Raw genomic sequence first — 112,185 nt, 5'->3', positions numbered from 1 at the left:
TTTCGGGCTGGCGGCGCTGGCGCTGCTGGTGCTGGCGCGGCGCTGGCGGCCGACCTTTCCCACGGTGCTGGTCATCGTGGTGGCGGCGGCGGCGCTGAGCTGGGCCCTGGGCCATGAGTCGCGCGGCGGCGCCGTGGTCGGGCCGCTGCCGGGCGGGCTGCCGGCGGCCTACATCCCCGGCTGGCCGGGCTGGCAGATGCTGGGTCAGCTGCTGCTGCCCACGCTGGTGATCACGCTGGTGAGCTTTCTGGAAACGGCCGCCAGCGCCAAGGTGGACAGCCAGCGCAAGGGCGAGCGCTGGGACCAGGACCAGGACCTGATAGGCCAGGGGCTGGCCAAGATCGCATCGGGCTTCTCGGGCGCGTTCGCCACCAGCTCGTCGTTCTCGCGCTCGGCGCTCAACCTGTACGCCGGCGCGCAAACCGGCTGGGCCACGGTGTTCTCGGTGGTGGTGGTGCTGGTGGCGCTGCTGGTGTTCACGCCGGTGCTGCGGCACGTGCCGCAGGCGGTGCTGGCGGCCATCGTGGTGGCGGCGGTGGTGGGGCTGCTGAAGCCGCGCGAGTTCGTGCGGCTGTGGCACATCTCGCGCGTCGAGGCGGTCATCGCCGCCATCACCTTCGGCATCACCATCGTCGCCGCGCCGGCGCTGTACTGGGGCGTGCTGTCGGGCGTGCTGATGGCACTGTCGTACTTTCTGTACCAGCGGCTGCACCCGCGCATCATCGAGGTCGGCCTGCACGCCGACGGCAGCCTGCGCGACCGCCAGCTGTGGGCGCTGCCAGCGCTGGCGCCGCACACCTACGCGCTGCGCATGGACGCGGGGCTGGACTTCGCCACCGCCAGCCAGTTCGAGCGCAACGTGACCGAGTACCTGACGGCGCACCCCCACACGCGCCACGTGTGCCTGTTCGCGCACGCCATCAACCGCATGGACGCCACCGGCGCCGAGGCCTTTGCGCGGCTGGTCAGCCAGCTGCACCAGCGGCGGGTGACGCTGCACCTGGCCGGCATGAAGCTGCCGGTGGAGAAGATGCTGCAGGCCGCCGGCACGCTGGTGCCGCACCCGCTGCTGCACACCTACCGCACCGACGCCGAGGCGCTGGCGGCGCTGCGGGCGATTGCCGACGAGCAGCGCGCCGAGCCGGCGGATCTGGCGGCGCTGGTGATCTGATCGGCAGATCAGGGGAGTATGCGTGTCTTGCGCCCGACTGGCGGGCGCTGGGTGCTACATCAACAGGGAGTATGCAGTCACCAACGATGTGGGAGCGGGCTCGCCCGCGATGGCAGCGCATCCGCCACAGCAAGCGCTGCCTCGCGGGCAAGCCCGCTCCCACAGAACTGTCGGCCGATCAGCCGACAAGGGAAAACAGGGGAGTATGTGTGTTTTGCGCCTAACTGGCGGGCGCTGGCGGCCATCCTATGAGGGAGTATCTGCCTTCAAGCCCAGCCGGCGCTCAGGTATGCCCCACGATGCTCGCCGTCGCCATCAGCTCTTCCAGCAGCGCCAGCGACACTTTGCCCGACACGCTGTACGGGTCGAGCACGGCGCGCTCCGAATACTTCAGCAGCACGCTGGCGTTGACGCGGCTGGCATCCACCAGGCCCATGGTCCAGCCGCCGAAGCGGCGCTCCACGATTTCCTCGTAGTGCAGCAGCACCACGTCCTTGTGCCGCGCATCTCGCTGGATGGTGCCGTACAGGTCGCTCACGGCCTGGCGCCCGCCCTCCATGCCATGCATGAACACGCCGCCGCCATACACCAGGATGCCGGTGATGCCGCTTTCGTGGTTGTGCTGGCGGGCGGAGGTGAGGATGGCCTCGATGGCGGCGGGCGACGCGTCGACGGCGCGGCTGGCGTACAGAAGGCGAACTAGCATTTTCAAATCTCCACGGCGCCATGCGCCAGTCGAATCACGTCCAACGCCGAGAGCCAGCCGGCCGCGGAGCAGGCCACGCCAGCGAACGCCGTGGACGGACCTGCGCCGGCCACTGGCGTTGTCCCCCTGGAGGGGGAAGGCGCGCAGCGACTCAGGGGGTGTTTCATTTCCGGGGAATGAGCGACAGGAATTCGCGCCGCAGGTTGGCGTCCTTCAGGAACACGCCGCGCATGACCGAGTTGATCATCTTGCTGTCGAGGTCCTTCACGCCGCGCCAGGCCACGCAGTAGTGCGTCGCCTCCATCACGATGGCCAGGCCGTCGGGCTTGGTCTTGTTCTGGATCAGGTCGGCCAACTGCACCACCGCCTCTTCCTGGATCTGCGGGCGGCCCATGATCCATTCGGCCACGCGGGCGTACTTGGACAGGCCGATGACGTTGGTGTGCTCGTTGGGCAGCACGCCGATCCACAGCGTGCCGATGACCGGGCAGAAGTGGTGGCTGCAGGCCGAACGCACGGTGATGGGGCCGACGATCATCAGCTCGTTCAGCCGTTCGGCGTTGGGAAACTCGGTGATCGCCGGCGGCTTGACGTAGCGGCCCTTGAACACCTCATTGACATACATCTTGGCCACGCGCCGCGCCGTGTCCTTGGTGTTGTGGTCGCGCGCGGTGTCGATCACCAGGCTGTCGAGCACGCCTTCCATCTTCTGCGTGACTTCGTCGAGCAGCTTTTCCAGCTCGCCGGGTTCGATGAATTCCGAGATGTTGTCGTTGGCGTTGAAGCGCTTGCGCGCCGCCTGCAGACGCTCGCGAATCTTGACCGAGACGGGCGTGCCCTCGTCATCGGCCGCGCTCGGCGCCACGGGGAGATCAGGTTGAGGTTTCATGGGCGAAGCGATGGTATCAGCAAAGCATCCGAGTCGAATCGGTCCGTTGTCGCCGACCGCATTGCGCAGGCAGCTATTTTTTATGTAGCACTCGCGCCGGGCAGGTTGAACTCGGCAATCAGCGGCAGATGGTCCGACATGCGGCTCCACACCCGGCCGCGTGGCGCCTGCAGGCTCAGCGGGCGCAGGCCGCGGGCATAGATGTGGTCGAGTTGCGCCACCGGCAGGCGCGAGGGGTAGGTCAGCGTGCGCGGACCTTCGAAGGCGTGCAGCGAATCCACGTTCAGCAAGGTTCGCACACGCGTGCCCCAGTCGTTGAAATCGCCCGCCACCACCAGCGGTGCACCCGGCGGCACCTCGCGGGCGATGTAGGCCTTGAGGCGCGCGGTCTGACGCACGCGGCTGGCTGGAATCAAGCCGAAATGCACCACGATGGCATGCACGCTGACACCGGCCACCAGCAGCTCGGCATGCAGCAGGCCGCGCTGCTCGAAGCGGTGGTCCGACACGTCCTCGTGCTTGCAGGCGATGATGGGCCAACGCGACAGCAGGGCGTTGCCATGCTCGCCGTGCTTGGTCACCGCGTTGGTGCGGTAGGCCGCCTCGTAGCCTTCGGGCGCCAGGAACTCGGCCTGCGGCAGCTCGGGCCAGCCGGTGAAGTAGCTGGCCTCCTTGCGGTTGGCGGCGCGCACCTCCTGCAGGCACACGATGTCGGCGTCCAGCGTCTCGATGGCCAGCGCCAGGTTGTGGATCTCCAGCCGGCGCGCCGGCCCCATGCCCTGCACGCCCTTGTGGATGTTGTAGGTGGCCACGCGCAGCACGTCGTGCGGGCCGAAGGTGGAATCCAGGCTCATGCGCACACCTCGGCCGCAAAGCGCGGCAGCAGCAGGCAGGCTTCGGCGTTCGAGGGCGAGAAGCAGCGGTCGGCCGCGGCGCGCCACGGAAGCCAGGCGAACTGCGTGTGCTCGCGCGGGTTCAGGCGCACCGCCACGCCCTCGGGTACGCACAGGCCGAACACGTGCTCGCGGTTGCGCGTCACGCCCGGTGCGTAGCGGTGACGCCAGCGCGGGTAGATGTCGTACACGTTCTCGATGGCCCAGTCGTGCAGGGTGCAAGCGGCATCGGCCGCGTCAATGCCGGTTTCCTCCAGCACCTCGCGCGCGGCGGTCTGCGCGAAGGGTTCATCGATATGGTCCTTGCTGCCGGTGACGGATTGCCAGTAGTCGGCCGCGGTGTCGGCGCGGCGGATCAGCAGCACATTCAGCGCGGCGGTGTGCACGACCACCAGCACCGATTCGGGAATCTTGAACGCCGGGGCAGCGGATGTGGTGGGCATGGCCGCGTCCACGTTCAGCCGCGCGACGGCGCCGCCCGCCTTCAGCCCAGCTGGCGCAGCACCCTGTTGACCAGGGGCTGCACGCGCCTGAACATCTGCCAGCCCGACCACACGCGCAGCCCCAGGTTCATGGCCGCACGCGGACGCACCAGTATGGCGCCCACCACGGCCGAGCCGGCCAGCAAGGCCAGCGCATGGCTCTTGCGCGCGCTTTGCACGCTGCGCACGCCGCCGCGCACGCGGTCGGTGGCATGGAAGACCGGGCGGAACACCGCCGTGCGCACCGCAATCTGCTCGCGCAACTGGGCCGAACGCAGGCGCAGCTGCTCGCGCCGCACGGCCAGGTCGACGGCGGGCTCGTCGCTCATGAGGCGCGCAGCCTTTCCTGGTCGCGCCGCAGTTCGTCGCGCGTGGCGCCGAACATGCGAAAGCCCTGCCTGGCCTTCTGCCAGGCCAGCAGCGCCAGCACGGCACCGCCACCGAGGAACAGCGTGGTGAACACGCCCAGCGCCAGCAGGCGCTGCGAATCCCACAGCAGCACGGTGAGGAAGATGGCCAGAAAGATCAGCCCGAAGCTGACGAACACCACCGCCAGCGCCCCCATCACCGCCATGCGGGCCAGGCGCGACAGCTCGTCGCGTGCCTCGACCGTGAACAGCTCGAAGCGGACCTGCGCCAGTTCGATGACGTCGGCAAACAGGCCGCGCACGCGCGCGGCGGTGCTGGCGTCGGCAGAGGGCAGGCTCATGACGGGATCAGGCGCAGTGGCGAGCGTTCGGAACAGGTCAACGGCGACCCAGCAGCACGCCGATCAGCAGGCCCAGCGCGGCGGCGGCGCCGATGGACGACCAGGGGTTGTCGTGCACGTATTCGTCGGTGTATTCGGCGGCCTGGCGGGCACGAGCGCGCAGGGCAGCATCGGCGTCGGCCAGCTTCTCGCGGGCCAGGTGCAGGTTTTCCTTGGCGCGGGCGCGCAGCTCGGTGATCTTGGTGTCGGTCTGGCCGGCCGTGGCGGCCAGCAGGTCTTCGGCATCGGACACCACGCGGCGCAGGTTGGCGACGAGTTGCTCTTTGGTTTCGGAGGCCGATTCGGCCAGGTCAGAGTAGGACATGGTGTTCTCCAGTGGATGAAAAATGATCGTAACAGAGGCCTTGGACCACCCGCGTAGGACGGCGCCGAAAGCACCCCATCCAGGCATGCGCGCAGTCCGAAGGCCGTGGAACAGGCCGGCCAGCGAACGCCGCGGACCGACCTGCGCCGGCCGCTGGCATTGCCCCCCTTCGCGCGGCAAGAAGGGTGAAGCGGCGTCCGCCGCTCAGGGGGATGTCACGCTACCGGATTGCGCAGGCGGATGTGCAGTTCGCGCAACTGCTTCTCGTCCACCGGGCTGGGCGCCTGCGTCAGCAGGCACTGCGCGCGCTGGGTCTTGGGGAAGGCGATGACGTCGCGGATCGACTCGGCCTTGGTCATCAGCGTGACCAGGCGGTCCAGCCCGAAGGCCAGCCCGCCGTGCGGCGGCGCGCCGTACTGCAGCGCATCCAGCAGGAAGCCGAACTTGGCCTGCGCTTCCTCGGGCCCGATCTTGAGCGCCGAGAACACCTTGCTCTGCACCTCGGCGCGGTGGATACGCACCGAGCCGCCGCCCAGCTCCCAGCCGTTGAGCACCATGTCGTAGGCCTTGGCCATGCACTTGCCGGGGTCGGAATCCATGTAGTCCTCGTGGCCATCCTTCGGGCTGGTGAAGGGGTGGTGCATGGCGTTCCAGCGGTTCTCGTCCTCGTCGAACTCGAACATCGGGAAGTCGACCACCCACAGCGGCGCCCAGCGGTCCTCGAACAGGCCGGCCTTCTTCGCAAACTCGCCGTGGCCGATCTTCAGGCGCAGCGCACCGATGGCGTCGTTGACCACCTTGGCCTTGTCGGCGCCGAAGAACAGGATGTCGCCGTTGGCCGCGCCGCTGCGCTTGAGGATTTCGGCAATCGCCGCATCGTGCAGGTTCTTGACGATGGGCGACTGCAGGCCGTCGCGGCCCTTGGCCACGTCGTTGACCTTGATCCACGCCAGGCCCTTGGCGCCGTAGATCTTGACGAACTCGGTGAAGCCGTCGATCTCGCCGCGGCTCATCTCGCTGCCGCCCGGCACGCGCAGCGCGACCACGCGGCCGCCCGGCGTGCTGGCCGGGCCGCTGAAGACCTTGAAGTCGACGTCGGCCATCAAGTCGGTCAGCTCGGTGAATTCGAGCTTGACGCGCAGATCGGGCTTGTCGGAGCCGAAGCGGTGCATGGCCTCGGCGAAGGGCATCACCGGGAACTCGCCCAGGTCCACGCCCAGCGCCTGCTGGAAGACGTGCGCGATCATGCGCTGGAACAGGTCGCGGATTTCCTGCTCGCCGAGGAACGAGGTCTCGATGTCGATCTGCGTGAACTCGGGCTGGCGGTCGGCGCGCAGGTCTTCGTCACGGAAGCACTTGGTGATCTGGTAGTAGCGGTCGTAGCCGGCCACCATCAGCAACTGCTTGAACAGCTGCGGCGACTGCGGCAGCGCGAAGAAGTGGCCGTCGTGCACGCGGCTGGGGACCAGGTAGTCGCGCGCGCCCTCGGGCGTGCTCTTGGTGAGCATGGGCGTCTCGATGTCGATGAAGCCGTGCTCGTCGAGGAACTTGCGCGCCTCCATGGCCACGCGGTAGCGCAGCATCAGGTTGTTCTGCATGTAGGGGCGGCGCAGGTCGAGCACGCGGTGCGTCAGGCGCGTGGTCTCGCTCAGGTTGTCGTCGTCGAGCTGGAACGGCGGCGTGACCGAGGCGTTGAGCACCGTCAGCTCGTGGCACAGCACCTCGATCTTGCCGCTCTTGAGGTTGTCGTTGGTGGTGCCCTCGGGCCGCGCGCGCACCAGGCCGGTGATCTGCACGCAGAACTCGTTGCGCAGGTCTTCGGCGATCTTGAACATCTCGGGGCGGTCGGGGTCGCACACCACCTGCACGTAGCCCTCGCGGTCGCGCAGGTCGACGAAGATCACGCCGCCGTGGTCGCGCCGGCGGTTGACCCAGCCGCACAGGGTCACGGTCTGGCCGGTCAGTGCCTCGGTGACGAGGCCGCAGTAATGGGAACGCATGGACATGGCTGGCTTTCGAAAAGAATGTTCAGGGTTCGGGCCGGGCGGCCGCGGCCTCCGGCAAGGTGGTGGCGGCATCAGGCGCCGCCGGGGGCGTTGCAGCGGGCGGATGCAGCGGCCCCGTGACACCCGGCACCTGGGGCGCGGGCACGGGATCGCCGGGGCGCGGCTCGCGCAGCGGCGGCACCACGACGCCCATGGAGATGATGTACTTGAGCGCCTCGTCGACCGACATCTTGAGCTCCACCACGTCGGCGCGCGGCACCATGAGGAAGAAGCCCGAAGTCGGGTTGGGCGTGGTCGGCACGTAGACGCTGATGTAGTCGCCGTCGAGATGGCGCGCCACCTCGCCGCCGGGCTTGCCGGTCAGGAAGGCGATGGTCCAGGCGCCCTGACGCGGGTACTGGATGAGCAGCGCCTTCGAGAACGCCTGCCCCGAGCCGGAGAACAGCGTGTCCGACACCTGCTTGACGCTGGAGTAGATGCTGCGCACCACCGGAATGCGGTGCATCAGCCGCTCCCACTGGCGCAGCCACCACTGGCCGAACATGTTGGCCACGAACAGGCCCGTGCTCACCACCACCACCGCCACCAGGATCACCCCCAGGCCGGGGATGCGGCGCAACTGGTCGGCCAGCGGCGTGAGGCCGGGCACCACCGCCTCGACCGCCGCCAGCACCCCCAGGAAGATGCTGTCCAGGATGCCGACCAGCCACAGCAGCACCCACACCGTGACGCCCACGGGCAACCACACCAGCAGGCCGGTGATGAAGTATTGCCGCAGGCGGGACATCATGGGATGGGGTGGTGCGACGCGGCGATCAGCTGCCGGCGCTGCCGCTGCCGGAGCTGCCGCCCGAGCCCGGCGCCGGGCTGGCCGCGGGGGCCGGCGCGGGCGCCGGGGCATCGGACTTGACGGCACCATCGGCCGCAGCGGCCGTGCCGGCGCCGGCACTGGCGCCCTTGCCGCCGTCGCGGAAGTCGGTGACGTACCAGCCCGAACCCTTGAGCTGGAAGCCCGCGGCCGTGAGCTGCTTGCTGAACGCGGATTCGCCGCAGGACGGGCACACCGTCAGCGGGGCGTCGGAGATCTTCTGCAGCACATCCTTGGCAAAGCCGCAGGATGCGCACTTGTACGCGTAGATGGGCATGGCGGGAGCATCCGGGAAAAAACCCTCAATTATAGGTGCCGCCCCTCGATTCGACGGCGCCCGGCCGCGCCCCTGCCCCCGCGTCAGACCGCGCTGCCGGCCGGGCTGCCTTCGTAATGGTGGGTGTGCCCCTTGTGGTCGGCCACGAACTGCGGCGCCAGCGAGCCGCCCACCATGCCGGTGATGGCCGCCAGCACGCCGGCCAGCTGCTGCGGGAAGGCTTCGTGCAGCATCGGGCTGGCCACCCACAGCAGCCACACGCCGAGGCCCATCACCACCGCCAGCAGCGCGCCCTGGGTGGTGGCGCGCTTCCAGTACACCCCGAACGCCAGCGGCACGAAGGCGCCGACCAGCGGCACCTGGTAGGCGCCGGCCACCAGTTCGTAGATGGACGAGCCCTCCATGGTGATGGAGTAGACCAGCACGCACACAGTGAACACCAGCACGCTGATGCGCATGGCCTTCAGCGTCTGCTGGTCGCTCATGCCGGGGCGCAGGTTGCGCAGGATGTTCTCGACGAAGGTGGTCGAAGGCGCCAGCATGGTGGCCGAGGCGGTGGACATGATGGCCGACAGCAGCGCGCCGAAGAAGGCCACCTGCAGCAGCACCGGCATGTGCTCCAGCACCAGCGTGGGCAGCACGCGCTGCGGGTCGTCGGCCAGCATGCCCTGGGTCTCGGGCAACACCATCAGCGCGGCCAGCACGATGAACATGGGCACGAAGGCGAACAGGATGTAGAGCGAGCCGCCGATGATGGGCCCGCGCACCGCGGTGTCCTCGTCCTTGGATGACATGACGCGCTGGAACACGTCCTGCTGCGGCACCGAGCCCAGCATCATGGTGATGGCGGCGCCGATGAAGAACAGCCACTCCTTCAGCCCGCCGGTGGGCAGGAACTGGAACTTGCCCTCGCGCGCCGCGTAGTCGATCACCTTGTCGGCGCCGCCGGCCATGCTGCTGGCGTACCAGGCAATGGCCAGCAGGCCGACGGTGATGACGATCATCTGTACGAAGTCGGTCAGCGCCACCGACCACATGCCGCCGTACAGTGTGTAGACCAGCACCACCAGCGTGCCGATGGTCATGCCCCAGGCCAGCGAGATGGCGCCCTGGCTGAGCAGGTTGAACACCAGCCCCAGCGCCGTCACCTGCGCGCCCACCCAGCCGAGGTAGCTGAAGATGATGATGATCGAACACAGCACCTCGATCAGCGTGCCGTAGCGCTGGCGGTAGTAGTCGCCGATGGTGATGATGTTGCGCCGGTACAGCTTGCGCGCGAAGAAGAAGCCCACCAGGATCAGGCACATGCCGGCGCCGAACGGGTCTTCGACGATGCCGCCCAGGTTCTCCTTGACGAACTGGCCGGGCACGCCCAGCACCGTCTCGGAGCCGAACCAGGTGGCGAAGGTGGTGGCGATGACCACCGCCAGCGGCAGGCTGCGGCCCGCCACGGCGTAGTCGGCCGTGTTCTTCACCCGCGTGGCGGCGTACAGGCCGATGGCGATCGACGCCATCAGGTACAGGACGATGAAGCTGATCAGCACGGCCTTCCCCCTCCGCTGGTGTGGCTCGAAAAACGGCGGATTATCCCCTGATCGCCCCGCGGCGCGCGCCGTTGGGAGACAGGCGGCGGCCAAGTGTTGGATAAATCAAAAAAAAGAGCTTCTGGCGCTTTTCCATCAAGGGTTTCAGGTTCATTTCAACCTGAAAACCTTTGCGGACGAGCGCAAGCAGCTACGATTTTGATTGCGGCCCTGGTGGCTAGAACAGCCGCACGCGCACCACGATCTGCATCACGATCAGCCCCAGCGCGAAGCCGATGCCGCCGTAGACGATCTTCTGCAGCAGGCTGTTGGTGCGCTGCTGCTCGCGCACCAGCTCGCGCAGCTCCTGCCGCAGATCGTCCATCGGCCGCTGCTGCAGGTAGCCGTGCAGCAGGCGCGGCAGGTCGGGCAGCATCTTGGCGTAATACGGCGCCTGGTCCTTCAGTTCGGTCCAGAAGCGGCGCGGGCCGATCTGCTCGAGCATCCACTTCTCTAAAAACGGCTTGGCCGTGGACCACAGGTCCAGGTCGGGGTCGAGCTGGCGGCCCAGGCCTTCCACGTTCAGCAGCGTCTTCTGCAGCAGCACCAGTTGCGGCTGGATGACGACGTTGAAGCGGCGCGAGATCTGGAACAGCCGCAGCAGCACCATGCCGAGCGAGATGTCCTTCAGCGGCCGGTCGAAGTACGGCTCGCACACGCTGCGGATGCCGGCCTCCAGCTCGTCGATGCGCGTGTCGGCCGGCACCCAGCCGCTTTCGACGTGCAGCTCGGCCACGCGCTTGTAATCGCGGCGGAAGAAGGCGGCGAAGTTCTGCGCCAGGTATTCCTTGTCGACCTGCGTCAGCGTGCCGACGATGCCGAAGTCCACCGAGATGTAGCGCCCGAAGGTGGCCGGCTCCACGCTGACCATGATGTTGCCCGGGTGCATGTCGGCATGGAAGAAGCCGTCGCGGAACACCTGGGTGAAGAAGATGGTGACGCCGTCGCGCGCCAGCTTGGGGATGTCGACGCCGGCGGCGCGCAGGCGCTCGATCTGGTTGACGGGCACGCCCTTCATGCGCTCCATCACCAGCACCTCGGGGCGGATCATGTCCCAGAACATCTCGGGGATCAGCACCAGCCCCACGTCGGCCATGTTGCGCCGCAGCTGCGCGGCGCTGGCGGCCTCGCGCACCAGGTCCAGCTCGTCGTGCAGGTACTTGTCGAACTCGGCCGCCACCTCGCGCGGCTTCAGGCGCCGGCCATCGGGCGCCAGGCGTTCCACCCAGCCGGCCATCATGCGGATCAGCGCCAGATCCTGGTCGATCACCTTCAGCATGCCGGGGCGCAGCACCTTGACGGCGACTTCGCGCTCGCGGCCGTGCTTGTCGGTGGTGATGGCGAAGTGCACCTGCGCGATCGAGGCGCTGGCCACCGGCGCGCGGTCGAAGCTGGTGAACAGCGCGTCGATCGGCTGGCCGAAGGCGCGCTCGATGATCACCACCGCCTCGTCGCCGGGAAAGGGCGGCACGCGGTCCTGCAGCAGCGCCAGTTCGTCGGCGATGTCGGCCGGCAGCAGATCGCGCCGGGTCGACAGCACCTGGCCGAACTTGACGAAGATGGGGCCCAGGCGCTCCAGCGCCTCGCGCAGGCGCTGCCCGCGCGGGGCCGACAGGTCGCGCCCGATGGAAGCGATGCGCGCGATCAGCCGCAACCACGGATGGCGGAAGCTGGTCAGCACCAGCTCGTCCAGCCCGTAGCGCAGGGCCACCCACACGATGGTGGTGGCGCGCAGAAAACGCCTCATGAACCGGCCTTGTCCTGACCGGGCAGCTTGCCGACGAAGTTGCGCAGGGCCTGCGCCATGCCGCGGCCGATGTTGGCGATGGTGTGGGCCGGCGCGTCACCGATGAAACGCGACAGGTCTTCCTCGGCGTCCCAGCGCACGTGCTCGATCAGCCAGTTCACCTCGCCGGCGAACTGCACGTCGCCCTCGATGCGCACGCCGGGCTTGTCGCCCTTGAGGGCGTTCTTCGCCAGGTCGAACGGCGAGGTGTCGGTGACGGTGAGCAGCAGGTCGGGCGTGGCCGCCGGTGCCAGCTCCCACAGCCCGGCCGGCGTGGCCGCCAGCTGCATGCTGAAATCGCGCCACTGCAGGCGCACCACGCGCCCTTTCTGGCGCGCCAGACGCGCCTGCGCCTCGGGCTCCTGCATCAGCACGTGGTTCAGGAACAGCACCAGGCGCTGCTGCGCCTCGTCGACCAGCCAGGTGGGGGCCTTGAGGTTCTCGGTGAGCTTGCCGAGGGCGTCGGCCAGCATGGAAAAGGGGGACTGTGTTGCCATGGTGTCCGATTATTGATGACAAATGACCGCGCTTCGCGCGCTGACGTCGCCGCCACGCGGCGTCAATGACAAAAGGAAAAGGCCCGCGATCAGCGGGCCTTTGTGATCATGGCGCGCAGCGCCGTCATCGATGCCGCGCAGCGGCAAGGTCATGCCGGGCCGGCAGGCCCGGCGGTCATTGCAGCGCCTGCACCCCGGCCACCAGCCAGCCGCCACGGCCGCTGCGCGGCTTGGTCATGTTCCAGACCTCGCGGAACGGGCTCGGGCCGGCGGAGGGCTCTTCGCGGATCATGCCGCTGAACTCGACGCTGGCCATGTAGGCGTCATCCAGTTCCTCGATGCCCAGCAGCTGCGCCTCCAGCATCACCACGTCGGTCTTGTTGACCTGGCCCGGCGTGGCGGTGCGCTCGCGCTCGGCCAACTGCGACTGGATCTCGGTCAGCATGTCGTCGGTCATCATGGCGCGCAGGGCCGGGATGTCGGAGCGGTCCCAGGCGTCCTGCAGGGTGATGAAGTTGCGCTTGGCGGCCTCGGTGAAGCCGGCGATGTCGAAGTCGGCCGGCACGCCCCAGCTTTGCGAGCCGCTCAGGGCCGAGCCGATCATCGAGCCGCCCGCTGCACCGGCGGCGCCGGCGTCGAACTGCGCCGCCTGGCCTTCCCAGGGGCGGGCCGAGGCGTCGTTGCCGACCTTGGTGGGGTTGTACTGGCGCGGCGTGACCGGGTTGGCCGCACCGGCGCCCTGATAAGCCAGCCCCTGGCCCTGGGCGCCCGCACGCGAGCGGCGGATCATGCCGATGACGGCCAGGATCACCACGCCCAGCAGCATGAACAGCAGGAAGTTGGCGAACGCCGGGCCCAGGCCGAGCGAATGCGCCAGCCAAGCCAGGCCCAGGCCGGCGGCCAGGCCACCGACCATGGCGCCCCAGGGCTTGCGCGCGGCGGCGCCAGCGGCTGCGGTGCCGGCGCCAGCCGCGCCCGCGGTGGCGGCCGATTGCGACGGGTTGCCCGGTGCCGCGGCGGGCGGCGTGGCCTGGCGCTGCGTCACATTGCTGGACTGGCGGCCCATGGATTTGCCGCCACCCAAGCGCCGCGCCTCGGCATCGAACGTGAACACGCCGACCAACACGACTGCGAGCAGCAGCGTGAAGAGACGCGAAGCAATGTGACTCAGTTTCATCCGACGAAATCTCCTGTGATCAATAAAGGTTGGACTGGACCAGACGATTTATAAGGCCTAACTGCATTTGAGGCCAACATGAAGCGCTACAACCCCCGCCGTCATGTTGTGGAAATCGACATGGCCGAAGCCGTTGGACTTCATCAGCGCTTTTAGTTCCTGCTGATTGGGGTGCATGCGGATGGATTCGGCCAGGTAGCGGTAGCTCTCGGCGTCGCCGGCCACCAGGCTGCCCAGGCGCGGCAGCACCTTGAAGGAATACAGGTCGTAGGCCTTGCGCAGCGGCCCGGCGACCTGCGAGAACTCCAGCACCAGCAGCTTGCCGCCGGGCTTCAGCACGCGGGCCATTTCGCGCAGGGCGGCGTCCTTGTGGGTCATGTTGCGCAGGCCGAAGGCGACGCTGACGGCGTCGAAGTGGCCGTCCGGGAACGGCAGCTTCTCGGCGTCGCACACGGTGGTGGGCAGGATCACGCCGGCATCCAGCAGGCGGTCGCGCCCGGTGCGCAGCATGGCTTCGTTGATGTCGGTGTGCACCACCTGGCCGGTGCGGCCCACCTTCTTGCTGAAGGCCAGCGCCAGATCGCCCGTGCCGCCGGCGATGTCGAGCACGCGCTGGCCCTCGCGCAGGTTCGCCACCATCACGGTGTAGGCCTTCCAGGCGCGGTGCAGCCCGCCCGACATGAGGTCGTTCATCAGGTCGTACTTGCCGGCGACCGAATCGAACACGCCACGCACGCGGCGCGCCTTGTCCTGCTCGTCGACCGACTGGTAACCGAAATGCGTGGTGGCCATGGTGGTGTGAATCCTCAGGTGCCCGGAAATATCAGTGAAAAACGGCTTTTGCGCTGATGCAGAAAGCGCTGACAGCTATCAAAACATGAGTAACCGGCGCAGCGGTCAATGCGCCCCGCAGGCACCGCCGGCCTTGGGCGCCATGAGCGCGTCGCGGTCCACGCCGGCGGCGGCCAGGCGCTCTTCGTACTGCTGCCACAGCTGCTGCTGCTGCGCGCCCAGGTGGTACAGGTAGTCCCAGGTGAAGATGCCGCTGTCGTGCCCGTCCGAGAAGGTGGGTTGCACGGCGTAGTTGCCCACCGGCGCGATGGCGGTGATGCCGACCTCGCGCTTGCCGGTCTGCAGCACCTCCTGCCCCGGGCCGTGGCCCTGTACCTCGGCCGAGGGCGAATAGATGCGCAGCAGCTCGAACGGGATGCTGAAGTGCGCGCCGTCGGGCCAGGCCAGCTCCAGCACGCGCGACTTGGCGTGCACGGTCAGGTTCTGGGGCGGGGGGTGCAGCGGTGCAGACGTGGTCATGGCAATCAAGCGGAAGACAAGCGCCCGATTGTGCCCGCACCCCGTGCCCGCGCCGCCAGCGGCGTCCTACGTGCCCCTGCGCAGCGCACAGTTATAGTGGCTGCCGCCATGAACACCCCTGCCCTGCAACGCGCCGTCTTCCTTCTGCTGCTGGCGGGCAGCACGCTGGCGTTTCTGTGGGTGCTGACGCCGTTCTTCGGCGCCGTGTTCTGGGCCATCGCCCTGGCGATGCTGTTCAACCCGCTGTTCCAGCGCCTGCGCCGGCGCCTGGGCGGGCGCGCCAACCTGGCGGCGCTGCTCACGCTGCTGATCGCGCTGGTGATCGTGATCCTGCCCATGATCATGGTGGCCGGCTCGCTGGTGGACGACATGACCTCCATCGTGCAGCGCATGCGCGCGGGCGACATCAACCTGCGCACCTATTTCAACCAGATCGTGGCGGCGCTGCCGGGCTGGGCCACGGCCTGGCTGGAGCGGCTGGGCTTTCTCAACCTCGAAAGCGTCATCGACCGCATCTCCAGCGGCCTGCTGCAGGGCGGCCAGCTGGTGGCCACGCGTGCGCTGGCCATCGGGCAGAACACCTTCCAGTTCCTGGTGCAGTTCGCGGTGATGCTGTATCTGCTGTTCTTTCTGCTGCGCGACGGCATGCCGCTGGCGCGGCTGCTGCGCACCTCGGCACCGCTGGCGCCAGGCCACACGCGCTACCTGCTGCAGAAGTTCGCCACCGTGGTGCGCGCCACCGTCAAGGGCAACGTGGTGGTGGCCGTGGTGCAGGGCGCGCTGGGCGGCCTGGCGCTGTGGGCGCTGGGCATTGGCGGCGCGGTGTTCTGGGGCGTGGTGATGGCGTTCCTGTCGCTGCTGCCGGCCGTGGGCGCGGCGCTGGTGTGGGCGCCCGTGGCCATCTACCTGCTGGCCACCGGCGCGGTGTGGCAAGGCGTGGCGCTGATCGTCTGGGGCGTGGTGGTGATCGGCCTGTCGGACAACGTGCTGCGCCCCATCCTGGTGGGCAAGGACACCAAGCTGCCCGACTACGTGGTGCTCATCACCACGCTGGGCGGCATGTCGCTGTTCGGCATCAACGGCTTCGTCATCGGCCCCACCATCGCCGCCATGTTCATGGCCTGCTGGGCACTGTTCCAGAGCGGCGACGAGATTCCGCCGGATGACGACGAGGACGAGGACGATGAGGACGGGTTGAATGACGGCGCAGGCCGCCGCGTGGTGCACGCGGCGCCGATGACCATGCCGGGGCCGCTCGCGCCGCCGGCCGTGGCGCCCGCCGCCGAGCCGCCGCCGCGCGACACCGGCCCCGACACCGTGCCGCTGGACCGCCCGGCGGACGAACGGCCAGCCTGAGCATGGCGGCGCACGCGCCGTCGGCCGCCATTAGAAGAAAACAAGGGGAGTATGCGCCGTTTGCGCCCGATTGACGGGCGCTGTCAGCTGGATATAGGGGGGGTATGCACCCCCCTTGATGCCGACGTCGCCCCGCCCGGCGCCCGTCTACACCAGCACGCGCTCGATGCCGCCCGCGTTGGCCCGGTCCACGTACTCGCGCATCCAGTTCTCGCCCAGGATGCTGCGCGCCATCTCGATGACGATGTAGTCGGCCTCCAGCAGGCCGTTGCTCAGATCGTCCTGATAGCGGCTCAGGCCCTGCAGGCAGCTGGGGCAGCTGGTGAGGATCTTCACGTTCTGCTGCTCGCCCACCGCGCCCGAGGCGCGCAGTTCGGCCTCGCCCTTGCGGATTTCCTCTTCCTTGCGGAAGCGCACCTGGGTCGACACATCGGGCCGCGTCACGCCCAGCGTGCCGCTTTCGCCGCAGCAGCGGTTGCTCTTCAGCACCTGGTCGCCCAGCAGCGCCTTCACGGTCTTGGTCGAATCCTGCAGCTTCATCGGGTTGTGGCAGGGCTCGTGGTACAGGTAGGCGCCGCGGTCGGCCTCGGGCAGGGTGATGCCTTTTTCGAGCAGGTATTCGTGGATGTCGATGATCCGGCTGCCCGGGAAGATGCTCTCGAAATCGTAGCCCGCAATCTGGTCGTAGCAGGTGCCGCAGCTCACCACCACCGTCTTGATGTCGAGGTAGTTGAGCGTCGTCGCCACGCGGTGGAACAGCACGCGGTTGTCGGTGATCATCTTCTCGGCCGTGTCGAACTGGCCGCTGCCACGCTGCGGATAGCCGCAGCACACGTAGCCCGGCGGCAGCACGGTCTGCACGCCTGCATGCCACAGCATGGCCTGCGTGGCCAGGCCGACCTGGCTGAACAGGCGCTCGGAGCCGCAGCCGGGGAAGTAGAACACCGCCTCGCTGTCGACCGTGGTGGCCTTGGGGTTGCGGATCACCGGCACGTAGGCGCGGTCCTCGATGTCGAGCAGCGCGCGCGCCGTCTTGGTCGGCAGGCCGCCCGGCAGCTTCTTGTTGACGAAGTGGATCACCTCTTCGCGCAGCGGCGGCTTGCCCACGGTGGCGGGTGGGTGCTTCGTCTGGTGGCGGCCGGCCACCTTGAACAGGTCCACCGCTGCGCGCTGCGCCGTGAAGGCGGCGGTCAGCCCCAGCTTGGTGGCGTTGATGACCGCCGGCTCGGTGGCGTTGAGGAAGAACATGCTGGCCGCCTTGCCGGGGCGGAAGCTCTGCTTGCCCATCTTGCGCAGCAGGTTGCGCATGTTCATGGTCACGTCGCCGAAGTCGATGTTGACCGGGCACGGCGCCAGGCACTTGTGGCACACGGTGCAGTGGTCGGCCACGTCCTCGAACTCCTGCCAGTGCTTCAGGCTCACGCCGCGGCGCGTCTGCTCCTCGTACAGGAAGGCCTCGACCAGCAGCGAGGTGGCCAGGATCTTGTTGCGCGGGCTGTACAGCAGGTTGGCGCGCGGCACGTGTGTGCTGCAGTCGGGCTTGCACTTGCCGCAGCGCAGGCAGTCCTTGATCGAATCGGCAATGGCGCCGATGTCGCTCTGCTGCATGATGATCGACTCGTGCCCCATCAGCCCGAAGCTGGGCGTGTAGGCGTTGCTCAGATCCGAGCGCAGGCGGCGCCCAGGGTGCGCGGGCAGCTCCTTGTTTCGCAGCAGCTTTCCGCGGTTGAAGCGCCCTTCGGGGTCGACGCGCTGCTTGTAGTCGGCGAACGGGGCAATCTCCTCGTCGGTCAGGTATTCGAGCTTGGTGATGCCGATGCCGTGCTCGCCGCTGATGACGCCATCCAGGCTGCGCGCCAGCACCATCACGCGGTCCACCGCCTCGTGCGCGGTCTGCAGCATCTGGTAGTTGTCGCTGTGCACGGGGATGTTGGTGTGCACGTTGCCGTCGCCGGCGTGCATGTGCAGGGCGATCCACACGCGGCCTTTCAGCACGCGCTGCTGCACCTCGCCCAGCGCCTTCATCAGCGGCTCGAAGCCGCTGCCGGTGAAGATGTCGGCCAGCGGCTCGCGGATCTGCGTCTTCCAGCTGGCGCGCAGGCTGTGGTCCTGCAGCTGCGGGAACAGCGTGTCGATGTCGCGCAACCAGCCCTGCCACAACGTGCGTACTTCGCGGATCACGTCCAGCGCCAGCGGCACCTTGTCGCCCAGCAGCTCGGGCGAGCCCAGCACCGAGCCGTCCGGCGCCTGCGCCAGCGGCAGGTTGCCGCGCGCCAGGAAGGCCTCCAGCTCGTCGGCGGTCTCGATCTTGTTGCGCAGCGACAGCTCGATGTTGATGCGCTCGATGCCATCGGTGTATTCGGCCATGCGCGGCAGCGGAATCACCACGTCCTCGTTGATCTTGAAGGCGTTGGTGTGGCGGCTGATGGCTGCCGTGCGCTTGCGGTCGGCCCAGAACTTCTTGCGCGCGCCGGCGTCGACGGCGATGAAGCCCTCGCCGCTGCGGCTGTTGGCGATGCGCACCACCTCGCTGGTGGCGCGCGCCACGGCGTCGGGGTCGTCGCCGGCGATGTCGCCGATCAGCACCATCTTGGGCAGGCCGCCGCGTTTGCTCTTGGTGCTGTAGCCCACGGCGCGCAGGTAGCGGTCGTCCAGGTGCTCCAGCCCGGCCAGCAGCGTGCCGCTGCGCGCTGCTTCAGCGAACATGAAGTCCTTGATCTCGACGATGCTGGGCACCGCGTCCTTGGCGTGGCCGAAGAACTCCAGGCACACGGTGCGCGTGTGCTCGGGCATGCGGTGCAGCACCCAGCGCGCGCTGGTGATCAGGCCGTCGCAGCCCTCCTTCTGCACGCCCGGCAGGCCGGCCAGGAACTTGTCGGTCACGTCCTTGCCCAGGCCGGCCTTGCGGAAGGTGGCGCCGGGAATGTCGAGGCGTTCGCGGCGCAGTTCCCTCTTGCCGCTGGCGTCGAAGTACTTCAGCTCGAAGCTGGCCAGCTCGGCGTCGTGGATCTTGCCCAGGTTGTGGCCGATGCGGGTGACTTCCAGCCACTCGGCATCCGGCGTCACCATGCGCCAGCTCACCAGGTTGTCCAGCGCGGTGCCCCACAGCACGGCCTTCTTGCCGCCGGCGTTCATGGCGATGTTGCCGCCGATGCAGCTGGCCTCGGCACTGGTCGGGTCGCAGGCGAACACCAGGCCCGCGGCCTCGGCCGCGTCGGCCACGCGCTGGGTCACCACGCCGGCCTCGGTGTGGATGGTGGGCACCTCGCCGTCCACGCCGGGGATGGGCATGCGCTCCACCTGGCCCAGGGTGATCAGCTTCTCGGTGTTGATGACGGCCGTCTTCCAGTCCAGCGGAATGGCGCCGCCGGTGTAGCCGGTGCCGCCGCCGCGCGGGATGATGGTCAGGCCCAGCTCGATGCAGCCCTTGACCAGGCCGGCCATCTCTTCCTCGGTGTCGGGCGTCAGCACCACCAGCGGAAACTCGACGCGCCAGTCGGTGGCGTCGGTCACGTGGCTGACGCGGCTCAGGCCGTCGAACTTGATGTTGTCCTTGTGCGTGTGCCTGCCCAGTGCCTTGGCGGTGCGGCGGCGCAGCTCGGCCACTTTGCCGAACGAGCGGTCGAAGGCCTCGACCACGCGGCGCGCGGCCACCAGCAGCTCGGCCACCATGGCGTCACGCCCGGCGTCGTCGTCAGGGGTGCGGCGCTTCTCGACCTCGGCCAGGCGGTGGTTCAGCGCCTCCACCAGCATGCGCTGGCGGCGCGGATTGTCCAGCAGGTCGTCCTGCAGATACGGGTTGCGGCGCACCACCCAGATGTCGCCCAGCACCTCGTACAGCATGCGCGCCGAGCGGCCGGTGTGGCGCTCGCCGCGCAGCTGGTTCAGGATGTCCCAGGCGCGCTCGCCCATCAGCCGCAGCACGATCTCGCGGTCGGAGAAGCTGGTGTAGTTGTAGGGAATCTCGCGCAGGCGCGGTGCCGTGTCGGCACTGGCCATGAGTTGATTGAGCGTGGCGGGAGCGTTCATGCGGGCATCCGTGACGAATCCGGGGGGATTGCGGCCCAGCTCGGAATGGGCGATGGCACAGGCTGTCCGGCTGGCCCGCGATTTTACTGCGCTGCAGCATTCTGGCTGCTGGCGCGGCAAAGCACGCACGCCCAACCCGGTCATGCCGCCGCCCGGCCTGCTGCCGCCTGCACGGCCTCGCGCCGGCCAACGGGTAATCCCTGAGCCCGCCCGGTCGTCAAAGCCGTGGCGCGCACGCAAAATGACGGAAACATGACATTGCGGTGTCACACTCGCCCGCCAAGCTGCGTGCTGCACTTTTTTTTCAAACCCAGAGGGAACCCCATGACCATCCGACGTTTTGCCCTGGCCGCCACCTCCGTGGCCGCGTTCACCGCCCTGCCCGCCCACGCCCAGACCGAAATCCAGTGGTGGCACTCCATGGGCGGCGCCCTGGGCGAATGGGTGAACGACCTGGCCAAGGAGTTCAACGCCAGCCAGAGCGCGTACAAGGTCACGCCCACCTTCAAGGGCAGCTACGACGAGTCGATGACCGCCGCCATCGCCGCCTTCCGCGCCGGCAACGCGCCGCACATCCTGCAGGTGTTCGAAGTGGGCACCGCCACCATGATGGCCAGCAAGGGCGCCATCAAGCCCGTGGGCGAGGTGATGAAGCAGGCCGGCGTGCCGTTCGATCCCAAGGCCTACGTGCCCGCCGTGGCCGGCTACTACACCGCGCCCAACGGCCAGATGCTGAGCTTCCCGTTCAACAGTTCCACGCCGGTATTCCACTACAACAAGGACGCCTTCAAGGCCGCCGGCCTCGACCCCGAGAAGCCGCCAACCACCTGGCCCGAAGTGGCCAGCGCCGCCGCCAAGCTGAAGGCCAGCGGCCACAAGTGCCCGTTCACCACCAGCTGGATCAGCTGGACGCAGCTGGAGAGCTTCAGCGCCTGGCACAACGTGCTGTTCTCGACGCTGAACAACGGCTTCGGCGGCACCGGCACGCGCCTGGCCATCAACACGCCGCTGCACGTGCGCCACATCGAGAACCTGGGCAACATGGCCAAGCAGGGCCTGTTCGTCTACAAGGGGCGCGGCAACGCGGCCGATGCCACCTTCGTGTCGGGCGAATGCGCCATGACCACCGGCTCGTCGGCGCTGTACGGCAACGTCACGCGCAACGGCAAGTTCGCCTACGGCATCGGCACCCTGCCCTACTACCCCGACGTGCCGGGCGCACCGCAGAACACCGTCATCGGCGGCGCCAGCCTGTGGGCCATGGCCGGCAAGAAGCCGGATGAATACAAGGGCATCGGCCAGTTCTTCGCCTTCCTGAGCCAGCCCGAGGTGGCGGCCAAGAGCCACCAGCGCACCGGCTACCTGCCGGTCACCCTGAAGTCGTTCGAGCTGACCGACCAGTCGGGCTTCTACAAGAAGAACCCCGGCACGGATGTGAGCGTGACGCAGATGATCCGCAAGACCACCGACAAGTCGCGCGGCGTGCGCCTGGGCAACTTCGTGCAGATCCGCACCATCGTCGACGAGGAGCTGGAAGGCGTGTGGGGCGGCAAGAAGAGCGCCAAGGAAGCCCTCGACGCCGCCGTCAAGCGCGGCAACGAGCAGTTGGAGCGCTTCCAGAAAGCCAACCGCGGCTGACCGGCGCCCTGCAAGACAGTGCGGTCCGCGCCCACCCGGCGGGCGGGGCCGCTGAGCTTCTCGATGCAGGAGCGGCGTAAGCCGCGAAGGGCGCTCCTCTGGGCCAGCACTGCCTTCGCGGCTTCCGCCGCTCCTACAAAGATAGCTGCCTGCGCATACCAGACGGCAATTTCAAGCACAATTTGCTTGAAAACCTTATGAACACTGCGCAAGCCGCTATCATTTTTCAGAAGATCGCCTACCCACCCGCTGCGCAAGGCCCGCCGCCCCCATAATCGCCCGCCATGGAAAAGCGCGTCCGCTTCAAGTCTGCCTGGCTGCCGTGGCTGCTGGTGGCGCCGCAGTTGGCCATCGTCATCGTGTTCTTCTTCTGGCCGGCGGGGCAGGCCATCTACCAGAGCTTTCTGCGCGAGGACGCCTTCGGCACCAGCACCGAGTTCGTCGGGCTGGAGAACTTCACGCAGCTGTTCAACGACCCCTCCTACCTCGCCTCGTTCAAGACCACGCTGATCTTCTCGGTGCTGGTGGCGGTGCTGGGGCTGAGCATTTCGCTGGTGCTGGCGGTGATGGCCGACCGCGTCATCAAGGGTGCCACCGGCTACAAGACCCTGCTGATCTGGCCCTACGCCGTGGCGCCCGCCGTGGCCGGCGTGCTGTGGCTGTTCATGTTCGCGCCCTCCATCGGCGTGGTGGCCTGGGGCCTGCGGCAGATCGGCTTCAACTGGAACCACCTGCTGGACGGCACGCACGCCATGGCGCTGATCGTGATGGCGGCGGTGTGGAAGCAGATTTCGTACAACTTCCTGTTCTTCCTGGCCGGCCTGCAGTCGGTGCCCAGGAGCCTGATCGAGGCCGCCGCCATCGACGGCGCCGGGCCGTGGCGCCGCTTCTGGAGCGTGCAGTTCCCGCTGCTGTCGCCCACCACCTTCTTCCTGCTGGTGATGAACGTCATCTACGCCTTCTTCGACACCTTCGGCATCGTCGACGCGGCCACGCACGGCGGGCCGGGCAAGGACACGGCCATCCTGGTCTACAAGGTCTACTTCGACGGCTTCAAGGGGCTGGACCTGGGCGGCTCAGCCGCGCAGTCGGTGGTGCTGATGGCCATCGTCATCCTGCTGACGGTGGTGCAGTTCCGCTACATCGAAAGAAGGGTGCAGTACCAATGAGGCTCCAGCGCACAGCCCGGTCTGGCCCCCTCTCCCGCCCGCGGGAGAGGGCTGGGGTGAGGGCCGGCTGTCCTCGGCGCGCCGTCGCCGTGTTGAGTCGAGGCCATCCGGAGCCCGCCCGTGATTGAAAACCGCCCCGGCACCACCTTCATCGCCCATGCCGTGCTGCTGCTCGGGGTGCTGGCGGTGGGCTTTCCGGTCTACCTGGCCTTCATCGCCTCCACGCAGACCTCGGCCGAGATCGTGCAGAACGTGCCCATGTCGATGCTGCCCGGCCAGCACATGATCGACACCTACCGGCTGGCCCTGTTCGGCGGCGAGACCAGCTACGGCAGCCGCATTCCGCCGGCCGGGCGCATGCTGTGGGTGAGCTTCGTCACCGCCATGGTCATCGCCGTCGGCAAGATCGCCATCTCCATGCTGTCGGCCTTTGCGGTGGTGTACTTCCGCTTCCCCTTCCGTGGCCTGGTGTTCTGGATGATCTTCATCACCCTGATGCTGCCGGTGGAAGTGCGCATCCTGCCCACCTACAAGGTGGTGGCCGACCTGAACCTGCTGAACACCTACACCGGCCTCACGCTGCCGCTCATCGCCTCGGCCACCGCCACCTTCCTGTTCCGCCAGTTCTTCCTGACGGTGCCCGACGAGCTGGCCGAGGCCGCCCGCATCGACGGTGCCGGCCCGCTGCGCTTCTTCAAGGATGTGCTGCTGCCGCTGTCCAAGACCAGCATGGCGGCGTTGTTCGTGATCCAGTTCATCTACGGCTGGAACCAGTACCTGTGGCCGCTGCTGATGACCACCAGCGAGGACATGTACCCGGTGGTGATGGGCATCAAGCGCATGTTCGCCGGTGGCGACGCGGCCAACGAGTGGAACGTCATCATGGCCACCGCCATCCTGGCCATGATCCCGCCGGCGCTGGTGGTGGTGCTGATGCAGAAGTGGTTCGTCAAGGGCTTGGTGGACACCGAGAAATGAACATCCTCAACAGCCGGATGCAGAGAACGCTGAAACTTCGCAGAGGACGCAGAAGAAACCGTTCTGAATGTCTTTTTTGCGTCGTCTGCGAATCCTTTGCGTCCTCTGCGTCCGGTATTTGACTTCCCATGGCCTCCATCGAATTCAACAACGTCATCAAGCGCTACGGCACCGGCCCCAAGGCCAACCAGGTCATCCACGGCGTGAGCGCCGAGGTGAAGGACGGCGAGTTCGTCGTCATCGTCGGCCCCTCGGGCTGCGGCAAATCCACGCTGCTGCGCATGGTGGCGGGGCTGGAGGAGATCACCGAGGGCACCATCAGCATCGGCGGCCGCGTGGTGAACAACCTGGAGCCGGCCGAGCGCGACATCGCCATGGTGTTCCAGAACTACGCGCTCTACCCGCACATGAGCGTGTTCGACAACATGGCCTACGGCCTGAAGATCAAGAAGGTGCCGCCCGACGAGATCAGGGCGCGGGTGGACAAGGCGGCCAAGATTCTGGAGCTGGGCAGCTTTCTGCAGCGCAAGCCGCGCGAACTGTCGGGCGGGCAGCGCCAGCGCGTAGCCATGGGCCGCGCCATCGTGCGCCAGCCGCAGGTGTTTCTGTTCGACGAGCCACTGTCCAACCTCGACGCCAAGCTGCGCGCCCAGACCCGGCTGGAGATCGAGAAGCTGCACCGCGAACTGGGCATTACCAGCCTGTTCGTCACCCACGACCAAGTGGAGGCCATGACGCTGGCGCAGCGCATGATGGTGATGAACGCCGGCCGCATGGAGCAGTTCGGCACGCCCGAAGAGGTGTACCACCGCCCCGCCACCACCTTCGTCGCCAGCTTCATCGGCGCGCCGCCGATGAACCTGCTGAGCGGCGTGGAAGGCGTGCGCGACGGTGTGACCCTGGGCATCCGCCCCGAGCACCTGCGCGTGGTCGATTCGGGCGGCTGGCCACTGGCCGTGGAAACGGTGGAAATGCTGGGCGCCGAGCGCCTGGTGTACGGCCGCCTGGGCGGCGCGCAGGGGCCGTGGACGATTCTGCGCATGAACGAGATCGAGGCACCGCCCGCCCCTGGCCAGACGCTGCACGTGCTGCCGCTGGAAGACCGCGTGCACGGCTTCGACGCCGAAACCGGCGTGCGGCTGGAAGCCTGAATTACTCACCTATTGATAGCTGTCTGTGCTTATTGGAAGGGCGCTGGAGGCCAATTTGACCCATAAACCAGACATGCTCCCGCCCTGGCCCTACCCCTTCTGGATCGCGCACCGCGGCGCCGGCAAGCTGGCGCCCGAGAACACGCTGGCCGCCTTCCGCCTGGGCGCGCAGCATGGCTACCGCATGGCCGAATGCGACGCCAAGCTGTCGGCCGACGGCGTGGTGTTTCTGCTGCACGACAGCACGCTGGAGCGCACCACCAGCAGCCACGGGACGGCCGGTGACCTGCCCTGGTCGGCCCTGGCGCAGCTGGATGCCGGCGGCTGGCACTCGCGCGCCTACGCCGGCGAGCCGATCCCGACGCTGCAGAACCTGGCCCGCTGGTGCCTGGCCAACCGCTGCCTGCTCGACATCGAGATCAAGCCCACCCCGGGCGTGGAAGAGCAAACCGGCCGCGCCGTGGCCGAACTGGCCGCGCGCCTGTGGCAGGGCGCACCGGTGCCGCCGCTGCTCACCTCGTTCCGGCCTGAGTCACTGTTCGGCGCGCTGGCCGTGGCGCCGCACCTGCCGCGCGGCCTGCTGCTGGACACACTGTGGGACGGCTGGGCCGACATCGCCACGCGCCTGCAATGCGCCGCCATCGTCTGCAACCACGCGCTGTGGGACGCGGCCCTGGTCGCCCGCGTGCACAGCATGGGCCTGCGCGCCCTGAGCTACACCGTGAACGACGAATGGGCGGCCGAGCGCCTGATTGCGCTGGGCACCGACGGCATCGTGACCGACCGGGTCGATCTGTTCAGCCCAGCCTGAGCACCTGACCCAGCCGCACCGGGCCCTTCAGCCGCGCGCCGGCCGCCAGGCTTCGGCCGCCGCGCTGGCCAGCACCAGCGCACCGTAGGTCAGCATCCGCCCGTCCTGCCCCAGCAGCGCCAGGCCCAGCATCAGCACCGCCAGGCATACTGCAAAATTAATAGCTATCCGCGCCCGCCAGTTGGGCGCTGCAGCCCTTTTTCGATCCAGAACATGCGACAACCCCACCACCACCGGCGCCACGAACAGCGCGGGTGCCACGAAGCCCGCCAGATGCCAGATGAAGTCGATCAGGTCCATGTTCTTGATGCCAGTCAAGTTCGCGAGACGTCACAAACCGCGAATTGCGTACAAATTTTATAATCCGAGAGATGGCTGTCTGGGCTTTGGGTCTGAACCACCACACCGCGCCGCTGGATCTGCGCGGCCGTTTCGCGTTCGCGATCGACCAGATCGCGCCGGCGCTGCACGGCCTGCGCCAGTCGCACCTGCGGCACCCCGAGGCGGCGATCCTCTCCACCTGCAACCGCACCGAGGTGTACTGCGCGTCCGACAACGTGCAGATCGACCACACCCTGGGCTGGCTGGCCAAGGCCGGCGACGTATCGCCCGCCGCCCTGCACGAACATACCTATGTGCTGCAGAACGACCAGGCCGCGCGCCACGCCTTCCGCGTCGCCAGCGGGCTCGACAGCATGGTGCTGGGCGAGGCGCAGATCCTGGGCCAGATGAAGAACGCCGTGCGCGCCGCCGAGGACGCCGGCGCGCTGGGCACCACGCTCAACCAGCTGTTCCAGCGCAGCTTCGCCGTCGCCAAGGAGGTGCGCACCTCCACCGACATCGGCGCCCACTCCATCAGCATGGCCGCCGCCGCCGTGCGCCTGGCCGGCAACCTGTTCGAGGACCTGCGCCAGATCAAGGTGCTGTTCGTCGGCGCCGGCGAGATGATCGAGCTGGCCGCCACCCACTTCGCCGCGCGCCAGCCGCAGGCCATCGCCATCGCCAACCGCACGCTGGAGCGGGGCGAAAAGCTGGCCACCCGCTTCAGTGCCGAGGTGATGCGCCTGGCCGACCTGCCCGAGCGCCTGCACGAATTCGACGCCGTCGTCAGCTGCACCGCCAGCACCCTGCCCATCATCGGCCTGGGCGCCGTCGAGCGGGCGCTGAAAAAGCGTCGCCACCGCCCCATCTTCATGGTCGACCTGGCCGTGCCGCGCGACATCGAACCCGAGGTGAAGGCCCTGGGCGACGTCTACCTCTACACCGTCGACGACCTCGCCCAGGTGGTGCAGACCGGCCAGGCCAACCGCCAGGCCGCCGTGGCCCAGGCCGAGGCCATCATCGACGCCGGCGTGCAGAGCTTCATGCACTGGATCGACCAGCGCGACCCGGCAGGCGGCGTGGTGCCCCTGATCCAGCAGCTCAACGCCCAGGCCGACGAATGGCGCGCCCTTGAACTCGCCCGCGCCCGCAAGCGCCTGGCCAAGGGCGACGACATCGAGGCCGTGCTCGAAGCCCTGTCGCGCGGGCTGACGCAGAAGATGCTGCACGGCGCCATGGCCGAACTGCGCGCCGCCGACCCGGCGCACCGGGATCAGGCGACGCAGGCCGTGGAGCGGTTGTTTCTTCGCTCTGCCTCCGGCTCATCCAGCGCCAGGCTGTCGGGCAAACCCGACCGCTGATCCGGCATTTTTTCCCGTTCGTCCGATAGACGTTCCAATAGAGCGTGGCTTGCCTACTATGAGGCAATGCAACCCAAGTGTTCTCGCTCACAACATGGCTGGCCATCGGCGTTACACCACCGGCAGGATCGTGGGTTCTCCTTAATCGAAGCCTTGGTCGCCATCACGGTGCTGGCTGTCTTGGCCAGCTTGGCAGCACCCAGCTTTACCAGTTTGATTGAGCGCTGGCGCGCGCGCGACGCAGCGGAGGCTTTGGTTTCCACCGTTTACTTAGCCCGAGCGGAAGCCATGCGTCGTGGAGGTGGCATCGTGGTCAAGAAAACATCGAATACCTCTGACTGCGCTCTGGCCGGCACCAAGCAAAGTTGGGGCTGTGGCTGGGTGGTCTTTCATGACCTCAACAACGACAAGAACCCAGACGCCAATGAAGTGATTCGCACTTACAGCGGCGCAGCGCGCACCAACGTCATGCACAACAGCGGCGGCGAGTATTTCACCGTGGATCGAAACGGTGTCATCGGTAGCCTGAACGCCAAAGGGTTCAACATCACGCCCGTGAGCGGCGGTATCAGTTCGCCCGCTGCACGCGGCGTCTGTGTCAGTTCCGGGGGGCGCGTCAAAGTCATTGAGGATCCACCGTGCCAGTAAATCCCCTCCACCCGAAACGTATGAGCACAGGCAGCACTCGTCACAGCCAGAGCGGCATCACGCTCATTGAATCCCTTGTGGCGCTGGTTGTTACCGCTGTGGCGCTGTTCGGGCTCCTCGGCATACAGATGCGCACATTGGTGGACACGCAGGCCGGCGCGCGCCGCGCCCAAGCTATCCGGTTGATCGAGGATCTCGGCGAGCGCATGCAGAACAACCCGAACGCGTTGGGCAACCTGGCGGCCTACACCGGCACACCTGCTTCCGCAGCGGTCGATTGCGGCACTGCCCCTTGCACACCGGCTGAACTGGCGGAATACGACATCTGGCAATGGCGTCAGAACGTGATATCCAATTTACCCGGAGGCAGTGCCCAGGTTTTCGTTCCAAGTGGCGGTGCCCGCCAGTTGGGGGTACTGATCGGCTGGCGAGAAGGTGAATACAACCTCGATGGTCAGGAACGCACAGTGGCCGAAACCACCCAACTCAAATCTGTATTCACCGTAACCGGCACCGACAGCGCTGGTGGAGAGGTCAAATGTCCCGATGGTCTGCTCTGTCATCTGCAGTACCTACAGCCTCTGCAGCGTTGCACGCCATGGAGCGTAGGGGGTGGTGCGTTGTATTGCCCCAATTGATGCGGAACTGACCAGCCTTGGAGTTGCCTCAAATGGCCTATCTAAATTCCTCCGTCCGTCGCCAGAAAGGCGTGACGCTGATCGAACTGATGGTCGGCATTGCACTGGGGTTGATGGTGGTTGCGGTTGCCACAGTCGCGCTGATGTCGTCCCGCAGCGTCAGCGGAACCATCTCCGACGCATCGACCATGCAGCAGCAGGCCTCGTACGCTTTCAGTGTGATTGGCCGCCAGGTTCGTCAAGCGGGGAGCGTTGAACTCAACCTCAATCCGAACCTGTCTTTTTACAGTGGTGACGGCACTTTTGCAGCGCTGCAGCCGGTGGCATTTGATGCGCCTGACCCCGAAGGCTTGCGTCCTCCTTTCGACCGGAGAGTCAGCACACTTTCCGGAACCACGGGACCCGCGTTCACCGTCGGTTACCAAAACTACGCCGAAAAGATCAAACCCGAGGGCAGCTTAGTGACCGAATCGCAGCTACGTGACTGCCTCGGACAAAACCCAGGCAAGTCCAGCCCAGCCACCACGCCCGTGATCTCGAGCCGGTTTTCATTGAACGACAACGGCGAGTTGGTTTGCACTGGCTCTGGTGGCGGTGGCACTCAAGCCATCATTGACGGCGTGACTGACTGGCAGGTTCGCTATGCCGTGCAACCCCATGGCACCACCACCATGCAGTACCTGACGAACCCTGACGACATCACCAACTGGAACAGCGTTTATGCCGTTGAGGTTTGCCTGGAGCTCACCAGCAAGGAAGCCATCGGCGGCCTTAGCGGCGCCACGTACAAGAACTGCAATAGCGAAGACGCCAGCTACGACAACCGCCTCAAGATGGTTTTCCGCAGCACCTACCAATTGCGCAGCCAGGGACTGGCGGGGTAAGTGACATGATGACTCTGTTTTCTTTGCCAGGACGGCCCGAGAACCGTACTCGCAGCATCCCCTTATCGCTATCGCTGGCTAGGCGACAGAAGGGCGTGGCTCTGTATGTCGTTATCGTCCTAGTGCTGCTCTCCATGTTGCTGGCGCTGTGGGCGTCGCGCAGCGCTTTGTTCGGTGAAGTTGTAGTCGGCAACGACGCCGACTATCGGCGCACTTTCGAAGCTGCGCAGGCCATGCTGCAAGACGCCGAGTTCGATATTCGTGGCGTACAGCCCGACGGCTCGATTTGCGTCAATGATCCCGCCAAAGAGGATGTATGTCGCCGCGCCACGGCTGTCTTCTTCGATATCGAGACGAAAGATCTTGAACAGACACTTTCGGAGATTCAGGACAGGAGCCCGACACTCAAGTGCTACAAGGGCATTTGCCAGAAGCGGGCAGACCCTCAGGATTTCTGGAACGACTCGGCCACCTTGACGGCCATGAAGGATGACAACGTGGCGGCCCATTACGGTCAGTTTACGGGCGCAGATGCTGCGGCTACCGCCAACCCCATTTTGAGCGGCACGGCGGGAAACCGACGCGCTTGGTACTGGGTGGAAATCCTGCCCTATGTAGACCCCAATGTCTCCCTGTTAGCCGGCATGCCGCCCGGCTCCAACGTGGAGCGTTTCGCACCCAGTCGGAAAAAACCATGGGTTTATCGCATCACCGCCATCGCTCAAGGCAATCGCCCCACGACGACAGTGGTTCTGCAGTCCACTTTGTCATTGCAGGCTGTTGAATAAGCAAGATCGGTCTAAGGAAAGACCCACATAGTCTGTAGATACCTAGGGATGATCGCTATGAAAAAATCTATCCTGCCAAGAAAAAGAGTGATTGCGGCAGTAGTTGCCACGATCGGTTTGCCGCTTCCATTGCTTGGTGCCCCTCTGGATTTGGCGCAATATCCTGCTGGCTCCGCCTATAGAATGCCCGCCCCGAACGTCATTCTCAGCGTGGACAACTCGGGGAGCATGAACAACTTGGACGGCACCGGCAAGAAGCGAATTCAGTGGCTCAAGGAAGGGCTTCAGAACACACTGATCAACCAGTCGACCTACGACAACAGGTTTCGCTTGGCTTGGCAGTCATTCACTTGCGACAATATTCCGTCGAACAGCGGTGGCTGTCAGAATAAAAACGCCTTGAATATTTTCTCTGGCACGCACAAGGCCAATTTCAGCACCTGGGTTGCAGGCTTGGTAGAAGGCGGCTGGACCCCGTCTCACAAGATGGTTTGGAACGCCGGCGAATACCTCAAGAAAACGGGCGCCGATAATCCTTGGAATACGGTCCCAGGAACGGCAGACGATAATCCTCTGACTTGCCGCAAGGCTTACCACATTTTCCTCTCGGACGGTGGCTGGAACCGATACAGGGAAGACATTGCGCCCGCTTTCAACGCCTTCGGCTTCCAGGCGAAGATGGCAAGTGACTCGGCGGAGCGCATCTCCGACGCTGATCGCACGAACGTCACGTTTCCAGACGGCAAGTCGTACTCGACCACTGACCCGCAGACTCAGGTGTATCAGGGTGCTGGGGGGGGTGGTACCGCCACGACGACATACAACGTTACCACGAATCCTAACGACGGAAGCCCGTGCAACGCTTGGAATCGCTCAGGGCAATGTACTCGCTGGGCAGTGACTCGCCATTTTGCTTATCCCACCTTGTCGGACATGGCGTTTCATTACTGGTCGACCGACCTTCAGCCCAGCATTGCCAACGAAATCATTCCTGATGTTATTCAATCCGGTGACGAGACTTTTGTATCGACGACAGGATCGCAGACGCTTGAAGAGTACTGGAACCCAAAGAACAACCCTGCCACTTGGCAGCATATGAAGCACTACACCATTGGCTATGGAAAAACAGCCAGCCAGTGGACCAACAGTGGCACCAACCCGCTGTTCACGGGCGGCATGTACGGGTCGGGGCTGACAGACGTGGTCACCGGGGGGAAATTTTGGACAGACACAACGCTGTCCCTTTCTGAAACCTATTATGATCGCTACCGTCCTGAAGAACTCTGGCACATGGCCATAAACAGCCGTGGAGAGTTTTTCCCTGTGACCGGTGGTGATCTGACACCCGTTTTCGAGCGAATTTTTGGCGCGATCATCGCCGACACCAGCCAACCTGTGACCAGTTTCACCTCGGCTTCGGGCTCGATCAGTCGCGTAGGCACGTCGGCCTACCAAGCAAGCTATGTGGCAGCCGATGACCAGAACTCTCTGGCCAATCGATGGTACGGTTACGTCGCGTCCAATTCCATTTCGACCAGCGGAACCGTCTCCCCGAACACCGCATGGGGCACGACCGGTGCGGGCCAAGGGTTAACCACTGCCGATAAATTGGATGCTATTCCAACCTCGAGCATTCCTGATCGTTTGGTGCTTTCATTCAACGACGAAACGCGCACCGGCATTTCCTTTGAATGGTTGACTGCGTCGTCACCCCTCAGCGATGCCCAGAAGACCTTGCTCAAGGGAACGGACACCGATGCCGTCGGACGAGACCGCGTTAACTTCATCCGCGGTGACCGCAGCAAGGAACAAGATCAAACGGGAGGAACCTTCCGGACCCGCAAGTCTCGGCAGGGGGATATCGTCAACTCTGCGGTCTGGTACATCGGTCAACCCGCCAGTGCCTACTCGTTTGGTGGCTATACCGCCTTCACCGCAGCTCAGCGCAAGCGCACGCCGATGCTGTATGTTGGCGGCAATGATGGCATGCTGCACGGATTCTCCGCCACCGATGGCACCGAGAAGATTGCCTACGTTCCTCAGGGCGTCATCAAAAATCTTCCCGCCTTGACGCGGCCTAACTACGATCATCAATATTATGTTGATGGCTCGCCCTTTACCGGCGACCTGAAACTCGGCTCTGGTAATACGGCCGCCGACTGGGCAACTTATCTGGTGGGCACGTTGGGTGCGGGTGGCAAGGGTTTCTTCGTGCTGGATGTGACCAATCCAGGCGCCAGTGATGGTTCGACGCCCTCGGATTTTGTGAAAACCAAGGCTGGCAGTCTGGTGGTGATGGACAAGACAGCGTTCAATGCCGACCCATCCGACCCCGATTGGCCCGAGAAGTGGAAAGACATTGGACACATCTTTGGCGGCCCCGTGGTTGCTGAAAACAATACTCAGCGGGCGCTTCAGATTACACGTACAAACGACAACCGTTGGGCCGTTGTTCTGGGTAATGGCTACAACAGCGTGAATGAGCGACCCGTACTCCTGATCCAGTACCTGGATGGCGACAAGTCGCTGAAAATCATCCCGGCTGTACCCACCGACCATGCCGAGGCGAAATCCAACGGACTCTCGACTCCACAGTTCCTTGACGTCAACGGCGACGGCATTCCCGACTTTGTCTACGCTGGTGATCTGCGGGGCAACATGTGGAAGTTCGACATCGCCAGCAACGACCCTGCGCAATGGAAGGTCGCTTTTGGCGGAAAGGAGTTGTTTCGCGCCACTTACACATCGCCGAGCGGCGGCATCAGCCGGCAGCCCATCACAACCCCACCCGTGTTCCGTCCGAACCGCGAAGTGGGCGGCCTGATGGTGGCCTTCGGAACGGGTCGAAACCTCACCGAAGGCGACCGGACTGACGTTTCTAGGCAAAGCCTCTACTCCGTTCTTGACAATACCCGCTATGAAGTGGAAACGGCGGCGGGCGCCTCACGAGGCAAAGTCAAGGTCAAGGACAGCAATCCAACACCGGCCACGGTGACCCGTGCACAACTGCAATCACAGTCCGTGGATGAAGGTTCACAGCGCGCAGGTGGCGGGATCAGTTCTGGCCGCACGTTCTGGAAACTGGAGGCGACCAGGGTGAAATATGACTGCCCTGAGGACGCCACAGACTGCACCGAGAAGAAAGGCTGGTACATGGATCTGCCCGAAGTCGGTGAACGATCACTGGCATCCATCGATTTTTATGATGGCGGCAACCTGCTTGAAATCATTACAGAGGTTCCCGCATCGGGCAGCGCGACCGCAGACAGTGAAGAGGTGTGCACGCCTTCGCCCCGTTCCGTCAAGAACTTCCGGACGTTGCTGAACATCACGACCGGTCTGCCGGCGGGTGCACCCTTGATGAATGTGGACGGCAATACGACCACGGATGCGAACGGCGTCACCACGGGGGTTTACAACAGCATCGATGCTGGCTATGCCCGCATGACAGCTTCGCCCAAAGAGCTTCGAGTAGGTTCAAAGTTCGAGCAAAGAAGAGCTGGCAGCGATGGCGTTGCCGACAATCTCGCCAAGCTGCCCGAACTGCTGCTGCGCCCCAACTGGCGCCAGTTGAGATAACGCCGCACTAAAGTGCATTGGAGCCACCATGAATGGAAGCCCTTTTTTGACGAAGCGCCAGCGCGGCTTCACACTGATTGAGTTGATGATCACCGTCGCCGTGATCGGCATCTTGGCCGCCATCGCGTATCCCAGTTATGCTGAGTACGTTCGACGTGGTCACCGCGCCGAGGCACGTGCCGGGATGTTGCAGGCAGCGCAGTGGATGGAGCGGGCGGCCACGGCTACTGGCACCTATCCTCTAACGGCCAACTTTCCTGACAGCCTGAAGAAAGTTCCGGCCGATCGCTACGACATTTCATTGACTTCAGACGGCACCACGTACACCCTCACCGGAACTCCAAAGAATTCACAGGCCGGTGACAAATGCGGCAACTACACGCTGACGAACGCGGGAGTCCGAGGGGTATCTGGGACAGCAACTGTGCAGGATTGCTGGGGCAAATAAGAACGCAGCCACGTATATCTTTCAAGCTGAAAAAGCTGGCCGCCTATGGATGGCCAGCTTTTTTCTTGCGCGACAATCCTCGCCCTGATGATGCGAGATTCACTGCGCCACCAACTCCAGCGCCACACTGATCGCCTGGGCGAGCTGGATTTTCTGCTGACCCAGCCCGATGTTATGGCCGACATGGGGCAGTTCATGAAGCTGTCGCGCGAGCACACCGAGGTGGCCGCGGTGGCAGGGCGCTGGGCGCGCTTTCAGCAGCGCGAGAAAGACCTGGCCGCGGCCAACGAGTTGCTTGACGACCCGGACATGGCCGACATGGCGCGCGAGGAGATTGCCGCCGCCGAAGCCGAACTGACCGAGCTGGAGGCCGAGCTGCAGCGCATGCTGCTGCCCAAGGACCCCGATGACGCGCGCAACGCCTTCCTCGAGATCCGCGCGGGCACGGGCGGTGATGAGTCGGCCCTGTTCGCGGGTGACCTGGCGCGCATGTACACGCGTTACGCGCAAGGCGAAGGCTGGCGCGTGGAGGTGATGAGCGAGTCGCCGGCGGAGCTGGGCGGCTACAAGGAGGTGGTGCTGCGCATCGAGGGCGACGGCGCCTATGGCCGGCTGCGTTTTGAGTCGGGCGGGCACCGCGTGCAGCGCGTGCCGGTGACGGAGACGCAGGGCCGCATCCACACCAGTGCCGCCACCGTGGCGGTGATGCCCGAGCCGGATGCGGCCGAGGCGATCACGCTAAACCCGGCCGATCTGCGCATCGACACCTTCCGCGCATCCGGCGCGGGCGGGCAGCACATCAACAAGACCGATTCGGCCGTGCGCGTGGTGCACCTGCCCACGGGCATGGTGGCCGAATGCCAGGACGGCCGCAGCCAGCACGCCAACAAGGCCAAGGCGCTGCAGGTGCTGCAGGCGCGCCTGCAGGAGAAGGAGCGCAGCGAGCGCGCCGCCAAGGAGGCCGCCACGCGCAAGGGCCTGATCGGCAGCGGCGACCGCAGCGACCGCATCCGCACCTACAACTTCCCGCAGGGGCGGCTGACCGACCACCGCATCAACCTGACGCTGTACAAGGTGGCAATGGTGATGGAAGGCGACCTGGCCGATGTACTGGATGCGCTGCAGGCTGCGCGCGAGGCCGAGCAGGTTGCCGAGCTGGAGGTCAACGCCTGAGCCGTTCCGGCGTTGGAAAGCCGTGGGTGGCTGCGCCGCCGCGCCAGGCCGCATACCATGGGCCATTACGCTGGCACGGCACCTTGGGTGAACGCGCTGCTTGGCGCCGAAGCGCTGCCACGCAACCCTTCATGCATCACATACTCCACTGCATGAAACCCGCAAGCGCCCGTGAATAAAGCGCAAACAACCGATACTCCCCTTGATTTGATTCCGGCTCCGACATCCCTATCCTCCACCCTGCGTGCCGAAGACCTGCCTCATTCCAATTCCAGATCGAAGCTGCCATAGCTCGTCATTCCGGCGCAAGCCGCGATCCAGACGCCGTGGGCGGAGCAACATGAATCCGGCCTTCGCCGGGATGACGGCGATTGACGCATTGAACTGGAACTGGAATCAGGACGCCACAACCACATTCACACAGCAAAGGACCGACACCATGCCCCTGAACGCCACCTCCTCGCACCGCCCTGCCCTGCTGCTGGCAGGCGCGGCGGCCTTGTCGCTGCTGGCCGGCTGCGGCACCGGCGGCACGCCCTGGGGCGCCACGCCCACGCGCATCGAGATTCCTGTGCCGGATTTGCGCAAGGCGCCCGAGGTGTGGGATGGCGCCTCCGGCTCCACCGCCGGCGCGCAACGCGTGGCCGACCGGGTGCGCGCCGCGCTGGCGGCACAGCCCGCGCTGGCCGGCAGCAATCTGGGCGTCGACACCTACGAAGGCGGCGTGGTGATTTTGAGCGGGCAACTGGCCAACCCGGCCGACCGCGCCCTGGCCGTGCAGACCGCGCGCAGCGTGGCCGGCGTGCGCGACGTGGTGGATCGGATGAGCGCGCCGTGATGTTCGTGGGCGTTGCGCCATGCTGACACTGTAGGAGCGGCCTTGGCCGCGATGGCGGCGCGTCGAAGAATGAGACGCCCTATCGCGGGCAAGCCCGCTCCCACAAGCGCCCCATGAAGGTTGCTTGTCAGGATGACTCCTATGCTTCCCGCAAGCAAAATAGGCCTCCAGCGCCCGTCCCTACAGCGCAAGCAGCTTCCTTTTCAATAGCAATCAGTGACCACCCTGTCCAACGCCCTGCGCCACTGGCAAGCACGCGGCCTGCCCCGGCTGGAGGCGCAGATGCTGCTGCTGCACGTGCTGGAGCAGCCCACGCACGCCCGCGCCTGGCTGCTGGCGCACGACACCGATGCGATGCCCGCCGAAGCCGACGCACGCCTGCAGGCGCTGGCCACGCGCCGGCTGGCGGGCGAGCCGCTGGCCTATCTGACGGGTGAGAAGGCCTTCCACGGCCTCACGCTGCGCGTCGATGCCCGCGTGCTCGACCCGCGCGACGATACCGAGACGCTGGTCGACTGGGCGCTGGCCCTGCTGCCCGCCGATGCACCGCGCCGCGTGCTCGACCTGGGCACGGGCAGCGGCGCCATCGCGCTGGCCATCGCGCAGCAGCGGCCGCTGGCGCAGGTGGTGGCGGTGGACGCCAGCGCCGACGCGCTCGCCGTGGCGCGCGCCAATGCCGAGCGGCTGGGCCTGCGCGTCGACATGCGCCTGGGCGACTGGCTGACGCCAGTGGCGGGCGAACGCCTTGACCTGATCGTCAGCAACCCGCCCTACATTGCCGACACCGACCCGCACCTGCCCGCGCTGGCACACGAGCCGCGCCAGGCCTTGGTCAGCGGCGCCGATGGGCTGGACGACATCCGCCGCATCGTGGCGCAGGCGCCTGCGCACCTGGCGCCCGGCGGCTGGCTGCTGCTGGAGCACGGCTGGGATCAGGCTGGCGCGGTGCGCGCGCTGCTCAGTGCCGCGGGGTTCGCGCAGGTGCAGTCGCGGCGCGACCTGGCGGGCATCGAGCGCGGCTCAGGCGGGCAGTACCCAGACCGCCGCGCTCAATCCAGCGAAAAGCTGTCGAACTGAATCGCCGCCCCGCCAAACGCGCTCTGACGCGCCAGCCGGGCCGCCAGCACCGACGGCCACAGCAGGTTCAGCGCCCCCTGGATCTGATCCGCCGGGGGCACGGTCTGCGGCGTATCGTCCAGCCCCAGCAGCAAGGGCTGGCCATCGTCCTGCACGGGTTGCCAGGCCGGCTCATCCCCCGCCACGGCGCGCGGCGCACGGGCAGCCAGTGCATGCAGCACCATGAACGCGCTGGCGCTGGTGGACGCAGCGCCCGCGCGGCGCAAAGGCTTGGCCTGCAGCGGGTGGCCCAGGCGGCGCCAGCCGGCGGCACTCAGCTCCGCCCCCTGCACAAAGCCGGCGGCCCAGGTGTGCCACGCTTCGTCCGTCACCGCACCGCCCTCTTCCGTACCCAGTGCTTGCGCCAAGGCCGGCGCCGGCAGCGGCATGGCCATGCCCGCCTGCGCGTTGGCCAGGGGCGCGTTCAGGCTGTTGTACAGCCGCATGATGGCATCCATGTCGGCGTTGATCGCCTTGAGCTGAGCGGCTTGGGTCTTGGGCAGTGCGTTGGTGCGCCAGTCCAGCACGCCCGGCAGCCAGCGCCCGGGCATGACGAGATCGGGCGCCCAGGCCAAGGCGGCCAGAAAACCGTGCAGGCGCGGCCAGTCGCTGTGGCGGCGCAGGTGCTGGCGCGCGCTCTCGGGCAGGGCCAGGTCGTCGGCACCGGTGCCGCCCGCCAGCAGGTTCGACATGCCAGCAGCGCCCTTCGGTGCGGCGCGCTTCCTGGTGGCGGCGCGGGTCTTGCGCGCGGGCTTGACGGGCAGGGCCAGGCTGCGCGCCCAGGCCAGCGCCCCGGTGCGCACCCAGTCGGCGCGGGCTTCGACGCGGTAATCGTAGGCCGCGAGGGAGCCGCCCACGCGCATGCCAGGGCCTTGTTCGGCTTCAGGCACGTCCAGCATGTCGGGCCACAGCGCCTGCATGAACGCGGGGTACTCGGCATGGGCCTGCGCCAGCACGGCGGCGGCTTCGTCGGGGCGGCCCAGCACGTACAAGGCCAGCGCGCGACGGTGCTGCGCGGGTGGCCAGTCGTTGGGGTATTGGTCGAGCAGGGCCAGCGCATCGGCGGCGCGGCCTTGCGCGATATAGGCATCGGTCACTTGCGCGCGCCAGCCGTGGTTGTCCACGGGGTTCAGCGCCAGGCCCCATTCAGCCAGCGCCAGCACGTCACGCTGGCAGGCATGGCCGAGGTCGATGATTTGCGCCAGCAGACGCAGCAGCGGCTGGGTGCCCGCGTGCGCCCACTCGGCACCCAGGCGCGCCTGCCGCGCGCTGGCGGCATCGGGCACGGTGTGCCACAGCGCATGCAGCAGGCGCAGCGCGTGCTCGGCCAGGCGCCAGGCGGCTTGCAGATCGGCGGCGGATTCGTCCATCAGCACGCGCTCCTGCGCGGCCAGCAGCAAGTCGTCCAGCACCTGCACGCTCATCCAGCCTTCGGGGCTCAGGCGCAGGAATTCGGCAGCCCAGAAGGCGTCTTCGATCAGCGCTTCGGCATCGCCCAGCAGCTGGGTCGACATGGGCTTATCGACCGGAAAACGCCGCTGCCAGCGCCGCTCCAGCGCCGCCAGCGCCCGGGCGGGGCGCACGCGCAGCCAGCGCATGCCGGCGGTCAGCGCCTTGACGGCATCTACTGACGGCTTGGCGGACCGGCGGGCCGTGCCCTGGGTTTCGATGCGGTAGGCGGCGCGGACGGCGTCGGCATCCAGCGTGTCGGGCACCTGGGCGCACAGCGCCAGCCAGTCGCGCGTGCTTTCTGCGTCGAAGCCACCGGCATCTTCGGCCATGTGCTCGTACGCAGCCTGCAGGCCGTGCTCGGCCAGGTCCTGCAGCACCAGCGCCAGTTCATCGAACCCGCCACGGCGCGCCTTGGCGGCCAGCAGCGGACCGCGCAACCGCGCTTCGTCGGCCCGGCCCTCGGCCAGCAGGGTGACCAGTTCCAGGTGCCAGAGTTGCGGGTCATCAGGCGCGGCGCGCTGCGCCTGCTTGAACACCGCCCACGCACCACGGTAGTCGCCCTGATCGGCCAGCATGCTCACCTCGCGGCCCAGCGCGGCAACGGCCAGCGCCTTGTCGCGGCTCTGGCCGATGCGCCGCGCCAGGGCCAGGCGGCGCGTCTGCTGGCCCAGCGCTTGCAGGGCATCCATCAGGATGTCGAAGGCGGGCTCATGGCGCTCGTCCAGGCCCTCGGCCTGCTCGAACAGCGGCGCCAGCACGCGCTCGACCTGTTCGGGGCGGCCCTGCTCCATCCAGAACATGGCCGCCTGCGCCAGCGCGTGCGGCGGCAGCGTGCGCAGGTTGCCCAGATCCAGCGCCTGCGGCGGTGCGTGCTGAATAGCCAGCGCCATCAGCATCTCGGGCTCGATCGGCAGCGGCAGATCGGCCCAGGCGGCGCAGCAGTGCTTGTATTTGCGGCCCGATCCGCAGTAGCACGGGTCGTTGCGCTCCAGCTTGGGCAACCCGCGCGGGCGCCAGCGGTTTTGCGGCAGCGGCACGGCGGCCCACAACGCGCGTGCCATGGCCCGGGCACCCAGCGGGTCGGTGCGGGGGGCCACGGTAGCCAGCGGGCCATCGGGGCTGGCAAACCAGTCGCTGAACGCGGCCAGTGATTCGCCCTGCAGCAGGCGGCTGACCATGGTCTCCAGCAACTTGCCGGAGTCTGGGCGCGGGTTCTCGAAAGTGCTCATGCTCCATCCTGCGTGGCGGGGGTTGCATCCTGGGACGATGGGCCATCCGCCAGCGCCGGATAGCGCAGCGGCAGCAACGACGCCAACCCGAACTCGCCCAGCAATGCCCGCGGCCGCTCGCCGGCGCGGCGCTTCTTGTGGCCGGTGTAGCGGGCAATGATCAGCTCGTTCTTCAGGCTGTGTTCCCAGCCGACCAGCTCGGTCACCGTCACGCTGTAGCCCTGCGATTCGAGGTACAGGCAGCGCAGCACGTTGGTCAGCTGGCTGCCCATTTCGCGCGTGTGCAGCGGGTGGCGCCACAGCTCGGCCAGCGGCGTGCGCGACAGTTGCAGCGCCTTCGACTGCCGCAGGTTGGCGGCCAGCTCGGCCTGGCAGCAGGGGACCAGCACCATGGCCTGCGCTTTTTTGACCAGGCCAAAGGCAATGGCGTCGTCGGTCGCCGTGTCGCAGGCGTGCAGGGCGGTGACGATGTCGAAGCGCTCGGGCAGCGCGCTGTCGTGCGCGGCATCGGCGGCGGCGATGTTCAAGAAGCGCATGCGCTCGAAGCCCAGCCGCCCGGCTAGGGCACGCGAACGCTCCACCAGTTCGGGCCGCGTCTCGATGCCGTGCACCACGCCGCTGCCCTGCCCCTTCAGCAGCAGGTCGTACAGGATGAAGCCCAGGTACGACTTGCCGGCGCCGTGGTCGGCCAGCGTCAGTTCGCCGGCATGCGGCGTGATTTCGGCGACGATTTTCTCGATGAACTGCACCAGGTGCTCGACCTGCTTGAGCTTGCGGCGCGAATCCTGGTTCAGTCGGCCATCGCGGGTGAGGATGTGCAGTTCCTTCAGCAGTTCGACCGACTGGCCGGGGCGCAGTTCGGCAAGCACGGGGTTCCCAGCACCTTTTCCGGCGCCGGCGCTTGCTGGATGGGCGCCAGGCGCTTTTGTTTTTGAAGCGCTCGAGGAGAGGCTGCGTGAGGCGTGGCGCTTGTTCATGCGGCATTCTCGCTTGCGCGACAGGGCTCGGCATGGCCGCAGGCACCGCAGCGGCGACCGGTGAGCGGCGGCGGCGCAGGGACCAGTGTGAGCATGAGCACCGTCCAGGCCAGCAACGCCAAGAGTGCGCCCTGGGCACGCACAGGCCGCCAATCGCGGGCGGCGCAGCGTGGGCAAAGGTCGGCAGGCAGCGCCAGTTGTTCCTCCAGGGCCTCCTCGAACACGCCCTGCTGCCAGTCCGCGAGCACGGCGCGGGCCTGGTCCGCCTGGATCGAAGGCACCTGAATCTGAACTTCGCCGTAGGCCAGCGATTTCGACCATGCGAGCGCAATCATGTGCTCGCTGAAAAGCGTCGCCGCGATGCCTTCGCTGACCAGCAGACCGCGCACGGTGTGCGCCGTCAGCAGGTTGAGTTCGCGGTGCACGGTGATCAGCATGTCGGGCCGACGGTGCGCGGTGGCATGCCAGAGAATTTGAAGAATGACGGGCTGCTGCGCTTATGAATCGGGCGCCAACAGCTCTCAAATCAAGAGCACATCAGCCGCAGTTCGATCATCACTGCGCCTCGGTGGAGGGCCCCACGCCCAGCGCCGCCCAGCCTTCATGGCCCAGCTTCTCCAGCGTGGCCATGTTGGCCTCGTAGATCGCCTCGGCCTCGGGGAAGGCTTCGACGGCGCGGTCGATGCTTTCTTCGCGGATAAGGTGCAGCGTGGGGTACGGCGCGCGGTTGGTGGCGTTGGTGATGTCATCCTCGTCGGTGCCGGCGAACTGAAAGCGCGGATGGAACGGGGCGACCTGCAGCGTGCCGTCCAGGTCCAGCGCCGTCACCACCGCGTCGGCCTCATCGAGCAGGTCGTTGAAGTCGAGGAAGTCGTCGAAGCCGCGCGGGGCGATCAGCAGCGTGGTTTCGCGCTCATCCGGGCTGGCGTCGGCCAGGGCCTGCAGCTCGGCACGCAGCATCGTCAGCAGGGCTTGGCGGTCGTCGCCCTCGCACACGGCGTAGTGAATCTGCCCCTTGGCGTGCGGCGCCTTGGCGAAGGGGCACAGGTTGAGGCCGATCACCGCGCGCTCGAGCCAGCGGCGGGTGTCGGCGATCACAGTGTCGGGCGGTACGGAAGCGGGATCACGGGCTGTGCTCATGACGGCATTGTGCCTTGGACTAGGAGTGGCATTTACTACACTAATGATAGCTGCTGACGCAACGTGGACGGGCGCCAGAGGCCGATTTCATTCATAAGACCGCAGCTGCCGCCCGATGAGCGCCGCCAGCAGCGCGCCGGCCACGCAGCAACTGGCCGTGACCACCCAGGTGTGCTGCCAGCCCCCCGCCACGCCCGCCACCCAGGCCACCAGCGGTGGGCCGCTGACCTGACCGACGGCGGAAAGCTGTTGCATCCAGCCGACTGTGGTGGCGATGGTGCGCTCGCCCGGCGCCAGTTGCGACACCAGGCCGAACAGCGTGCCGGGGATCAGCCCGCCCACGCTGGAAAACAGCAGCGCGCCCACGTAGCGCGCCACCGGCGCGTCGGCCGTGAGCGTGCCGAAGGCCAGGAAGGCGCCCAGTGCCATGGCGCCGAAGCCGCTCCACAACAACCGCTGCGGCGCCACGCCGCGGTGCAGTAGGCGCCCGGCGGCGATGTTGCCGAGCATGTTGACGGCCGCCACCAGCGCCGTCAGCACCGCACCCCGCGCGCCGCCCCAGCCGGACTGCTGGTACAGCGCCGGCAGAAAGCCGATCACCGCCAGCCACTGCGCCGAATACACGCCGAAGGTGAGCGCGCCCAGCCACGGCCCGCGCGAGCCCAGCGTGGCGGCCAGGCGCTGTGGCCAGCGCTCGCCATCGGCGGCGCGGCGCTGGTGCGCGTGCGGATCGCGCGGGACGACGGCGCGCACCCACAGCGCCATCGCCGCCGTCAGCGCCGCCGTGAGCCACCACCACGCCGGCCAGCGCCAGGTGCCGATAACCAGCGGCCCCAGCAGCAACGCCACGGCGGTGCCGAACGGCATGAAGGCGCCCCAGAAGCCGAGCATGCGCGTCATCTGCGCCGGTGCCACGGTGCGCCGCACTAGGCTGGGCGCCGGCACGGTGACCAGCAGCACGCCCACGCCCTCCACGGCGCGCAGCACCAGCAGGCTGGCGGCATCGTGCGCCCAGCCGCCGGCCAGGCCGGCCACGGTGAGCATGCCCAGCCCCGCCAGCATGCTGCGCCGCAGGCCGATGCCGTCGGCCATCAGCCCGGCGACGATGCCCAGCGCCATCGAGGCCAGCTGCACCAGCGACAGCAGGAACCCCGCCTGCACCAGCGTGATGCCCAGGTCGGCCTGCAGCGCCGGAATGGCCGGCGGCAGCTTGCCCACGTGCAGCGCGGCGCTGACGCCGGCGAGGATGACGATCCACGGCGCGTGGGGGTGCGGCTGGGACGCGGGCGACATGCTCATGAGGCGTGCCCTGCCCAGCACGCGTTGACCCAGACTGTGGGAGCGGGCTTGCCCGCGATCAGCGCGTCTCGCTCTTCAATGGCTGCCATCCCGGCCATGGCCGCTCCCACATTGAAACGCTTCATGCCAGCAGGCGCTGGCCGGTCAGCCGCTCGTGCTCGCGCAGGGCGAAGCGGTCCGTCATACCGGCGATGTAGTCGGCCACGGCGCGTTCGCGGTCGGGGCGCTCGGCGAAGCTGGGGCGCAGCTCGGCGGGCCGGTCGAGGTAGGCGGCGAACAGCTCGCGCACCACCTGCCGCGCCTGCGCGGTGGTGTCGACCACCTGCGGGTGGCGGTACAGGTTGGCGAACAGAAAGCGCTTGAGCGCGCTGGACTGCGCGCGCATCTCGGCGCTGAACTGCACCAGCCGGCCGGTACGGCGCGCATCGTCGGCGCTGCGCGGCGCGGCGGCGGCCAGCGCGGCGCCGGTGGCGTCGATCACGTCGTAGATCTGCGCCGACAGCATGCGGCGGATGGCCTCGTACAGCGTGCGGCGCTCGGCCAGCCGCGGGTATTCGGCCCGCACCGTGCGCAGGTGCCGGGCGAACAGCGGCACCTCGGCCACCTGCGTCAGCGTGAGCAAGCCCGAGCGCACGCCGTCGTCGATGTCGTGCGCGTTGTAGGCGATCTCGTCGGCCAGGTTGGCCAGTTGCGCCTCCAGGCTGGGCTGCGTGCCGTCGATGAAGCGGCGCGCCACACCGCCCGGCTCGGCCGCCTCCAGCAGGCGCGCGTTGGCGGCGGAGCAGTGCTTGAGGATGCCTTCGCGCGTCTCGAAGCTCAGGTTCAGGCCATCGTGGTCGGGGTAGCGGTGCTCCAGCCAGTCGACCACGCGCAGGCTTTGCAGGTTGTGCTCGAAGCCGCCGTGCGCAGCCATGCAGTCGTTGAGCGCATCCTGCCCGGCGTGGCCGAAGGGCGTGTGGCCGAGGTCGTGCGCCAGGGCGATGGTCTCGGTCAGGTCTTCGTTCAGCCGCAGCGAGCGGGCGATGGAGCGGGCAAGTTGCGCCACCTCCAGCGAATGCGTGAGCCGGGTGCGGAACAGGTCGCCCTCGTGGTTCAGGAACACCTGCGTTTTGTAGACCAGCCGGCGGAACGCGGTGGAGTGCACGATGCGGTCGCGGTCGCGCTGGAAGTCGTCGCGCGTGGGCGCCGGCGTGACCGGATGGCGCCGGCCGCGCGACTGGGCAGGGTCGCAGGCGTAGGGGGCCAGGGTCATGGGCGGGGCACCCGGTGCGCCTTGCGGCGGCTTGGCTGCAATGAATTTAATAGCTGTTTGCGCCTGTTATACATGGATTTCAAATGCATTCGAACCTGAAATCCTTTAAAGACGGGCGCAGGCAGCTACTTTTATTGAAGAGCCGGGTTGAACGGACATCCACGCTGCGCGCCTCATCGCCGCCGGCCCGCCCTGCCCGCTCATGCACAGCAACGGTCGATCACCTGCCGCACCAGCGCATCCGGCGCCGCACGCACAGCGGCCCGGCCCGGGCCGTCGATGACGACGAAGCGGATCTCGCCGCCCTCGGCCTTCTTGTCGACGCGCATCAGCTGCAGGTAGCGGCCGGCGTTGTCATGAGTGTCGATCACGGCGCCGCGCGTGGGCAACCCGGCGCGCTGGATCAACCGGGTGAGGCGCTGCACGAAGGCCGCATCCACCAGCCCCAACCCGCGCGACAGCTCGGCCGCCATCACCATGCCAGCGCCCACCGCCTCGCCGTGCAGCCAAGCGCCATAACCCATGCCCGCCTCGATGGCGTGGCCGAAGGTGTGGCCGAAGTTGAGGATGGCGCGCAGGCCGGCTTCGCGCTCGTCCTGGCCCACCACGTCGGCCTTGATCTGGCAGCTGCGCTTGACGGCATGCGCCAGCGCCGCGGGTTCGCACGCGCGCAGGGCGTCGATGTTCGCTTCGATCCAGTCCAGGAAGGCCATGTCGGCGATCGGCCCGTACTTGATCACCTCGGCCAGCCCCGCCGACAGCTCGCGCGGCGGCAGGGTCTTGAGCACGTCGAGATCGCACACCACCGCCAGCGGCTGGTGGAAGGCGCCGATCATGTTCTTGCCCAGCGGGTGGTTGATGGCGGTCTTGCCGCCGACCGAGGAATCGACCTGCGCCAGCAGCGTGGTCGGCACCTGCACGAAGGGCACGCCGCGCATGTAGCAGGCGGCGGCAAAGCCTGTCATGTCGCCCACCACGCCGCCGCCCAGCGCGTATAGCGTGGTCTTGCGGTCGGCGCCGCCGCCCAGCAGGGCGTCGAAGATCAGGTTGAGCGATTCCCAAGTCTTGTATTGCTCGCCATCGGGCAGCTCGATGCGCAACACCTTGGCGTGCCGCCGTGCCAGCACGCTGGCCAGCCGCTCGGCGTACAGCGGGCCGACGGTGGTGTTGGTGACGATCAGCGCCTGCGAACCCGGGCGGGCCGCCTCGTAGGCCGCCGGATCGTCCAGCAGGCCGGTGCCAATCGCAATGTCGTAACTGCGGTCGTCCAGCGGAATACGGACGCGCTCAGAAGATGAGAAACCGTGCATGTCGGCGAGTGTAGAGCCTTGGGCCCCACCCTCGCCCGCCGTTCAGGGTGCCGGTGGCGGCGGCGCAGGCGGCGGCATCAGGTCGAGCTGCATCATGATGCGATTGACCAGCATCGGCAACGACGAGCCGTGCGTATCGACGACGAAATGCGCGCACTCGCGGTACAGCGGATCGCGCTCGTCATACAAGGCCCGCAGCCGCTTGAGCGGATCGGCCACCTGCAGCAGCGGCCGCTTGGTGTCGTGCCGCAGGCGCTTGAACAGTTGCTCGGGCGACGAGCGCAGGTAGATCACCGTGCCGCGTTCACGCAGGCGCTGGCGGTTGATCGGCCGCAACACGGCGCCGCCACCGGTGGCCAGCACCTGCGACGCGCCGCCCCGGGTCAGTTCGTCGATCACCGCCTCCTCGACGTCCCGGAAAGCCGCCTCGCCATGGCTGTCGAAGTAGCTGCGAATGGTGCAGCCGAGCCGCTGCTCGATGGCCTGATCCGAATCGGCCAGCGCCAGTTGCAGTCTGCGCGACAGGGCACGCGCAATGGTGGACTTGCCACTGCCCGGCATGCCCACAAGCACGACCACGGAAAAAAGCCCCAGGCTGGCCGGGGCTTCGTTTGAAACGGCAGTTTGATTCACGATGCCGAGCCTTTCGAAAACCTGAGCGGGATGACCGCTCAGGTTCGAAAGGTTTCCCGATCATGGGCAAGTGGTGCCCACAACTTCAATGGACATCTGGCGCGTCACGGTCAGCGTGCCTTGTTTGACCGAGGCGACAAAGGTATGGACGCCACAGGCGGTTGGCGTTCCGTGGATGATGCCTGTGTCCGCAAACGTCAAGCCATTTGTGGGCCCGGGCAGCGTAAACGTCCAGGCCGGCACTTGAGCAGAGTCACCACCCGAGGTCGACAGAATGTAAGTGTAGGGCTCGTCTTTTTCAGCCTCGGGCAGCTTGCACGGCTCGTTAATCGCACCGGTGCAACCCACGATGGCCAACGGATCCAAGGGCATCGCGCCACCCAACGTGAGCGTCAGGTTGGCAGTCACGGGCTTGCCCGTTGCATCTGTCACTTGCACAGCAACCGTGTAATCGCCGGCAGGGGCTTTCGGCGTGCCGCTGATGACACCTGAAGGATTCAAGGTAAGTCCCGAAGGCAAACCACCAAGCGCGGTCCATGTGTACGGAGGCACGCCGCCCTCTGCCTGAAGTGCGTACGCATACGGCACGCCGTTTGTTGCAGACAACTCAGCATCCGCGATGGTCAATGGTGTCTGCGCAACGGCGTCGACCACGGGCACCGCCATCAGTTGCACAACAGGATCCTGGATGCCATTGCTGACGTTATTGTCGTAACGGTCGGTCATGAACTCCAGCAGAATCACGCCTTTGTTCGGGCCACTCGACAGCGAGAGCAACCCAACGCCGCCGTTGGTGCTGATGTGCAGCAGGTTGATGTAGGGCTGGCTACCGGCCATGATGCGCGCGCCCTCGGACGCTGCCGTCGGAACAATCCTCACCTGAAGGTTGGGCGCGCCGCCCGCAGGATTGGGAATGGGCTGATTGGCGTCGTCCATCACGAACGCCTGGATGCCGACGTTGTTGCGAATGCTGTTCGGGTTGAACTGCGAGCCCAGGTAGCCAGGCTGCTGGGCAATGGCGTTCACGCTGGCCGGCATGCCTGTACTGGCCCCCACCACGATATCCACCGCGGCGCTGCTCACTTGGTTATCGCGCGGATTGGTGACGGAGCACATCACACGTGCCGTACCGGCCTTGTTGCTGGCATGGAAGTGGAATGTGGCAGCTCCTGCGTTGGAGCCGAGCACGACCGAGCGATAAGCCAGCGGGTTGCCGTCGTCATCCTCATGGTCTTCGTCACCATCTAGGTAGTACAAGGCACCCGACTCGAACCCCTGCACGATGTTGCAGGCAAAGATCTCCTCGCCCCCTTGGATCGGCCTGCTGCCTTCTCGGGCTTCCACGTACAGCGTGGTCGTGTAAGGCGCGTACGCACCGATCCCGGCCGGGTAATGCTGAATATTGATCGGCAACTGCTTCTTGTCCGCGCGCAGCGTAATGCTGTATGCCTCGTGGGTATCCCCCGGGCTGCCACCACCACCGCCACACGCAGTCACCAATGCCGCAACCGCAAATCCGAGAGCCAAGCCTAGCTTTCGCATATTACCAACCTATGTATTAAAAGAAGGGCTAAAAAATCTAATCAGCGAACGGAACCGCGGTCCGAGATCATCTTGGGCGTGATGAACACCAGCATTTCCTGCTTTTCCGCCTGGCGGGTCCGCTGCTTGAACAGGTTGCCGACCACCGGAATATCACCCAGCACCGGCACCTTGTTTTCGCTCTCGCGCTCGTTCAGCTCGAAAATGCCACCGATCACCACGGTACCGCCATTTTCAACCAGCACCTGCGTCCTGACCCGCTTGGTGTTGATCGACATGCCGCCTTCCACGGGCGTGCCCGGGCTGTCCTTGTTGACGTCCAAGTCAAGAATGATGTTGCCCTCGGGGGTAATCTGAGGCGTGACTTCAAGCTTGAGAACGGCCTTGCGGAACGCGATGGAGGTGGCGCCACTCGACGTCGCCTGCTGATACGGGAACTCCGTACCCTGTTCGATCAGTGCCTTGGTCTGATCAGCGGTCACCACGCGCGGGCTCGACACCACCCGGCCCTTGCCATCGGCTTCCAATGCGGATATTTCCAGGTTCAGGAAGCGGTTAGCCGCCGAGCTGAACAACGAGATCGCAAAGTTGGTGGGCGATATGCCGCCGAGGCTTTGCGCCGGCAGATTGACCATCTGGGAAGTCAGTGTTGACAGGCCCGAAGCCTCAAACGCACCCGTTGTGGCACCGATGGCGTTGTAGTTGCCGCCAAAAGCAACCCGATTGCCCCCGCCGACGTGGTAACCAGCGTCGCCACCGCGAATGCCACGCATGTCCGCGGTACCCAGTTTGACGCCAAGCGACTTGCCGAAGGTGTCGGTCGCCTCGACGATGCGCGCCTCGATCAGCACCTGGCGCACCGGCACATCGAGCTTGGCAATCATTTCCTCGATCTGCACCAGTCGCGACGGAATGTCCGACACGAACAGTTGGTTGGTCCTGGGCTCGGCGATCACCGAGCCTCTTTGGCTCAAAAGGCTGCTTGTTCGACCGCCAGCGGCGCCCCCACCACCTCCGCTCGAACCGGTGTTGGCCGTCAGCTGCGCGGCGATTTCGGGCGCCTTGGTGTAGTTCAACTGAAAAGACTGCGTGCGCAACGGCTCCAGATCCCTAATGGCCGCTTGCGCTTCCAGTTCAGCCTTCTCCTTCGCCGCCAGTTCGTCCTTGGGCGCAATTTGCAGCACGTTGCCGCTGCGTTTCATGCCCAGATTCTTGGCTTGCAGAATGATGTCCAGGGCCTGATCCCAGGGGACGTCCTTCAGCCGCAGCGTCAGGCTGCCCTGGACCGTGTCGGAGGTGACGATGTTGAAGTTGGTGAAGTCCGCGATCACCTGCAGCAGCGAACGCACATCGATGTTCTGGAAGTTGAGCGACAGCTTTTCTCCACGGTACCCGGGCCCTTGCGTCAGCTTGTCAGGGCTGGTTTTTTGCTGCCTCACCTCGACCACGAGCTGGTTGTCGCTCTGATAGGCACTGTGCTCCCACAGGCCTTTCGGTTCGATCACCATGCGCACCCGATCACCCGACTGCACGGTGGAGATGGTCTGCACGGGCGTACCGAAATCGGTAACGTCGAGACGGCGACGCAAGCCCTCCGGCAGGCTGGTGCGCAAGAACTCGACCACCAGGTTCTGCCCTTGTTGGCGAATGTCGACACCCACCTGGTTGTTGGCCAGGTCGACGATCACGCGGCCGGCATTCTCGACGCCCCGGCGGAAATCGATGTCGCGCAGCGGAAGCGCCCCGTCGTTGCGGCTTTCCGCAAACACACTGGCGGGTGCTGCCGCAACCGCAGCGGCCGAGGCCACCGGCGCCAGCGACACCAGCAGCGAGCGGCCCTGCACCTCGGCCTGGTAGTTGGTGGGCTGGTTCAGGTTGAGCACCACGCGGGTTCGGTCGGCTGCCTGAACCACATGCGCCATGCGCAGGTTGCCCTGGTTGAGTTCCACGGCGTTGCGCTGAAGCTCGCTGCCCACGCCGGGGAAGTCCAGCGCGATGCGTGCCGGCGATTGCACGACAAAGCCCGCCGGCACCGCCGCCAGTGGCTCGCTGAGGTCGATCCTGACCACCTCGGCACCGCCCTGGATGGAGCTGCTGATCGACTGAATGCGCGGCTCGGCATGGCTCAAGCTCGCCACGCCCAGCAGAAGGACGCCAATCCCCCGAAAGCCCACACGGCGCACCATTGATTTGACCCACATCCTCATTTCGTATTCTCCTGCAGCTGCAGAGTCGTGCTGCGCTCTATCCATTCACCGGCCGCATCCTGAACGATTTCCCTCAAGGTGATATCGCTTTCCGAGATTCGCATCACACGCCCGTAGTTCTGCCCCAGGTAGTTGCCTTGGCGGACCTGGTGCAGCAGTTGATCGACCTTCACCAGTGCCACTTTCTGGCCCGCACGGTCCAAGCTGCCCACCATCGTCATGGCGTCCAGCGGATACGCCTCCAGCGGCTCCTTGCGGCGATTCAGCTCCGGGGCGACCAGGGAGGCGCTCACGCTCAATGGCCCGGTTTCGCGGCGCAACACTTGCGTCAGGCGGTCGCTGCCGAATGCATCTGCCGCTGTGCCACCGACATACGCCAGCGGCACATAGCGCGTCGGCTCGGTCAAGGGCGTGACTTTGGGAACAGTCTGGCGCCGTTGCTCCGCCATCCATTGCTGCAAGTCCTCGTGGCTGGTCGCACAGGCCGTCAACCCGCCAACCCCAGCCGCCAGCAGCATGATCCAGAAAGAACGGGTCATTTCTTGCCCTTTCCTTGGGTCTTGGACGCTGCAGCCCGCTGCGCGGCGATTTCCTCAGGATCCAGGTAACGATAGGTCTTGGCCGTTGCCTCCAAGGTCAAGGCTCCCACCTTGTCCTTGTCCGAACTCGGTGCAATCGACAGATTGTTCAGGGTCACAATGCGCGAAAGATTGGCGATATCGGCCGTGAAGGCGCCGATGTCGTGATACCGACCCGTGACCTTCAGTGCGATCGGCAATTCCGCGTAATAGTCCTTCACCACCAGCTGGCCCGGCCTGAACAGGTCGAACTGCAGGCTGCGGCCCAACCCAGCCTGGTTGATGTCGGAGAGCAAGGCATCCATTTCCGCCTTGCTGGGCAGTTGCTTTTCCAGCAGGTTCACGTACTGCATCACCTGGGCGCGCTGCTTCTTCAACTCCTCGAGGCTGACGGCGCGCTGCAGCTTCGTCTTGTAATCCGCGCGGAGCGTGACCTCTTTGGCACGCTCGCCCTCCAGCTCTTCTGCTGCACCACTCACCCAGAAATACCAAAGGGCGCCCAGCACCAGCAAAGCCACCGCCGCCAGCAGCACATACCGCGGAATCGCCGGCCACGAGGACGGGTCACGCGAATCCAGGCCACGGAACTGCGCCCCGAGATCCCGGAACGACTGGGAAACATCCATATTCTTTCGAGCCATCGTCTACCGCCCGCTCATGACTTGGCGCCGCGCGCCGCGGCCGACGCCGCAGAGGCTGCCGCCAGCGCATCGCTGGCGCGTTGCAACTGCACCCGCACCGTGAAGTTGTAGACACGGCGCTGCTCGCGCGGGCTCAGCGCGAGGTTCGAAGCCACGATCTCGATCAGTTCGGGCTTCGACACCCACTCGCTGTTGCGCGACAGGTTGCGCAGCAATTCGGACACGCGCTCGTTGGACTGCGCCACGCCCGACAGCAGCACATTCTGGTTCTCCTGCTTGATACCCTTCAGGTAGATGCCGTCCGGCAGCTGCATGACGGATTCATTGAGCAGGTGCACCGGCAGGTTGCGGTCGGCTTGGAGGTTCTCCACGGCCTGCTGCCGCGCCTTCAGGGCGGCGATCTCCTCTTGCAGCGTGGCCACCTCCTTGATTTCCTCATCCAGCTTCTTGATCTCGCTGGTCAGGAAGGCGTTGCGATCCTGCTGCGTCGATATCTCGTTCTGGTACCAGAGGTAGATGCCGCCGGCAATCAGGGCGCCCAGCACCGCCGACATGCCCAGCGATGCATTGAAAAGCTGGCGCGCCCGCTTGCGCGCCATCTCCCGGTGCGGGAGCAGGTTGATCAGTATCACCGCAGAAACCTCCGCATGGCCAGGCCACAGGCTGTCAGGTACGAAGGCGCCTCACGCAGCATCTTCTTCTCGCGCACGGCGCGCCCGACCTCCATGCCGTCGAAGGGGTTGACCACCTGGCACGGGAACGAGGTGTGCCGCGTGATGGCTTCGGTCAGGCCGGGAATGCCGGCGGTGCCGCCTGCCAGCAGGATGTAGTCGACACGGTTGTGCGGCGTGCTGGTGAAGAAGAACTTCAGCGCCCGCTCCAGTTCCTGGGCAAGCGATTCCACATAGGGCTGCAGCACCACCGTCCCGTAGTCGTCGGGCAGTTCACCGGCGCGCTTCTTGGTTTCGGCCTCGTCCTGCGTGAAGCCGTATTGGCGAACCAGCATCTGCGTCAGCTGCTCACCGCCGAACACCTGGTCGCGCTCATAGATCAGATCATCATTGCGCAGCACCTGCATGGTGGAGGTCATCGCGCCGATTTCGAACAGCGCGATCAGCGCATCGACGCCGCCACCCGGCAGGCGTCCGATCACGCGGCTGGCCGCCAGGCGCGACGCATAGCTTTCCACGTCCAGCACCACGGGCACCAGGCCGGCGGCTTCGGCCAGCCCCTGACGGTCCTCCACCTTTTCCTTGCGGGAGGCGGCAATCACCACCTCGACATCACCCGCCGACGTGGTGCTGGGGCCAACGACGCAGAAGTCCAGACTCACTTCGTCCAGTGAGAACGGGATGTACTGGTTGGCCTCGGATTCGACCTGGACCTCCATCTCCCGCTCACTCAGGCCGCCCGGTAAAATGATCTTCTTGCTGATGACCACCGACGCAGGCAGCGCCATGGCCACGTGCTTGGCTTTGGTGCCGCTTTTGCCCACGAGGCGGCGCGTCGCCTCCACGACTTCGTCGAATTTCTCGATATTGCCGTCACTGATCCAGCCGCGCTCCAGCGGCTCGATGCCACACCGCTCCAGCGTCAGATTGCCGGAACGATCCTGCCCCAGCTCCACCAGCTTGGCGCTGGAGGAACTGATGTCGAGCCCGATCATGGGCGCCGGTTGACGGCTGAACAACGACCCAGTGTTCAAGACAGTATCCCGTTACTTTTTATTGCAGAAGTCGAACACACTTAAGAATTCACTTGAATGCTAGCAGTAAGCCCCTTGTCGGGCAAAGAAAAAGCCCGTCGCAAGCTGGGCCGCTCGTTGTCAAAAACTAACGTTTGCCGACACTTGGTTACGCCGCGCAGCACGCGCCAACACCGTATCTGCCCGGCTGCTGGCGGCCCTTGGCGACTCGCGGGACAATGCGTCACCGGGTACCGGCACCGACAAATGCTACCGCTTGTGTCCTACAGACAGCAGCGAATGTCTCATGAAAGTACCCACTAACTTACCAATGTTGTCTTATGTCCACTGAAAATTCGCCCGGTGCCGTGAACAAGCGCACAAGCCCCGCCGGCTCGCGCTGGCTGGTCTGGGTTCTCAAGGGTCTGGCGTGGATGGGTGGGACGCTGCTGGCCATCGCCCTGAGCGTGGCCATGGCCGGCCTGATGGCGCTGGCCATCGCCTACCCCAACCTGCCGGATGTGTCCGAGTTGTCCAACTACCGGCCCAAGCTGCCGCTGCGCGTGTACACCGCCGAGGGCAACCTGATCAGCGAGTTCGGCGAGGAGCGCCGCAACCTCACCCCCATCCGCGAGATCCCGAAGGTGATGAAGGACGCCGTCCTGGCCATTGAGGATGCCCGCTTCTACGAGCACGGCGGGGTCGACTACGTCGGCGTGGCGCGTGCCGCGCTGGCCAACCTGGGGCGCGAAAAGGCGCAGGGCGCTTCGACCATCACGATGCAGGTCGCGCGCAACGTCTACCTGTCTTCCGAGAAAACCTACACCCGCAAGATCTACGAGGTGCTGCTGACCTTCAAGCTGGAGCACATGCTGACGAAGGATCAGATCCTCGAGATCTACATGAACCAGATCTTCCTGGGCAACCGCGCCTATGGTTTTGCCGCGGCCGCCGAAACCTATTTCGGCAAGCCGCTGAAGGACGTGACGGTGGCCGAGGCCGCCATGCTGGCCGGCATCCCCAAGTTTCCGTCCAGCGTCAACCCCATCGCCAACTTTGCACGCGCTCGTGAGCGACAGCTCCACATCATCGACCGCATGCAGGAAAACAACTTCATCACCGCCGAGCAGGCCGCCGCCGCCAAGCAGCAGGAACTGGTGATCCGCCCCAGCAGCGATGCCACCCGCGTGCACGCCGAATACGTGGCCGAGATGGTGCGGCAGATGATGTTCGCGCAGTACGGCGAAGAAACCTACAGCCGCGGCCTGAACGTCTACACCTCCATCGCCACCGACGACCAGAACGCTGCCTACGCGGCGCTGCGTCGGGGCATCCTCGACTACGACCGCCGCCAGGCCTACCGCGGCCCCGAGAAGTTCATCGATCTGCCCAAGGATGCGCAGGAGCTGGGCGAAGCGGTGGACGATGCCCTGGCCAGCCACCCCGATGCCGGCGAGCTGTTTGCAGCGGTGGTCACGCAGGCCAGCGCGCGCAAGGTCACCGTGATGCGCCGCGGCGGCGAAGTGGTCGACATCACGGGCGCAGGCCTGCGCCCGGTGTCGTCCGGCCTGGCGGCCAAGGCCGGGCCGAACATCCGCATCCGCCCCGGCGCCGTGGTGCGCGTGCTCAAGACGAGCCGCGGCGACTGGGAGCTGACGCAACTGCCCGAAGTGGAAGGCGCGCTGGTGGCCCTCGATCCGCGCAACGGCGCCGTCAAGGCGCTGGTGGGTGGCTTCGACTACGACAAGAACAAGTTCAACCACGTCACGCAGGCGTGGCGCCAGCCTGGCTCCAGCTTCAAGCCCTTCATCTACTCGGCCGCGCTCGAAAAAGGCTTCTCGCCCACCACCATGATCAACGACACGCCGCTGTTCTTCGACAGCAGCGTCACCGGCGGCCAGCCCTGGGAGCCGAAGAACTACGAAGGCGGCTTCGAAGGCCCCATGACCATGAAGCGCGGCCTGGCCCGCTCGCGCAACATGATCTCCATCCGCATCCTGCAGACCATCACGCCGCAGTACGGCCAGGAATGGGTCACGCGCTTCGGCTTCGACGCCGACAAGCACCCGCCCTACCTGACGATGGCGCTGGGCGCCGGCTCGGTCACCCCCATGCAGCTGGCCACGGGTTTTGCCGTGTTCGCCAACGGCGGCTACCGCGTCAACCCGTTCCTGATCACCCGCATCACCGACCACACCGGCCGCGTGCTGGTCGAGAGCCAGCCCGCCGGCCCCAGCGAGGCCAACCGCGCCATCGACGCGCGCAACGCCTTCATCACCCACACCATGCTCAACGACGTGGTGCGCAGCGGCACGGCGGCCAAGGCCAGCGCGGCGCTGGGCCGGCCCGACCTGGGCGGCAAGACCGGCACCACCAACGATTCGATGGACGCCTGGTTCGCCGGCTACCAGCCCACGCTGGTGGCGGCCGTGTGGATGGGCTACGACACCCCGCGCAACCTGGGCGCGCGCGAAACCGGCGGTGGCCTGAGCCTGCCGATCTGGATCAACTACATGCGCACCGCCCTCAAGGGCGTGCCGGTGGCCGAGCCGAAACCGCCCGAGGGCGTGGTGCGCGTGGGCGGCGACTGGTACTACGAGGAATACGCCCGCGGCGGCGGCATCAGCAACCTGGGCGGGGCCGGCCTGGCACCGCGGCCCGAGCCCGAACTGGCGCCCGAGAACGGCACGCCCGCGGCGTCCGAAGAACGCAACCGCATCCTCGACCTGTTCAAGAACTGATGCCGCCTGCACTTCAAAACGCGAACAACCGTCATCCCGGCGAATGCCGGGCTCCATGTGTTCTTGCACACGTCGCCTGGATTCCGGCTTTCGCCGGAATGACGAATTTCTTGCTGTTTTGATCGGGAATTGGAACGTGGTGGTGCCGCGGCCGCGGTGCTGCCGGCAGCCGTCAAATCAGAATCAGGGGAGTATCACTGCGCAACGCTTTATGGACGGGCGCTGGCCGGCAGCATATAGGGGAGTATATAGAGCGTCGGCGTTGCGCCCCGCCCTCACCCCGCGCCCGGGTCGAAGCGCAGCGCCTGCCCCGCGTGCTCGCTGGCGGCCAGCGACAGGCGCGCGAAGAACTCCTCGCCCGTCTTGGTGTCGCGCCAGGCGCCGTCGGCAAAGGTGTAGTGGTAGCCGCCCGAACGGGCCGCCAGCCACACCTCGTGCAGCGGCTTCTGCAGGTTGACGACGATCTGGCTGCCGTCCGGAAACACCATCGTGATCATCCCGCCCACGCGCTGGTTGTCGATGTCGGCGTCGGTGCTGTCGTTGAGTTCGTCGCAGCGCGATTCGATGGCGCGCAGCAGCGCCTCGGCGCGGTCCAAGTATTCCAGGTCGGTCATTACAATTTCACCCATGTCGTTCCAGCCACTGCATCGATCCATTCTAGTCAGCGCCCTGACGCTGGCGGCCATGCTGGGCGGCTGCGGCCAGAAAGGGCCGCTCTACATCCCTGAAACACCCGCGGCGGCGCAGCGCGCCACCCTGCCGCAAACGGTCTTCGGAGGCTCGCGCCCCGCTCAGGCCGCCTCCTCCCCCACCCAGGCACCGCCGCTGGCACTGCCGAATCTGCCCGAGATCGAATGACCTCCCTGTCCGCCAACGCCGCACCCCTGCCCGGCGCGCCTTTCGTGTGCTATCAAAACGGCCAGCTGATGGTCGAAGGCGTGGCCCTGTCCGAGCTGGCGCGCCAGCACGGCACGCCGCTGTTCGTCTATTCCAAGGCCGCCATCCTGGCCGCGCTGGCCGCCTACCAGCGCGGGCTGGCCGGGCGCGAGGCGCTGATCTGCTACGCCATGAAGGCCAACTCGTCGCTCGCCATCCTCAAGCTGCTGGCCGATGCCGGCTGCGGCTTCGACATCGTCTCGGCCGGCGAACTGGAGCGCGCCCTGGCCGCCGGCGCCACGCCGTCGAAGATCGTGTTCTCGGGCGTCGGCAAGACGCGCGCCGAGATGCGCCGCGCCCTGGAAGCCGGCGTGGGCTGCTTCAACATCGAGAGCATGGCCGAGCTGGACGTGCTGAGCGACGTGGCCGTGGCCTGCGGCCAGACGGCGCCCGTCAGCATCCGCGTCAACCCCAACGTCGACGCCAAGACGCACCCCTACATCTCCACCGGCCTAAAGGGCAACAAGTTCGGCATCTCGCACGACGAGGCGCTGGCCGCCTACCGCCACGCCGCCAGCCTGCCCGGCCTGCGCGTGGTGGGCATCGATTGCCACATCGGTTCGCAGATCACCGAATCGGCGCCCTACCTGGAGGCCATGGACCGCGTGCTGGACCTGGTGACGCAGATCGAGGCGGCGGGCATCCCCATCCACCACATCGACTTCGGCGGCGGCCTGGGCATCGACTACAACGGCGACACGCCGCCCGCGGCCGATGTGCTGTGGCAACAGCTGCTGGGCAAGCTGGACGCGCGCGGCTTCGGCAACCGCAAGATCATGATCGAGCCCGGCCGCTCGCTGGTGGGCAACGCCGGCGTGTGCCTGACCGAGGTGCTGTTCCTCAAGCCCGGCGAGCAGAAGAACTTCTGCATCGTCGACGCCGCCATGAACGACCTGCCGCGCCCCGCGCTGTACGAGGCCTTCCATCGCATCGTGCCGCTGGCTGAAGCAAACCCGGCCGCACAGACCACCACCTACGACGTCGTCGGCCCGGTATGCGAAAGCGGCGACTGGCTGGGACGCGACCGCGCGCTGGCGGTGGTGCAGCAAGGCGACGTGCTGGCCGTGCTGTCGGCCGGTGCGTACTGCATGAGCATGGCCAGCAACTACAACACCCGGCCGCGCGCGGCCGAGGTGCTGGTCGACGGCGCCAGCGCCCGCGTGATCCGCCAGCGCGAGGCGGTGCAGGACTTGTGGCGCGGCGAATCGGTCTGAGCCGCGACGGGCGCCCGCGGGAGCGGCCTGGGCCGCGATGAATGGCATGTGAAGCACAACGGCCGCATCGCGGGCAAGCCCGCTCCCACAACCCCATCAATACTAATTTGATAGCTGTTTGCGCTCGTCGTTAGCCATTTTCAGGCACTTTTCGCTTGAAGCGATTGTGTGGCAAGCGCAAGCCACTATCAAGATAGAAGCACTTAACGGCTGGCCACCCCACGCGGCTTGAGGTAGCGGAACAGCCGCTCCAGCAGCAGCACACCGATGATGGCGGCGTACAGCGCCACTTCAGCGTAGTCGTTCTTGCCGCTGCGCATCCAGAAGAAGTGCAGCAGCGCCAGCCCGGCGACCAGATACACCAGCCGATGCAGCGTCTGCCATGCGCGCCCGCCCAGCGCGCGCACGGCGCGGTTGGTGGACGTCAGCGCCAGCGGCAACAACAGCAGCCAGCAGGCAAAGCCGACCAGGATGAACGGCCGCTTGAGGATGTCGCGGCCGATGTCGGCGACTTGGAGTCCCATGTCCAGCCAGCCGTAGGCCAGCAGGTGCAGGCAGGCGTAGAAAAACACGAACAGCCCGAGCATGCGCCGATACCGCGCCAGTTGCGGCGTGCGCGTGTGCAGCCGCAGCGGCGTGACTGCCAGCGCCAGGCACAGAAATCGCAGCGTCCAGTCGCCCAGGCCGCGAATCAGCGCCTCAGCCGGGTTAGCACCCAACTGGTCGGTGGCGGCACCCCACACCAGCCAGGCCAGCGGCAACAGACAGAGCACGAAGACCAGCGGCTTGGCCAGCGGGTGCAGCAGGGCGGATCGGAGGGTCACGGGGAATTCAGAAAATCAACAGCCGGACGCAGAGGACGCAAAGGATTCGCAGAGGACGCAAAAGAATCCAAAGAAAAATTTTTCAAGGTTTTTTTCTGCGTCCTCTGCGAAATCTCTGCGTCCTCTGCGTCCGGCTGTTCGGCTGTTCGGCTGTTCGGCTACCCAACACACCGCATCAATAGTTCTTGCGCAAGTCCATGCCCGCATACAGCTGCCCCACCTGCGCCTCGTAGCCATTGAACAGCAGCGTCTTGCGCTTCTTGGCGAACAGGCCGTCCTCGCCGATGCGGCGCTCGGTGGCCTGGCTCCAGCGTGGGTGGTCCACGTCCGGGTTCACGTTGGAATAGAAGCCGTATTCGTTGGCGGCCGCCTTGTTCCAGGCCGTGCGCGGTTCCTGCTCGATGAAGCGAATCTTGACGATCGACTTGGCCGACTTGAAGCCGTACTTCCACGGCACCACCAGCCGCACCGGCGCGCCGTTCTGCTTCGGCAGCACCTCGCCGTACATGCCGAAGGTCAGCAGCGTCAGCGGGTGCAGCGCTTCGTCCAGGCGCAGCGCCTCGGTGTAGGGCCAGTCGAGCACGCGCGAGCGCAGGCCGGGCATCTGCTTCGGGTCGGCCAGGGTGACGAACTCGACGTATCTGGCGCTGCCCTGCGGCTCCACGCGCTTGATGAGCGCCGACAGCGAGTAACCGACCCACGGAATCACCATCGACCAGCCCTCGACACAGCGCAGGCGGTAGATGCGCTCTTCCATCGGGCTGAGCTTGAGCAGGTCTTCCAGCGCGTAACGGCCGGGCTTGTTCACCAGGCCCTCGATTTCGACGCTCCACGGGCTGGTCTGCAAGGCGTGCGCGTGGCGCGCCGGGTCGGCCTTGTCGGTGCCGAATTCGTAGAAGTTGTTGTAGCCGGTGACGTCGCCGTAGTCAGTGAGCTTCTCCATCGTCACCGCGCCGGCCACCGCAGAACGGGCGCCGGGCAAGGCCGCCAGTTTGCCGGGGCGCGGCGTCTGCGCCATGGCGTCGCGCGCCGCCCAGCCGGCCAGCACGGCGCCGGCGGCGCCACCGGCCAGCAGCTTGATCAGGTCACGCCGCTGCTCGTAGATGGCGCGCGGCGTGATGTCGCTGGGCGTGGCGTGGTCAAAGCCGTGGCGCGGGATGTGGATTGGCATGGCGATATCCTTTTGATAGTGGCTTGCGCAGGCTGCACAATCGTTTCAAGTCAAATCGACCTGAAACCCTTGCACAGCAAGCGCAGGCAGCTATGGTTATTGATAGCGCCCGCCATGGCCAGCCATGCCGGCCAGCCGCTTACAGCGAACCGTAGCTGTGCAGGCCCGACAGGAACATGTTGACGCCGATGAAGGCGAAGGTGGTGATCGCCAGCCCGGCCAGCGCCCACCACGAGGCGACGGTGCCGCGCAGCCCCTTCATCAGGCGCATGTGCAGCCAGGCGGCGTAGTTCAGCCACACGATCAGGGCCCAGGTTTCCTTCGGGTCCCAGCTCCAGTAGCCGCCCCAGGCCTCGGCCGCCCACAGCGCGCCCAGCACGGTGGCGATGGTGAAGAAGGCGAAGCCGACGGCGATGGACTTGTACATCACGTCGTCCAGCACCTCGAAGCTGGGCAGCCGCTCGGCAATGCGCTTGCGGCCCAGCAGGATGCCGCCCACGATCATCGCCGCGATCAGCGCATAGCCCAGCCAGTAGCTGCCGCCGGCCTCGCCCACGCCACGCTGGCGGAAGGCGATGGGCACGAAGCACAGGGCGATGCCGAAGATCCAGATCGGCGCCAGCTTGTACCAGCGCTTCTCGTCGGCCTGCTGCTTGATGAGGTAGGCAAAGCCCAGCATGGCCGCCAGCGCGAAGGTGCCGTAGCCAATGAAGTTGGCCGGCACGTGCAGCTTCATCCACCAGCTTTGCAGCGCGGGAATCAGCGGCTGGATTTCGTGCGCCTCGCGCACCAGCGTGTACCACAGCAGAAAGCCCACCGCGGCGCTGACCACCAGCATCACGAAGGCGCCCATGGCGCGGGTTTTGTACTGCGCCTCGTAGTACAGGTAGAACAGCGCCGTCATCCAGCAGAACATGACGAACACTTCGTACAGGTTGCTGACCGGGATGTGGCCGATGTCGGGGCCGATCTGGTGGCTTTCGTACCAGCGCACCATGGTGCCGATCAGCGCCAGGCCCACGGCCACCCAGGCCAGCTTGCTGCCCAGGCCTTCCAGCGCGTCCTGCTGGCTGCGGATGAACATGCCGCCCCAGTAGAACACCGTGCTCATGAAGAAGATCATGCTCATCCACAGGATGGCCGACTGGCTCGACAGGAAGTACTTGAGCCAGAACACCGTGTCGCCGCGCCGCAGGTCGGCCCCGGCATCGCCCTGGTAGCTGAAGATGGCCAGCAGCGTCAGCGCCGCCACCACCAGAATCAGGTTGCGCACCGGGCGCCAGAACCAGCCGAGCCAGATGACGACCGGCACGGTGCCGGCCAGGATCCACTTCTCGTAGATGTCCATCGCGCCGTGGTAGCGCTGGAAGGCGATCACGGCGCCGACGACGGCGAGCAGCGCGAACAGCCAGTCGCCCCAGGTGCGGCGGGCGAAGTAGCCTTCGTTGAGGGTCAGGGTGCCATTGTGGGCAAGGGTCGTGGTGTTCATGGCCGGGCTCCCTTCAGGGGATGGTCAAGAGTTTGGAACGCAGTTGCTCGAACTCGCGGTCGGCATCCAGCGTCTTGCGGTTGGTGGAAAGCGCCATTGTGGCCTTGGCGCCGGTGCCATCGGGGGCCACCCACACCCACAGGCGCCGTTCGCGCACGTAGAGCATGGCAAAGACGCCCAGAATCAGCAACAGGCAGCCCAGATAGACCACGTTCTTGCCCGGGGCACGCGCCACCTGGAACACGCTGGCCTGCACCTGGGTGAAGTCGTCCAGCTGGAAGGTGACCGGCGCCGGGTACAGGCTGATGTCGGACAGCGCCAGCACGCCCTGCGTCATGAAGCGGGCGGTGGCTTCGCTCTCGACCAGCGGCGGCTTGCCCTGTGTTTCGCGCGCCAGCGTGCTCAGCTCGAGCAGCGTGCCGTTCAGGATGCGCAGCAGCACCTCGGCGGCGCGCTCGCGCTCGGCCTCGGGCACGGCGGTTTCCATGAAGTCGGAGATGGCCTGCAGGCCACTGACCTGCCTGCCGCCCACCGTCTCGGCGCCGGCAAACAGGCCCACCGCGCGCGAGGCGGACGCCGTCAGCTGCTCCACCAGCTCCGGCCGCTGCGGATCGACGGCCTTCAGCACGTAGCGGCGCACCGCGCGCTCGCGCATGGCCGGATCGTGCAGCGCCGCGCGCAGGCGCACGAAGCCTTCCATCGACCCGTCCTCGTCGGCCGGCAGGCGCAGGTAGCGGAACGGCTCGGACGTGGCGGTGCGCACGCCCAGCAGGAACACCGGCGTGCCGTCGCCGGTGTCCACCGGCAGCATGTAGTTGTGGAACTCGCGCGCCTGGCCGGCCTCGTCGCGCAGCTTGTAGGTGATGCTGGGGCCGACGTTGCGCATCTCGCGCTGCGTCGGGGTCTTGTCGGCCGCGCCCAGCCGGCTGTTGAGCGCCTGGCGCAGGTCGACCTTGCGCACGTCGGCACCGCTGCCGCCGGCGTCGTTGGTCATGTTCTCGACGTTGATGACGCGCAGCGCGGTGTATTCCAGCGTCAGCTTCTCGTCGCCGTTGGTGATCTGCGACGAACTGCCGATGGTGCCTTCGACCTCGAACGATTTGGCGCCGCCGGCCATGGGCAGCGCCTTCAGCTTCACGCGCGAGCCGCCGTCGTCGAAGCTGCTCTGGTAGATCTGCACTCCACGATAGCTGGCCGGGTGGTTGACCTCGATGCGCTCCTCCTTCGACTCGCCGGTTTCCTTGTCGTGGATGACGATGTCGCTGGCGAACAGCTTGGGCATGCCGGTGGGGTAGTACTCGACGATGAACTTCTTCAGTTCGACCGCGAAGGGCAGTTCCTGCAGCAGGATGCCGTCGGACTGGCTCAGGATGGCGGTGCTGGACACCGTGCCTTCCGACACCACCAGGTTGCCGCGGAAGGTGGGGTTGCTGGGCGGCAGGCGGTGCTCGGGCTTCACCTCCGACACGAAGCCGCCGCCGGAATAGACCGTCTTGCCGCCGAACCAGGTGAGCGCGCGCACGAACAGGTCGCCGTCGAACAGGCCGCCCAGGCAGATCAGCACGATGGCGCTGTGCGCGGCGATGTAGCCGATCTTGTTGGCCGCGCCGGCCTTGGCCGCCACCATCCAGCCCTTGCCGGTGGGGGTGTCGCGCTCCTGCAGCTTCACCTTCCAGCCGCCGCCGGCCAGCATCTGGCCGATGCGCTGGGCCTCGGCCTCGGGCGCCTGCGCCAGCGGGCCTTCGGCCTTGTGGTGGAAGGCCTTCAGGCTGCCTTCGCGGATGTTCTCCTTGTAGTTGCGGATGTCGGCCAGGAACTTGGGCGTGTTGCGCAGGATGCACAGGCTGGTGCTGATGACCAGGAACGCCAGGATGATCAGGAACCACCACGCGCTGTACACCGCGTTGAGCTTGAGCGCCAGGAACAGATCGGCCCAGAACGGCCCGAACTGGTTGGTGTAGTTGACGGCCGGCTCGTGCTGCTTGATCACCGTGCCGATGACCGAGGCGATGCAGATGACGGTGAGCAGCGCGATGGCGAAGCGCATCGACGACAGCAGCTCCATGCCGGAGCGCCAGACGGCGGAGCCGCGCTGGGGTTCGTATCCTTCGGTGCTGGTGGTGGCGGTCATGCGCAATCAAAAAAGCCTGGCGCGCGAGACACAGCGCGCCGGTCGTTGGAGGCCCTGCCGCGTGTTCGGTTCAGTCGCCGGCGCGATTTTTTGACCTGGATCACGTGAAAAGCCTGAGAAAAACAAAAGCCGCGCCGGCTGGACCGGACGCGGCTCGGCGGCTGGCGGGAGTCCGGTCCGCGCTCAGCGCAGGCCGGCAATGTAGTCCGAGACCGCCTTGATCTCGCGGTCGTTCATCTTGGCGGCCACGCCGGTCATCTGCGCGTTGTTGGTGCGCGTGCCATCGCGGAAGGCCACCAGCTGCTTGACGGTGTAGTCGGCGTGCTGGCCTGACAGGCGCGGGTACTGCGACGGGATGCCGGCACCGTTGGGGCTGTGGCAGCCGGCGCAGGCCGGAATCTGGCGGTCGGGGATGCCGCCGCGGTAGATGCGCTCGCCCATCAGCACCAGTTCTCTCTCCTTGGCGAAGCCGGGCTTGGCCTTCTGCGACGCCAGCCAGTGGGCGATGTTGCGCGAATCCTCTTCGCTCAGCGCGGCGGCGAAGCCCTGCATGATCGGGTCCTTGCGGACGCCGCTCTTGAATTCGACCATCTGCTTGTGCAGGTACTCGGGGTGCTGCTGCGCCAGGTTGGGCTGCAGGGGCACGGTGGAATTGCCGTCGGCCGCGTGGCAGGCCACGCACACGGCGGCGTAGCTGGCGGCGCCCTTGGCCAGGTCGACCTTCGGTGCGGCCGGTGCGTCGGCGGCGTGGGCGGAAGCTGCGAGCAGCGAGGCGGTCAGGAGGGCGGCAAGCGACTTCATGGGCGATCGTCTTCTTGAAGAATGGTCGTGGGACGCTGAACCCCGCGATTCTACAATGCCCACTCCCGGTCACCCCCCAATGTCCCTGCGCCGCGCCGCCGTGGCTGTCCCGCATGCCCAACCCACCTCCTGCCCCCTCCCGCCCGCGTGCGTCGTCGGCCAGCCCCGCATCGGCCGCCGGCCGTGAGGCGCTGGGCTGGCTGCACACGGCGCGCTTTCTGACCACCGCCGCGCAACTGCACCAGTTGCCGCCGCTCGAGGTGCCCGAGATCGCCTTCGTCGGCCGCTCCAACGCCGGCAAGTCCACCGCCATCAACACGCTGACGCAGCAGACGCAGCTGGCCTACGCCTCCAAGAAGCCTGGGCGCACGCAGCACATCAACCTGTTTGCCGTCGGCCGCCAGGGCACCACCGACGCGGTGCTGGCCGACCTGCCCGGCTACGGCTACGCCGCGGTGCCGCTGGCCGACAAGGTGCGCTGGCAGCGCGTGATGGCCAATTACCTGGTGTCGCGCCGCAACCTGGCCGGCATCGTGATGCTGGCCGATCCGCGCCGTGGGCTGAAGGAGCTGGACGAGGCGCTGCTCGAAGTGATCCGCCCGCGCGTCGAGGACGGCCTGCCCTTTCTGATCCTGCTGACCAAGGCCGACAAGCTGAACCGCACCGAGCAGGCCAAGGCGCTGCAGATCACGCGCCTGCAGGCGGGCGGGGGTGAGGTGATGCTGTTCTCGGCCCTCAAGCGGCAGGGCGTGGAAGACGCGGCGCTGTGGTTGCGGCAACTGGTAGCGGATGCCGCGCCGGATGAGGAATCGGCCGCCGAGGCTTGACCCGTCAGCGCCAGGCGCTGCGTTTTCTGTAGGAGCGGGCTTGCCCGCGATGGGGCTGCCGTGCGTATGACGCGCTGCATCGCGGGCAAGCCCGCTCCCACAAAAACCGTGCTCAGGCCAGCGCCGCGCCGCGCTCCTGCAGCAGCTCGCGCAGCACCGAGCGGTGGCAGCGCGCCTCGTCCTCGCAGTAACACCCGATCGAGAAATTGGTCTGGTGCGACAGCGCCGCCAGCACGTCCAGCGTGCGGGCGGCATCGGGCTCGGCCATGGCTTTGCGGAACAGGCGCGTGAACAGCGCCCAGTCCTTCTTCGCCTTGGCCGCATCGGGCTCGGTGTGGGTCGACAGGGCCAGCTTCATGTGTTCGGGGCTGGGCGACAGGTTGGGGTACCACACGTCGTACCAGTCGTCGGCGGCAAAGCGCGCCTTGGGCACGCCGCGCGGCGGGCGCCGCACGGTGCCGATGCGCAGGCCTTCGTCTTTCGCACGCGGGGTGCCCAGGCGGACGATGCGGATGCTCATGGCGCCATCTCCTTGTGTCTGAACGGCTGCGCCGCGAAACCCCAGACCTTGACGCGACAGCGCGCGGCCCGGCACGGGCTTACGATAAACGCTGCCCCGCCCCGCCGCACAGACAAGGAGGGGGGGGAACTTGGAAAATTTTTCTCACCATCAAAATGGCGCCTAGCGCCCGATTGCAGTGCGCAAGCAGCTATTTTATTGATACCACACATTGGCGCCAACAGGCTATCGCCCAATTCCGCTGCCTGAAGCGCCCTGACACACCCCGACCGCCCGAGGAGCCCGCCCATGATCGACACCTGGACCGCTGACCTGCCGCACGGCATCACCCTCAGCTGCCGCAGCGCTGGCGCGCGCGGCCGGCCGGTGCTGCTGTTCCTGCACGGCTTCCCCGAGGCGGCGTTTGCGTGGGACGAACTGCTGGTCCACTTCGCCCGGCCCGAGCACGGCGGCTACCGCTGCGTGGCGCCCAACCTGCGCGGCTACGAGCACTCCAGCAGCCCCGCCGACGTGGCCGCCTACCACCCCAGGCAACTGCTGCAGGACATCGCTGCCCTCATCGCCGCGGAATGTGGTGAAGGCGGCCAACTGGCCGCGCTGGTGGCGCACGACTGGGGCGGCGCCTTGGCCTGGAACCTGGCCGCCGCGCGGCCCAAGCTGATGCAGCGCCTGGTCATCATCAACTCGCCGCACCCGCAGACTTTCGCGCGCGAGCTGCAGCGCAGCCCCGCCCAGCAGGCCGCCAGCGCCTACATGAACTTCCTCATCCGCCCCGACGCCGAGGCGCTGCTGGCCGAGCGCGACTTCGCCCGCCTGTGGCCCTTCTTCGACGGGATGGGCGCCAGCGGCGCGGCCGCCATGCAGCAGGCCGCCACCGCGCTGGCGGGCGATGCGGCCCGGCCCGGCGATGAGGCGAACGCGCCCGTCCTGCCCGACGGCGCCGGCTGGATGACCGACGCGCTGCGCGCCCAGTACCGCGCCGTGTGGTCGGGCGACGGCAGCCGCCCCGGCGCGGGGCTGACGGGCGGGCTGAACTACTATCGCGCCTCGCCCCTGCGCCCGCCGCGCGCCGGCGATGCGGCCGCCGCCGGCGTGACGCTGCCGCCCGAGGCCTTCACCGTCGCCCTGCCCACGCTGGTGCTGTGGGCGATGCAGGACAGCGCCCTGCTGCCCGGCCTGCTCGATGGCCTGGAGCGCTGGGTGCCACGGTTGCAAGTCGAACGCATCGAGCGCGCCACGCACTGGGTGGTGCACGAGCAGCCGCAGCGCGTGGCGGCGTCGATCGGGCGCTTTCTTGCTACCTGAACCATAGCTGTTTGCGCTTGTCCACCAAGCGCCAGAGGCCGATTCGAACCCAAACCACCCGACCACCGCCTGACCGCCCTGCCAGCCGCTACACTGCGGCCCAAAGTACACAGCAGAGGAAGGAAGGGGTCTTTGGCATGGTCACCGCGTTGACAGACAGCGCCCCGCGCGAGCGCCGCACCGCGCGCCCCGCCATCGTCGCGCACCCGGTCGAGTTCACCGGCTCGGGGCGCGAGTATTTCCGCGTCTGGATCGTCAACCTGCTGCTGTCCATCGTCACGCTCGGCCTCTACACGCCGTGGGCGCGGCGGCGCACGGCGCAGTACTTCTACAGCCACACGCACGTGGCCGGCAGCCCGCTGGAGTTCGTGGCAGAGACGCGGCGCATGGTGTTCGGCTTTCTGGCCTTCGCCGGGCTGTACCTGGCCTACCAGATGGCGCTGGAGACGGGGCAGCAGCTGGCCGCCGGCCTGCTGTTCTTCGGCTTCGCGGTGCTGGCGCCCTTCTTGTGGGCCAGCGCCATGCGCTTCAGGCTGGGCGCCACGCGCTGGCGCGGCATCCGGCTGGCCTTCACCGCGAGTTGGAAGGAGGTCTACATCGCCAGCTGGCCGGTGTTTGCCATCGCGGCGATCTGGACGGCGGTGTTCTTCGGCGCCGCCGCGCTGTCGCCCGACATGCCCACCGGCATCGCCCAGGAGCCGGGCAGCGTGCCCAAGCTGCCCGCCCTTCAAGCCAGCACCTTCGCGCTGTTCGGCCTGGCGGTGCTGCTCACGCTGCTGTGCGTGATCCGGCTCGAATACAACTACCGCCGCCTGCTGGTGGCGCGCGCACGCATTGGCGGGCAGGTGGGCCGCTGGAAGCCGGTGTACGCGGACTTCGTGAAGGTGTGGCTGGCCACGGTGGGCTTCTTTCTGCTGTGCGTCGTCGCGCTGCTGGCACTGCTGGGTTTGGTGGCCGGCGGCTCCATGCTGGTGCTGCCGCATTTCGTCAAAGGCATGTTCGAGGCGGGCGCGGCGGGGGTTATTTTCGTTATCGTGCTGAGCTTGATCGCAACGCTGCTGTTCGTGATCCTGGCCAGCCTGCCGGCGCGCGCCTACCGCGAGGCGCGCATGTTCCAGCTGGTGTGGAACAACGTCGGCTTCAGCCACATCGCGCGCAGCAAGACCAGCCTGCGCACCGCCGCCTTCGTGGGGCTGCGCGTGAAAAACATGCTGCTGACGGTGCTCACGCTGGGCTTTTACCGGCCGTTCGCCGTGGCCAGCGAATACGCGGCCAAGGTCGGCTCGGTCACGCTGCACATCAAGGGCGGCACCGACCAACTGGCGGGCGAACTGGTGAAGCAGCAGGGCGCCTTTGGCGATGCGGCGGCCGACATGATGGGGCTGGACCTGATCGGATGACGATGCCGAACCCAGACCAAGATCATGGCGCCTATGCAGGGAGTATGCATCTTCATCGCATGATGGACGGGCGCTGTACGGCCGCATACAGGGGAGTATCAGATAGCTTGCTTGCGCCACGCCGTCCCCCCTGAGTCACTGACATGCCCCCCACCACCTCATCGCCCCTGCAAGCCCACTGGTTCGACGGCCGCAGCTCGCGCGCGCGGCCGGCGCGGGTGCGGCTGCTGGCCGGGCCGGGCGGCACGCGGCTGCAACTGAAGGCGCTCGACGGCGCGGGCGAGGCGCTGGACCTGGGCCACCCCCAGGTCGGCTGGCCCGAGCGCTGGGGCACCGGCCGGGCGCCGCCGCGCGTGGCGGTCGATCTGGGTGCGCACGGCAGCCTGCAGATCGACGACGTGGCCGGCTGGCAGGCGGCGCTGGGCCAGGTCAGCCACCGCACCTCGCTGGCCGAGCGCATGCAGACGCGGCTGCCGGTGCTGCTGGCCGTGCTGCTGCTGGCCGGCGCCAGCGTGTGGGCCTTCTACCGCTGGGGCACGCCCTGGGCCGCCACGCAGGTCACGCGCCACGTGCCGCTGAGCTGGGAGCTGGCGCTGACCGAGCAGGCCATGGCGCAGATCGACGGCAGCTATGTCAAGCCCAGCAAGCTGGCGCCCGAGCGCCAGGCCGAACTGCGCGCCGGCTTCGACCGGCTGGTGGGGCTGATCGGCCCCGAACTGCAGCGCTACCCCGGCTACCGGCCGCGGTACCGGCTGGAGTTCCGCTCCGGCATGGGCCCCAACGCCTTTGCGCTGCCCGGCGGCACCATCGTGATGACCGACGCCATGGTCGAGCAGGCGCGCCTGATCCCGAACACCGGCGAGCCGGCGCTGCTGGGCGTGCTGGCGCACGAAATCGGCCACGTGGCGCACCGCCACACCACGCGCATGGTGGTGGAGCAAGGCGTGCTCAACATCGGGCTGGGGCTGGCGCTGGGGGATGTGTCCACGCTGGTCAGCAGCGGCGCCTCGCTGCTCACCGGCCTGGCCTACCGCCGCAACCACGAGACCGAATCCGACTGCTACGCCATCGCCATGATGGCCAAGGCCGGCCTGCCCACCACGCCCATGGCCGACCTGCTGCTGGGCATCGAGCGGCAGATGGAGGTCGAGCTGCGCGGCAAGGCCGGCGCTGCCAGCGCACCCACCGATGCCGCCAAGCCCGCCGAACCCGCGGCGCGCCAGCCGCAGGCCGACTGGTTCAGCACCCACCCCGACACCGTGGGCCGCGCCCAGCGGCTGAAGGCCGGGCAGGCACCGGATTGCGGCTGAGGCCGCAGGCGGTCAGCGCGCTGGACCAACCTCTATACGGTGCAGGAGCGGCGGAAGCCGCGAATCAACGTCCCCTGCGCAGCTGGCAGGCCCTTTCGCGGCTTCCGCCGCTCCTACCCCTGGAGCCGGGCATGACGCGTCAAAGCTATTATTAATATAGCTGTCTGCGCCCGCCAGAAGTTCGCTGCAGGCCGATTTCATGCATGAACATCGACCCCGCGAAAAAAAGTGTGAAGCCCGCCGATACGCCGGATTCTGTGCGTTGAAGTTGCCCTCAACGTGACCGCCATCAATCTGGGCCGGGGGTCGCCCACCCGGCTCGGTGCCACCTACCCGCCAGCTCAGCGGGCCGCCTCATCGCTGGCCTACTTGGTGTTGCTGCGCGCAGAGATTGCCCGTTTCACCCGAACTCAATCGGCTCGTCTCTGTTGCTCTGATCCTCACCTCGCGGTGGAGAGCCGTTAGCTCCTGCGCTGCCCTGTGCAGTCCGGACGTTCCTCCAGTGCGTGGTTTCCCAACTTGCACCAGCGGCGGTCTGGCGGGCTTCACACTGTCAATTATCCCAGCATATCCATATGCGCGTTCGTGTTGAAGCCTTGCGCCAGAATGCCTTCCATCCCGCAACACCGGAGCAACGCATGAAAGCCGACAACATCCTCGCCACCATCGGCCGCACGCCGCACGTGCGCATCAACCGCCTGTTCGGCGCCGGCGCCAACGTCTGGGTCAAGTGCGAGCGCGCCAACCCCGGCGGCTCGGTCAAGGACCGCATCGCCCTCAGCATGGTCGAGGCGGCCGAGCAGTCTGGCCAGTTGAAAGCCGGCGGCACCATCATCGAGCCCACCAGCGGCAACACCGGCGTGGGCCTGGCCATGGTGGCCGCCGTCAAGGGCTACAAGCTGATTCTGGTGATGCCCGACAGCATGAGCGTGGAGCGCCGCCGCCTGATGCTGGCCTACGGCGCCACGTTCGACCTGACGCCGCGCGAAAAGGGCATGAAGGGCGCCATCGCCCGCGCCGAGGAACTGGCGGCGCAGACACCCGGCGCGTGGATTCCGCAGCAGTTCGACAACCCGGCCAACGTGACGGCGCACGAGCAGACCACCGCACAGGAAATCCTGGCCGACTTCCCCGACGGGCTGGACGTGCTCATCACCGGCGTCGGCACCGGCGGGCACCTGACCGGCTGCTCGCGGGTGCTGAAGGCGAAGTGGCCCAACCTGAAAGTGTTCGCCGTCGAGCCCACGCAGTCGCCCGTCATCAGCGGCGGTGCGCCCGCACCGCACCCCATCCAGGGCATCGGCGCCGGTTTCATCCCCAAGAACCTCGACACCAGCGTGCTCGACGGCGTGATCCAGGTCGAGGCCGAAGCCGCGCGCGAGTACGGCCGCCGCAGTGCGCGCGAAGAGGGCATCCTGGTCGGCATCAGCTCGGGCGCCACCCTGGCCGCCATCGCGCAGAAGCTGCCCGAACTGCCCGCAGGCGCCAAGGTGCTGGGCTTCAACTACGACACCGGCGAGCGCTATCTGTCGGTCGAGGGGTATCTGCCGGCGTGACCTGTCAGCCCTCTGCGCCTCGTTGAGGCGGGTGTCGTGCGCAAGGTGCCGGACATCATTTGCACGGTAACCCTGCTGACGGGCAGTCGCAAATGATGCCTTGTTCTGACGCCATCGCCGTCCAGTGCGCCTCCGGTCAAAAAAGGAGCCATGGCACCAACAGTCCTGCGAGCAGGGCAATCAGCGCCAGCGCCCATGGCAAGGCAGCCATGATCAGCGCCTCACGCTTGAAGTGCGTGGATATTCCTTCCGATCGTTTCTTTTGACGAATCATGGCTCGTTATCATGCCTTTTTGCTTGATCGACACAAGCCATGATCCGCCTCTCCGAACTCCGCCTGCCGCTGGCGCAGGCCGAAGCGCCTGAAAGCGCGCTGAGCGCCGCCGCGGCCGCCAAGCTCTCGATTCCTGAATCCGACATCGCCACGCTGACGGTGTTCAAGCGCAGCTTCGACGCGCGCAAGGCCGAACTGCTGGCGGTCTACATCGTCGATATCGAACTGGCCGACCCAGCCAGCGAAGCCGCGCTGCTGGCGCGCTTCGACAAGGACCCGCACGTGCAGCCCACGCCCGACATGGCGTGGCGCCCGCCCGTCACCGCGCCCGCTGACTGGAACGGCGAGCGCCCGGTGGTGGTCGGCTTTGGCCCCTGCGGCATCTTCGCCGCGCTGGTGCTGGCGCAGATCGGGCTCAAGCCCATCGTGCTGGAGCGCGGCAAGCCGGTGCGCGAGCGCACGCAGGACACCTGGGGGCTGTGGCGCAAGCGCGCGCTGAACCCCGAGAGCAACGTGCAGTTCGGCGAGGGCGGCGCGGGGTTGTTCAGCGACGGCAAGCTCTACAGCCAGGTGCGCGACCCGCGCCACCTGGGGCGCAAGGTGATGCAGGAGTTCGTCGACGCGGGCGCGCCGGAAGAAATCCTCTACGTCGCGCACCCCCACGTCGGCACCTTCAAGCTGGTGAAGGTGGTGGAGAACCTGCGCGAGCAGATCGTGGCGCTCGGCGGCGAGATTCGCTTTCAGCGTCGGGTGGTCGATGTGCTATTGGATCAGGAGCTGCCGGCGCCCGCCATTCGGGCGCTGGCGGTCGAAAACCTCGAGACCGGCGACGTTGAGGAACTGCCCGCACGCCACGTGGTGCTGGCGCTGGGCCACAGCGCGCGCGACAGCTTCAGCATGCTGTACCGCCACGGCGTGGACATGGTGGCCAAGCCGTTCTCGATCGGCGTGCGCATCGAGCACCCGCAGGGCGTGATCGACCGCGCGCGCTGGGGCCAGCACGCCGGCCATCCGTTGCTGGGCGCGGCCGACTACAAGCTGGTGCACCACGCGCAGCATGGCGAGGGCGCGGGCCGCACCGTGTACAGCTTCTGCATGTGCCCCGGCGGCACCGTGGTGGCCGCCGCCAGCGAGCCGGGCGGCGTGGTGACCAACGGCATGAGCCAGTACAGCCGCAACGAGCGCAACGCCAACGCCGGCATGGTGGTGGGCATCGACCCGGCCGATTACCCACGCGACGCGGCGGCCTTCGTCGAGGCGCTGGGCGATTCGTTCGGTGTCGAAGCGCTGCCCGAAGGCCAGGTGCACCCGCTGGCAGGCATCGTGCTGCAGCGCCAGCTGGAGGTGGGGGCCTACCAGCTGGGTGGCGGCCGCTACGCCGCGCCGGCGCAGCGCGTGGGCGACTTTCTGGCGCAGCGGCCCAGCAGCGGGCCGGGCGAGGTGCTGCCTTCGTACAAGCCCGGCGTGCACTGGACCGACCTGCACGCCGCGCTGCCGCCGTTCGTGACCGCCGCCATGCGCGAGGCACTGCCCGCCTTCGGCCGCAAGATCAGGGGCTACGACATGCCGGACGCGGTGCTGACGGGCGTGGAAACACGCACCTCCAGCCCGCTCAACATCCGCCGTGGCGACGACCTGCAAAGCCTGAACGTGCGCGGCCTGTACCCGGCCGGCGAAGGCGCGGGCTATGCGGGCGGCATTCTGTCGGCGGGCATCGACGGCATCCGCGTGGGCGAGGCCGTGGCGCTGGCCGTGCTGGGCGCGGCGCAGGGCTGACGCTTTTCCTTTTCTTGTGGGAGCTGGCTGGCCCGCGATGGCAGCGCATCCGCCACGGCAAGCGCCGCATCGCGGGCAAGCCCGCTCCCACAGGGCATGAAAAAAACCGCAGCCCCTTGCGGATGCTACGGTTTTTATAGCTGTTTGCTCTTATGCAGCAAGCGCCGGAGGCCGATTTGACACTCAATCAGCCCTGGTAGGCCTTCAGCGCCGCGATGCGCTCTTCCATCGGCGGGTGTGTGGAGAACAGCTTGCCGATGCTGCCGGCGATGCCCATGGCGGCCATGTTCTTGGGCATCTCCTGGCCTTGCGCGTGCATGCCGCCCAGGCGCGCCAGGGCGTTCATCATGGACTGCGGCTGGCCCATCAGCTGGGCGGCGCCGCGGTCGGCGCGGAACTCGCGCTGGCGCGAGAACCAGGCCACGATGATGCCGGCCAGCACGCCGAACAGGATGTCGAGCACGATCGTGGTGGCGTAGTAGCCGATGCCGGGGCCGCTGCTGTCACTGCCGCGGCGCAGAAAGCCGTCGACCAGCGAGCCGATCAGGCGGCTGGCGAACACCACGAAGGTGTTCATCACGCCCTGGATCAGCGCCATGGTCACCATGTCGCCGTTGGCCACGTGCGCCACCTCGTGGCCGATGACGGCCTCGACCTCCTCGCGCGTCATGCCGCGCAGCAGGCCGGTGGAGACGGCCACCAGGGCCGAGTTCTTGAACGCCCCGGTGGCGAAGGCATTGGGCTCGCCCTCGTAGATGCCGACCTCGGGCATGCCGATGCCGGACTTGTCGGCGAACTTGCGCACGGTGTCGACGATCCAGGCCTCGTCGGCATTGGCGGGCTGGTTGATGATCTTCACGCCCATGCTCATCTTGGCCATGGACTTGCTCATCAGCAGCGAGATGATGGCGCCGGAGAAGCCGACCACCAGCGAGAAGATCATCAGCTGCCCGGTGTTGGTGCCGGTGTAGCGCCCCACGCCCAGCAGGCTGGTGACGATGCCGACCACCACCATCACGGCGATGTTGGTCATGACGAACAACAGGATACGTTTCATCGATTCCCTCGGAAAGTTCTTGCAGGCACCCGGCGCGGCCGGGCCATGATTAAGTACGCGCGATTGGAGCATATTCAAGCGGCCGGGTTCCGTGGCTTTCCCCGCCGGGCGGCGCAGCCCTTTGCAGCGGGCCCAACTGTCGGCTTCGTCCTACACTGGCCGCCTGACCACCGCCTGCCCGATCGATTCATGAACACCCTCGCCTGGCTCGACCGCCTGACGGCCATCGACACCGTCAGCCGCCACAGCAACCTTGGCCTGATCGAGACCGTGCGCGACGCGCTGAAGCGCCACGGGCTCGATCCGTGGCTGAACCTGAACGCCGAGGGCACCAAGGCCAACCTGTTCTGCACCCTGCCGGCGCAGGACGGCGCCACCCAGGGCGGCATCGCCCTGTCGGGCCACACCGACGTGGTGCCGGTGGACGGGCAGGACTGGGCCACCGACCCCTTCAAGCTGACCGAGCAGGACGGCAAGCTGTATGCGCGCGGCGCCTGCGACATGAAGGGTTTCATCGCCGCCAGCCTGGCGCTGGTGCCCGAGTTTCTGGCGCTGCCGCGCAGCCAGCCGCTGCATCTGGCGCTGTCGTACGACGAGGAAGTGTCGTGCCTCGGCGCGCCCTTCATGCTGGCCGAGCTGCAGCAGCGCGGCATCCGCATCGACGGCTGTGTGGTGGGCGAGCCGACGTCGATGAAGCCGGTGGTGGCGCACAAGGGCCTGAACGCCTACCGCTGCCGCGTGCACGGCAAGGCGGCGCATTCGTCGCTCACGCCGCGCGGCTGCAACGCCATCGAGCACGCGGCGCGGCTGATCTGCCATATCCGCGACCTGGCCGAGCTGTGGCGCGCCGAAGGGCCGTTCGACGCCTTCTACGACGTGCCCTACACCACCATCACCACCAACCAGATCTCGGGCGGCATCGCCATGAACACGATTGCCGATGCCTGCGAGTTCGTCTACGAATTCCGCAACCTGTCCGGCGTGCCGCCGCAGGACGTGCAGGCCCGCATCCAGCGCTACGTGCAGGACGAACTGCTGCCGCGCATGCAGCGCGAATTTCCCGAAGCACGCGTCGAGATCGACAAGTTGGCCGCCGCGCCGGGTCTGGAGGCCAGCGAACAGGCCGCCATCACGCAGCTTGTGCGCGCGCTGACACAGGACCGCGACGTGCGCAAGGTGGCCTATGGCACCGAGGCGGGACTGTTCCAGGGCGCGGGCATTCCCACCGTGGTGTGCGGGCCGGGCAACATCGAGCAGGCGCACAAGGCCGACGAGTTCGTCGAGATCGACCAGCTGCGGCAGTGCGAGCAGTTCCTGCGCCAGCTGGCGGCCACGCTGTGACGCACGCGCCGGCCGTGCAGCCCCACGCAGCGCTGATCGACGGCCTGTGCCGCGTGCTCGGGCCCGACACCGAGCGCATCGAAACCCACATCTCCTGGCTGCTGCTGTCGGGCGAGCACGCGTACAAGCTGAAGAAGCCGCTCACGCTCGACTTCCTCGACTTCGGCACGCTGGCGCAGCGCCGCACCGCCTGCGCCGAAGAGCTGCGCATCAACCGCCGCACCGCACCCGACATCTACCTGGGCGTGCTGCCCATCACCGGCACGCCCGCGGCGCCGCGCCTGGGCGGCGACGCGGCGCAGGCCATCGACTGGGCGGTGCACATGCGCCGCTTTCCGGCCGGTGCGCTGCTGGCCGAGCGCGCCGCCCGTGGCGAGCTGCAGCCAGCCCACATCGATGCGCTGGCGCGCGAGATCGCCGGCTTTCAGGCGCAGGCGGCCGTGGCGCCGGCCGACAGCCCGTACGGCGATGCCGGCGACCTGGCCCGACTGGCCGAGGACAATTTCAAGCCTCTTTTCGACCTCGAACCGCCGCCAGTCAAGCGCCAGCAGCTAGAACAATTGCAGCAATGGATGCAGGCCGAAAGCGCCCACCTGGCGCCGCTGATGGCCACCCGCCGCGCCGAAGGCCGGGTGCGCGAAGGCCATGGCGACCTGCACCTGGGCAACCTGCTGTGGCTGGAGGGCCGTGCGCGCCTGTTCGACGCCATCGAGTTCAACCCGCGCCTGCGCTGGATCGACGTGGCCTGCGACATCGCCTTCCTGTTCATGGACCTGCACGCCCATGGCCAGCCGGCGCTGGCCTGGCGTTTTCTGAACGCCTGGCTGGAGCGCACCGGCGACTACGGCGCCCTGCCCCGCCTGCCCTACGACGCCGTGTACCGCGCCCTGGTGCGCGCCAAAGTGGCCGCCCTGCGCGCCGGCCAGTGCGACGACGATACGCAACGCCAGCCAGCGCGGCAGGAGGCTGACCGCTACGTGCAACTGGCCGCCCAGCTGGCCGCACCGCGCCAGCCGTGGCTGGCGCTCACCATGGGCGTCAGCGGCTCGGGCAAGAGCAGCCAGACGCAGCCGCTGATCGAGCAGCGCGGCCTGGTGCGCGTGCGCGCCGACGTGGAGCGCAAGCGCCTGTTCGGTCTGGCGCCCGAGGCCAGCAGCGCCCATGTGCCCGGCGGCATCTACAGCGAGGCCACCAGCGACCGCGTGTTCGCCCGCCTGCTGCAGGTGACGCGCGATGCGCTGCAGGCCGGCCAGCCGGTGCTGGTCGACGCCACCTTCATCCGCCGGGAGCGGCGCGCACCCTTCATCGCGCTGGCCGAATCGCTGGGCGTGCCCTGGCGCATCCTGGCCTTCGATGCGCCCGAAGCCGTGCTGCGCGAACGCGTGCGCCAGCGCCACGCGGCGGGCACCGATGCATCCGAGGCCGATGTGGCGGTGCTGCAAGGCCAGCTTGCGCACCGCGATGCGCTGACCGATGAGGAAGCCAGCCACGCGCTGCGGATCGACACGCGCGCGCCGGTCGACTGGGCCGCCTGGTCGTCGGCCCTGCCGTCCTCGGAATGAACGTCAATAAAGCGACGGCTCGCCCGGCGGCCGCGTCTTGAAGCGCTTGTGCACCCAGTAGTACTGCTCGGGCATCTCGTCGATGTAGTCCTGCAGGTGCCGGTTCATCAGCGCCGCATCGGCCGTGGCGTCGGCCGTGGGGTAGTCGGGCCAGGCCGGGTGCACCTTCACTTCGTAACCGAAGTCGGTCAGCCGCGTGATGACCGGCACCACGCGCGCGTGGCCCAGCCTGGCAAAGCGCGACAGCGAGGGCACCGTTGCCGTCGGCACGCCGTAGAACGGCACGAACACCGATTCGTGCGGGCCCAGGTCCATGTCGGGCAGCAGGTACAGCATCTTGCCCTCGCGCAGCGCGCGCACGATGGGTTTGACGCCTTCGGTGCGCGACAGCAGCGTGGCATCGCCAAAGCGCTGGCGGCCGCGCTGCATCCATTCGTCCAGCGCGGCGTTGGGCTGGGTCGAATAAATGGTGCAGGCCGGCCGGTCGATCTGCTGCATCACGGCGCTGCCGCCCGCGTCCATGCCGTAGAAGTGCGGCGCGAACATCACCACCGCACCCTCGCGCGTCAGGTCGTCCACCGCGCCGGTGATGCGCAGGCGCTGGCGCACCACGGCCGGGTCGCCGTGCCACAGCCAGGATCGATCGAGGAACGCCTGCGTGAAATAAACGAAGTTGCGCCGCGCCAGGGCCACGCGCTCGGCCTCGGTCCAGTGCGGAAAGCACAGGCGCAGGTTGGTCAGCGCAATGCGCCGGCGCGGCCGCGCGGCCACGAACAGCAAGCGCCCCAGCGCGTTGCCGAGCGCACGCACCACCCCCAGCGGCAGGGGCGCCAGCGCGCGCATGAACAGAATGCCGTGATGGGTCATGGGGTCAGGGCTCTCGGCGTCTTGTAGCGGCCGTAGCCCCACAGGTATTGATCGGGCCGCTGGCGGATCAGCCCCTCCATGGCGCGGTTGATCTGCGCCACGGCGGTGTCGAGATCGGCGCTGAGCGGCTCCGGAAACGGCAGGATGTGCACGCGAAAGCCCTGCGCGCGCGGCAACCGCTCGCCCCAGCCCAGCAGCGGCGTGGCGCCGGTCTGCTGGATCAGGCGCGCGGCCAGCGTCATGGTGTAGGCGGGGCGGTCGAAGAACGGCGACCACACGCCCAGCCCGTCGGGCGGCACCTGGTCGGGCAGCACGCCCACGGCGCGGCCGGCGCGCAGCGCCTTGATCATCTGGCGCACGCCGGCCAGCGTGGTGGGTGCCGTCTCGAGCCCTTCGCGGCGGCGCGCCATGGCCACCACCTCGGCCAGCGCGGCCTGGCGCGCGGGGCGGTACAGCACGGTGACCGGTCCGTATTCGGCGTGGTGCCGCGCCGACGCGGCCTGGGGCACGATCTCGAAGCAGCCGAGGTGTGCCGTCATGAAGACGATGCCGCGGCGCGCGGCGTAGGCTTGGTCCAGATGCTCGGCGCCGCGCCACTCCACCGGTACCGGCGCGCCGAACCACAGGCGCGGCGTCTCCAGCGCCATGCGGCCGGCGTGGGCCACGCTGGCGCGCACCTCGTCAAAGCGGTAGCCGGCCCCGCGCGCGTGTTCGGTGATGCGGCGGCGGTAGGTGGGCGATGCCGCCCAGCTCAGCCAGCCCAGCGCCGCGCCCAGCGCATGCAGCAGCCCCAGCGGCCAGCGCGATGCAAAGCGGTACAGGGCAAGCATGACGGGTTGGTTAAAATGCGCGGGTCGCCGAGTTACGGAACTACTTGCAGGGCGACGTAAAAAAATGCTGCTAAAGCGTTCGCCAGTGCTCCCCAAGAAGTTTGGCAACGCGATTGTTCAAACCCAAGGAGTTTATTCAATGGAACTGGCGAACAGCTTTCTCTTCACCTCTGAATCCGTTTCCGAAGGCCACCCCGACAAGGTGGCGGACCAGATTTCCGACGCCATCCTCGACGCCATCCTGGCGCAGGACCCGCGCGCCCGCGTGGCCGCCGAGACGCTGACCAACACCGGCCTGGTGGTGCTGGCGGGCGAAATCAGCGCCAACGCCACGGTCGACTACATCCAGGTGGCGCGCGACACGCTGAAGAAGATCGGCTACGACAACACCGAGTACGGCATCGACTACAAGGGCTGCGCCGTCATGGTTTGCTACGACAAGCAGAGCAACGACATCGCCCAGGGCGTGGATCATGCGTCAGACGATCACCTGAACACCGGCGCCGGCGATCAGGGCCTGATGTTCGGCTACGCCTGCGACGAGACCGACACGCTGATGCCGGCGCCCATCTATTACGCGCACCGCCTGGTCGAGCGCCAGGCGCAGTTGCGCAAGAGCGGGAAGCTGCCCTTCCTGCGCCCCGACGCCAAGAGCCAAGTGACGATGCGCTACGTCGACGGCAAGCCGCACAGCATCGACACCGTGGTGCTCTCCACCCAGCACAGCCCCGACCAAAGCGAGACGCAGACGAAGATGAAGGCCAGCTTCACCGAAGCCGTCATCGATGAAATCATCAAGCCCGTGCTGCCGAAGGAGTGGCTGCAGGACACCAAGTACCTGATCAACCCCACCGGCCGCTTCGTCGTCGGCGGCCCGCAGGGTGATTGCGGCCTGACGGGCCGCAAGATCATCGTCGACACCTACGGCGGCGCCTGCCCGCACGGCGGCGGCGCCTTCAGCGGCAAGGACCCGACCAAGGTGGACCGCAGCGCCGCCTACGCCGCGCGCTACGTGGCCAAGAACGTGGTCGCCGCCGGCCTGGCGCGCCAGTGCCAGATCCAGCTGGCCTACGCCATCGGCGTGGCCGAGCCGATGAACATCACCGTCTACACCGAAGGCACGGGCAAGCTTGCCGACGAGCAGATCGCCAAGCTGGTGCGCGAACACTTTGACCTGCGCCCTAAGGGCATCATCCAGATGCTGGATCTGCTGCGCCCCATCTACCAGAAGACCGCCGCCTACGGCCACTTCGGGCGTGACGAGCCGGAGTTCAGCTGGGAAAAGACCGACAAAGCTGCTGCACTGAAGGCGGCCGCCGGCGTGTAAGAACAGCCGGCTTCGCGCCACACCCGCCCCTGCTGGGAAGCACGGGCGGGTTATTTTTTGATAGCTGCTTGCGCCGGATACATCAGGGTTTCAGATAAAAAATGGCTTGAAATAACCGTATGACGTTCGCAAGCAGCTATGGTTTTTCGAGCAGGGTGGCCCTCACCCCCACCCTCTCCCAGAGGGAGAGGGAGCAAGAAGGCAGCCGCTCGAAGCAGCGACCTGACGAAACCAAGGCCGAGCGCAGCGATGGCCCGTGCGGACTTCCCATCCCCTCTGGCCGTGCCGAGAAGCGCAGGGCGTGGGGCGGGCATGGGCTGCGCAGCAAGCCCATGCTTCGTGCTCTGACTTGCTGCGGATGTTTGAGCGGCGTGAGCGCAGCGAACAAAGCGAGTTCCGCAGCGCCGCTCCATGCCCGAGCATCGCAGGTTGCCCCGAAGCGAAGCGCAGGGGACACGGCCAGCGGGGTCGCCTTTTCTTTGGTTACTTTCTTTTTGGCGAGACAAAAAGAAAGTGACTGCGCCGCCGGGCGCACATCCCGGCCAGCAGCGCATCCAACCCCACACCGTCAAACCGCAAACACACTCCGCGCCCCCAGATACCGCGGCGCGAAGTAGCGGTTGTCGAGCCTGTCCCGCCGCACCGTCCCCCCCGTCGACGGCGCGTGCACGAACTGATCGCCCCCCACATAAATCCCCATGTGCGAGAACGGCGTGCCCGTGGTGTTGAAGAACACCAGATCGCCCCGCTGCAGCGCCGATTCGCTCACCGGCATGGTGGCGGCCGCCCACTGCGCCGTGCTGCGCGGCAGGCGCGCCGCACCGGCCGCCACCTGGCCGTACACGTAATGCACCAGCCCGCTGCAGTCGAACCCGCCCTCCGGCGTGTTGCCGCCATAGCGGTAGGGCGTGTTCACCAGCAGCATGGCCTGCGCCACGCTGGCCTCGCGCCCAGCGGGATGGAGCGCCAGCGGCGTCTGCGACGGTGGCACCGGCTGTGAGGGCGCGCGGCGCGCCACGCTGCCGCCGGGCGCCACCCGACCACGCGCTGCCGGTGCCGGCCGCTTGCTGGCACAACCGGCCAGCAACGCGCCCACGGCCAGGGCGGCCAGCAGATGGCGGCGTGGGGCGGATGTGTCGGGCGACGAAGTCATGCTCATTTCAGGCCTCTCGTGCTTGCCGGATAAGCGCCGAAAGCTATTTTATGTATAGCATCCGCAGATTGCCAAGCCTTTTGCCGAAAGCCCCGCCATGCCCCTGCCCTCGCACCCCCTTGCCACCACTGCGCTGTTCGTGCTCACGGCGGTGATGGAAATCCTGGGCTGCTACCTGCCCTATCTGTGGCTGCGCGGCAAAGCGGGTGCCTGGGTGCTGTTGCCGGCGGCGCTGGCGCTGGCGGCCTTCGTGGCGCTGCTGGCGCTGCACCCCACGGCCTCGGGACGGGTGTATGCGGCGTACGGCGGGGTGTACGTGGCCACGGCGATCGTCTGGCTGTGGCTGGTGGATGGGGTGCGGCCGACGCCGTGGGATTTGACGGGCAGCGCGGTGGCACTGGCCGGCATGCTGATCATCGTGTGGGGCTGGCGGCAGCAGGGTTGATTTTCAAGCCATTTCGGGCTACAGCGCTTGTGTGGCAAGCGCAGGCAGCTATCGTAGCGATAGCATCCATGGCTGACCGACGCGGCGCCGCCATCGCGGGCAAGCCCGCTCCCACAAGGTTGCGGTCGTCACGCCGCCTGGGCCAGCGCCGCCCAATCCGCCGGACGCAACTCCCCCAGCACGCTGAAGCCGCGCTCGGCCTTCGTGTCGGGCCGCACCAGCACGGCGCCACCTTCGGGCAGGAACACGCCCGTGGTCTGCTGGATGTTGGAGCTGTGCCCCACCACGACACGGTTTCGCTCCGCAACCACGGCGCGGCGCAGCAGCGCCAGCGAATGGTCGATGCGCTGCTGGCGCCCGCTGTCCTGCGACAGCAGGCCCAGCAGTTGCCGGTCGTCCTGCACGCGGCCGAAGGCGATCTGCGCGAAGTCGTGGCAGCGCGCGAAGGGGCTGGCCAGCACCTCGTCGACGCCAAGCCGGTGGCGCTGAAACACCTGCCCCACGGTGCGGGCCTGCGTCTCGCCCTCGGCCGAGAGCAGGCGCTGGCGGCTGCGCGGCCAGTCGATGCGGTCCACCCCGCCCTGGTTGGTGGCGCCGTGGCGGAAATACACCACCAGCCCGCCCGCCTGCAGCGCCTTCAGCAAGGCAGGTGCATCGGCCGCGGGCGCCTGCGCCCAGACAGGCACCGCGGCACTGGCCAGGGCAGCACCCAGCAGGGCGCGGCGGTTCAGGTCGATGCGGGCGTCGTGGTTCATTTCAAGCCTTTCAGGGCTGCAGCGCCCAACAGATGGGCGAAGGCAGCTATCAAATTCGCTTCACCATCAAGAAGCCTGAGACCCTGTTGTGGGAGCGGGCTTGCCCGCGATGAGGCGATTCGTCGCCACCAACGCCTGATCGCGGGCAGCCCGCTCCCACACAGTGGATGCGGTCCGCGCTCGCATCGTTTCACGCCGGTGCGGCTTGCGGCGCCAACGCATCCGCGCGCGCCAGCGACACCGCCTCGGCCGCGCGCCAGGCGTCGTAGCCGCCGCGCAGCGGACGCACCTGGGCAAAGCCCATGCGCCGCAGCGCGTGCGCGGCACGGATGGCAGTGGCGTCCTCGGGGCAGGCACACAGGGTGACGATGGCGGCATCGCGCGGCCAGCCCCGCGCGTGGCGCGCCAGCCCGCGCAACTGCATCGCCCGCGCGGGCGCGATGGGGCCATCGGCCGCGATCAGCGCCGGGCTGCGGAAGTCCAGCAGCCGCGGCGGCGCAGCGCCGGCCAGTGCGGCGCGCAGATCGCCAATGTCGATGTGCGGCATGGCCGCCATCTGCCTGAAGCGGTGGCGCCGCCAGGCCTTGGCGCCCAGCCACAGCGCCAGCGCGGCGCCCAACCCCAGCAGCGCCAGCGGCCCGTGCGTGCGCATCCAGGCCAGCGCCTGGCCCACCTCGCCGCGCAGCAGCCAGCCGGTGAGCAGGCCCGCGCCGGCCCACAGCGCGGCGCCCGAGGCGGCCGCCAGCGTGAAGCGTGCCACCGGCATGCGCGACAGCCCCGCCACCGGCGCCGCCACGGCCGAAAAGCCGGGCACGAACTTGGCCACCAGCAGCGCCGGCGCGCCCCAGCGGCCAAAGCGCTGCTCGGTCTGCGTGACGCAGCTGCCGGGGTTCAGCGACAGCCGGCACAGCAGCGCCAGCACCTTGTAGCCGTAGCGCCGGCCCAGCCAGTACCAGAAGCGGTCGGCCACCATGGCCGCGCCCACCGCCGCCACCAGGGCCAGCGCCAGCTGCGGCCAGCCCGCCGCCAGGCTGCCCACCACCAGCAGCGTGGGCCACACCGGCACCGGCAGGCCGAGCTGCTGCAGCAGCACGTTGCCGAATACCAGCCAGGGGGCGTATTGCATGATGGAAGCGACGAGTGGCTCGGGCGTCATGACCGGCTCAGCTTGCCCAGGGCACCGGCGGCGCCTCCAGGCGCGGGCCGTCGAAGCCATGCACCTCGCCAAAGCGCGCGCTGCCGGCCTGCCAGTCGCGCTGCGCCTGGGTGATGTAAGGCTTGCCGTGGCCGACGAAATTCCACCAGATGGTGATGTCCTCGTCGAACGGCTCGCCGCCGATGAGGATGGCGCGCGTGCCGGGGGCCAGCTCCAGCGCCAGCTCGGTGCCGCGCGGCGGCAGGTAGAGCAGTTCGTCGGCCGCCAGCGCCTGGCCCTGCGCGGTGGCGGGGCCGGTGAGCGGCATCAGGCCGTATTCGAAGGCCGGATCGAGCGGCAGCGTGAGCCGCGCGCCCTCGGCGGCGAACACGTCGGCGCCCATCAGCGGCGTGTGCACCAGCGCGGGCGAGCGGCGGCCCTGCCATGCACCGGCCAGCAGCACGAGCTCGGCACCGCCCTCCTGCCAGCGGGGCAGATCGGGGTAATGATCGAACCGCGGCGCCATGTCGGCCACCCGCGCGGGCAGCGCGATCCACAGCTGCGCGGTGTGCATGCGCGTCTGGCCGGGGGCCGATTCCTCGGTGTGCGCGATGCCGTGGCCGGCCGTCATCAGGTTAACCTGGCCGGGGCGGATGAGTTGCTCGTTGCCCAGGCTGTCGCGGTGCAGCACCTCGCCTTCCAGCATCCAGGTGAAGGTCTGCAGGCCGGTGTGCGGGTGCGGGCCGACGCGCATGCCCGCGCCGTCGGCAAACGTGGCCGGCCCGGCGTGGTCGAGAAAGCACCAGGCGCCGATGGTGCGCTTGAGGCGCGACGGCAGCGTGCGCGCCACGGCGACGCCGCCGCCGATCTCGGCGGTGCGGGCGGGAATGCGGGTGAAGTCGGTCATTGGTCAGGCTCCGTGGATGGTGTTCGCGCGACGGCCGCATCGTGGCACAGCCGCGTTCAGCCCGCCGCCTTGGGCCCTCAAGCGCGCGCGGCCATCGTGGCCTTGGCCCACCAGGCCACCTGGTCCAGCATCTCGGTCGTGCTGCCTTCGATGTGGCCGGCGATGCTCTCCATCGGCTCGCCCTTCATGACGACGGAGAAGAAGTCGCCGCCGGCGATGTGCGTGGCCGTGCGCACCGGCACCATGTGCAGCTCCACGGCGATCAGGCGCGCGTGCTCGATGGCGCGCGCCGCGCCCACGCCACCGTAGCCGAAGAAGCCGATGGGCTTGTGCTTCCACTCCACGTAGGCCTGGTCGAAGGCGTTCTTCAGCGCGCCGGTGAGCGAGTGGTTGTATTCGGCGGTGACGACCACATAGCCGTCGAACTCGGCGATCTTCTGCTGCCAGGCGATGGCGCGCGGGTCTTCGCTCGGCGCCCACAGGTTGGAGGCCTTTTCGTTGAACAGGGGCAGATCGAACGTCTTCAGATCGACCAGTTCGAAGTCCATGTCGCTGCGCTGGCAGGCGAAGCCCATCAGCCAGTCGGCGGCGCGGGCGCCGAAGCGGGCGTCGCGCGTGCTGCTGATGATGACGGCGATTTTCGGTTGGTGGTTCATGTCGTGGTTCCTTTCTTGTTGGGTTTGAAGTGGCTGGCTGAAAGCTTGGGGGCACGGCCCCGCCCAGGCGTGGACGAAGCCGTCCGCGCCTGGGCCGCGATGGCCGCAGGCAGGCTCAGTTCAGGCCTTGGCCGAAGCGGCCGCTGTTGAAATCGTTGACGGCATCGACGATCTGCTGCTGGCTGTTCATCACGAACGGCCCGTAGCCGACCACCGGCTCGTCGATCGGCTCGCCGGCCAGCAGCAGCAGCTTGGCGTCGCTCTCGGCCTGCACGGTGACGCCCTCGCCCGCGGTCGAGAGCGTGACCACGGCCGGGCCGGTGACGGGCTCGGCGCCGTTGACCGACGCGCTGCCGGAGGCGACGACGACCAGCGTCGTCCAGCCCTCGGGTTGAGGCAACTCGGCCGTGCGGCCGGCGGCCAGCGCCACGTCCAGCATGTGGATCGGGGTGAAGGTGCGGGCGGGGCCCTTGGCCTCGCCCCAGGCACCGGCGATCACACGCACGCTGCCGGCGTCATCCGGCAGGCTGACCGTCGGGATCTGCGCCGCCGTGATGGGCTGGTAGCCCGCGGGTGTCATCTTGTGCGCAGCGGGCAGGTTGACCCACAGCTGCGCCATCTCCAGCGTGCCGCCGCTTTTCGCAAAGCCGGGCGAGTGGAATTCCTCGTGGATGATGCCGCCGCCGGCGGTCATCCACTGCACGTCGCCAGGGCCGATGGTGCCGCCGCCGCCCGCGTTGTCGCGGTGCGCCAGTTCGCCCGAATAAACCACGGTGACGGTCTCGAAGCCGCGGTGCGGGTGCTGGCCCACGCCCAGCTGCTTGGTCGTCGGGCCGAAGTCGTAGGGCGCGCCGTAGTCCAGCATCAGGAACGGGCTGCGCTCGGCCACGCCGGGGCCGTTGTAGCCGAACAGGTTGTGCACCGGCAGCCCGTCGCCGACCCAGTGGCGACCGGGGGCGCTGCGGATGTCGAGAACGCGCTTGGGGGTGGTTGGCGTGGCGGTGGTCATGGTGAGTCTCGCTTTCGTTTCAGATGGGGCGCCGGCGGGGCTGTCGGCGCATGATTGAATAGTATGGACAGATCAATATGGATTAAAGAGGCGTCAATTCACCATATCGTTCCACTCGTGGAACAATGAGTCCGTGCCAAGTCACTGGATGGGACGCTTCTTCGGACGACAAGGTCGAGACTGGCCGAGACAACGACTTCACCGCAGAGGCGCAGAGAACGCAGAGTTGACGCAGAGAAAGCCCAAGAAAAGCTCTGCGAACCTCTGCGTTCTCTGCGTCTCTGCGGTGAAGGTTTTTCGGTGCCGTGTCACACCCGCTATCGAAATCAAGGCAACTCCCCATGGACGACCTGAACGACCTGGCCTACTTCGCCCACGTGGCCGAGCACGGCGGCTTTGCCGCCGCCGAGCGCGCCACCGGCATTCCCAAGAGCAAGCTCAGCCGGCGCATCGCCGCGCTGGAGGCAACGCTGGGCGTGCGCCTGATCCAGCGCACCACGCGGCGCTTCGCCCTCACCGACATCGGCCAGCGCACGCTGCAGCACGCGCGCGCCATGCTGGCCGAGGCCGCCAGCGTGCATGCGCTGGCCGGCGAGCAGACCGCCGCCCCGCGCGGCACGGTGCGCCTGTCGTGCCCGCCGGCGCTGCTGCAGCTCGGCGTGGGTGACATGCTGGCGCGCTTTCTCAACGCCTGGCCGCTGGTCAGCGTGCAGCTGCAGGCCACCAACCGCAACGTCGACGTCTGGCAGGACGGCGTGGACCTGGCGCTGCGCGTGCGCGCCCCCGGCGCCGCGCTGCCGCAGGACGAGGTGGTCAGGCCCCTGGCGCTGAGCCCGCACGTGCTGGTGGCCGCACCCGCGCTGCTGACCAGCGCCGCGCCGCCGGCCACCCCGGCCGACCTGGCGCAGTTGCCCACGCTGGACCTGGGCAATTCACCCGACGAAGGCCGCTGGCGGCTGAGCGGCCCCGGCGGCGCGCAGGCCGAGGTGCCGCTGGCGCCGCGCCTGGTGGCCGACGACATGGGCGCGCTGCTGTGCGCCGCGCTGGCCGGCGTGGGCTGCGCCGCCCTGCCGCGCCTGCTGGCGCACGAGCCGCTGGCGCGCGGTGCACTGCAGGAGGTGCTGCCCGGCTGGGCGCCGCCGCCGGGCCTGGTGCAGGCCGCCTTCGCCAGCCGCCAGGGCATGCGGCCGGCGGTGCGGCAGTTGCTGGACGCGCTGGCGGCGGGGTTCGATGCGCTGGTGCGCGAGGGGCGCTGCCTGCGGGTCACTGCGGCGTGAGGCGGTCAAGGCATCTGTAGGAGCGGGCTTGCCCGCGATGGGGGATCAGGATGATGGCAACGCCCATCGCGGCCAAGGGCGCTCCTACAAAGATAGCTACTGGCGCTTATCCAACAAGCGCTAGAGGCCGATTTGGCTTGAAATCCACTCAAGCGCTGACCAGGATCGCCGGCGCCTCGCCCTGCCGCTCGGCGCTGAAGCGCGCGCTGGCCCCGCCGCCGGTCACCGTGCCTTCGATGCGCGCGCCGTCGACCCGGCCGCTGAACTGGCGCACCACGCCATCGGTGTCGGTGAAGGCCCAGCGCACGCGCTCGCCGGCCACGCGCGCGTCGCGCAGCGAGGTCTCGGCCGCGCCCAGGTGCACCGTGCCCTCGGGGAACTGGAACACCTGCCGCGCCACCGTCATCTGCACGTTGACCGTCTGCCCGTCGCGCGGATAGCTCAGGCGCCAGTGCCCGCCCACGTTGGCCGGCACCAGCCACAGGTAGGCCGTGGCGCCGCCGGCGCGCGAATGCTCGTCGGGCTGCCAGGTGCCCATGCCGAAGGCGTGCGTCACCAGCCGCGTGCCGGGCTTCAGCCGCAGCAGCGTGGGGCGCAGCTTCAGGTTCAGCTCGGTCAGCAGATACAGGGTGATGACGCTGGCGGCCGACAGGTCGGCCTCGAAGATGTCGCCCTGCACGATGCGCGCGCGATCGGCCACGCCGGCGGCCCGGGCTCGGCGCTGGGCGTGCGCCACCAGTTCGGGGTTGAACTCGATGCCCAGCGCGCGGGCGCCGAACTGCCGTGCGGCCGCGATGACGATCTTGCCGTCGCCCGCGCCGAGGTCGATCACGTGGTCGTGCCGCGTCACGCCGGCCATCTGCAGCATGCGCGTGACCAGCGCGTCGGGCGTGGGCACCCACACCACGTCCTTGCCGGCCTGAAAGGGTTCGGGCTGGTAGGTGCCGAAGCCGGGGCTGCGCTGCGCCCAGACGGGCACGGTGCCCAGCACGGCCGCGCCCGCGGCGGCGCGCAGCCACTGGCGGCGCGGCAGCGCCTGGCTGATGGTGTGAAGTCTGTTCATCTGGGCACTTCGTCGATCATCACCCCGGTTCGCTGCCGCCAGCGGGTGCAGGAGTTTGCGGACAGGGCAGCCAAACCGTGAAACCAGCGGCCGCGGCGCAGGCCCTGCGCGGGCGCCGCGGCCGGACCTTTGCCCGCCGCTGGCGCCGGCCCCCTTGCGAAAAGCAGAAGGGGGAGCCGCGCGCGGCTCAGGCGCTCAATCCGCGGTCTCGATGGCCGGGCCGTCGCCCTTGCGCGTGGCGGTGAAGCGCTCGCTCTTCTTGCCGTCGTGCACCTGACCCTCGATCTTGCCGCCGTTGACCTTGCCCTCGAAGGTGCGCAGCACGCCGTCGGTGCCGGTGAAGGCGAAGCGCACGCGCTCGCCCATCACGCGGGCGTCGCGCAGCGAGGTGTCGGCGGCGCCCAGCTGCACCGTGCCTTCGGGGAACTGGTAGCGCTGGCGCTCGACGCTCATGGCCAGGTTCTGCTGGCGGCCGCTCTGCGAGTAGTTCAGCTGCCACTGGCCGCTGACGTTGGCCGGCACCAGCCACAGGTAGGCGTTGGCGCCGCCGGCGCGCGAGGTCTCATCCGGCTGCCAGCCGCCCATGGTGAAGGCGTGCGTGACCAGGCGCGTGCCGGGCTTGAGCTTCATCAACGTGGGCCGCAGCTTCAGGTTCAGCGTGGGCAGCAGGTACATGGTGATGACGTCGGCCTTGGAGAAGTCGGACTCGAAGATGTCGGCCTTCTCGAAGCGGGCGCGGTCGGACACGCCGGCGGCCTGCGCGCGGCGGGTGGCGTGGGCCACCATGTCGGGGTTGTATTCGATGCCGTGGCCGCGCGCGCCGAACTCCTTGGCGGCGGCGATGACGATCTTGCCGTCGCCGGCGCCGAGGTCGATCACGTAGTCGTTCTTGGTCACGCCGCCCAGCTGCAGCATGCGCGTGACCAGCTCGTCGGGCGTCGGCACCCAGATCACGTCCTTGCCGGCCTGGCCGCTCTGCGGCTGGTAGGTCTCGGGGTTCTCCTTCTGCGCCCAGGCGGGCGCGGCCGTCCACAGCGCAGTGGCCAGGGCGGCGCTGCCGAGGGCCAGCAGGCGGCGGCGGGCGGGGTGGGTGGCGGACGGGGCGGACGAAGCAAGGGTTCGCGTCATGAACAGTGACTCCTGGTGGTGGAAGGAATGCGGGCTGCCCGACCACCACGCGTGCGCCACGGCCGGACCCTCTTTGATATTACAGGGCGTGGCGCGGGGCCGCCGTGACAGCCTGCATCACGCGCCGGCGCCGTGCGGCGCCATGGCGGCCAGCACGCCGTCGCAGGCGTCCTCGACCAGGTCGAGCACGGCCTCGAAGCCGGCGGCGCCGCCGTAGTACGGGTCGGGCACCTCGCTGGCGCGGTGGCGGGTGCAGAAGTCGGTCAGGCGCCGCAGCTTGTGGCGCTGGCCGGGCGGGCACAGGGCGCGGGCAGCGTGCTGGTTGGCGTCGTCCATCACCAGCACCAGGTCGAAGTCGTCGAAATCCTGCGCCTTGAGCTGGCGGGCGCGCTGCGCGCTCAGGTCGTAGCCGCGGCGCGCGGCGTGCTGCTGGGCGCGCTCGTCGGGCGGGCGGCCGACGTGGTAGTCGTGCGTGCCGGCCGAATCGACGACGATGCGGTCGCCCAGCCCGGCATCGGCCACGCGCTGCGTCAACACGCCGTGCGCGGTGGGGCTGCGGCAGATGTTGCCCATGCAGACCATGAGCACGCGCACGGGCGCGCCAGGGGCCGGGCGGGGCCGTTCGGCAGAGGGCGGGCGGGGCATGGGCGATCCTCCAGAAACGCACGCGGCGCCAAATCAGGCGATAACGGTTTGGCGCCGTGTTTGAGTATCAAAAAAATAGCTTCTTGCGCCCGTTGTGCAAGCGCCAGAAGCCTATTGGAGCATGAAAAAAATTCTGCACGCCCCCCCCGGCTGTTCAGCAAGCCAGGCGGTGCGCGGTACGGGCCGCCACGCTGGCGCCCTGCGCCTCAGAACGGGCGCTTGGGGCCACCCGGCCCACCCGGCCCGCCGAAGCCCGGCGGCAGCGGCGGCATGCCGCCGCCCAGCAGACCGCCCAGCCCACCCTTGCCGCCGCCCATCCTGCGCATCATCTTGGCCAGTGCGCCGCCCTTGAACTGCTTCATCATCCCCTGCATCTGCTCGAATTCCTTCAGCAGGCGGTTGACTTCCTGCACCTGCACGCCGGCGCCGGCGGCGATGCGGCGCTTGCGCGTGGCCTTGAGCAGCTCGGGCTTGCGGCGCTCCAGCGGGGTCATGCTGTTGATGATGCCTTCCTTGCGGCGGATGTCCTTCTCGGCGCGCGCCAGGTCGGCGTCGCTGGCCTTGCCGGCCATCTGCGTGGGCAGCTTCTCCATCAGGCTGCCCAGGCCGCCCATCTGCTTCATCTGCTGCAGCTGGCCCAAAAAATCCTGCAGATCGAAGCCGCCGCTCTTGACCTTGTCGGCCAGCTTCTTCGCCGCCTCGATGTCCACATTGGCCGTCACCTGCTCGACCAGCGCCACCACGTCGCCCATGCCGAGGATGCGGCCGGCGTGGCGCTCGGCGTCGAACACCTCCAGGCCGTCGATCTTCTCGCTGACGCCGGCGAACTTGATCGGCGCGCCCGTGACCTGCCGCACCGACAGCGCCGCGCCACCGCGCGAGTCGCCGTCCATCTTGGTCAGCACGATGCCGGTGAGCGGCAGCGCCTCCTTGAACGCCCTGGCTGTGTTGGCCGCGTCCTGGCCCTGCATGGCGTCGACCACGAACAGCGTCTCGACCGGGTTCAGCACGGCGTGCAGGGCCTTGATCTCGGCCATCAGCGCCTCGTCGATGGCCAGGCGGCCGGCGGTGTCGAAGATCAGCACGTCGTAGAAGTGCTTTTTGGCGTGGTCGAGCGCGGCGCGGGCGATGTCGAGCGGTTTCTGATCGGGCGTGGAGGGGAACCAGTCGGCCCCGGCCTGCGCGGTGACGGTCTTGAGCTGCTCGATGGCCGCCGGGCGGTAGACGTCGCCTGAGACGGTCAGCACCTTCTTCTTGCGCTTCTGGATCAGATGGCGCGCCAGCTTGGCGGTGGTGGTGGTCTTGCCTGAACCCTGCAGGCCCGACATCAGGATCACGGCGGGCGGCTGCGCCGACAGGTTGAGGTCGCTCACGCCCTCGCCCATGGTGGCCGCCAGCTCGCGGTTGACGATGCCCACCAGCGCCTGGCCGGGCTTGAGGCTGCCCAGCACCTCCTGGCCCATGGCCTTGTCCTTGACGCGGGCGATGAAGTCGCGCACCACGGGCAGCGCCACGTCGGCCTCGAGCAAGGCCATGCGCACCTCGCGCAGCATGTCCTGCACGTTGGCTTCGGTGATGCGGGCCTGGCCGCTGATCTTCTTGACCAGGCCGGAGAGTTTGTCGGTGAGCGTGGAGGCCATGGGGGTTATCCAGCGCGGAAGCCGCGCAACGCAGGGAACAGAAGGCCGCGGAGCAGGCCATGCGAGGCTGCCGCGCAACGGGCTTGGCCCGGCCGCCGGCAGCGCCCCCTCAGGGGGAAGGCGCGTCAGCGCCTCAGGGGGGAGACAATCCTTCCGGGGGTAAACTTTCCACCATGATTCTAGCCAGCACCTCCCCTGTCGGCTTGCTGCTCGGCACCGCGGCGGCGCTGGCTTACGCCGTGCCCGCGGTGGCGGCACGCGCCGTGGGCGGCGTCACGGCGCGGCGGGTGCTGCTGCTGGCCTGGGTGCTGCACGGGCTGCTGCTGGGCTGGACGCTGCTGGGCCAGCACCCGCGCTTCGGCTTCGCGCCGGCGCTGTCGATCACGGTGTGGCTGGTGCTGACGGCCTACGTGGTCGAAAGCCAGCTGTACCCGCAGCTGCGCGCGCGCTGGGCGCTGGCCGGTTTCGGCACGTTGGCGATTGCGCTGGCCATGCTGTTTCCGGGCGCGCGCCTGCCCGAGACCTCGTCGCCGCTGCTGCCACTGCACTGGGCGCTGGGCATCTCGGCCTACGGCCTGTTCGCCGCCGCCGTGGCGCACGGCTGGCTGATGACCCGCGCCGAGGCGCAGATGCGCCACGCCACGCGGGTGGTCGAGGGCGTGCCGCTGCTGACGCTGGAGCGGCTGATGTTCCGCTTCGTCAGCGCCGGCTTCGTGCTGCTGACGCTGACCATGCTGGCCGGCATGTTCTTCGGCGAGCAGTTGTACGGCAGCGCCTACACCGGCTGGCGCTGGGACCACAAGCGCGTGTTCACGCTGCTGTCGTGGATCGCCTTCGCCACGCTGCTGGTCGGCCGCTCGCAGTTCGGCTGGCGCGGCCGGCGCGCGGTGCGCGTGCTGTACATCGGCGCCGCGCTGCTGCTGCTGGGCTATGCGGGCTCGCGCTTCGTGCTGGAAGTGATGCTGGGGCGCGGCGCGTGATGAAACTGCTGGTGCTGCTGCTGGTGATCCTGGCGGCCGTGTGGCTGTGGCAACGCGGACGGCGCGTGCCGCCGCCCGGCCGGCGCGCCGAACGCAAGGCCCTGCCCATGGTGCGCTGCCACCACTGCGGCGTGCACCTGCCGGGCAGCGACGCGGTCAACGGCCGCGACGGCGCTTATTGCTCGGTCGCCCACCGCCGCGAATCCGAGGGCGCCTGATGCCGCCCCCGGGCGCCGCGCGCGAGCAGCACACCTGGTTCGGCCCGTCGCACCCGCCGGCGGCCGCCACGCCCGCCGCGGCCGAGCTGGAGCCCTCCACCGGCTTCACCCGGCTGTGGACGGCGTTCATGTCGGCGCGGGTGCTGGTCGCGCTGGCGCTGCTGGGCCTGCACATCGGCCTGCACCTGCTGGGCCGCCCGGTCACGGTCTGGGTGCTGGGCTGCTGCACGGCGTTCGTGGTGGTCACCGCGGCGGCGCGGCTGGCGCTGCGGCCGCGCGGGCCGGGCCGCGCGTTCGATGCGCAGTGGCTGCCCACGGTGGGGCTCGATCTGCTGTTCTTCGCCACCCTGCAGTGGCAGGGCAACCTGGGCATCAACTACACGCCGCTGCTGGCGCTGCCGGTGGTGATGGCGGCCATCCTGGGCTCGCGCGCGCTGGCCCTGGGCACGGCGGCGCTGACGGCGTTGATGCTGCTCGGCTACGCCGCCTGGACCGTGAGCGCCAGCGCCTGGGCCAACACCGCCGACATGGCGCAGGCCGGCCTGACGGGCGCCGGCCTGCTGATGCTCGCACTGTTGACCAACCAGCTGGCCAGCCGGCTGGTGCGCGAGGAAGCGGTGGCGCGCCGCAGCCGCATCGAGGCGCAGGTGCAGTCGCTGGTCAACAACATGGTGATCGAGGCCCTGCCCGATGGCGTGCTGGTGGTGGATTCGACCCACCTGGTGCGCGCCGCCAACCCGGCCGCGCGGCTGATGCTGGGCTCGGACCAGGAGGTGACGCCGCACCTGTTCAGCCTGCACGACAACCCGGCCTGGCTGCAGCTGATGCACATCGCCCAGCTGACCTTCGCCGACACCCCGGTGGACGCGGCGGAAGTGATCCTGCACCACGAAGACCGCATGCCCAGCCGGCTGCAGGTGCGCACGCAGCGCACGCCGCCCATCGGCGACAGCGGCGTGAGCCTGTGCGTGATGTTCCTGCAGGACCTGCGCGAGATGGAGGCGCGCCTGCGCACCGAAAAGCTGGCCTCGATGGGGCGCATGTCGGCCGCCGTGGCGCACGAGATCCGCAACCCGCTGGCCGCCATCAGCCAGGCCAATGCGCTGCTCGAGGAAGACCTCGAATCGCCCCTGCAGCGCCGCCTGACCGACATGGTGCGGCAGAACGCCGAGCGCCTGCAGCACATCGTCGAGGACGTGCTGAACGTGGCGCGCGTGCAGGGCCCGGGCGATGCGCTGGAAACCCATGCGCTGGCGCTGGACGAGGAAGCCGACACCTTCTGCGGCGAATGGGCGCAGCAGCATGCGGCGGGTGCGCGCCTGCGCGTGGACCTGAACGCGCCCGAGGTGCAGGTGCAGTTCGCGCGCGACCACCTGCGCCGCATCCTGGTCAACCTGCTGGACAACGCCGCCCGCTATGCCTCTGCGCACGAAGGCGCCATCCAGGTCGCCACCCACGCCGTGCGCCACGGCCCGGTGATGCTGATGGTGTGGAGCGACGGGGCCGCCATGGAGCCCGCGGTGCGCCGCCACCTGTTCGAGCCCTTCTTCTCGTCCGAGAGCCGCTCCAGCGGGCTGGGGCTGTTCATCTGCCGCGAGCTGTGCGAGCGGCACGGCGCCACCATCGCCTACGAGCGCACGGCGCGCGAGCAGGCAGGGCAGGTCGTGGAAGGCAACGAGTTCTTCGTCAGCTTTCGGCGCGCACACAGCGGGCATTCGACATTCAACCTGGAGGACACTGCGCTCCCATGAACGCTTCAGCGAATGCACCCGGCGCCGCGCGCGTGCTGGTGGTGGACGACGAACCCGATCTGCGAACCCTGTACGAACTGACGCTGCTGCGCGAGGGCTACCAGGTGGCCTCGGCCGGCACGCTGGCCGAGGCGCGTGCGCAGCTGGCCCAGCAGCGCTTCGACGTCGTCATCACCGACATGCGTCTGCCCGACGGCCTGGGGCTGGAGCTGCTGCGCGAGGTGGCGCAGGCCCAGCGCCCCGAGCGCTGCATCATGATCACCGCCTACGGCTCGGCCGAGAACGCCGTCGAGGCGCTGAAGTGCGGCGCCTTCGACTACCTCACCAAGCCGGTCGATCTGAAGCAGTTTCGCGGCGTGGTCAGCTCGGCGCTGCAATCGCCGGCCGCGCCGCTGCAGGCCGCGCCCGCCGCCGCACCCGCGCACCCGGCCGCAGCGGCGGCCGCGCCTGTGCCCGCACGGGCGCCGGACCAGCCCACCGCGCTCTCCGCCGATGGTCAGGGTGCGCTGGGCCGCATGATCGGCGAATCCGCCGCCATGCGCTCGGTCAAGCAGCGCATCCGCAAGGTCGCGCCCAGCATGGCGCCGGTGCTCATCCACGGCGAATCGGGCACCGGCAAGGAGCTGGTGGCCAACGCCATCCATGGCTGCAGCCACCGCAGCGACGGGCCGTTCGTGCCGGTCAACTGCGGCGCCATCCCCGAGAACCTGCTCGAAGCCGAGTTCTTCGGCGCGCGCAAGGGCTCGTACACCGGCGCCACGCAGGACCGCGAGGGCTTCTTCCAGGCCGCGCGCGGCGGCACGCTGTTTCTCGACGAGATCGGCGACCTGCCGCTGGCCATGCAGGCCAAGCTGCTGCGCGCCATCCAGGAGCGGCGCGTGCGCGCGCTGGGCGACACGCAGGAAGAGCCGGTGGACGTGCGCATCGTCAGCGCCACCCACAAGGACCTGGCGGCCGAGGTGCAGGCCGGGCGCTTCCGGCAGGACTTGTTCTACCGCCTGAACGTGATCGAGATCGTGGTGCCGCCGCTGCGCGAGCGCCGCGACGACCTGCCCGCGCTGTGCCAGGCGCTGCTGACGCGCATCGCCACCGAGGCCGGCATCCCCGTGCCCACGCTGTCGCCCCGCCTGCTGGACGAGCTGCGCAGCGCACCGCTGGAAGGCAACGTGCGCGAACTGGAGAACCTGCTGCACCGCGCCGTGGCGCTGGGCGAGGCCGGTGATTCCGGCTGGGGCCTGATGGGCGACGATCTGATGCCGGCCACCGCGCCGCCCACCGCCGCGGCGCCCCCGCTGTTGCACGATGATGCGCCCACGGCGCCCGCCGCGATTCCGGCACCGGCGGCGGCCCTCGCCGCGAACGAGCTGCCCGCGGACCTGGGCGCCTGGCTCGATGCGCAGGAGCGCCTGATCCTGGTGCGCGCACTCGACGAAACCGGCTTCAACCGCACCGCCGCGGCCGCGCGGCTGGGCCTGAACCTGCGCCAGATGCGCTACCGCATGGCGCGCCTGGGCATCAGCGCCCCCTCCAACGGCGAGGCCGATGACGACGGCGCCTGAGCCGCGCCGACCGCTCTGGCAGCACGGCTGGTACCGCCACGCCCGCGCCCTGCCGTCGCCCAACTTCGGCCCGCGCCCCGCCAACACGGCGATCGACCTGATCGTGGTGCATTCCATCAGCCTGCCGCCTGGCGAATTCGGCGGCGACCACGTGCAGGCCCTGTTCACCAACACGCTGGATTGGGACGCCCACCCCTACTTCCAGACCATTCGCGGGCTCGAGGTGTCGGCGCACTTCTTCATCCGCCGCGACGGCGCGCTGTGGCAGTTCGTCAGCGTGGACGACCGCGCCTGGCACGCCGGCGCCTCGTGCTTCGGCGGGCGCGACAACTGCAACGACTATTCGGTCGGCATCGAACTCGAAGGCCTGGAAGGCGGCCGGTTCGAGCCGGCGCAATACGCCGCCCTGGCGCCGCTGTGCCGGGCCCTGGCGGCGCGCCACCCCATTGCCGCCATCGCCGGCCACGAGCACATCGCCCCCGGCCGCAAGCACGACCCCGGCCCCGGCTTCAACTGGCCGCGCCTGCGCCGCGCCCTGCGCTGGCCCGCGCACCGCTTTCCGCCCGGCGTGGCCTGATCCCGTTGCGCGCTGCAAACGGCAGCGCTTGACGGATGACGCCATGACTTCGCCGCTGCGCGGCGTCGATGACGGAATGACGAAATGACGAAATGGCACCGGTGATGCGCGGCACGCCCCGCCCTTGGCTGGCGTCATGGCGGCGCAGCCGCCGTCATCGAAGGGCAGCGAGGTCATTTCGTCATCGCCCCGCGCGCGAGCAGCTGTCTTTGGGAGCGCGAAACAGTACCCGCCCCCTCAAAAGCCACGATGGCCGAAAGACAGGGGGGGGACCTCCCGAATTTTTTTTACCATCGAAAACGCCTTCAGCGCCCGTTCATCGGGCGCAAGCAGCTCTTTTTTTGCAACCGCCAAACCCCGCCAAACGGCTATCGCCTGATTTTGCCGCCGCAGCGCCCAAACATGCCACGTGTGCCCAGCATTCACGCGGCTTGCGGCGGCAAATCGCCGCACAGCCCGCTGCCCGCCGTGGTTTGCGCCGCACGTGCCCGCACGCACGCGCGCTGGGCGCCGGTGCGGGCGCGCGCCGGCCCGACGGGCGCGGCCGCGCACGGCGGCCACAATCACCCAAAACACTACAGGTAGTGGCTTGAACCAGAGCCGAACACTAGATATAGTGCCTCGGGTCGCGGCGCCGCTCGTCCAAGAATTCACACTGAGCGCCGCGCACGCCCGCCCCATCACCCATTGCCGAGAGGACCCCATGCCCACAGCCCGCAGCGCCGCGCCCGCCATCAGCGCGCCCATCCACCCGCCCGCCATGCCCGCCAGCGCCCCGGCGCGCCAGCCGCTGGCGCAGTACCAGATCATTCGCCGCAACGGCGCCGTGGTGGCCTTCGAGCCCAGCAAGATCGCGGTGGCGATGATGAAGGCGTTCCTGGCCGTGCACGGCACGCAGGGCGCGGCATCGGCCAGCGTGCGCGAGGTGGTGGACGAGCTGACGCAGGCCGTGGTGCGCGCGCTGATGCGCTCGCGCCCCGGCGGCGGCACCTTCCACATCGAGGACGTGCAGGACCAGGTGGAACTGGGCCTGATGCGCAGCGGCCACCACGAGGTGGCGCGCGCCTACGTGCTGTACCGCGAGCGCCGCGCGCAGGAGCGCGCGCAGCAGAAGGCCGAGGCCGCGCCCGCCGCGCCGGTGCTGCACGTGCTGGATCGCGGCGAGCGCGTGGCGCTGGATCTGCCGGCGCTGCAGGCCCTGCTCGGCCAGGCCTGCGCCGAGCTGGATGCCGAGGTGCGGCCCGAGCCGATCCTGGCCGAAACCCTGCGCAACCTGTACGACGGCGTGCCGGTGGATGAGGTGTACAAGGCCGCCATCCTGGCCGCGCGCACGCTGATCGAGAAGGAGCCCGACTACACCTACGCCACCGCGCGCCTGCTGCTGCACACCATCGCCAAGGAGGTGCTGGGCGAGACCGTGAGCCTGCCCGAACTGGCCGAGCGTTATGCGGACTACTTCCCGCAGTTCATCAAGCAGGGTGTTGACGCCGAGCTGCTTGATGAGCGGCTCTTGCAGTTCGATCTGGCCCGCCTGGGCGCCGCGCTGAAACCCGAGCGCGACCTGCAGTTCGACTACCTGGGCTTGCAGACGCTGTATGACCGCTACTTCCTGCACGTGCGCAAGCAGCGCATCGAGCTGCCGCAGGCCTTCTTCATGCGCGTGGCGATGGGCCTGGCACTCAATGAAATCGACCGCGAGGCGCGCGCCATCGAGTTCTACGAGGTGCTGTCGCGCTTCGACTTCATGAGCAGCACGCCCACGCTGTTCAACAGCGGCACGCGGCGCTCGCAGCTGTCGAGCTGCTACCTGACCACGGTGCCCGACGAGCTGGACGGCATCTACGAGTCGATCAAGGAAAACGCCCTGCTGAGCAAATTTGCCGGCGGCCTGGGCAACGACTGGACGCGCGTGCGCGCCTTGGGCAGCCACATCAAGGGCACCAACGGCGAATCGCAGGGCGTGGTGCCGTTTTTGAAGGTGGTCAACGACACGGCCGTGGCCGTCAACCAGGGCGGCAAGCGCAAGGGCGCGGTGTGCGCGTATCTGGAGACCTGGCACCTCGACATCGAGGAGTTTCTGGAGCTGCGCAAGAACACCGGCGACGACCGCCGCCGCACGCACGACATGAACACGGCCAACTGGATCCCCGACCTGTTCATGCGCCGGGTGATGGACAAGGGCACGTGGACGCTGTTCTCGCCCAGCGACGTGCCCGATCTGCACGACAAGTTCGGCGCCGAGTTCGAAGCCGCCTACGTGGCTTACGAAGAACGCGCGGCGCGCGGCGAAATCCAGCCCAGCAAGACGCTGCCGGCGGTGGACCTGTGGCGCAAGATGCTGTCGATGCTGTTCGAGACCGGCCACCCCTGGATCACCTTCAAGGACGCCTGCAACCTGCGCAGCCCGCAGCAGCACGCGGGGGTGGTGCATTCCAGCAACCTGTGCACCGAGATCACGCTCAACACCAGCGACACCGAAACCGCCGTCTGCAACCTGGGCTCGGTGAACCTGCTGCAGCACCTGAAGGATGGCACCGACGCCAACGGCGTCGCTACCAAGGTGCTCGACCACGAGAAGCTGAAGCAGACGGTGTCGACCGCCATGCGCATGCTCGACAACGTGATCGACATCAACTACTACGCCGTCAAGAAAGCGCGCGACGCCAACCTGCGGCACCGCCCGGTGGGCTTGGGGCTCATGGGCTTCCAGGACGCGCTGTACGCGCTGCGCATTCCCTATGCGTCAGAGCAGGCGGTGCAGTTCGCCGACGAATCCATGGAGGCCATCTGCTACCACGCCTACTGGGCCAGCACCGAACTGGCGGCCGAGCGCGGGCGCTATTCGTCCTACAAGGGCTCGCTGTGGGAGCGCGGCGTCTTGCCGCTCGACAGCCTGAACCTGCTGGAGCAGGCGCGCGGCGGTCATGTGGAGGTGGATCGCTCGGCCACGCTGGACTGGGACGCGCTGCGCCAGAAGATCGCCCGCGACGGCATGCGCAACAGCAACTGCGTGGCCATCGCACCCACGGCCACCATCAGCAACATCATCGGCGTGGATGCGTCCATCGAGCCGTGCTTCGGCAACCTGTCGGTCAAGAGCAACCTGTCGGGCGAGTTCACTGTCATCAACCAGTACCTGGTGAAGGACCTGAAGCGCCTGGGCCTGTGGGACGACGTGATGGTGATGGACCTGAAGCACTTCGACGGTTCGCTGCGCCCCATCGACCGCGTGCCGCCCGACGTGAAGGCGCTGTACGCCACCGCCTTCGAGGTCGAGCCGCAATGGCTCGTCGAAGCCGCGGCGCGGCGCCAGAAATGGATCGACCAGGCGCAGAGCCTGAACATCTACATGGCCGGCGCCAGCGGCAAGAAGCTGCACGACACCTACACGCTGGCCTGGCTGCGAGGGCTGAAGACCACCTACTACCTGCGCACCACCAGCGCCACGCAGGCCGAGAAGTCGACCGTGCAATCGGGCCGGCTCAACGCCGTGCCCACCGGCAACGGCGGCGCGCACGGCATGGGCGCGCGCGATGCCGCCGCAGTGGCCGCGCCGTTGGCCATGGCGGCCGAGCCGGCCACCGACGTGAAGTTCTGCGCCATCGACGACCCGGGCTGCGAAGCCTGCCAATGAACCGCAGCGCGTGCCACGTGCGCACTGCGATCACGGCAAGGCATCGCATGCGATGCCTTGCCGCAACACTCACACCCCTTGAACCCACGAGCAACGTGACGGAATGCTTTGCATTTCATCACGTTGCTCCCATAATCGGAGCATTGGAAAAACCATGTTGACCTGGGACGACGACGCCACACCCGCCACGCTGCAACCCCGCTTGCAGCCGCTGGCTGAATTGCCGCCCGCTGCCACGCAAGGCATCACGGCATTCCAGGCCGCCCCCCTGATGCCACCGTCCATCAGCGCCGCTGCACCCAAAGCCGCACCATCCATCCAGCGCCGCGTCAACGCCGCCGACAAGCGCATCATCAACGGTCAGACCGACGTCAACCAGCTGGTGCCCTTCAAGTACAAGTGGGCCTGGGAAAAATACCTGGCCACCTGCGCCAACCACTGGATGCCGCAGGAAATCAACATGAACCGCGACATCGCGCTGTGGAAGTCGCCGAACGGCCTGACCGAAGACGAGCGCCGCATCGTCAAGCGCAACCTGGGCTTCTTCGTCACCGCCGATTCGCTGGCCGCCAACAACATCGTGCTGGGCACCTACCGCCACATCACGGCGCCCGAGTGCCGCCAGTTCCTGCTGCGCCAGGCGTTCGAAGAGGCCATCCACACTCACGCCTACCAGTACATCGTCGAGTCGCTGGGCCTGGACGAGGGCGAGATCTTCAACGCCTACCACGAGGTGGCGTCGATCCGCGACAAGGACGAGTTCCTGATCCCGTTCATCGACGCCATCATGGATCCGGCCTTCGTCACCGGCACCCCCGAGGCCGACCAGACCCTGCTGAAAAGCCTGATCGTCTTCGCCTGCCTGATGGAAGGCCTGTTCTTCTACGTCGGCTTCACACAAATCCTGGCGCTGGGCCGGCAGAACAAGATGGTGGGCGCGGCCGAGCAGTACCAGTACATCCTGCGCGACGAGTCGATGCACTGCAACTTCGGCATCGATCTGATCAACCAGATCAAGCTCGAGAACCCGCACCTGTGGACACCCGCCTTCAAGGCCGAGATCAAGGCCCTGTTCGAGAAGGCCGTCGAGCTGGAATACCGCTACGCCGAGGACACCATGCCGCGCGGCGTGCTGGGCATGAACGCCAGCATGTTCAAGGGCTACCTGCGCTACATCGCCAACCGCCGCGCCACGCAGATCGGCCTGGACGCCCTGTTCCCCAACGAGGAAAACCCCTTCCCCTGGATGAGCGAGATGATCGACCTGAAGAAGGAACGCAACTTCTTCGAAACGCGCGTCATCGAGTACCAGACCGGCGGCGCCCTGTCGTGGGACTGATGCCGGCGGCCTTTCCGAAACGACCCTTTCTTTATCGTGCAGTCACTGAATCAGCAACCCCACCCAGGCACCCAGGCGGTGCGGTGGGCTTGCGCCCGTGTTCATGGTGATGGATTTTTCTCCAGTGCCATGAATCGCTTTGCGTGTCCAACAGGCGCGAAGCGTTTCCTGCTGTTGATGGATAGTTCAACTTGATCAAGGAGAAAAAAATGGCAACTGCAAAGAAAGCACCGGCCAAGAAGGCCGCAGCGAAGAAAGCCCCTGCGAAGAAGGCGGCACCGGCCAAGAAAGTCGTGGCGAAGAAAGCCGCACCGGCCAAGAAAGCGGTCGCCAAGAAGGCACCGGCCAAGAAGGTCGTAGCGAAGAAGGCACCCGCCAAGAAAGTCGTGGCCAAGAAAGCGGTAGCGAAGAAGGCACCGGCCAAGAAGGTCGTGGCCAAGAAGGCGCCCGCCAAGAAAGTAGTGGCGAAGAAGGCCGCACCGGCCAAGAAAGCCGTCGCCAAGAAGGCACCGGCCAAGAAGGTCGTGGCGAAGAAAGCCGCACCTGCCAAGAAGGCCGTAGCGAAGAAGGCGGCACCCGCCAAGAAAGCGGCACCGGCCAAGAAAGCCGTGGCCAAGAAGGCCGCCGCGCCCAAGAAGCCCGCGGCGCAAACCACGCTGAACCCGCAGGCTGCGTGGCCGTTCCCGACGGCCAGCAAGCCCTGAGCGGCGCATCCAGCCCCGGCCTTGACCCGGCCGGGGCCTTCGCAGCCCGCGACACGAGTCATCGTGCGCGGGCTTCTTTTTTTTGGAGTGTGCGGCAGACCCCGCTCACTATCGATAAGTGAGCTGCCTGCGCTTATGCAGCCTGCGTTTCAGGCCAAATGATGTTGAAAGAGCAAGGCAGGCAACTTCAGATACCGGCCAGCACCGCGCCATCCACCTGGTAGTTCTGCGGTCCGCGGCTGGCGATCTTCAAGGCGCCCAGCCGGTTGCCCAGCGCGGCACAACGCGCCAACGGCCAGCCTTGCTCCAGACCGTGCAGCAGCGCACCGCGCCAGGCATCGCCGCAACCCGTCGGGTCCACCACGGACGCTGCCTGCACCGGCGGCACGCGGGTGCGAACGCCCGCCTCCCAGATGTCGCAACCCTCGCCGCCCAGCGTGACCACCAGGCCCTGCACGCGGCGCGACAGCTCGTCCAGCTCGATGCCCATGCGGTCGCACAGCATGCGGCCTTCGTAGTCATTCACCGTCACCCAGGTGGCCAGTTCGACAAAGTGCGCCAACTCGTCGCCGTTGAACATGGGCAGGCCCTGCCCCGGATCGAACACGAAAGGGATGCCGGCGGCGCGGAACTGTTCGGCGTGCTGCAGCATCGCGTCGCGCCCGTCGGGCGAGATGATGCCCAGGCGGATGTCCTCGCGTGCAACGATGTGCGTGCGGTGCGCCTGCATCATCGCGCCGGGGTGGAAGGCCGTGATCTGGTTGTTGTCGCGGTCGGTCATGATCATGGCCTGCGCGGTGTAGGTGTCGTCGATGGTGCGCACGAACTCGGTGCTGACGCCCAGCTGGCGCAGCCGCGCCAGGTAGTCGGAGCCGTCGTTGCCCAGCGTGGCCACGGGCAGCGGCGTGCCGCCCAGCTGGCGCATGGCGTAGGCGATGTTGCCCGCGCAGCCGCCGAAGTCGCGCCGCAGGCTGGGCACCAGGAAGGACACGTTGAGGATGTGCAGTTGATCCGGCAGGATCTGTTCGGCGAAGCGCCCCTCGAAGCTCATGATGGTGTCGAAGGCGAGCGAGCCGCAAATCAGCGTGGCCATAGGTCAGGTAATGAAGTGAAGGGATCGACGAAGCCGGCGGCTGCCGTGCGGCAGCGCACCCGGCTCAGGGGTAAAAGGCCATCAGGCGGTAGCCGACGATGGCCGACGGATTGGAGATGCTGGTCACGGTGAGCGCGTTGGTGCCGCTGAACTCGCCCCGCGCGGCAAGCGCCGGGGGAGCACCCAGTTCGGCCGCGCTCACCACGCGCCGCACCAGGGCTTGGTCTTGGGCGTCGGTCAGCGTCAGTTCCAGCGACGGCGTGGCCACCGGCATGTCGGCCGTGTTGCGCAGCGTGACGCTGAAACGGAAGGCGTTGGCGCTGACGCGGTTGAAGGCGGAGCTGTCGATGACGATGGTCTCGAGCTGGCGGTACGGCGCAATCTGGCAACCAACGACCTGGCACATGGCCTGCAGCGCCGGCACCAGCGCGGGTTCGCGCGCCGCCAGCCAGTCGCGCCGACTCAGCACCCACTGCAAGGCCAGCGCCAGCAGCAACACCAGCAACGCCGCCCACAGGCCCACGCGCACCGGGCGCGACGACCAGAAGGCGCGGCGCCGCGCCTGCTCGACGAAGCGGGGCTCGGGCTGGTCGACGGGCGGCGCGGCGGCGGGCGCAGCGGCGTCGGGCGCCAGCGGCTCCACCACCTCGCCCACGCCGCTCAGCACGAAGTCGACATCGGCCGCGGGGGGCACTTCGCGCTCCAGTGCCTCGGCGCGGAACGACCTGCGGGCCAGCAAGACATCCACTGGCGGCGTGGCAGGCGGGCTGGCTGGGGCTTCCGCGGGCACCGCGGTGTCTGCCGGTGATGGGTCGTGGACTGGTGCCGCCGCCACAGGCCACAGCTCGTCTGCAGGCGGTTGCGCGGGCTGGTCAGCACGGTCTGGCGCCGTCAACTCGCGCCAGGTTTGCAGCTCCGACGCGGTCCAGGGACCGTCCGGCGCCGGCTCGGCTTCGGCCGTGGCTTCGGCCTCGGGCAGGGCAGGAGTCGGAAGGGTGGCGTGCGCCGGCGCCGCGACGTCGTCCTTGGGCAGCGAGCGCTCGGCCTCGGTCGGTGCGGGGGGTTCTGGCGCGCCCTGCCCCGCTTTTTCAACACTGGTCTTGCGCGACGACCAGGGCGCGGGCGGTTGCCAGGTGTCGAACCGGGCCGCCGCCGTCTGCGATGGCTTCGGCGCTGCAACGGGCTCGGGCTCCACCGTCGACCGGATGGGCACGGCAGGCACCGGCGAGGGTGCCGCAACCGGAGGGAGCACGACCGCCGGCGCAGGATCCGGCGCGGGAGTGGGAGGTGGAGCGGCCCTGCGATCTGGTTCGCGCACCGGCACCGGCACGCTAGGCGACTGCGGCGCTGGCGGGGCCGGCGCGGCGGCCTCGACCGGCAGCATGTGGGCTGCGGCGTCGAACACCTCGTTGCAGTGCCCGCAGCGCACCCAGCCGCCGGAGATGCGCAACTGGTCCGGCACGACCTTGAACATGGTCGTGCAGGCCGGGCAGCGCGTGATCAGGCTCATGGTGCGGCGATTGTAGGCAGCAGCGTGCCGGGCGCCAGGTCAGGCGCGGCGTGCCACCAGCAGCACCCAGCCGTCCTCGGTATCGGCGACCTCCAAGGACAGCCAGGGTCGATACGCCGCTTGCAACTCGGCCGTCTGACGCTCCAGCACGCCCGCCAGCACCAGCGCACCGCCCGGCGCCACATGGCCGGCCAGCAGCGGCGCCAGCACCTTGAGCGGCGTGGCCAGGATGTTGGCCAGCACGGTGTCGTAAACGCCGCTGGCCTGGTCCGGCAGGCCAGCCACCAGCTGCACGCCGTTGGCCGAAGCGTTGTCGATGGTGGCCTGCGCGGCCGCCTCGTCGATGTCCACCGCGTCGACGCTGGCGGCCCCATGCAGCGCGGCGCCAATGGCCAGGATGCCGGAGCCGCAGCCGTAATCCAGCACGCGCTGGCCGCGCGGCGGGTGCGCGGCGATCCAGCGCAGGCACATGCGCGTGGTCGGGTGCGTGCCGGTGCCGAAGGCCAGGCCGGGATCGAGGCGGATCACCTCGGTGGCGCCTGCGGGCACCTCGTGCCAGGTCGGCACGATCCAGAAGCTGCGGGTGATGGGCACGGGCTCGAACTGCGACTGCGTCAGGCGCACCCAATCCTGTTCGGGCACGGGCGCGATCGACGCCACCTCGCAACCTTCCCAGAAGTCCTGCAGCGCCAGCAGCCGGGCGGCATCGCGCGCCTGCGCCTCGTCGCCGAACAGGGTCACCATGCGCGAGCGCGACCAGCTCTGCGCCGGGGGCGGCAGGCCGGGCTCGCCGAACAGCGCGCGCTCGGCATCGGTGTCGGCGTCCGCATCCTCCACCGACACGCTCAACGCCTCCAGCGCCTCCAGCGCATCGGACAGCGGTTCGACCCGGTCCTCGGGGCAGATCAGGCGCAACTCGAACATGACGGTTTCATTGCTTTCAAAAAAATAGCTGCTTGCGCTTGATACACAAGGCCTGGAGACGATTTAACCTTGAAAACAAGGCTGCGCAGCAAGCCCACCCAGCGGCCGCGGAGCAGGCCATCCGCGAACGCCGTTGCCGGACCTGCGCCGGCGACTGGCGTTGTCCTCCTCCCGGGGAAGGCGCCGCAGACGACTCAGGGTGCTACCTTTGATGCTCGCTCAACCACTTTTCCAGGTAGTGGATGTTGGTGCCGCCTTCCATGAACTTGGCGTCCACCATCAGCTCGCGGTGCAGCGCGAGGTTGCTGCTGATGCCTTCGATCAGCGTCTCGGACAGCGCGGTCTGCATGCGGGCGATGGCCTGCTCGCGCGTGTCGCCGTAGACGATGATCTTGCCGATCATGCTGTCGTAGTTGGGCGGCACGAAGTAGTTGTCGTACACGTGCGAATCCACCCGCACGCCCGGCCCGCCCGGCGGGTGCCAGTAGGTGATGCGGCCCGGCGAAGGGGTGAACTTGAACGGGTCCTCGGCGTTGATGCGGCACTCGATGGCGTGGCCCCTGATCTGGATCTGCCGCTGCGTGAAGGGCAGCTTCTCGCCCGCCGCCACCATGATCTGGGTGCGCACGATGTCGATGCCGGTGATCCATTCGGTCACCGGGTGCTCGACCTGCACGCGCGTGTTCATCTCGATGAAATAGAACTCGCCGTTCTCGTACAGGAACTCGAAGGTACCGGCGCCGCGGTAGCCGATCTTCTTACAGGCCGCCACGCAGCGCTCGCCGATGCGCTCGATCAGGCGGCGCGGAATGCCCGGGGCCGGGCCTTCCTCGATCACCTTCTGGTGGCGCCGCTGCATGGAGCAGTCGCGCTCGCCCAGGTACACCGCGTTGCGGTGCTTGTCGGCCAGGATCTGGATTTCGATGTGGCGCGGGTTCTGGAGGAACTTCTCCATGTACACGGCCGGGTTGTTGAAGGCCGCGGCGGCCTCGCTCTTGGTGGTCTGCACCGCGGCCAGCAGGGCCGCCTCGGTGTGCACCACGCGCATGCCGCGCCCGCCGCCGCCGCCCGCGGCCTTGATGATGACCGGGTAGCCGATGGCCTTGGCGATGCGCTTGATGGCGGCTGGCTCGTCGGGCAGTTCGCCGTCGGAGCCGGGCACGCAGGGCACGCCGGCCTTGATCATGGCCTGCTTGGCCGACACCTTGTCGCCCATGATGCGGATCGACTCGGGCGTGGGGCCGATGAACTGGAAGCCGCTGCGCTCCACCCGCTCGGCAAAATCGGCGTTTTCGCTCAAGAAGCCGTAGCCGGGGTGAATCGCCTCGGCGTCCGTCACCTCGGCGGCCGAGATGATGGCCGGCATGTTGAGGTAGCTCTGCCCTGACGGTGCCGGGCCGATGCACACCGCCTCTTCGGCCAGCTTGACGTATTTGGCGTCTTTGTCGGCCTCGGAATAGACCATCACGGCCTTGATGCCCAGCTCGCGGCAGGCGCGCTGCACGCGCAGGGCGATCTCACCGCGGTTGGCGACCAGTATTTTCTTGAACATGTTCAGTGATCCACGGTGCGCTGGCGTCATGCGCCGCGCATCAACACGTTGGAGCCGCTGGCCACGAGGGCCACGCGAGGATGCCGTGCAGCGGGCGTGCGGCCCGGCCGCTGGCGTCGTCCCTCGGGAGAAGGCGCCGAAGGCGACTCAGAGGGCGCCATCATTCAATGATGAACAACGGCTGGCCGTATTCCACCGCCTGGCCGTTTTCGCCCAGGATCTTCTTGATGGTGCCGCCCTTCTCCGCGTCGATCTCGTTCAGGATCTTCATCGCCTCGATGATGCACAGCGTGTCGCCTTCCTTGACCTGCTGGCCCACCTCGACGAAGGGTTTGGCGCCGGGGCTGGATGCACGGTAGAAGGTACCCACCATGGGCGATTTGAGCACGAAGCCCGCCGGCTCTTCGGCAGGCGCGGGGGCGGCCGCTTCTGCCGCGGGCGCCGCGCTGGCCGCAGGCGCCGCGGGCCCTGGGGCGGCCACCGGTGGTGCCACGGGTGCGTACACCACCTGCGCAGGCGCGGGCGGCGCGCCCTTGACGATGCGCACCTTGCCTTCGGCTTCGGTGATTTCCAGTTCCGACACGTTCGACTCGGAGACCAGGTCGATCAGTGTCTTGAGTTTGCGCAAATCCATTGCAAAGTCATCCAAATTTTGGGAATGGGGGCGAATTTACCTCAAATTGGCCGCAAATCGCCCCGATTTGAATCCAATTTCACCGAAATTTAATCTATGCCAATGCCGCAGGGCACCCTCAGCTCCTGCCGAGCCTGTCGCGCCAGGCCGCCAGATCGCGCGCGTGCAACTGGCCCAGTTTGCGGTCGCGCAACTGGCCCGTGGCGTCGAACAGCACGCTGAACGGCAGGCCGCCGGCCGCATTGCCCAGCGCGCGCGTTAGTTCGACCCCTTCGAGGCCCGCCAGGGCCACCGGAAAGCTGACCGGCGACTTGGCCAGGAAGCGCGCGACCGGCTCGGGCTTGTCAACCGCCAAACCGATCAATTGCCAGCCATTGGCCTTGTTTTCGTTGTAGAAGCTGCTCAATAACGGCAGTTCCTCGACACAGGGCGGGCACCACGTGGCCCAGAAGTTGACCAGCAGCGGGCGGCCGCGCAGCGTGGCCAGCGCCAGTGCACTGCCATCCGGAGCTGGAAAGCTGCGGTCCCAAAGACCCGTGGTGTCCGGCTCGTCCAGTGCCAGCCGGCGCGCGCTGAACAGCGCACCGGCACCCGCGGCGGCCAGTGCCACGGCGGCCAGCGCCAGGCGCCGGCCCGTCGGCCGCGCCGCCTTGGCGGCGGCGGCTGGCGGGGTCGATAAATCGTCGGGTGAATTCATGTCTGCTCATCCTCCTGCAGCCGATGTGCCAGCGCCCGGCGGTCGCCGCGCAGCGGCTGCCCCTGGCGCCCGGGCTTCAGCGCACCGCGCAAATCGTCGTGGTCGTGAATCATCAGGTGCACGCCGATGGACTCACCCAGTTCGGCGCAGTGGCTGGAAAAGCTCAGCGCATCCACCTGCATGCCGTTGAAGCCGGCCACGCTGCGCGGCTGGTAGGCCACCCGATGGTCGATGAGGGCGATCTCGGCGGATTTGGGATCGTCGCAAAACAGCTGCAGATAAATGTCCGACAGCCGCGTGGCGGTGCCGTTCCACACCGCACCGGCGATGTGGGGGCGGAATTCGGCCAGCCGCTCCATCCACGACAGGGCCAGCCGGCGCAGCGCGGCCAGTTCGGCCGGTTGCGTGTCGGCATGGAACAGCGCCAGATAGGCCCGCACCTCGGACTCGACCAGATCGTTGTCCGGCAAGGCCGTGCGCGGCGGCACGCCCATGACCTTCAGCGCCCGGCGCTTGGCGGCGCCGTAATCCAGCCCCTCTTCCACCACCAGGCGCGCAGCGTGCGCGGCCATCTCGTGCGTCAGGGTTTCCATGGATCGCATTCTGCCTTGCCAGGGCAAGCCGTTGCCGTAAAGTGGCTTGTATCGCACTCACAACCTCGCCAGGAGACCCTCCCCATCATGCAAACGACGATGATGAATGTGCCGCTGTCGCTCAACCACCTGCTGGATCGCGCGGGCATGCTGTTCAGGAACAACGAAGTCGTCTCGCGCCTGCCCGACAAGTCGCTGCGGCGCCACAGCTATGGCGAGTTTCATCGCCGCACGCGCGCATTGGGCAGCGCGCTGCAAAGGCTCGGGCTGCGCAAGGGCGACCGCGTGGCCACCCTGTGCTGGAACCACCACGCGCACCTGGAGTGCTACTTCGGCATTCCCGCCGCCGGCGGCGTGATGCACACGCTCAACCTGCGCCTGGCGCCCGACGAGATCGGCTGGATCGCCAACGACGCCGGGGACCGCTTTCTCATCATCGACGACGTGCTGCTGCCGCTGTACGAGAAGTTCAAGCACCTGCACAAGTTCGACAAGGTGATCGTGTTTCCCTTCTCCGGTGCCCCGGTTGCGCCGGCCTTCACCGACTACGAAGCCCTGCTGGCCGGCGCCGACCCGGACGGCTTCCAGTACGTGCCGCACGATGAGGACGACCCGGTCAGCATGTGCTACACCAGCGGCACCACCGGCAAGCCCAAGGGCGTGGTGTACTCGCACCGCTCCACCGTGCTGCATTCGCTGGTCGCCGGCCTGGCCGATTTCGCGGCCGTCCGCTCCACCGACGTGGTGCTGCCCGTCACGCCCATGTTCCACGCCAACAGCTGGGGCATGCCCTACATCTCGGTGATGATGGGCGCCAAGCTGGTCTTCCCCGGCCCGCACCTGCACCCCGACGACCTGCTCGACCTGATGACGGCCGAGCCGCCCACGCTGTCGCTGGGCGTGCCCACCATCTGGCTGTCGCTGATCCAGACCTACGACGCCTCGCTGAAGCCCGGCTCGCCCCATGCCGGGCGCTGGAAGCTGCCGCGCGGCATGCGCTCGTTCGTCGGCGGCGCCGCCGTGCCCGAGAGCCTGATCCGCGCCTTCGACGCGCACGGCATCTGGATCCAGCAGGGCTGGGGCATGACCGAGACCAGCCCCATCGCCACCGTCAGCTACCAGCGCGCCGAGTTGCGCGACATGTCCGCCGACGAGAAGTACCGCCGCGCCGCGCTGGCCGGATCGCCGGTGCCGCTGGTCGATCTGCGCGCGCGCGGCGACGACGGTACCAACCAGCCCTGGGACGGCCGCAGCGTGGGCGAGATTCAGGTGCGCGGCCCCTTCATCACCGGCGGCTATTACGCGGTCGGCTCGCCGTCCGACAAGTTCACGCCCGACGGCTGGCTGCGCACGGGCGACGTGGCCAGCGTGGATGATCTCGGCTTCGTCAAGATCAGCGACCGCACCAAGGACCTGATCAAGTCCGGCGGCGAATGGATCAGCTCGGTCGATCTGGAAAACGCCCTCATGGCCCACCCTGCCATCGCCGAGGCCGCCGTCATCGCCATCCCCGACGAGAAGTGGAGCGAGCGCCCGCTGGCCTGCGCGGTGCTGATCGCCGGCGAGCAGGCCACGCCGGATGAACTGAACGAATGGCTGCTGGAGCGGAGCTTCGCCAAGTGGCAACTGCCCGAGCGCTACGAGTTCATCGACGCCGTGCCGCGCACGTCGACGGGCAAGTTCTGGAAGCTGAAGCTGCGGGAGCAGTTTCCTGGATAAGCTCCCCCTGAGCCGCTGGACGCCACGTGCTCGCCGCCAG

The 112,185-nt window shown here is 67.6% G+C and carries 102 protein-coding genes and 1 other RNA gene (1 of these 103 cut by a window edge); 41 read left to right on the top strand and 62 right to left on the bottom strand.

Going from position 1 to position 112,185, the window contains the following annotated elements; all coding sequences use genetic code 11:
• Window positions 1–1,171 carry the 3' portion of a SulP family inorganic anion transporter gene (locus ACFSCU_RS05645; RefSeq protein WP_180550878.1) on the top strand. Its footprint begins 530 nt before the window's first position, so 1,171 of the gene's 1,701 nt are visible here — the last part of the coding sequence; the start codon falls outside the window, past its left edge; it ends in the stop codon at window positions 1,169–1,171.
• Window positions 1,172–1,454: 283 nt separating this feature from the next.
• On the opposite strand, the gene ACFSCU_RS05640 is transcribed toward ACFSCU_RS05645, so the two are convergent.
• The 11 genes from ACFSCU_RS05640 to ACFSCU_RS05590 form a co-directional block, all read right to left on the bottom strand.
• Entirely contained in the window at window positions 1,455–1,877 is a 423-nt protein-coding gene (locus tag ACFSCU_RS05640) for a BLUF domain-containing protein (RefSeq protein ID WP_180550877.1), read from the bottom strand.
• Window positions 1,878–2,040: 163 nt separating this feature from the next.
• Complete coding sequence (folE, locus tag ACFSCU_RS05635; RefSeq protein ID WP_180550876.1) at window positions 2,041–2,766, bottom strand: GTP cyclohydrolase I; 726 nt, start codon at window positions 2,764–2,766, stop codon at window positions 2,041–2,043.
• Window positions 2,767–2,846: 80 nt separating this feature from the next.
• Entirely contained in the window at window positions 2,847–3,620 is a 774-nt protein-coding gene (locus ACFSCU_RS05630; protein ID WP_180550875.1) for an endonuclease/exonuclease/phosphatase family protein, read from the bottom strand.
• Window positions 3,617–4,102: a dihydroneopterin triphosphate diphosphatase gene (nudB, locus tag ACFSCU_RS05625; RefSeq protein WP_180550874.1), complete on the bottom strand. Its 486-nt coding sequence runs from the start codon at window positions 4,100–4,102 to the stop codon at window positions 3,617–3,619. Before nudB ends, ACFSCU_RS05630 begins: the two co-directional genes overlap by 4 nt.
• Window positions 4,103–4,143: 41 nt before the next feature.
• A complete protein-coding gene (locus ACFSCU_RS05620; RefSeq protein WP_180550873.1) occupies window positions 4,144–4,470 on the bottom strand; it encodes a YqjK family protein in 327 nt (108 codons plus the stop codon).
• Window positions 4,467–4,850, bottom strand: coding sequence for a phage holin family protein (locus ACFSCU_RS05615; RefSeq protein ID WP_180550872.1), 384 nt, complete (start codon window positions 4,848–4,850; stop codon window positions 4,467–4,469). The genes ACFSCU_RS05620 and ACFSCU_RS05615 overlap by 4 nt, the downstream gene beginning before the upstream one ends.
• A gap of 37 nt (window positions 4,851–4,887) precedes the next feature.
• Window positions 4,888–5,214: an ElaB/YgaM/YqjD family protein gene (locus ACFSCU_RS05610; RefSeq protein ID WP_180550871.1), complete on the bottom strand. Its 327-nt coding sequence runs from the start codon at window positions 5,212–5,214 to the stop codon at window positions 4,888–4,890.
• A 215-nt stretch (window positions 5,215–5,429) separates the two neighbouring features.
• Window positions 5,430–7,220: an aspartate--tRNA ligase gene (gene aspS, locus ACFSCU_RS05605; RefSeq protein WP_180550870.1), complete on the bottom strand. Its 1,791-nt coding sequence runs from the start codon at window positions 7,218–7,220 to the stop codon at window positions 5,430–5,432.
• 22 nt (window positions 7,221–7,242) lie between these two features.
• Entirely contained in the window at window positions 7,243–8,010 is a 768-nt protein-coding gene (locus ACFSCU_RS05600; RefSeq protein WP_180550869.1) for a DUF502 domain-containing protein, read from the bottom strand.
• A 25-nt stretch (window positions 8,011–8,035) separates the two neighbouring features.
• The gene (locus ACFSCU_RS05595; RefSeq protein WP_180550868.1) at window positions 8,036–8,365 is read right to left on the bottom strand and encodes an FmdB family zinc ribbon protein; all 330 of its coding nucleotides are present in this window, start codon (window positions 8,363–8,365) and stop codon (window positions 8,036–8,038) included.
• 83 nt (window positions 8,366–8,448) lie between these two features.
• On the bottom strand, window positions 8,449–9,909 hold the full coding sequence (locus tag ACFSCU_RS05590; protein ID WP_180550867.1) for a high affinity choline transporter 1: 1,461 nt from the start codon (window positions 9,907–9,909) through the stop codon (window positions 8,449–8,451).
• On the opposite strand from ACFSCU_RS05590, the gene ACFSCU_RS05585 reads away from it, so the two are divergent.
• Window positions 9,893–10,111, top strand: coding sequence for a hypothetical protein (locus ACFSCU_RS05585; RefSeq protein ID WP_377560126.1), 219 nt, complete (start codon window positions 9,893–9,895; stop codon window positions 10,109–10,111). The two genes, ACFSCU_RS05590 and ACFSCU_RS05585, sit on opposite strands and share 17 nt — an antisense overlap.
• A gap of 15 nt (window positions 10,112–10,126) precedes the next feature.
• Here ACFSCU_RS05585 and ubiB read toward each other — a convergent pair whose 3' ends face one another.
• From ubiB to ACFSCU_RS05555, 6 genes are all read right to left on the bottom strand, one after another.
• Window positions 10,127–11,695 carry a ubiquinone biosynthesis regulatory protein kinase UbiB gene (gene ubiB, locus ACFSCU_RS05580; protein WP_180550866.1) on the bottom strand — a complete coding sequence of 523 codons (1,569 nt, stop codon included), beginning with the start codon at window positions 11,693–11,695 and terminating at the stop codon, window positions 10,127–10,129.
• On the bottom strand, window positions 11,692–12,231 hold the full coding sequence (locus ACFSCU_RS05575; protein WP_180550865.1) for a ubiquinone biosynthesis accessory factor UbiJ: 540 nt from the start codon (window positions 12,229–12,231) through the stop codon (window positions 11,692–11,694). Before ACFSCU_RS05575 ends, ubiB begins: the two co-directional genes overlap by 4 nt.
• 9 nt (window positions 12,232–12,240) lie before the next feature.
• Window positions 12,241–12,384, bottom strand: coding sequence for a hypothetical protein (locus ACFSCU_RS05570; RefSeq protein ID WP_377560125.1), 144 nt, complete (start codon window positions 12,382–12,384; stop codon window positions 12,241–12,243).
• Window positions 12,385–12,406: 22 nt separating this feature from the next.
• Window positions 12,407–13,408: a Tim44 domain-containing protein gene (locus ACFSCU_RS05565; protein ID WP_180550864.1), complete on the bottom strand. Its 1,002-nt coding sequence runs from the start codon at window positions 13,406–13,408 to the stop codon at window positions 12,407–12,409.
• 57 nt (window positions 13,409–13,465) lie between these two features.
• On the bottom strand, window positions 13,466–14,200 hold the full coding sequence (gene ubiE / locus ACFSCU_RS05560; RefSeq protein ID WP_180550863.1) for a bifunctional demethylmenaquinone methyltransferase/2-methoxy-6-polyprenyl-1,4-benzoquinol methylase UbiE: 735 nt from the start codon (window positions 14,198–14,200) through the stop codon (window positions 13,466–13,468).
• Window positions 14,201–14,305: 105 nt separating this feature from the next.
• Entirely contained in the window at window positions 14,306–14,719 is a 414-nt protein-coding gene (locus ACFSCU_RS05555) for a gamma-butyrobetaine hydroxylase family protein (protein WP_377560124.1), read from the bottom strand.
• Window positions 14,720–14,827: 108 nt separating this feature from the next.
• Between ACFSCU_RS05555 and ACFSCU_RS05550 the strand changes: the two genes are divergently transcribed.
• Entirely contained in the window at window positions 14,828–16,075 is a 1,248-nt protein-coding gene (locus ACFSCU_RS05550) for an AI-2E family transporter (protein ID WP_257645794.1), read from the top strand.
• A 147-nt stretch (window positions 16,076–16,222) separates the two neighbouring features.
• Here the strand turns inward: ACFSCU_RS05550 and ACFSCU_RS05545 are convergent, their stop codons facing one another.
• Window positions 16,223–20,104: a DUF3683 domain-containing protein gene (locus ACFSCU_RS05545; protein ID WP_180550861.1), complete on the bottom strand. Its 3,882-nt coding sequence runs from the start codon at window positions 20,102–20,104 to the stop codon at window positions 16,223–16,225.
• Between the two features lie 324 nt (window positions 20,105–20,428).
• On the opposite strand from ACFSCU_RS05545, the gene ugpB reads away from it, so the two are divergent.
• The 5 genes from ugpB to ugpQ all read left to right on the top strand — a co-directional run bounded on the left by ugpB (window position 20,429) and on the right by ugpQ (window position 25,851).
• Entirely contained in the window at window positions 20,429–21,742 is a 1,314-nt protein-coding gene (ugpB, locus tag ACFSCU_RS05540) for a sn-glycerol-3-phosphate ABC transporter substrate-binding protein UgpB (protein ID WP_180550860.1), read from the top strand.
• 284 nt (window positions 21,743–22,026) lie between these two features.
• Window positions 22,027–22,911 carry a sn-glycerol-3-phosphate ABC transporter permease UgpA gene (gene ugpA / locus ACFSCU_RS05535; RefSeq protein WP_180550859.1) on the top strand — a complete coding sequence of 295 codons (885 nt, stop codon included), beginning with the start codon at window positions 22,027–22,029 and terminating at the stop codon, window positions 22,909–22,911.
• A gap of 120 nt (window positions 22,912–23,031) precedes the next feature.
• Window positions 23,032–23,889: a sn-glycerol-3-phosphate ABC transporter permease UgpE gene (ugpE, locus tag ACFSCU_RS05530; RefSeq protein ID WP_180550858.1), complete on the top strand. Its 858-nt coding sequence runs from the start codon at window positions 23,032–23,034 to the stop codon at window positions 23,887–23,889.
• Between the two features lie 128 nt (window positions 23,890–24,017).
• Complete coding sequence (ugpC, locus tag ACFSCU_RS05525; RefSeq protein WP_180550857.1) at window positions 24,018–25,040, top strand: sn-glycerol-3-phosphate ABC transporter ATP-binding protein UgpC; 1,023 nt, start codon at window positions 24,018–24,020, stop codon at window positions 25,038–25,040.
• Window positions 25,041–25,113: 73 nt separating this feature from the next.
• Window positions 25,114–25,851, top strand: a complete 738-nt coding sequence (ugpQ, locus tag ACFSCU_RS05520; RefSeq protein WP_180550856.1) for a glycerophosphodiester phosphodiesterase — start codon at window positions 25,114–25,116, stop codon at window positions 25,849–25,851.
• A 27-nt stretch (window positions 25,852–25,878) separates the two neighbouring features.
• Here ugpQ and ACFSCU_RS05515 read toward each other — a convergent pair whose 3' ends face one another.
• Entirely contained in the window at window positions 25,879–26,151 is a 273-nt protein-coding gene (locus tag ACFSCU_RS05515; protein WP_180550855.1) for a hypothetical protein, read from the bottom strand.
• A gap of 71 nt (window positions 26,152–26,222) precedes the next feature.
• Here ACFSCU_RS05515 and hemA point away from each other — a divergent pair, with 71 nt between their 5' ends.
• The 10 genes from hemA to prmC all read left to right on the top strand — a co-directional run bounded on the left by hemA (window position 26,223) and on the right by prmC (window position 37,606).
• Complete coding sequence (gene hemA / locus ACFSCU_RS05510; RefSeq protein ID WP_180550854.1) at window positions 26,223–27,533, top strand: glutamyl-tRNA reductase; 1,311 nt, start codon at window positions 26,223–26,225, stop codon at window positions 27,531–27,533.
• A 66-nt stretch (window positions 27,534–27,599) separates the two neighbouring features.
• On the top strand, window positions 27,600–28,181 hold the full coding sequence (locus ACFSCU_RS05505; protein WP_377560123.1) for a GspH/FimT family pseudopilin: 582 nt from the start codon (window positions 27,600–27,602) through the stop codon (window positions 28,179–28,181).
• Window positions 28,172–28,819, top strand: coding sequence for a type IV pilus modification protein PilV (pilV, locus tag ACFSCU_RS05500; RefSeq protein ID WP_377560121.1), 648 nt, complete (start codon window positions 28,172–28,174; stop codon window positions 28,817–28,819). Before ACFSCU_RS05505 ends, pilV begins: the two co-directional genes overlap by 10 nt.
• A 32-nt stretch (window positions 28,820–28,851) precedes the next feature.
• Window positions 28,852–29,703, top strand: coding sequence for a PilW family protein (locus ACFSCU_RS05495; RefSeq protein WP_377560119.1), 852 nt, complete (start codon window positions 28,852–28,854; stop codon window positions 29,701–29,703).
• A gap of 5 nt (window positions 29,704–29,708) precedes the next feature.
• Window positions 29,709–30,491: a pilus assembly PilX family protein gene (locus tag ACFSCU_RS05490; RefSeq protein ID WP_377560118.1), complete on the top strand. Its 783-nt coding sequence runs from the start codon at window positions 29,709–29,711 to the stop codon at window positions 30,489–30,491.
• Between the two features lie 57 nt (window positions 30,492–30,548).
• A complete protein-coding gene (locus tag ACFSCU_RS05485; RefSeq protein WP_377560116.1) occupies window positions 30,549–34,070 on the top strand; it encodes a pilus assembly protein in 3,522 nt (1,173 codons plus the stop codon).
• Between the two features lie 28 nt (window positions 34,071–34,098).
• A complete protein-coding gene (locus ACFSCU_RS05480) occupies window positions 34,099–34,518 on the top strand; it encodes a type IV pilin protein (protein ID WP_377560114.1) in 420 nt (139 codons plus the stop codon).
• 90 nt (window positions 34,519–34,608) lie between these two features.
• Complete coding sequence (prfA, locus tag ACFSCU_RS05475) at window positions 34,609–35,691, top strand: peptide chain release factor 1 (protein WP_180551815.1); 1,083 nt, start codon at window positions 34,609–34,611, stop codon at window positions 35,689–35,691.
• Between the two features lie 439 nt (window positions 35,692–36,130).
• Window positions 36,131–36,529, top strand: a complete 399-nt coding sequence (locus tag ACFSCU_RS05470; RefSeq protein WP_180550847.1) for a BON domain-containing protein — start codon at window positions 36,131–36,133, stop codon at window positions 36,527–36,529.
• 216 nt (window positions 36,530–36,745) lie between these two features.
• Complete coding sequence (gene prmC / locus ACFSCU_RS05465; RefSeq protein WP_180550846.1) at window positions 36,746–37,606, top strand: peptide chain release factor N(5)-glutamine methyltransferase; 861 nt, start codon at window positions 36,746–36,748, stop codon at window positions 37,604–37,606.
• On the opposite strand, the gene ACFSCU_RS05460 is transcribed toward prmC, so the two are convergent.
• From ACFSCU_RS05460 to ACFSCU_RS05395, 14 genes are all read right to left on the bottom strand, one after another.
• Window positions 37,579–40,326, bottom strand: coding sequence for a UPF0149 family protein (locus ACFSCU_RS05460; RefSeq protein WP_377560110.1), 2,748 nt, complete (start codon window positions 40,324–40,326; stop codon window positions 37,579–37,581). The genes prmC and ACFSCU_RS05460 overlap by 28 nt on opposite strands.
• Window positions 40,323–41,303: a class I SAM-dependent methyltransferase gene (locus ACFSCU_RS05455; RefSeq protein WP_377560109.1), complete on the bottom strand. Its 981-nt coding sequence runs from the start codon at window positions 41,301–41,303 to the stop codon at window positions 40,323–40,325. Before ACFSCU_RS05455 ends, ACFSCU_RS05460 begins: the two co-directional genes overlap by 4 nt.
• Window positions 41,300–41,740 carry a putative signal transducing protein gene (locus ACFSCU_RS05450; protein ID WP_180550844.1) on the bottom strand — a complete coding sequence of 147 codons (441 nt, stop codon included), beginning with the start codon at window positions 41,738–41,740 and terminating at the stop codon, window positions 41,300–41,302. Before ACFSCU_RS05450 ends, ACFSCU_RS05455 begins: the two co-directional genes overlap by 4 nt.
• A gap of 118 nt (window positions 41,741–41,858) precedes the next feature.
• Window positions 41,859–42,443 carry a DUF1415 domain-containing protein gene (locus tag ACFSCU_RS05445; RefSeq protein ID WP_180550843.1) on the bottom strand — a complete coding sequence of 195 codons (585 nt, stop codon included), beginning with the start codon at window positions 42,441–42,443 and terminating at the stop codon, window positions 41,859–41,861.
• An 87-nt stretch (window positions 42,444–42,530) separates the two neighbouring features.
• Window positions 42,531–43,742, bottom strand: coding sequence for an MFS transporter (locus ACFSCU_RS05440; RefSeq protein WP_377560108.1), 1,212 nt, complete (start codon window positions 43,740–43,742; stop codon window positions 42,531–42,533).
• Window positions 43,743–43,863: 121 nt separating this feature from the next.
• Entirely contained in the window at window positions 43,864–44,994 is a 1,131-nt protein-coding gene (locus tag ACFSCU_RS05435; RefSeq protein ID WP_180550842.1) for a deoxyguanosinetriphosphate triphosphohydrolase, read from the bottom strand.
• Between the two features lie 200 nt (window positions 44,995–45,194).
• Window positions 45,195–46,304: a 3-dehydroquinate synthase gene (aroB, locus tag ACFSCU_RS05430; protein ID WP_180550841.1), complete on the bottom strand. Its 1,110-nt coding sequence runs from the start codon at window positions 46,302–46,304 to the stop codon at window positions 45,195–45,197.
• Window positions 46,305–46,346: 42 nt separating this feature from the next.
• Window positions 46,347–46,937 carry a shikimate kinase gene (locus tag ACFSCU_RS05425; RefSeq protein ID WP_377560107.1) on the bottom strand — a complete coding sequence of 197 codons (591 nt, stop codon included), beginning with the start codon at window positions 46,935–46,937 and terminating at the stop codon, window positions 46,347–46,349.
• A gap of 60 nt (window positions 46,938–46,997) precedes the next feature.
• Entirely contained in the window at window positions 46,998–48,479 is a 1,482-nt protein-coding gene (locus ACFSCU_RS05420) for an Ig domain-containing protein (RefSeq protein ID WP_377560106.1), read from the bottom strand.
• Between the two features lie 41 nt (window positions 48,480–48,520).
• Entirely contained in the window at window positions 48,521–50,665 is a 2,145-nt protein-coding gene (gene pilQ / locus ACFSCU_RS05415) for a type IV pilus secretin PilQ (RefSeq protein WP_377560261.1), read from the bottom strand.
• Window positions 50,666–50,682: 17 nt separating this feature from the next.
• Complete coding sequence (locus ACFSCU_RS05410) at window positions 50,683–51,225, bottom strand: pilus assembly protein PilP (RefSeq protein WP_377560104.1); 543 nt, start codon at window positions 51,223–51,225, stop codon at window positions 50,683–50,685.
• Window positions 51,222–51,890: a type IV pilus inner membrane component PilO gene (locus tag ACFSCU_RS05405; RefSeq protein ID WP_373368302.1), complete on the bottom strand. Its 669-nt coding sequence runs from the start codon at window positions 51,888–51,890 to the stop codon at window positions 51,222–51,224. Before ACFSCU_RS05405 ends, ACFSCU_RS05410 begins: the two co-directional genes overlap by 4 nt.
• A gap of 29 nt (window positions 51,891–51,919) precedes the next feature.
• Window positions 51,920–52,537 carry a PilN domain-containing protein gene (locus tag ACFSCU_RS05400; RefSeq protein ID WP_180550839.1) on the bottom strand — a complete coding sequence of 206 codons (618 nt, stop codon included), beginning with the start codon at window positions 52,535–52,537 and terminating at the stop codon, window positions 51,920–51,922.
• On the bottom strand, window positions 52,534–53,571 hold the full coding sequence (locus ACFSCU_RS05395) for a pilus assembly protein PilM (RefSeq protein ID WP_180550838.1): 1,038 nt from the start codon (window positions 53,569–53,571) through the stop codon (window positions 52,534–52,536). The genes ACFSCU_RS05400 and ACFSCU_RS05395 overlap by 4 nt, the downstream gene beginning before the upstream one ends.
• Before the next feature lie 359 nt (window positions 53,572–53,930).
• On the opposite strand from ACFSCU_RS05395, the gene ACFSCU_RS05390 reads away from it, so the two are divergent.
• A complete protein-coding gene (locus ACFSCU_RS05390) occupies window positions 53,931–56,330 on the top strand; it encodes a penicillin-binding protein 1A (RefSeq protein ID WP_377560103.1) in 2,400 nt (799 codons plus the stop codon).
• A gap of 275 nt (window positions 56,331–56,605) precedes the next feature.
• On the opposite strand, the gene cyaY is transcribed toward ACFSCU_RS05390, so the two are convergent.
• Entirely contained in the window at window positions 56,606–56,944 is a 339-nt protein-coding gene (gene cyaY / locus ACFSCU_RS05385; protein WP_180550837.1) for an iron donor protein CyaY, read from the bottom strand.
• Window positions 56,945–56,957: 13 nt separating this feature from the next.
• Between cyaY and lptM the strand changes: the two genes are divergently transcribed.
• Together lptM and lysA are read left to right on the top strand one after the other, a co-directional pair.
• Entirely contained in the window at window positions 56,958–57,188 is a 231-nt protein-coding gene (gene lptM / locus ACFSCU_RS05380) for an LPS translocon maturation chaperone LptM (protein WP_333706543.1), read from the top strand.
• Window positions 57,185–58,480, top strand: coding sequence for a diaminopimelate decarboxylase (gene lysA, locus ACFSCU_RS05375; protein WP_180550836.1), 1,296 nt, complete (start codon window positions 57,185–57,187; stop codon window positions 58,478–58,480). The genes lptM and lysA overlap by 4 nt, the downstream gene beginning before the upstream one ends.
• 203 nt (window positions 58,481–58,683) lie before the next feature.
• On the opposite strand, the gene ACFSCU_RS05370 is transcribed toward lysA, so the two are convergent.
• The 5 genes from ACFSCU_RS05370 to ACFSCU_RS05350 all read right to left on the bottom strand — a co-directional run bounded on the left by ACFSCU_RS05370 (window position 58,684) and on the right by ACFSCU_RS05350 (window position 64,896).
• Window positions 58,684–59,304: a protein-methionine-sulfoxide reductase heme-binding subunit MsrQ gene (locus ACFSCU_RS05370; RefSeq protein ID WP_308645853.1), complete on the bottom strand. Its 621-nt coding sequence runs from the start codon at window positions 59,302–59,304 to the stop codon at window positions 58,684–58,686.
• A gap of 175 nt (window positions 59,305–59,479) precedes the next feature.
• Window positions 59,480–60,475: a protein-methionine-sulfoxide reductase catalytic subunit MsrP gene (gene msrP / locus ACFSCU_RS05365; protein WP_180550835.1), complete on the bottom strand. Its 996-nt coding sequence runs from the start codon at window positions 60,473–60,475 to the stop codon at window positions 59,480–59,482.
• Window positions 60,476–60,614: 139 nt separating this feature from the next.
• Window positions 60,615–61,964, bottom strand: coding sequence for a c-type cytochrome biogenesis protein CcsB (gene ccsB, locus ACFSCU_RS05360; protein WP_180550834.1), 1,350 nt, complete (start codon window positions 61,962–61,964; stop codon window positions 60,615–60,617).
• A 13-nt stretch (window positions 61,965–61,977) separates the two neighbouring features.
• A complete protein-coding gene (locus ACFSCU_RS05355; RefSeq protein WP_377560102.1) occupies window positions 61,978–64,095 on the bottom strand; it encodes a cytochrome c biogenesis protein ResB in 2,118 nt (705 codons plus the stop codon).
• 183 nt (window positions 64,096–64,278) lie between these two features.
• Window positions 64,279–64,896, bottom strand: coding sequence for a c-type cytochrome (locus ACFSCU_RS05350; RefSeq protein ID WP_180550833.1), 618 nt, complete (start codon window positions 64,894–64,896; stop codon window positions 64,279–64,281).
• 113 nt (window positions 64,897–65,009) lie between these two features.
• Between ACFSCU_RS05350 and yihA the strand changes: the two genes are divergently transcribed.
• Window positions 65,010–65,723, top strand: coding sequence for a ribosome biogenesis GTP-binding protein YihA/YsxC (gene yihA, locus ACFSCU_RS05345; RefSeq protein WP_377560100.1), 714 nt, complete (start codon window positions 65,010–65,012; stop codon window positions 65,721–65,723).
• A 112-nt stretch (window positions 65,724–65,835) separates the two neighbouring features.
• Here yihA and ACFSCU_RS05340 read toward each other — a convergent pair whose 3' ends face one another.
• Entirely contained in the window at window positions 65,836–66,243 is a 408-nt protein-coding gene (locus ACFSCU_RS05340; RefSeq protein WP_180550831.1) for a DUF488 domain-containing protein, read from the bottom strand.
• Window positions 66,244–66,531: 288 nt separating this feature from the next.
• Between ACFSCU_RS05340 and ACFSCU_RS05335 the strand changes: the two genes are divergently transcribed.
• The 3 genes from ACFSCU_RS05335 to ACFSCU_RS05325 all read left to right on the top strand — a co-directional run bounded on the left by ACFSCU_RS05335 (window position 66,532) and on the right by ACFSCU_RS05325 (window position 70,258).
• Window positions 66,532–67,548 carry an alpha/beta fold hydrolase gene (locus ACFSCU_RS05335; protein WP_180550830.1) on the top strand — a complete coding sequence of 339 codons (1,017 nt, stop codon included), beginning with the start codon at window positions 66,532–66,534 and terminating at the stop codon, window positions 67,546–67,548.
• 137 nt (window positions 67,549–67,685) lie between these two features.
• The gene (locus tag ACFSCU_RS05330; protein WP_180550829.1) at window positions 67,686–68,948 is read left to right on the top strand and encodes a YjgN family protein; all 1,263 of its coding nucleotides are present in this window, start codon (window positions 67,686–67,688) and stop codon (window positions 68,946–68,948) included.
• 143 nt (window positions 68,949–69,091) lie between these two features.
• On the top strand, window positions 69,092–70,258 hold the full coding sequence (locus ACFSCU_RS05325) for a M48 family metallopeptidase (protein ID WP_377560099.1): 1,167 nt from the start codon (window positions 69,092–69,094) through the stop codon (window positions 70,256–70,258).
• A gap of 228 nt (window positions 70,259–70,486) precedes the next feature.
• Here the strand turns inward: ACFSCU_RS05325 and rnpB are convergent.
• Window positions 70,487–70,805, bottom strand: an RNA gene (gene rnpB, locus ACFSCU_RS05320) — RNase P RNA component class A.
• 91 nt (window positions 70,806–70,896) lie between these two features.
• Here rnpB and cysK point away from each other — a divergent pair.
• Window positions 70,897–71,814 carry a cysteine synthase A gene (gene cysK, locus ACFSCU_RS05315; RefSeq protein ID WP_180550828.1) on the top strand — a complete coding sequence of 306 codons (918 nt, stop codon included), beginning with the start codon at window positions 70,897–70,899 and terminating at the stop codon, window positions 71,812–71,814.
• 136 nt (window positions 71,815–71,950) lie between these two features.
• Here the strand turns inward: cysK and ACFSCU_RS05310 are convergent, their stop codons facing one another.
• Window positions 71,951–72,088 (bottom strand): hypothetical protein, encoded by a 138-nt coding sequence (locus ACFSCU_RS05310; protein ID WP_180550827.1) that lies wholly within the window; start codon window positions 72,086–72,088, stop codon window positions 71,951–71,953.
• A gap of 39 nt (window positions 72,089–72,127) precedes the next feature.
• Between ACFSCU_RS05310 and ACFSCU_RS05305 the strand changes: the two genes are divergently transcribed.
• Window positions 72,128–73,864, top strand: a complete 1,737-nt coding sequence (locus ACFSCU_RS05305) for an NAD(P)/FAD-dependent oxidoreductase (protein WP_377560098.1) — start codon at window positions 72,128–72,130, stop codon at window positions 73,862–73,864.
• A 187-nt stretch (window positions 73,865–74,051) separates the two neighbouring features.
• Here the strand turns inward: ACFSCU_RS05305 and htpX are convergent, their stop codons facing one another.
• Complete coding sequence (htpX, locus tag ACFSCU_RS05300) at window positions 74,052–74,921, bottom strand: protease HtpX (protein WP_180550826.1); 870 nt, start codon at window positions 74,919–74,921, stop codon at window positions 74,052–74,054.
• A gap of 189 nt (window positions 74,922–75,110) precedes the next feature.
• Between htpX and argE the strand changes: the two genes are divergently transcribed.
• A complete protein-coding gene (argE, locus tag ACFSCU_RS05295; protein ID WP_180550825.1) occupies window positions 75,111–76,262 on the top strand; it encodes an acetylornithine deacetylase in 1,152 nt (383 codons plus the stop codon).
• Window positions 76,263–76,276: 14 nt separating this feature from the next.
• A complete protein-coding gene (locus tag ACFSCU_RS05290) occupies window positions 76,277–77,824 on the top strand; it encodes a bifunctional aminoglycoside phosphotransferase/ATP-binding protein (protein ID WP_180550824.1) in 1,548 nt (515 codons plus the stop codon).
• A gap of 3 nt (window positions 77,825–77,827) precedes the next feature.
• Here ACFSCU_RS05290 and ACFSCU_RS05285 read toward each other — a convergent pair whose 3' ends face one another.
• Together ACFSCU_RS05285 and ACFSCU_RS05280 are read right to left on the bottom strand one after the other, a co-directional pair.
• On the bottom strand, window positions 77,828–78,691 hold the full coding sequence (locus tag ACFSCU_RS05285; protein ID WP_377560097.1) for an LpxL/LpxP family acyltransferase: 864 nt from the start codon (window positions 78,689–78,691) through the stop codon (window positions 77,828–77,830).
• Window positions 78,688–79,521, bottom strand: coding sequence for a lysophospholipid acyltransferase family protein (locus ACFSCU_RS05280; protein WP_377560096.1), 834 nt, complete (start codon window positions 79,519–79,521; stop codon window positions 78,688–78,690). Before ACFSCU_RS05280 ends, ACFSCU_RS05285 begins: the two co-directional genes overlap by 4 nt.
• A gap of 145 nt (window positions 79,522–79,666) precedes the next feature.
• Between ACFSCU_RS05280 and metK the strand changes: the two genes are divergently transcribed.
• On the top strand, window positions 79,667–80,848 hold the full coding sequence (gene metK / locus ACFSCU_RS05275) for a methionine adenosyltransferase (RefSeq protein ID WP_377560260.1): 1,182 nt from the start codon (window positions 79,667–79,669) through the stop codon (window positions 80,846–80,848).
• A gap of 568 nt (window positions 80,849–81,416) precedes the next feature.
• Here metK and ACFSCU_RS05270 read toward each other — a convergent pair.
• Window positions 81,417–82,007 carry a C40 family peptidase gene (locus tag ACFSCU_RS05270; RefSeq protein ID WP_377560095.1) on the bottom strand — a complete coding sequence of 197 codons (591 nt, stop codon included), beginning with the start codon at window positions 82,005–82,007 and terminating at the stop codon, window positions 81,417–81,419.
• Between the two features lie 91 nt (window positions 82,008–82,098).
• On the opposite strand from ACFSCU_RS05270, the gene ACFSCU_RS05265 reads away from it, so the two are divergent.
• Window positions 82,099–82,446, top strand: a complete 348-nt coding sequence (locus ACFSCU_RS05265) for a YnfA family protein (protein ID WP_180550822.1) — start codon at window positions 82,099–82,101, stop codon at window positions 82,444–82,446.
• 128 nt (window positions 82,447–82,574) lie between these two features.
• On the opposite strand, the gene ACFSCU_RS05260 is transcribed toward ACFSCU_RS05265, so the two are convergent.
• From ACFSCU_RS05260 to ACFSCU_RS05240, 5 genes are all read right to left on the bottom strand, one after another.
• Window positions 82,575–83,201, bottom strand: coding sequence for a histidine phosphatase family protein (locus ACFSCU_RS05260; protein ID WP_180550821.1), 627 nt, complete (start codon window positions 83,199–83,201; stop codon window positions 82,575–82,577).
• A gap of 190 nt (window positions 83,202–83,391) precedes the next feature.
• Window positions 83,392–84,357, bottom strand: a complete 966-nt coding sequence (locus ACFSCU_RS05255) for a VTT domain-containing protein (RefSeq protein ID WP_180550820.1) — start codon at window positions 84,355–84,357, stop codon at window positions 83,392–83,394.
• A 7-nt stretch (window positions 84,358–84,364) separates the two neighbouring features.
• Window positions 84,365–85,243 (bottom strand): pirin family protein, encoded by an 879-nt coding sequence (locus tag ACFSCU_RS05250; RefSeq protein WP_180550819.1) that lies wholly within the window; start codon window positions 85,241–85,243, stop codon window positions 84,365–84,367.
• 77 nt (window positions 85,244–85,320) lie between these two features.
• On the bottom strand, window positions 85,321–85,899 hold the full coding sequence (locus tag ACFSCU_RS05245) for an NADPH-dependent FMN reductase (protein ID WP_180550818.1): 579 nt from the start codon (window positions 85,897–85,899) through the stop codon (window positions 85,321–85,323).
• Window positions 85,900–86,014: 115 nt separating this feature from the next.
• Window positions 86,015–86,908 (bottom strand): pirin family protein, encoded by an 894-nt coding sequence (locus ACFSCU_RS05240; RefSeq protein WP_377560094.1) that lies wholly within the window; start codon window positions 86,906–86,908, stop codon window positions 86,015–86,017.
• Between the two features lie 341 nt (window positions 86,909–87,249).
• Here ACFSCU_RS05240 and ACFSCU_RS05235 point away from each other — a divergent pair, with 341 nt between their 5' ends.
• Window positions 87,250–88,185: a LysR substrate-binding domain-containing protein gene (locus ACFSCU_RS05235; RefSeq protein WP_377560093.1), complete on the top strand. Its 936-nt coding sequence runs from the start codon at window positions 87,250–87,252 to the stop codon at window positions 88,183–88,185.
• 148 nt (window positions 88,186–88,333) lie between these two features.
• Here ACFSCU_RS05235 and ACFSCU_RS05230 read toward each other — a convergent pair whose 3' ends face one another.
• The 4 genes from ACFSCU_RS05230 to ffh all read right to left on the bottom strand — a co-directional run bounded on the left by ACFSCU_RS05230 (window position 88,334) and on the right by ffh (window position 92,661).
• Window positions 88,334–89,248 carry a class I SAM-dependent methyltransferase gene (locus ACFSCU_RS05230; RefSeq protein ID WP_180550817.1) on the bottom strand — a complete coding sequence of 305 codons (915 nt, stop codon included), beginning with the start codon at window positions 89,246–89,248 and terminating at the stop codon, window positions 88,334–88,336.
• Window positions 89,249–89,443: 195 nt separating this feature from the next.
• Window positions 89,444–90,376, bottom strand: coding sequence for an SAM-dependent methyltransferase (locus ACFSCU_RS05225; protein ID WP_377560092.1), 933 nt, complete (start codon window positions 90,374–90,376; stop codon window positions 89,444–89,446).
• A gap of 117 nt (window positions 90,377–90,493) precedes the next feature.
• The gene (locus ACFSCU_RS05220) at window positions 90,494–91,021 is read right to left on the bottom strand and encodes a low molecular weight protein-tyrosine-phosphatase (protein WP_444547272.1); all 528 of its coding nucleotides are present in this window, start codon (window positions 91,019–91,021) and stop codon (window positions 90,494–90,496) included.
• A 206-nt stretch (window positions 91,022–91,227) separates the two neighbouring features.
• Window positions 91,228–92,661: a signal recognition particle protein gene (gene ffh, locus ACFSCU_RS05215; protein ID WP_377560091.1), complete on the bottom strand. Its 1,434-nt coding sequence runs from the start codon at window positions 92,659–92,661 to the stop codon at window positions 91,228–91,230.
• Between the two features lie 173 nt (window positions 92,662–92,834).
• On the opposite strand from ffh, the gene ACFSCU_RS05210 reads away from it, so the two are divergent.
• From ACFSCU_RS05210 to ACFSCU_RS05175, 8 genes are all read left to right on the top strand, one after another.
• Window positions 92,835–93,641 (top strand): cytochrome C assembly family protein, encoded by an 807-nt coding sequence (locus ACFSCU_RS05210; RefSeq protein WP_180550815.1) that lies wholly within the window; start codon window positions 92,835–92,837, stop codon window positions 93,639–93,641.
• Complete coding sequence (locus ACFSCU_RS05205; RefSeq protein WP_180550814.1) at window positions 93,641–93,859, top strand: PP0621 family protein; 219 nt, start codon at window positions 93,641–93,643, stop codon at window positions 93,857–93,859. Before ACFSCU_RS05210 ends, ACFSCU_RS05205 begins: the two co-directional genes overlap by 1 nt.
• Window positions 93,859–95,610, top strand: coding sequence for a two-component system sensor histidine kinase NtrB (locus tag ACFSCU_RS05200; protein ID WP_377560090.1), 1,752 nt, complete (start codon window positions 93,859–93,861; stop codon window positions 95,608–95,610). The genes ACFSCU_RS05205 and ACFSCU_RS05200 overlap by 1 nt, the downstream gene beginning before the upstream one ends.
• Window positions 95,607–97,169 carry a sigma-54-dependent transcriptional regulator gene (locus ACFSCU_RS05195; RefSeq protein WP_377560088.1) on the top strand — a complete coding sequence of 521 codons (1,563 nt, stop codon included), beginning with the start codon at window positions 95,607–95,609 and terminating at the stop codon, window positions 97,167–97,169. The genes ACFSCU_RS05200 and ACFSCU_RS05195 overlap by 4 nt, the downstream gene beginning before the upstream one ends.
• Window positions 97,153–97,746, top strand: a complete 594-nt coding sequence (gene ampD / locus ACFSCU_RS05190; RefSeq protein ID WP_377560087.1) for a 1,6-anhydro-N-acetylmuramyl-L-alanine amidase AmpD — start codon at window positions 97,153–97,155, stop codon at window positions 97,744–97,746. The genes ACFSCU_RS05195 and ampD overlap by 17 nt, the downstream gene beginning before the upstream one ends.
• Before the next feature lie 703 nt (window positions 97,747–98,449).
• A complete protein-coding gene (locus ACFSCU_RS05185) occupies window positions 98,450–101,380 on the top strand; it encodes a ribonucleoside-diphosphate reductase subunit alpha (RefSeq protein WP_180550810.1) in 2,931 nt (976 codons plus the stop codon).
• A 154-nt stretch (window positions 101,381–101,534) separates the two neighbouring features.
• Window positions 101,535–102,719, top strand: a complete 1,185-nt coding sequence (locus ACFSCU_RS05180; protein WP_377560085.1) for a ribonucleotide-diphosphate reductase subunit beta — start codon at window positions 101,535–101,537, stop codon at window positions 102,717–102,719.
• Window positions 102,720–102,928: 209 nt separating this feature from the next.
• Window positions 102,929–103,423 carry a histone H1-like DNA-binding protein gene (locus ACFSCU_RS05175; protein WP_180550809.1) on the top strand — a complete coding sequence of 165 codons (495 nt, stop codon included), beginning with the start codon at window positions 102,929–102,931 and terminating at the stop codon, window positions 103,421–103,423.
• 187 nt (window positions 103,424–103,610) lie between these two features.
• Here the strand turns inward: ACFSCU_RS05175 and ACFSCU_RS05170 are convergent, their stop codons facing one another.
• The 7 genes from ACFSCU_RS05170 to ACFSCU_RS05140 all read right to left on the bottom strand — a co-directional run bounded on the left by ACFSCU_RS05170 (window position 103,611) and on the right by ACFSCU_RS05140 (window position 110,426).
• Complete coding sequence (locus tag ACFSCU_RS05170; RefSeq protein WP_180550808.1) at window positions 103,611–104,516, bottom strand: carbohydrate kinase family protein; 906 nt, start codon at window positions 104,514–104,516, stop codon at window positions 103,611–103,613.
• A 64-nt stretch (window positions 104,517–104,580) separates the two neighbouring features.
• Complete coding sequence (locus ACFSCU_RS05165; protein WP_377560084.1) at window positions 104,581–106,026, bottom strand: DUF3426 domain-containing protein; 1,446 nt, start codon at window positions 106,024–106,026, stop codon at window positions 104,581–104,583.
• Window positions 106,027–106,065: 39 nt separating this feature from the next.
• Window positions 106,066–106,950 carry a 50S ribosomal protein L11 methyltransferase gene (prmA, locus tag ACFSCU_RS05160; protein WP_180550806.1) on the bottom strand — a complete coding sequence of 295 codons (885 nt, stop codon included), beginning with the start codon at window positions 106,948–106,950 and terminating at the stop codon, window positions 106,066–106,068.
• 202 nt (window positions 106,951–107,152) lie between these two features.
• Window positions 107,153–108,502: an acetyl-CoA carboxylase biotin carboxylase subunit gene (gene accC, locus ACFSCU_RS05155; RefSeq protein ID WP_180550805.1), complete on the bottom strand. Its 1,350-nt coding sequence runs from the start codon at window positions 108,500–108,502 to the stop codon at window positions 107,153–107,155.
• Window positions 108,503–108,662: 160 nt separating this feature from the next.
• Window positions 108,663–109,136 (bottom strand): acetyl-CoA carboxylase biotin carboxyl carrier protein, encoded by a 474-nt coding sequence (gene accB / locus ACFSCU_RS05150; protein ID WP_180550804.1) that lies wholly within the window; start codon window positions 109,134–109,136, stop codon window positions 108,663–108,665.
• Window positions 109,137–109,254: 118 nt separating this feature from the next.
• The gene (locus ACFSCU_RS05145; RefSeq protein ID WP_180550803.1) at window positions 109,255–109,833 is read right to left on the bottom strand and encodes a TlpA family protein disulfide reductase; all 579 of its coding nucleotides are present in this window, start codon (window positions 109,831–109,833) and stop codon (window positions 109,255–109,257) included.
• Window positions 109,830–110,426 carry a hypothetical protein gene (locus ACFSCU_RS05140; RefSeq protein WP_180550802.1) on the bottom strand — a complete coding sequence of 199 codons (597 nt, stop codon included), beginning with the start codon at window positions 110,424–110,426 and terminating at the stop codon, window positions 109,830–109,832. The genes ACFSCU_RS05145 and ACFSCU_RS05140 overlap by 4 nt, the downstream gene beginning before the upstream one ends.
• Window positions 110,427–110,513: 87 nt before the next feature.
• Between ACFSCU_RS05140 and ACFSCU_RS05135 the strand changes: the two genes are divergently transcribed.
• Complete coding sequence (locus ACFSCU_RS05135; protein ID WP_377560081.1) at window positions 110,514–112,145, top strand: long-chain fatty acid--CoA ligase; 1,632 nt, start codon at window positions 110,514–110,516, stop codon at window positions 112,143–112,145.
• The last annotated feature ends 40 nt before the right edge of the window (window positions 112,146–112,185 follow it).

Source organism: Ottowia beijingensis, from assembly GCF_042680925.1.
Lineage (GTDB): Bacteria > Pseudomonadota > Gammaproteobacteria > Burkholderiales > Burkholderiaceae_C > Ottowia > Ottowia beijingensis.
This window is presented reverse-complemented; position numbering and strand designations above follow the sequence as displayed.

Excerpts from the sequence above, each read along its gene's own strand:
- ACFSCU_RS05220 (WP_444547272.1), bottom strand. The coding sequence starts at position 91,021 with ATGCCCCGCCCGCCCTCTGCCGAACGGCCCCGCCCGGCCCCTGGCGCG.
- yihA (WP_377560100.1), top strand. The coding sequence starts at position 65,010 with ATGCCCAACCCACCTCCTGCCCCCTCCCGCCCGCGTGCGTCGTCGGCC.
- ACFSCU_RS05170 (WP_180550808.1), bottom strand. The coding sequence starts at position 104,516 with ATGGCCACGCTGATTTGCGGCTCGCTCGCCTTCGACACCATCATGAGC.
- ACFSCU_RS05255 (WP_180550820.1), bottom strand. The coding sequence starts at position 84,357 with ATGACGCCCGAGCCACTCGTCGCTTCCATCATGCAATACGCCCCCTGG.
- ACFSCU_RS05280 (WP_377560096.1), bottom strand. The coding sequence starts at position 79,521 with ATGCTTGCCCTGTACCGCTTTGCATCGCGCTGGCCGCTGGGGCTGCTG.
- ACFSCU_RS05240 (WP_377560094.1), bottom strand. The coding sequence starts at position 86,908 with ATGACCACCGCCACGCCAACCACCCCCAAGCGCGTTCTCGACATCCGC.
- accB (WP_180550804.1), bottom strand. The coding sequence starts at position 109,136 with ATGGATTTGCGCAAACTCAAGACACTGATCGACCTGGTCTCCGAGTCG.
- prmA (WP_180550806.1), bottom strand. The coding sequence starts at position 106,950 with ATGTTCGAGTTGCGCCTGATCTGCCCCGAGGACCGGGTCGAACCGCTG.
- ACFSCU_RS05340 (WP_180550831.1), bottom strand. The coding sequence starts at position 66,243 with ATGAGCATCCGCATCGTCCGCCTGGGCACCCCGCGTGCGAAAGACGAA.
- ubiE (WP_180550863.1), bottom strand. The coding sequence starts at position 14,200 with ATGGCCACCACGCATTTCGGTTACCAGTCGGTCGACGAGCAGGACAAG.
- ACFSCU_RS05305 (WP_377560098.1), top strand. The coding sequence starts at position 72,128 with ATGATCCGCCTCTCCGAACTCCGCCTGCCGCTGGCGCAGGCCGAAGCG.
- lptM (WP_333706543.1), top strand. The coding sequence starts at position 56,958 with ATGTCGTTCCAGCCACTGCATCGATCCATTCTAGTCAGCGCCCTGACG.
- msrP (WP_180550835.1), bottom strand. The coding sequence starts at position 60,475 with ATGCCAATCCACATCCCGCGCCACGGCTTTGACCACGCCACGCCCAGC.
- ACFSCU_RS05630 (WP_180550875.1), bottom strand. The coding sequence starts at position 3,620 with ATGAGCCTGGATTCCACCTTCGGCCCGCACGACGTGCTGCGCGTGGCC.
- ACFSCU_RS05235 (WP_377560093.1), top strand. The coding sequence starts at position 87,250 with ATGGACGACCTGAACGACCTGGCCTACTTCGCCCACGTGGCCGAGCAC.
- ACFSCU_RS05555 (WP_377560124.1), bottom strand. The coding sequence starts at position 14,719 with ATGACCACGTCTGCACCGCTGCACCCCCCGCCCCAGAACCTGACCGTG.
- cyaY (WP_180550837.1), bottom strand. The coding sequence starts at position 56,944 with ATGACCGACCTGGAATACTTGGACCGCGCCGAGGCGCTGCTGCGCGCC.
- cysK (WP_180550828.1), top strand. The coding sequence starts at position 70,897 with ATGAAAGCCGACAACATCCTCGCCACCATCGGCCGCACGCCGCACGTG.
- ACFSCU_RS05595 (WP_180550868.1), bottom strand. The coding sequence starts at position 8,365 with ATGCCCATCTACGCGTACAAGTGCGCATCCTGCGGCTTTGCCAAGGAT.
- ACFSCU_RS05285 (WP_377560097.1), bottom strand. The coding sequence starts at position 78,691 with ATGACCCATCACGGCATTCTGTTCATGCGCGCGCTGGCGCCCCTGCCG.
- ACFSCU_RS05230 (WP_180550817.1), bottom strand. The coding sequence starts at position 89,248 with ATGAACAGACTTCACACCATCAGCCAGGCGCTGCCGCGCCGCCAGTGG.
- ampD (WP_377560087.1), top strand. The coding sequence starts at position 97,153 with ATGACGACGGCGCCTGAGCCGCGCCGACCGCTCTGGCAGCACGGCTGG.
- ACFSCU_RS05265 (WP_180550822.1), top strand. The coding sequence starts at position 82,099 with ATGCCCCTGCCCTCGCACCCCCTTGCCACCACTGCGCTGTTCGTGCTC.
- ACFSCU_RS05200 (WP_377560090.1), top strand. The coding sequence starts at position 93,859 with ATGCCGCCCCCGGGCGCCGCGCGCGAGCAGCACACCTGGTTCGGCCCG.
- ACFSCU_RS05195 (WP_377560088.1), top strand. The coding sequence starts at position 95,607 with ATGAACGCTTCAGCGAATGCACCCGGCGCCGCGCGCGTGCTGGTGGTG.
- ACFSCU_RS05330 (WP_180550829.1), top strand. The coding sequence starts at position 67,686 with ATGGTCACCGCGTTGACAGACAGCGCCCCGCGCGAGCGCCGCACCGCG.
- ACFSCU_RS05405 (WP_373368302.1), bottom strand. The coding sequence starts at position 51,890 with ATGGATGTTTCCCAGTCGTTCCGGGATCTCGGGGCGCAGTTCCGTGGC.
- ACFSCU_RS05180 (WP_377560085.1), top strand. The coding sequence starts at position 101,535 with ATGTTGACCTGGGACGACGACGCCACACCCGCCACGCTGCAACCCCGC.
- ACFSCU_RS05250 (WP_180550819.1), bottom strand. The coding sequence starts at position 85,243 with ATGACCGACTTCACCCGCATTCCCGCCCGCACCGCCGAGATCGGCGGC.
- ACFSCU_RS05245 (WP_180550818.1), bottom strand. The coding sequence starts at position 85,899 with ATGAACCACCAACCGAAAATCGCCGTCATCATCAGCAGCACGCGCGAC.
- ACFSCU_RS05135 (WP_377560081.1), top strand. The coding sequence starts at position 110,514 with ATGCAAACGACGATGATGAATGTGCCGCTGTCGCTCAACCACCTGCTG.
- ACFSCU_RS05420 (WP_377560106.1), bottom strand. The coding sequence starts at position 48,479 with ATGCGAAAGCTAGGCTTGGCTCTCGGATTTGCGGTTGCGGCATTGGTG.
- ACFSCU_RS05470 (WP_180550847.1), top strand. The coding sequence starts at position 36,131 with ATGCCCCTGAACGCCACCTCCTCGCACCGCCCTGCCCTGCTGCTGGCA.
- nudB (WP_180550874.1), bottom strand. The coding sequence starts at position 4,102 with ATGCCCACCACATCCGCTGCCCCGGCGTTCAAGATTCCCGAATCGGTG.
- ACFSCU_RS05565 (WP_180550864.1), bottom strand. The coding sequence starts at position 13,408 with ATGAAACTGAGTCACATTGCTTCGCGTCTCTTCACGCTGCTGCTCGCA.
- ACFSCU_RS05610 (WP_180550871.1), bottom strand. The coding sequence starts at position 5,214 with ATGTCCTACTCTGACCTGGCCGAATCGGCCTCCGAAACCAAAGAGCAA.
- ugpA (WP_180550859.1), top strand. The coding sequence starts at position 22,027 with ATGGAAAAGCGCGTCCGCTTCAAGTCTGCCTGGCTGCCGTGGCTGCTG.
- ACFSCU_RS05395 (WP_180550838.1), bottom strand. The coding sequence starts at position 53,571 with ATGATCGGGCTCGACATCAGTTCCTCCAGCGCCAAGCTGGTGGAGCTG.
- ACFSCU_RS05260 (WP_180550821.1), bottom strand. The coding sequence starts at position 83,201 with ATGAACCACGACGCCCGCATCGACCTGAACCGCCGCGCCCTGCTGGGT.
- folE (WP_180550876.1), bottom strand. The coding sequence starts at position 2,766 with ATGAAACCTCAACCTGATCTCCCCGTGGCGCCGAGCGCGGCCGATGAC.
- accC (WP_180550805.1), bottom strand. The coding sequence starts at position 108,502 with ATGTTCAAGAAAATACTGGTCGCCAACCGCGGTGAGATCGCCCTGCGC.
- hemA (WP_180550854.1), top strand. The coding sequence starts at position 26,223 with ATGGCTGTCTGGGCTTTGGGTCTGAACCACCACACCGCGCCGCTGGAT.
- ACFSCU_RS05570 (WP_377560125.1), bottom strand. The coding sequence starts at position 12,384 with ATGACCTTGCCGCTGCGCGGCATCGATGACGGCGCTGCGCGCCATGAT.
- argE (WP_180550825.1), top strand. The coding sequence starts at position 75,111 with ATGAACACCCTCGCCTGGCTCGACCGCCTGACGGCCATCGACACCGTC.
- ACFSCU_RS05585 (WP_377560126.1), top strand. The coding sequence starts at position 9,893 with ATGAAGCTGATCAGCACGGCCTTCCCCCTCCGCTGGTGTGGCTCGAAA.
- ACFSCU_RS05440 (WP_377560108.1), bottom strand. The coding sequence starts at position 43,742 with ATGAGCATGTCGCCCGCGTCCCAGCCGCACCCCCACGCGCCGTGGATC.
- ACFSCU_RS05550 (WP_257645794.1), top strand. The coding sequence starts at position 14,828 with ATGAACACCCCTGCCCTGCAACGCGCCGTCTTCCTTCTGCTGCTGGCG.
- ACFSCU_RS05145 (WP_180550803.1), bottom strand. The coding sequence starts at position 109,833 with ATGAATTCACCCGACGATTTATCGACCCCGCCAGCCGCCGCCGCCAAG.
- ACFSCU_RS05210 (WP_180550815.1), top strand. The coding sequence starts at position 92,835 with ATGATTCTAGCCAGCACCTCCCCTGTCGGCTTGCTGCTCGGCACCGCG.
- ugpQ (WP_180550856.1), top strand. The coding sequence starts at position 25,114 with ATGCTCCCGCCCTGGCCCTACCCCTTCTGGATCGCGCACCGCGGCGCC.
- ACFSCU_RS05450 (WP_180550844.1), bottom strand. The coding sequence starts at position 41,740 with ATGCTGATCACCGTGCACCGCGAACTCAACCTGCTGACGGCGCACACC.
- ugpB (WP_180550860.1), top strand. The coding sequence starts at position 20,429 with ATGACCATCCGACGTTTTGCCCTGGCCGCCACCTCCGTGGCCGCGTTC.
- ACFSCU_RS05165 (WP_377560084.1), bottom strand. The coding sequence starts at position 106,026 with ATGAGCCTGATCACGCGCTGCCCGGCCTGCACGACCATGTTCAAGGTC.
- ACFSCU_RS05480 (WP_377560114.1), top strand. The coding sequence starts at position 34,099 with ATGAATGGAAGCCCTTTTTTGACGAAGCGCCAGCGCGGCTTCACACTG.
- ffh (WP_377560091.1), bottom strand. The coding sequence starts at position 92,661 with ATGGCCTCCACGCTCACCGACAAACTCTCCGGCCTGGTCAAGAAGATC.
- ACFSCU_RS05575 (WP_180550865.1), bottom strand. The coding sequence starts at position 12,231 with ATGGCAACACAGTCCCCCTTTTCCATGCTGGCCGACGCCCTCGGCAAG.
- ACFSCU_RS05545 (WP_180550861.1), bottom strand. The coding sequence starts at position 20,104 with ATGAACGCTCCCGCCACGCTCAATCAACTCATGGCCAGTGCCGACACG.
- ACFSCU_RS05495 (WP_377560119.1), top strand. The coding sequence starts at position 28,852 with ATGGCCTATCTAAATTCCTCCGTCCGTCGCCAGAAAGGCGTGACGCTG.
- ACFSCU_RS05505 (WP_377560123.1), top strand. The coding sequence starts at position 27,600 with ATGCAACCCAAGTGTTCTCGCTCACAACATGGCTGGCCATCGGCGTTA.
- ACFSCU_RS05445 (WP_180550843.1), bottom strand. The coding sequence starts at position 42,443 with ATGAGCACAGCCCGTGATCCCGCTTCCGTACCGCCCGACACTGTGATC.
- ACFSCU_RS05325 (WP_377560099.1), top strand. The coding sequence starts at position 69,092 with ATGCCCCCCACCACCTCATCGCCCCTGCAAGCCCACTGGTTCGACGGC.
- aroB (WP_180550841.1), bottom strand. The coding sequence starts at position 46,304 with ATGCACGGTTTCTCATCTTCTGAGCGCGTCCGTATTCCGCTGGACGAC.
- ACFSCU_RS05455 (WP_377560109.1), bottom strand. The coding sequence starts at position 41,303 with ATGAACAAGCGCCACGCCTCACGCAGCCTCTCCTCGAGCGCTTCAAAA.
- ccsB (WP_180550834.1), bottom strand. The coding sequence starts at position 61,964 with ATGAACACCACGACCCTTGCCCACAATGGCACCCTGACCCTCAACGAA.
- ACFSCU_RS05185 (WP_180550810.1), top strand. The coding sequence starts at position 98,450 with ATGCCCACAGCCCGCAGCGCCGCGCCCGCCATCAGCGCGCCCATCCAC.
- ugpC (WP_180550857.1), top strand. The coding sequence starts at position 24,018 with ATGGCCTCCATCGAATTCAACAACGTCATCAAGCGCTACGGCACCGGC.
- ACFSCU_RS05410 (WP_377560104.1), bottom strand. The coding sequence starts at position 51,225 with ATGACCCGTTCTTTCTGGATCATGCTGCTGGCGGCTGGGGTTGGCGGG.
- pilQ (WP_377560261.1), bottom strand. The coding sequence starts at position 50,665 with ATGGTGCGCCGTGTGGGCTTTCGGGGGATTGGCGTCCTTCTGCTGGGC.
- ACFSCU_RS05435 (WP_180550842.1), bottom strand. The coding sequence starts at position 44,994 with ATGACCCTGGCCCCCTACGCCTGCGACCCTGCCCAGTCGCGCGGCCGG.
- ACFSCU_RS05205 (WP_180550814.1), top strand. The coding sequence starts at position 93,641 with ATGAAACTGCTGGTGCTGCTGCTGGTGATCCTGGCGGCCGTGTGGCTG.
- lysA (WP_180550836.1), top strand. The coding sequence starts at position 57,185 with ATGACCTCCCTGTCCGCCAACGCCGCACCCCTGCCCGGCGCGCCTTTC.
- ACFSCU_RS05225 (WP_377560092.1), bottom strand. The coding sequence starts at position 90,376 with ATGACGCGAACCCTTGCTTCGTCCGCCCCGTCCGCCACCCACCCCGCC.
- ACFSCU_RS05335 (WP_180550830.1), top strand. The coding sequence starts at position 66,532 with ATGATCGACACCTGGACCGCTGACCTGCCGCACGGCATCACCCTCAGC.
- htpX (WP_180550826.1), bottom strand. The coding sequence starts at position 74,921 with ATGAAACGTATCCTGTTGTTCGTCATGACCAACATCGCCGTGATGGTG.
- aspS (WP_180550870.1), bottom strand. The coding sequence starts at position 7,220 with ATGTCCATGCGTTCCCATTACTGCGGCCTCGTCACCGAGGCACTGACC.
- ACFSCU_RS05490 (WP_377560118.1), top strand. The coding sequence starts at position 29,709 with ATGATGACTCTGTTTTCTTTGCCAGGACGGCCCGAGAACCGTACTCGC.
- ACFSCU_RS05515 (WP_180550855.1), bottom strand. The coding sequence starts at position 26,151 with ATGGACCTGATCGACTTCATCTGGCATCTGGCGGGCTTCGTGGCACCC.
- ACFSCU_RS05485 (WP_377560116.1), top strand. The coding sequence starts at position 30,549 with ATGAAAAAATCTATCCTGCCAAGAAAAAGAGTGATTGCGGCAGTAGTT.
- ACFSCU_RS05140 (WP_180550802.1), bottom strand. The coding sequence starts at position 110,426 with ATGGAAACCCTGACGCACGAGATGGCCGCGCACGCTGCGCGCCTGGTG.
- ACFSCU_RS05270 (WP_377560095.1), bottom strand. The coding sequence starts at position 82,007 with ATGAGCATGACTTCGTCGCCCGACACATCCGCCCCACGCCGCCATCTG.
- ACFSCU_RS05390 (WP_377560103.1), top strand. The coding sequence starts at position 53,931 with ATGTCCACTGAAAATTCGCCCGGTGCCGTGAACAAGCGCACAAGCCCC.
- ACFSCU_RS05600 (WP_180550869.1), bottom strand. The coding sequence starts at position 8,010 with ATGATGTCCCGCCTGCGGCAATACTTCATCACCGGCCTGCTGGTGTGG.
- ACFSCU_RS05355 (WP_377560102.1), bottom strand. The coding sequence starts at position 64,095 with ATGACCGCCACCACCAGCACCGAAGGATACGAACCCCAGCGCGGCTCC.
- ACFSCU_RS05620 (WP_180550873.1), bottom strand. The coding sequence starts at position 4,470 with ATGAGCGACGAGCCCGCCGTCGACCTGGCCGTGCGGCGCGAGCAGCTG.
- ACFSCU_RS05615 (WP_180550872.1), bottom strand. The coding sequence starts at position 4,850 with ATGAGCCTGCCCTCTGCCGACGCCAGCACCGCCGCGCGCGTGCGCGGC.
- ACFSCU_RS05350 (WP_180550833.1), bottom strand. The coding sequence starts at position 64,896 with ATGAAGTCGCTTGCCGCCCTCCTGACCGCCTCGCTGCTCGCAGCTTCC.
- ACFSCU_RS05310 (WP_180550827.1), bottom strand. The coding sequence starts at position 72,088 with ATGATTCGTCAAAAGAAACGATCGGAAGGAATATCCACGCACTTCAAG.
- prfA (WP_180551815.1), top strand. The coding sequence starts at position 34,609 with ATGCGAGATTCACTGCGCCACCAACTCCAGCGCCACACTGATCGCCTG.
- ACFSCU_RS05640 (WP_180550877.1), bottom strand. The coding sequence starts at position 1,877 with ATGCTAGTTCGCCTTCTGTACGCCAGCCGCGCCGTCGACGCGTCGCCC.
- ACFSCU_RS05460 (WP_377560110.1), bottom strand. The coding sequence starts at position 40,326 with ATGAGCACTTTCGAGAACCCGCGCCCAGACTCCGGCAAGTTGCTGGAG.
- ubiB (WP_180550866.1), bottom strand. The coding sequence starts at position 11,695 with ATGAGGCGTTTTCTGCGCGCCACCACCATCGTGTGGGTGGCCCTGCGC.
- ACFSCU_RS05175 (WP_180550809.1), top strand. The coding sequence starts at position 102,929 with ATGGCAACTGCAAAGAAAGCACCGGCCAAGAAGGCCGCAGCGAAGAAA.